We start from the raw sequence: 114520 nt of genomic DNA on the forward strand, positions 1-114520 counted from the left end.
ACGCTCAATCGCGTAATGGGTCTTGCCGGTGTTGGTGGGGCCGAGAACGGCCGTGACACCGCGGCCGCTCAGGATCATGGGGCGAAAATTCAACGTACTATCCGCGAATCGACTTCATCTGCTTGGCGTGCCACCCACATCAACGGTACGGGCCGCACGCACCACACATGGCAACGCCTGCCGACAAAGGCAATAGGCCTCACCCGCAAAGTGCTACAAGGCAACCAGTCGACGAAAATTTCCATTTCGATTCAGATAGTTGAACAAGAAAAAAGAATCCGGCGAAAATGAAATCGATTCGGCTGCGGAACAGTCTGCGAACGAATCGAATACGAATCGCTGACTCCTCGTGATTCAACTTTTGTTCTCCGCAATATCTGGTTGGCGAAGTCACGGCCTCTACCAGATTATGAATCCGGATAAGTCCTTGGCCGGATTCGGCATTACGGTAAAACCGCCGGTCGGAAAATCCGGGAATCGGCTGTCAAGCGCCAATCCCGGAAAAGCCGTTCCGAAGCCAGCACCACAAGCCGAGATCAGAGTGCCTCACCGGTGAGCAAGCGCGGCGCATGTGCATCCGTGGTACCGGCGGCCTGGCCAATGAAATAGGATTTGAGACCCGGCAAACGATCCACCACGCCGAGACCGAAATCGCGCATGATGCGAATGGGACCGACATCATTGGAGAACAGCCGGTTCAGCACATCCGTGGTCACCCCCATCCGCAAGGTGTCGAACCGGCGCCAGGACTGATACCGCTCCAGAACATTGAGGGAGCCGATGTCGAGGCCGAGACGGTCAGCTTCAACCACGGTTTCGGCCAGAGCCGCCACATCCTTGAAACCCAGATTGAGGCCTTGACCCGAGATCGGGTGAATACCGTGCGCCGCATCACCGGCGAGCGCGAAACGCGACGCGACGAAGGACCGTGCCAAAGTGAGACCCAGCGGAAAGGCGCGTCGGGGACCGACAGGGCGGATCGTGCCGAGCTTGTGGCCGAACCGGCGCTCAAGCTCCTCCTCGAACACCAGGTCGTCAGCGGCCACAAGCCTGTCGGCGTCGGCGGTGCGTTCGGTCCAGACAAGCGAAGACCGGTTTCCCTTCAACGGCAGAATGGCGAAGGGTCCGGATGGCAGGAAATGCTCCTCGGCGCAGCCTTCGTGCGGTCGCTCATGCTCAACGGTCGTCACGATGCCCGACTGATCGTAAGCCCAGTGCACCGTCTTGATGCCAGCCATATCCCGAAGAGCCGAGCGAACACCATCACAGGCAATCAGCAATCGCGCTTCGAGCGTCGATCCGTCGGAAAGGTGAATAGCCGTCGACTGCGGTCCTGCGGTAAAATCGGAAACACTGAGGCCGTGGCGGATTTCTATGCCCAGGCGTGCGCAAAGGCCCCGCAACGCGCCTACCAGAGCGACGTTTGGAACCATATGGGCAAAGGGCCGGCCCTCTTCCACAGCGCCGTCAAACGTCAGGAACACGGGACGTACCGGATCGGCGGTTTTCGAATCGGTAACGATCATCTTGTGGATCGGCTGGGCTTCCGGCTCGATCTCGTTCCAGATGCCGAAAACATCGAGCATGCGGGTAGCCGCTGCGATAATGGCGGACGCGCGAACATCCTTTGCCCAGACATCCTCAGGAGCGGCTTCAATTACCTGCACATTCAGATGCGGGGCCGCCTGCTTGATTGCCACAGCAACGGAAAGACCGACATATCCGCCGCCTGCCACCACAACGTCCAGCATCGCGCTTCTCCTCAAATCTTGTGCATGCATCATCGGCGCACTATAGACCATGTGACGTCTTCCTACAGCCGGAGCAGGCCGAAAAAATGTCGCATCCCTTGCAATCGTCAGACCCGATGGCAAATCTCATCGCCACGCTCGATCTTGAGAAGCTGGAAGAGAACCTTTACCGGGGCGAAAGCCCGCAGATCGGCTGGCAACGGGTTTTTGGTGGTCAGGTCATTGCACAGGCCCTGATCGCCGCGCAAAGAACCGTGGATGACGATCGCTTCGTGCATTCGTTGCACGCCTATTTCATGCGTCCCGGCGACCCGCTGGTGCCCATCGTCTACCAGGTCGAGCGTATTCGCGATGGCGCCAGTTTCTGCACCCGTCGCGTGGTCGCCATCCAGCACGGCAAAGCCATTTTTTCCATGTCGGCGTCGTTCCAGATATTCGAGGACGGTTTTACCCATCAGATCAGGATGCCTGATGTGACGCCGCCTGAAAAACTGATGAGCGAGGAACAGATGCAGGCGGCTTTCCTCGCAAAGGCGCCCGCTTCGATCCGCAACTACTGGAGCAACAAGCGGCCGATCGAGATCAGGCCGGTCTCGCTGACCCACTACATCTCAAAAGAAAAGCTGGAGCCGCAGCAGGATATCTGGGTCCGTGCCGTTGGAAGCGTACCTGACGATCCGCGCCTGCAATCCGCCATTCTCGCCTATCTCTCCGACATGACGCTGCTGGACACCTCGCTCTATGCCCATGGCACGACGATCTTCGATCCTTCGATCCAGGTGGCAAGCCTGGACCACGCCATGTGGTTTCATCGTCCCTGCCGGCTGGAAGATTGGCTGCTCTATACACAGGACAGCCCCAGCGCCTCGGGCGCGCGTGGTTTGACCCGTGGCAATATTTTCACCAGACAGGGTGATCTGGTCGCCTCCGTGGCGCAGGAAGGTTTGATCCGCAAAAGGGCAAATGATTAAATAAAGTGCGTTTTCTAAAAATCGCACATTTTATAGACGCAAAATTCGCCGACAAATGCCCCTTTTTCAGACGTCCGTCATATAAACATTACATTTCAATAAGTTAGTTACACACTCAAAACTGGCACGCCCTTTGAATGTATGTCCGCAGTCGCTGTTACTGATCTGCCAGCGGCAGGAGAGTCGGCTCCGTGCCGAGGACAAACAAAGGATGGGAAACCAGATGAAAATTGTGATGGCCATTATCAAGCCGTTCAAGCTGGATGAAGTGCGCGAAGCACTCACCGGCGTCGGCATCCAGGGCCTGACCGTGACCGAAGTAAAGGGTTACGGGCGCCAGAAGGGACATACCGAGATTTATCGCGGCACGGAATATGCGGTGAGCTTCCTTCCCAAGCTAAAGATCGAGATCGCTGTTCCATCCGACGTCGTGGACAAGGCCGTCGAAGCGATCGCATCTGCGGCAAAGACCGGGCAGATCGGCGACGGCAAAATCTTCGTTTACTCAATTGAACAGGCCGTGCGCATCCGTACCGGCGAAACCAACACAGAAGCGCTTTGAAGCACGGCTGACAGGGGAGTTTTCTAGCTATGCAACTCAACAAGTTTTTGACGCTCGGCAAGCTGGGCGCAACAGCGACGGCCCTGATGGCCCCGGCCATCGCCTTTGCCCAGGATGCAGCGCCGGCCGCAGCCGCAGCGCCTGTTCCGGAAAAGGCCGACACAGCCTTCATGTATGTCGCCACAATCCTCGTGCTCTTCATGATCCTTCCGGGTCTGGCGCTGTTTTACGGCGGTCTCGTCCGCACGAAGAACATGCTCTCCGTTCTCATGCAGTGCACGGTCATCACCGCTGTCATGATGCTCATCTGGGTCATCTACGGTTACTCTTTCGCCTTCGGCGGCGGCACCGGCCCTTACTTCGGTGGCTTCGGCAAGCTGTTCCTGTCGGGCGTTTCGCTTGACAGCACCTCGGCAACCTTCTCGCAAGGTGTCGTGATCTACGAATACACCTTCATCGCCTTCCAGATGACCTTTGCGGCCATCACCCCGGCGCTGATCATCGGTGCCTTCGCGGAACGCGTGAAGTTCTCCGCCGTCATCCTCTTCACCATCCTGTGGGCCACCTTCGTGTATTTCCCGATCGCCCATATGGTCTGGGACGCAAACGGCCTGATCTTCGGCATGGGCGCTCTCGACTTCGCCGGCGGCACGGTCGTCCACATCAATGCCGGTATCGCAGGCCTGATCGGCGCGATCATGGTCGGCAAGCGCACCGGCTTCGGCAAGGACATGATGGCTCCTCACTCCATGACACTGACACTCGTCGGTGCAGCCATGCTGTGGTTCGGCTGGTTCGGTTTCAACGCCGGCTCCAACCTCGAAGCATCGGGTGGTGCGGTTCTCGCAACCATGAACACCTTCCTCGCAACCGCAGCCGCCATTGTTTCCTGGTCGCTGGTTGAAAGCTTCACCCGTGGCAAGGCATCCATGCTGGGCGCCGCGTCGGGCATGATCGCCGGCCTCGTTGCCGTCACACCTGCTGCAGGCTCGGTTGGCCCGATGGGTGCCATCGTTCTCGGCCTCATCGTCTCGCCGATCTGCTACTTCTTCGTCTCCGTGGTGAAGAACAAGTTCGGTTACGACGATACCGCTGACGTCTTCGGCGTTCACGGCATCGGCGGCATCATCGGCGCACTCGGCACCGGCATCTTCACCTCGCCGCTACTCGGCGGCACCGGCAAGCCCGAATTCTCCATCGCCTCGCAGCTCTGGACGCAGTTCGTGGCCGTCGCCATCACCATCGTCTGGTGCGCCATCGTCTCGGCAATCCTTTACAAGATCGTCGATGTGATCGTCGGGCTCCGCGTCCCGGTCGAAGCCGAGCGCGAAGGTCTGGACCTCGCCACCCACGGCGAAGCCGCTTACCACTCCTGATTCCGGGAAAATGGGGTTCTCCATCCCCATCCCCGAAAGAAAGGCCCGTTTCGACGGGCCTTTTTCTTTGCCGCCAGCCCGCCGTAACGCAGCCGTCTCAAAGCACAAATCCGCTCGAACGCTCACCCGAAAATGCTCTGATCTCCTCAAAAAACCGCATGGTTAACACGACATTAACCAGCTGGCGGTTAGTTTTCCCTGTCAATCCGGGATCAGGCCGTGTGCCGGATCTCGCCGAAACCAAAAAATGACGGGTTCAGGGACATGGGCAGAATGCATTCTCCGACATTCGATGGTCGTCACACACGTTTTGTGCTGACGGCGTTTTTCGTGCGGCAGATTATGGCTCTGGCCGGTTTCGCTCTGCTTGCCACGATTGCACTCGGTATCGCCGCGCTCGCGACGTGGAATGTGGCAGATCCGAGCCTGTCCTATGCCACAGGAAACCAACCAACCAATCTCCTGGGCTACGGCGGCGCGATCTTCGCGGATATCGTTATGCAGTTCCTCGGGCTTTCGGCCATCATTTCCCTGCTGCCGGTCATTGCATGGGCGATCGCCCTGATCGCCGGCCGCAAGCTGCAGCGCATACCCGCCCGCCTCGTGGCCTGGATCGCAGGCGCGATCGTCTGCGCCGCGTCCCTCGGCTGCTTTCCGGCTCCCGTCACCTGGCCGCTGCCGAACGGTATCGGCGGCGTGATCGGCGACATGATCCTTCGTTTCCCCGCCCTATTCATCGGCGCTTATCCCACGGGCACCGTTGCGACGATACTTGGGGTAATATTCGCCGCGCCGGCTGCCTGGCTCATGCTGTTTGCCGCAGGCATTGTCGGCGGTCTGGACGATGAACTGGAGCGTGAGGAACCCGCACCGGTCGTCAGCAAGGCCCGCGCCGTCCGCGAGGCGGAAGAGGAAGACGAGGATGATGGCGAGGGTTTCTTCGCCAATATTCTCGCCTTCGGCGCACTGACGCACTACTGGTACATCACCCAGGCCCGTTTTCGTCGCCTGTTCGGCCTGAAGTCGAAATCGCTGCATGACGAATTCGAACATCCCTATGATTTCAACGAGTATGAATTCGGCACGCTAAACGAGCCGTCGCGCCTCAAGACTGCGATCAACCGTCTCGACCAGCGCGCGGAACCCTCTTTCGAAGAACGAACTGCATCGCGTCGCCAGATGTCTCCTCCCTCCATCGCGCCCGGTCATGAAGACGATGGGGACGGCGAGCCGTCCTTCGGTACTGACGAGGCCCGCCTGCCAAGTGGCATCCTTTCCGATGACGACGTCGACCAGAAATTCACTGCCCGACAGGCGCCGGGACGCGGACAGACGAAAATAACCGCTCCTTCGGCACGCCCGAAGCCCAGTGAGCGTGTGGCACGCGAAGCACAGGCCTCTTTCATCGCCGCAGACGGTTTCCAGCTTCCTACCGTTCATCTTCTGGCGGAGCCCAAGAACATTGTTCGCGACAATACGCTAAGCGAAGAGGTGCTCGAGCAGAACGCCCGTCTTCTCGAGGGGGTTCTTGAAGACTTCGGCGTCAAGGGTGAAATCATTCATGTCCGCCCCGGCCCGGTCGTCACCCTTTACGAACTGGAACCGGCACCCGGCATCAAATCGTCGCGTGTCATCGGCCTCGCGGATGATATCGCCCGCTCCATGAGCGCGATCGCTGCCCGCGTCGCCGTTGTTCCCGGCCGCAATGCCATCGGCATCGAACTGCCGAACCAGACCCGCGAAACCGTGTTCCTGCGCGAACTGATCGGCAGCCGCGATTTCGAAAACAGCAAAGCCAAGCTTGCCATGGCGCTCGGCAAGACCATCGGCGGCGAACCCGTCATCGCCGATCTCGCCAAGATGCCGCACCTGCTCGTTGCAGGCACCACCGGTTCGGGCAAGTCCGTTGCCATCAACACCATGATCCTGTCGCTGCTTTACCGCATGTCGCCGGAACAGTGCCGCCTGATCATGATCGACCCGAAAATGCTGGAACTGTCGATCTATGACGGCATTCCGCACCTGCTTTCTCCCGTCGTCACGGATCCGAAAAAGGCGGTCGTCGCGCTCAAATGGACGGTGCGCGAGATGGAGGAGCGCTACAAGAAGATGTCCAAGATCGGCGTGCGCAATATCGACGGCTTCAACAGCCGCGTGCAGCAGGCGCTCGACAAGGGCGAGATCCTCACCCGCACGGTGCAGACCGGTTTCGACCGCCAGACCGGCGAGGCAATCTACGAAACGGAAGAGTTCGATCTGAAGCCCCTGCCCTATATCGTCGTCATCATCGACGAGATGGCCGACCTGATGATGGTGGCCGGCAAGGATATCGAAGGCGCGGTGCAGCGTTTGGCGCAGATGGCGCGTGCTGCCGGCATCCATGTCATCATGGCCACCCAGCGCCCCTCCGTTGATGTCATCACCGGCACGATCAAGGCCAATTTCCCGACCCGCATCTCATTCCAGGTCACCTCGAAGATCGACAGCCGCACGATCCTTGGAGAGCAGGGCGCCGAGCAGCTGCTCGGCATGGGCGACATGCTCTATATGGCTGGCGGCGGACGCATCCAGCGTGTGCACGGGCCCTTCGTTTCCGACAATGAAGTGGAAGAGATCGTCGCCTATCTCAAGACGCAGGGCTCGCCGGAATATCTGGAAGCGATTACCGAGGAAGAAGACGAGGACGGCGCTGGCGCAAGCCCGGCCGGCGGCGGCAGCTTCTCGGATTCCGAGGACCCCTACGATCAGGCCGTGGCCGTCGTACTTCGCGATGGCAAAGCCTCCACCTCCTATGTGCAGCGTCGTCTCGGCATCGGTTACAACCGCGCGGCATCGCTGATCGAACGCATGGAGCAGGAAGGCATTATCGGCCCCGCCAACCACGCCGGAAAACGCGAAATCCTCGTTCCCACGGAAGCAGATATCATCGAGCGATAATCCGCAACCAAGCGGCGTCGAGAAGCGTTATTACACGCTTTCACGTCATGAAGCCGCCGCGTTTTTCGCGGACAATCGCTGCGATGAAGGAGAACAGAATGAACGACCTGACCACCGGCGAAACGGCCAATGCAAGCGCAGCGCAAAATGGCGTGACGCGGCGTGGGGTGCTGACGGCATTTTCCATGGCTGCCGTGATCGCTGGCATCTCGCCGCTCGACGCCTTTGCCCAGGCAGCCGGCAATACCGCAACGGCACAGAAGATCGCGAACCACTTTTCGTCGGTAAAAACCATGATGGGTGAATTCGTGCAGTTCGGCCCGCGCGGGGAACAGACCGGCGGCAAGTTCTACATCGAACGGCCAGGCAAGCTCCGCTTCAATTATGAAGACCCCTCGCCGATGCGCGTCATCTCCGACGGCAAGAATGTCGTCATCGGCAATATGAAGCTGAAGACATGGGATCTCTATCCACTGTCGAAGACTCCGCTCAGCCTGCTTCTCTCCGACAAGATCGATCTCAGCAACCAGAAGGTCCGGGATGTGAAGGAAGAATCTGACCTGACCACCATCGTCCTCGGTGACAAGAGCGTGTTCGGTGATTCCACCATCACGCTGATGTTCGACCCGAAGACGTTCGATCTGCGGCAATGGACCACGACGGACGCCCAGAACAAGGACACGACAGTCATGATCTTCAACGTTCAGACCGGCGTGAACCTCGATGAACGCGTCTTCAGCATCAATTATGAAGAAGTACGCAAGCGCGGCTGACGCTCCCTGTCGATGTATGCTCTGTGAAGGCGGCTCTCAGGCCGCCTTTTTGATTTTGCCGCTAAAATACATTCCCGTTTTCATCACGATGTTATAAGCCTGCGCCCCGGAAACAGCCTCGAGGCCATGCTTCGAGGCGATAAAAGCGGAGCTCATGTATGTCGTTTTCGATAACTACCTGGAACATCAACTCCGTCAGGCTCAGAATGCCGATCGTCGAGCAGTTTCTGGTGCGTTACAAACCCGACATTCTCTGCCTGCAGGAAACCAAGTGCCCGAATGGCGAGTTTCCGATGAAGCCGTTGAAGGCGCTGGGTTACGAGCACGTGATCATTCACGGCCAGAAGGGCTATCATGGTGTCGCCATCGCCTCGAAAATCCCGCTGACGGAAGATCATCGGCAGGATTACTGCGGAATTGGCGACGCGCGCCATATTTCCGCGACTGTCCAGGTGGGATCGCGCCGCATCCGGCTCCATAATTTTTATGTTCCGGCAGGCGGCGACGAACCTGATCGCTCAATCAATCCGAAATTCGGCCACAAGCTGGATTTCATTGAGGAAATGAAGACATTGCGTGCCGATGGCGTGCCGGGCACCTCTTCCATCCTCGTCGGCGACCTCAATATAGCGCCGCTCGAAAACGATGTCTGGTCGCACAAGCAGCTTCTCAAGATCGTCAGCCACACGCCGGTGGAAACCGAGGGTATGCTGGACATCATGAAGAAGGGCAACTGGCTTGATCTGATGCGGCTGAATGTGCCGGCGACGGAAAAAATCTATACGTGGTGGAGTTATCGCGCCAAGGACTGGGAAGCGGCTGATCGCGGCCGCCGCCTCGATCACATCTGGTCGTCTCAGGATCTCGGCCCGTCGCTTGACAGGATCGAGATATTGCGGGAAGCCCGCGGCTGGAACCGACCATCGGATCACGTTCCAGTCACCGCCCACTTCCGGTTTTGAACCAATGCCGGACGCGGTGATCTGGCGCGCGGTCACATGAAGCGGTTCTGCAAACGGGCCGCACCGGCGGCCAGAGACGCGATATTGTCGCGAATGCGCGCCGAAACGATGTCGGCGACCTCAGGAAACTCTTCCACCAGGCGGTGAAAGAGAATGCGCGTTATCCGGATGACTTCGGAATCCTCCGCAGCCACGGCAGTAAATTTTCTTTCGCAAAGGGTAAAAAGCGCAAGTTCCGAAAGCAGGGCGCCCTTTCCGGGCGTAGCCTGCAGCACGGGCTTGCCGTCCCGTCCGGCTGAAAAAAGCTCGAAATGACCCGACGTCACGGCAAAGGCGCATTCGGCAGGGGAGTGTTCGCGAAACAAGGTCTGTCCCGCCGCGACACGCCGGCGCTCTGCGCCGAAGGCGATGAGCCGCAGCTGATCATCACTGAAGCCCGCAAACAACGGCACTTGCCCCAGCAGCATGATATCGTCGGTCAAGGCCATGTCGATTGTTACTCCGGAAAACCGCCTGCGTTGCTATAGCGGTTTTCCAATATCGGCCTTCAAAACACAAGGTGCTAGAGCAATGCTCAACAACTCGGGGGGACCCCCGGGGGTCTATCAGGGGACGATCTTGTAGCCGCCGTTCTCGGTTACGAGAATCTCGGCATTGGAAGGATCCCGCTCGATCTTCTGACGCAGGCGATAAACGTGCGTTTCGAGCGTGTGGGTCGTGACCCCGGAATTGTAACCCCAGACCTCTTCCAGCAGGACGTCACGCGTCACGACCGTGCTGCCTGCCCGGTAGAGATAACGAATGATCGCGGCCTCTTTTTCCGTCAGCCGGATTTTCTTGCCGTCTTCGGTCGTCAGGAGCTTCTGGCTGGGCTTGAACTGATAAGGACCAACGGTGAAGACCGCATCCTCGCTCTGTTCATATTGACGCAACTGGGCCCGGATGCGGGCGAGAAGCACGGCGAAGCGGAAAGGCTTTGTCACGTAGTCATTGGCGCCAGCCTCAAGGCCGAGGATCGTGTCGGAATCCGTATCGTGACCCGTGAGCATGATGATGGGCGCCTTGAAGCCGCCCTTGCGCAAAAGCTTCACGGCTTCGCGGCCATCCATGTCGGGAAGGCCGACATCCATGATGAGTAGATCGACCTGCGAAGTTTTGGCGGTCTGCATCGCCTGTGCGGCGTTTGCGCCGCTCAACAGCGAGAATTCCTCATAGGGAGACAATTGCTCGGTCAGCGTCTCCCGAAGATCGTCGTCATCGTCCACGAGAAGGATAGTGCGAGCCGTCATTCGGATTCTCAGCCTTTCTTACTTTAATCGTCAGCCAATTCAGCGGTTTGCCGGTAAAAGGTCAACCCATTGCCATCACATGATGAAGTGCTATGACTTCACGTTAAATAACCTGCAAAGCAAAATCTCGTGAAAAACATGAGCAAACGTCCCGTAGAACAACGTAAACGCGCATCAACGCTCATGGTTCGGCCAGCTCCTTTGAAAATCAACCGGGCCATCGTTCAGCTCGGCCATCTCACATTTCCGGCTGCCATCGGGCGCAATGGCCGTACTGCACGAAAACGAGAAGGTGACGGAAAGTCGCCGATTTCCTTGACCCGCCTGCTGCATGGCTTTTATCGCGGCGACCGCATGTCCGCCATCACGACTGCCCTGCCGATGCAACGTACGCGGAAATCGATGCTGTGGTGTGATGAGCCCGGCAACCCCAATTACAATAGGCTGGTCAAAGCACCTTTCGCGCCGAGCCACGAGGACATGATGCGCACAGATGGCCTTTACGATGTCTGTCTCGTGCTGGACTGGAACGTCACCTCAAGAAGCCGCAACCGCGGCTCGGCAATCTTCATGCATATGATTAGGCCGGGATATGAACCAACAGCAGGTTGCGTAGCACTGCATCCCCGCGACATGCGGCGCGTCCTGCCGCATCTGCGCAAAGGCACGAAAATCCGCATCTTGTGAATTAAGCCGGCACTTGGACAACAAAAAACCCGCCATAAAGGCGGGTTTTTTAGAAGGAAGAAACCGGCGATTACGCGGCTTCGTCCTGAGAATCGTCTTCCTCGACAGCCTTGCCGCGCTTGGGGCCCTTGGCAAGGTTGACTTCCACCAGGCGAACAGCCTCGGTTTCGGACATCTTGTTGACAGCGGCGATTTCGCGCGCCATGCGGTCGAGAGCGGCTTCGTAAAGCTGGCGCTCGGAATAGGACTGCTCAGGCTGGTTTTCCGCGCGGTAAAGATCGCGAACGACTTCCGCGATCGCGATGAGATCGCCGGAGTTGATCTTCGCATCATATTCCTGCGCACGGCGCGACCACATGGTACGCTTCACACGTGCCTTGCCCTGCACCACTTTCAGCGCCCGCTCGACAAAATCGCCTTCGGAAAGCTTGCGCATGCCGATGCTGACGGCTTTGGCGACGGGAACTTTAAGACGCATCTTGTCTTTTTCGAAATCAATGACAAAAAGCTCAAGCTTCATGCCGGCGACTTCTTGTTCCTCGATGGCAGAAATGGTACCGACACCATGAGCGGGATACACAATCGCTTCACCGGTTTTAAAGCCGTGATGTGCTGGAGATTTCTTCTGCTGGGTCGTCATTCGTTCTAAAAACTCCCTGTTACATACCCGGGGATGCCGGGGTTGGGTCGGTCAGGCCCTGATGAGACGGGGGAACCGTCAGGTGATTCCGCACTGGTCCAGCCGTGCACGCAAAAATACACCTTCCCGCCTCGCGGGGTTCGATAACGTAAACGCTCGATATGTCACGGAAACCGCGTGCAAAAGAGGTGTTGCTTTCGTGGTGTTTTTGGGCACACAAATGCCGCGCTGTGGATCAGTGTTGTTGGTGTACCACAAAAATAGGCGCAAATCAATAATTTGCTTCAACCGTGGCCGCAACATCACATTGCGGCTCAAGAACCGCTTAAAAATTAGCCCAAAAATACTGTCGTATGCTTCTAAACTGAGCCTCGCGAGAAAAGAAGCAAAAAAATTTCACTTACCGCCTGAAGAAACACGATAGCCTCTTAAACTCTTCGTAATTCCACGCCAATATCCGATTCGACTGAAAAGGCAAAATCCGCAAATTGGCGATGCTTTTTTATATTAAAGTGTGATTTTTGGAGGAATCCACATCAAATGGGCTACAGAAACAATCCAAAACGCGAAAAACAGATCGAAAAAGCGCGCCAGCAGGCAATTGCCGAAAATGTCGAATTTCTTGATCCTGGTATTCTTTATGGAAGGGCAAGTGTCGACGATATAGAATATTATTCCGCCGAGATGCTGGCGGCGAGTGCCGCCCACAGTTTCCAGGCGCTTTCGCGGTGGACCGGGGACACCCCTCATATCAGCATTTCCCAAGTCGAGGGTGTTTCCCCGCGGGACGTGCCGGTAACGGTTCTGACCATTATCGGCCGCAACATGCCCTTCCTCTACGATTCTGTTATGGGCGAAGTCACCAGTAGTTATCGCGGTCTTTATCTTGCCGTGCACCCGATCCTCGTCCGAGACGATGATGCGAAGGGTGGTTACCGCCTTGCCGAGCCCGATGATGATCCGGCCGGCAATATAAGTCTTATCCAGCTGCACATCGCACCGCTTTCGCAGCAGGGAGCCTCGGCTCTGGAAGAGCGGCTTCGCTTCGTGCTGAAGCAGGTGGAATCGGCCTATCGCGACTGGCGGCCCATGCTGGCGAAGCTAGACGAGGCGTTGGATGAACTGTCGAAACGCGGCTCGTCGCGGCGCAAGGCCGAACGGACGGAGGCGGTCGAATTCCTCAACTGGCTTCGCAACGACAATTTCACCTTCCTGGGCATGCGTGACTACACCTATTCCGGCAAGGGGAAGAACGCGAAGATCGAGCGCGGTGACGGCGTCGGCCTCGGCAGCCTCAGCGACCCGGATGTCCGCGTGCTGCGACTCGGCAAGAATGCCGTGACGACGACACCGGAAATCCTTGCCTTCCTCGATGGCCCGGATTTCCTCATCGTTACCAAGGCTAATGTGAAGTCCATCGTGCATCGTCGCGCCTATATGGACTATATCGGCATCAAGCGCTTCGACGAGGACGGCAATGTCGTTGGTGAGCTGCGTATCGTCGGCCTTTTCACCGCAACTGCTTATACGCGTTCGGTCAAGCAAATTCCCTTGCTGCGCGCCAAGGTCGCGGAAGTCGAGCGGCATTTCGGCTTCGATCCAAACAGCCATTCGGGCCGCATCCTGCAGAACACGCTGGAAGCCTATCCGCGTGACGATCTTTTCCAGATCGAAACCGACCTTCTGATCCGCTTCATCGAGCAGATCATGGAGCTCAGCGACCGTCCGCGTGTGCGCGTGCTCGCACGTATAGACCGTTTCGACCGCTTCGTTTCGGCCATCATCTTCGTTCCGCGCGAGGAGTATAATTCCTATGTGCGCGAGAAGATCGGCGATTATCTGAGCAGGGTCTATGACGGGCATATATCGGCCTATTATCCCGCCTTTCCCGAAGGCGCCGTTGCCCGCGTCCATTTCATTGTCGGCCGCACGGAAGGCAAGACGCCCCGCATCGCCCAGGACAAGCTCGAAGATGCCGTCAGCGATATTGCGGCACGCTGGATAGATCACTTCGTCTCCCTGTCCGAACCGGGCGCACCGGTGCTGGAAGTGGATCAGGCCTATCAGGAAGCTTTCACGCCCGAAGAGGCGATCGGCGACATGCCTGATATTCTGGCCGCTGTGAAAGGCGACCCGGTCCGCATTGAATTCCATCAGCAGGAAGGCCAGCCGGCGGGAACGCTATCCCTGAAGATTTTCCACCGCGAAGGCCATCTTCCGCTTTCACGACGTGTTCCGCTGCTCGAAAATCTTGGTTTTAACGTCATCAGCGAGCGCACTTTCGATATCGGCGTCGTGGCGGATGGCGAAAAGCACGACATCGTGCTGCACGACATGGAACTGTCGGTCGCGGCCAGCACGACACTCGACCTGCCGCATTACGGACAGAAACTCGAAGAAGCTTTCCTTGCTGCTTTTTCAGGAAAGGTGGACAATGACAACTTCAACCGCCTGATCCTTGCCTGCGGTCTCACGGTGCGCGAAGTCTCGGTGCTGCGCGCCTACGCACGGTACCTGCGCCAGACCGGAATCGTCTATTCGCAGGAACATATCTCCGAAACGCTCTATAAATATCCTGACATCTCCAGGAATATTTTCGCGCTGTTCAAGGCCGGCTTCGATCCATCCATCGAAGAGAAGAAGCGGCTGAAGAAACTCGCGGAAATTCATAAGGCAATCGAAGCAGCCCTGAGCGGCGTTCCCAATCTCGATGAGGACCGCACCCTCCGGCGTTACGTCAACGCCATCGATGCAACCCTGCGCACCAATTACTTCCAGAAAAATGCCGACGGCACGCCGCGTGACATTCTGGCATTCAAATTCGATCCCAAACATCTGGACGGCCTGCCCGATCCGCGCCCCTTCCGCGAAATCTTCGTTTACGGAACCGAGGTCGAAGGCGTGCATCTGCGTTTCGGCAAGGTTGCACGCGGTGGTCTGCGCTGGTCGGATCGCGGCCAGGATTACCGCACGGAGGTGCTCGGTCTTGTCAAGGCGCAGCAGGTGAAGAACGCGGTCATCGTGCCCGTCGGCGCCAAGGGCGGTTTCTTCCCCAAGAACCTGCCCGCCGGCGGCTCCCGCGACGAGGTCTTCAATGCCGGCCTCGAGGCCTATAAGACCTATATCCGCACACTGCTGTCCATCACCGATAATATTGTCGACGACGCCATCGTGCCGCCGGCTGACACATTGCGGCTCGATGGTGACGACCCCTATTTCGTCGTCGCCGCCGACAAGGGAACGGCCACCTTCTCCGATACGGCAAACGGCCTTGCCCATGAAGCCGGCTTCTGGCTGGACGATGCTTTCGCATCGGGCGGTTCGGCCGGTTACGACCACAAGAAGATGGGCATCACCGCGCGTGGCGCATGGGAGACGGTGAAGCGCCATTTCCGGGAGATGAACACCGACATCCAGACCACACCCTTCACGGTGGCGGGTGTGGGCGATATGTCCGGCGACGTCTTCGGTAACGGCATGCTGCTGTCGGAGAAGATCAGGCTTATCGCCGCCTTCGACCACCGCGATATCTTCATTGATCCGGATCCCGATACCGACAAATCCTTCGCCGAGCGCAGGCGGCTGTTCGAATTGCCACGTTCCAGCTGGCAGGATTATGACCGTTCGGCTCTCTCTGCCGGCGCGATGATCATTTCGCGCTCAGAAAAATCGGTGACGCTGACTCCGGAAGCTGTGGCGGCCATCGGCATCGACAAATCAGTCGCCACACCGTTCGAAATCATGACCGCCATCCTGAAGGCCCCGGCCGATCTCCTCTGGTTCGGCGGCATCGGCACCTACATCAAGGCGGCGGTGGAAACCAATGCCGAGGTGGGCGACAGGGCAAACGACCCCATCCGCGTCAACGCCACGGAGGTGCGCGCCAAGGTCATCGGCGAAGGCGCCAATCTCGGTATCACCCAGAAGGGGCGCATCGCCTATGCGCTTTCGGGCGGGCGCTGCAATTCCGACGCCATCGACAACTCGGCAGGCGTGAACTCCTCCGACGTCGAGGTCAATATCAAGATCGCACTCGCCTCCGCCGTCAATAGCGGTCGCCTGACGATGCCGAAGCGTAACCAGCTTCTCGCCTCCATGACGCCTGAGGTGGCGCAGCTGGTATTGCGCAACAACTACCTGCAATCGCTTGCGATCTCGCTGACCGAGCGGCTGGGCCTTTCAAACCGGGAAGAACTCGGCCGCCTGATGAGCGCACTGGAGGCAACCGGGCAGTTGAACCGCAAGGTCGAAACCCTGCCCAACAATGCCGAGTTCAGCGAGAGATACGCCAACGGCAAACCGCTGACCCGGCCAGAGATCGGCGTGCTCCTGTCCTATGCCAAGCTCACTTTGTTTGATGCACTGGTGGCAAGCACGCTTCCCGACGAACCCTATCTCCAGCATCTGCTGGTCGATTATTTTCCGGCCAAGATGCAGAAGAACTATGCCGACGATATCAAATCGCATCGCCTGCATCGCGAAATCGTCGCGACCGCACTTGCCAATGCCGTGGTCAATCGCGGCGGCCCCGGCTTCGTGCAGAAACTTGCCGATGCAAGTGGTCTGCTTGCGGCCGATGTCGTCAAGGCAGCGGTAATCGTTGAAGATGGCTTCGGTCTCAAACGACTGTGGAGCGAGGTCGATGCGCTCGACGGCCAGATCGGGGGCGAAGTTCAGAATGGGCTTTATGCCACGATCACGCGTATCTTCACGGATGCGAGCAGGCTCTATCTGCAAACCGGGAGCGCGGGTACGACCCCGGGCGACATGGCGACGGAAATCGAGCGCCTGAAAACCGCGATCAAGACGCTGTCACCGGCAGCGGCGAAATATCGCCGCGAACTCGGCATCACGGAAATCGATGGGGTTCCGTCCGCTCTTCTGGAGGAACTCGATACGCTCTCGCTGCTCGTCTATGTGCCTGAAATCATGCGCATCGCCGAGAGTGCGGGCACAACGCTCGCGCGCGCCGCTGAAAGCTACGCCACCGTCTCCTCGACCTTCCGTGTCGCGCGCCTGCTGGATGCCAGCCAGCGCATCACACCGGCGGATCATTACGAGAGCCTGGCTCTCCTGCGCAGCCAGGACCAGATTTCCTCATCGAGACGCCGGATCGTTATCTCCGCCCTGACAGAATATGCCAGGGAGAAGGATCCGGTTCAGGCCTGGTATGCGGCGGATCGCGTGCGGGTCAATCGTATCGTCTCCGAACTCGGCGCGCTCAGCGAGAGCGGCGATACAAACCTCGCGCGGCTCACCGTGGCGGCGGGCCTGCTTGGCGATATCGTTCAGGCACGCTGATTGGCCGCCTTAAAAACGCCATCCGGGTCACCACCCGGATGGCGCCAGACAAGACGATGCACCGGCATCGCGCCGTATTTCGCAATTTCCGATAGGACGATGAATGACTAGCCCTGCCCCAAATGCGCAAGCAGTCGTTACCAAACGCGGCATCTGGGGCTGGGTGATGTTCGACTGGGCGGCGCAACCCTTCTTCACGGTTGTCACGACCTTCGTTTTCGGGCCCTATTTCGTCGCCCGCCTCACCGACGATCCCATTTCGGCCCAGGCGACGTGGAGCAATGTGGCGACGGTCTCGTCGATCATCATCGCCCTCTTCTCCCCTATCCTCGGCTCCATTGCCGACCAGTCCGGCGCACGCAAGCCGTGGATCGCCTTCTTTGCCGTCATCAAGATCGTCAGCCTGTGTCTCCTTTGGTACGCGGCACCGGGATCGCCGGTCATTCTGCCCGTTATCTGCATGATCCTCGCCTCCATCGCGGCGGAATTCTCGATCGTCTTCAACGATTCCATGATGCCGCGGCTCACCAATCCACAAAATGTCGGGCGCATTTCCAATCTCGCCTGGGGGCTCGGTTATCTCGGCGGCATGGTGGTGCTGATTGCAGTCGTCACCCTGCTGGCGGCAAACCCCAAGACCGGGCTGACGCTCGTGGGAATCACGCCTCTTTTCGGCCTCGACCCCGCCTCCGGGCAGGACGCGAGAATAACCGGACCAATTGCCGCGCTCTGGTACCTGATATTCATTCTGCCAATGTTCTTATTGACTCCGGACTCTAACAAGGGTCTGCCTTTCGGGGCCGCAATCCACTCCGGACTTCGGGAGTTAAAGACGACACTTCGCGAGCTTCGTCACCGCCCCATGCTGCTACGGTTTCTAATCGCGCGCATGCTTTATCAGGATGGCGTGAATGGCGTCGTAATCTTGGGAGGCGCATTCGCGGCGGGAATGTTCGGGTGGGAGACAATTGAAACTGGTCTCTTTGGCATCCTTCTGAATGTCGTCGCCATCGTCGGATGCTTTGCCGCAGGGCGTGTTGATCAAACCCTCGGGTCGCGCAACACCGTACTCATAAGTCTGGTGCTGCTTTTGCTTGCGACCATTGGCATCGTTTCCACAGAAAAAGGTTCAACCCTATTCGGATTGCTTCAACTTTCCACGGATGACAATGACAGTTTCTTCGCGACAGCAGCCGAAAAGGCTTACCTGCTTTATGGGGTGCTGATCGGGCTTGCTTTCGGCCCTGTTCAAGCCTCATCGCGTTCCTATCTTGCCCGCAACATCAGCGTAGCGGAAGCCGGCCGCTATTTCGGCATCTATGCGCTTTCCGGTCGCGCCACGAGCTTCATGGCGACACTGTCATTTTCCATAGCTACCACTCTCAGCGGCTCCGCCCACATCGGCATGGCAACGCTAATCGTCTTTCTCGGAGCCGGTTTCCTGATGCTGCTGCGCGTGCCCGAACGAACGGCAGGCTGAAGGCGCAAGTGAGGCCGACGCCTTGTTAAAGTCGAGCATCGGCCAGTTGGCGCTGGCTCAGAGCTGGTCGAGCTTTTGCTGCAATGCGCGCAACTGCGCTTTCAGCTCATCGATTTCGGACGGATTGGGCTTGCGGGTTTCCTTGGGCGCCTGTGGCATTGCAAAAGGCGTGAAACCCTGCATTGCCTGCCGGAACAGTTCCGTATTACGGCGGATCTGCTCTTCCATCATTTGCAATGGCGCCTGAAAATTGCGGGCGAGCGAGCCGTCACCGAAAGCCTTGGCCATATGCTCCTGCATCTGGCTCTGCTGGTCGGAAAAGGTCTTCATGGAATGTTCGAGAAATGTCGGCACGACCATCTGCATCTGGTCGCCATAATAGGAGATCAATTGACGCAGAAACGCCGTCGGCAACAGCGTATTGCCGGTTTTGGCCTCCTGTTCGACGATGATCTGCGTCAGCACGGCGTGCGTGATGTCTTCGGATGACTTCGCGTCCTGAACCTTGAAGTCTTCACCACGCTTGACCATCTGCGCCAGATCATCAAGCGTCACATAGGTGCTGGTGCCGGTATTGTAGAGCCGCCGATTGGCGTATTTTTTAATGATCGTTTCGCCGTCGTGTTTCGCCATGCCCGCCTCCTCGCGATGATGGTATTTTTTTGTTTTTTGGTGTTATTGCTCTTCCCGGCGCAAAGTGTATGCGCAAAATGCGCTGTCTGACAAATGTTTTGTGCATCGCAACAGTTTGTTTTTTGCGCAGCAATTTTTAGCAAGATTCCAACGTGATTTAGCAATATCTTTTAAAGGAACTTTCGTCATTTGACTTGGATTGAAAGCTTTGCCAGTCTCCGCCCGCAAGTGAGGAGAAAACAAATGACCCTGCCTTCAATCGTGATTGCCAGCGCTGCGCGCACCGCCGTCGGCTCTTTCAATGGCCACTTTGCCAATACGCCAGCCCACGAACTCGGCGCGACCGTTATCAGTGCCGTGCTTGAACGTGCCGGCGTTGCGGCGAACGAAATTGATGAAGTCATTCTCGGTCAGGTCCTCACCGCGGGCGAAGGGCAGAACCCGGCGCGGCAAGCGGCAATGAAGGCAGGCATTCCGCAGGAAGCGACCGCTTTCGGCCTCAACCAGCTCTGCGGCTCGGGCCTGCGCGCCGTGGCCCTCGGCATGCAGCAAATCTTGACGGGTGATGCGGACATCGTCATTGCCGGCGGTCAGGAATCCATGTCCATGGCGCCTCACTGCGCCCATTTGCGTGGCGGCGTGAAAATGGGCGACTTCAAGATGATCGACACCATGCTGAAGGACGGCCTGACCGACGCCTTTTACGGCTATCACATGGGCATCACCGCTGAAAACATAGCCCGCCAGTGGCAACTCTCCCGGGATGAGCAGGACCAGTTTGCGGTCTCATCCCAAAACAAGGCTGAAGCCGCACAGGCTGCCGGACGTTTCGTGGACGAAATCGTCGCTTTCACCGTGAAGGGTCGCAAGGCCGATATCGTCATCGACGCCGATGAACATATCCGCGCCGGCGCCTCGCTGGAAACAATGGCCAAGTTGCGCCCTGCCTTCGACAAGGACGGCACCGTGACGGCGGGGAACGCCTCAGGTCTGAACGACGGCGCAGCCGCCACGCTTTTGATGTCGGAACAGGAAGCAGAAAAGCGCGGCATCAAGCCACTGGCCCGCATTGCCTCCTGGGCGACGGCGGGCGTCGATCCGCAGATCATGGGCACCGGCCCCATTCCCGCCTCCCGCAAGGCCTTGGCCAAGGCCGGCTGGTCGATAGGCGATATCGGCCTCGTCGAAGCCAACGAAGCGTTTGCAGCCCAGTCCTGTGCCGTCGTGCGCGAGCTTGGCCTTGATCCTGATATCGTCAACGTCAACGGCGGAGCGATTGCCATCGGCCATCCGATCGGTGCTTCGGGCGCCCGCGTCCTGAACACCCTGATTTACGAGATGCGCCGCCGTAATGTGTCCAAGGGTTTTGCGACACTCTGCATCGGCGGCGGCATGGGTGTAGCCATGTGCATCGAGGCGCTCTGACGCGCGGGCCGCCCGCACTTGCCAAAAAGCAATTCCGGTTCAGCGGACAATAGGATAGAAGCGGCCTCCCATTGGCCGCATTTCTGTGGCGGTTGAGCACGACGAACAAGCACCTGCACAACTGCAGGCGCTTCAATGACAGGTCATGGAGGCCTAGATGAGCCGGGTTGCTTTGATTTCCGGCGGGACGAGCGGTATAGGTGCCGCCATCGCCCGCGCCCTGCAGGCAGCCGGCTATCGGGTGGCCGTCAACTATGCCTTCACGACGGACCGGGCCGAGACATTTCAGACGGAGACAGGCATTCCTGCGTTCCAGTGGGACGTGCGCGACTACGACGCGTGCGTCAACGGTATCGCTGAGGTGGAGGAAACCCTCGGGCCGGTCGAAATCCTCGTCAACAATGCCGGCATCACCCGTGACGCCATGTTTCACAAGATGACACCGCAGCAGTGGCGTGATGTCATCGACACGAACCTCACCGGCGTCTTCAACATGACCCACCCCGTCTGGCCGGGCATGCGGGAGCGCGGTTTCGGCCGCATCGTCAATATTTCCTCCATCAATGGACAGAAGGGTCAGGCGGGCCAGGTCAATTACTCCGCGTCGAAAGCCGGCGATATCGGCTTCACCAAGGCGCTCGCGCAGGAGGGCGCAAGCCGCAATATCACCGTCAACGCCATCTGCCCCGGCTATATCGGCACGGAAATGGTGAGAGCGATCCCGGAGAAGGTTCTGGCCGAGCGGATCGTACCACAAATCCCCATCGGACGGCTTGGGGAACCGGAGGAGATCGCGCGTTGCGTCCTGTTTCTCGTCTCGGACGAGGCTGGCTTTATCACCGGTTCCACAATGACGGCCAATGGCGGTCAGTATTTCGCCTGACATTTACACGTCCGCTGCTCCGGCCGGTTCAGATCAGTAAACTTCTCGTGATATCGTGACAGCACATTTTGGCGCGCACGAAAACTTGAGCAGGACAGGACGTAAAAAAGAGACAGCTAAACCAATGAAAATACGACATTTTTCGTATAGTTTAGAACGAGTCTAGAAATCGTTATGAATTTGAAAAGAGGTTTTTCTTGACATTCGCTGTCCTGTTTTGGTTTAAGAACGAAAACAACGTGTTGCGTCATACAGGCAGTCCATCATGCTGGTTTGCAGCTGCAATTACATCACCGATCATGAGATCAAGGACGTTATCAACGAGCTCCTCGATGAGGACTGTTGGCAGCTTATCGTTCCCGCAAAAGTGTATCATGCCATGGAAAAGCGCGGTCGCTGCTGTGGCTGCTTTCCGACCGTTGTCGACCTGATTATCAAAACCACGGAAGAATATCACGCCCGTCGGCACTCGACTGAGGCCGATGTTTTTGATTTTATGTCCCGCCTGAAGCGATTCCACGAAGAGAACAGGAGAGCGGACATTGAAAGGCGACAAAAGAGTCATCGAGCGGCTTAACGAAGCCCTTTTTCTCGAACTCGGTGCAGTAAACCAGTATTGGCTTCATTACCGGCTTCTGAATGACTGGGGTTACACCAAGCTTGCCAAAAAGGAGCGTGCGGAATCCATCGAAGAGATGCAGCACGCAGACAAGCTTATCGACCGGATCATCTTCCTGGAGGGCCATCCCAACCTCCAGACCGTTGCTCCCCTGCGTATCGGACAGAATGTCAAGGAAGTGCTCGAAGCCGACCTTGCTGGTGAATATGATGCAAGAGCGTCTTATAAGAAATCCCGCGATATCTGTCATGAGGCCGGTGACTACGTTTCGATGAAGCTGTTCGAAACGCTGCTGATCGACGAGGAGGGTCATATCGACTTCCTCGAGACCCAGCTCGAACTGCTCGGCAAGATCGGCGAAGAAAAATACGGCCAGCTCAATGCGGATTCCGCCAACGAAGCGGAAGACCACTAAAATACGGAAAAGGCGGCCGGCGGCCGCCTTTTTATTTATCGGAAAGGTGCCGGAATTCGGCAACCACTTTCTCGTAGACGCCGCGCTTGAACGGAACGATGAGTTCAGGCAGGCTCTCCATCGGCTTCCAGTCCCAGGCATCGAATTCGGCTGCGTGCCCCGTCGGTGGCGGATCGATCTGGATTTCGCTTTCGTCGCCTTCGAACCGGAATGCGAACCAGCGCTGTGCCTGGCCGCGATATTTACCCCTCAATCCGATGCCGATCAGTTCCGGCGGAAGATCGTAGTGGATCCAGTCGCTCGCTTCCGCCAGCAGCCGCACCGTTTTCATTCCCGTCTCTTCGTGAAGCTCGCGAATGGCCGCAGCCAGAGGCCGCTCGCCCTCATCAATCCCCCCCTGTGGCATCTGCCACAAATGCGGCGAGCCATCATATTCGGAATTGCCTTCCTTGATGCGCCGGCCGGCCCACACCAGGCCTTCGGCGTTCAGAACCATCATCCCCGCACAGGGACGATAGGGCAAATCTTCTGCTTTGATTGTCATGGGTTTCCCGCATTGTCTGAGCGCCACAAGGGCGCGGAAATGGCCGCAGGCAAGGTTTACTGCCCCGCCGGCTCCGAAACAAGGGCGGAAACGCCGACGATCTCGATACCGCGGCCCGCCGCTTCCCGGGACCACCGCGAGATCGCCGCAATGCTTTCATCAAAAGCAGAAGCCACCCCGATCGCCTGACCATTGCGGCGCGCGACCCGCTCCAATTCGTCCAACTTCCGCAAGATGGAAGCTTCGGTCACTTCGCCATCAAGCAGAATATCGGCAAAACCCTGGGGGGCAGAGATGGCCTTTGCAATCCCGCCACTCAGGGACTGCGCTGACGAACCATCGTCCAGAAATAGCAGACCACGTTTGCCGATATCACGCATCACCGGCTCCAGCGCCGCCTGCTCGGCGAGAAAGCGCCCGCCGAGATAATTCATGATGCCGGTATAATTGGTGATTTTGGCCATGGATCGATGCAGCCGGTCGAGGTTTACCTTGGCGGGATCGGCGGCAATCAATGTATCCGGGCCGGGATTGGTGCCGGGATAACCAAAGGGCTCCAGCGGTATCTGGAGAAGAATTTCGTGGCCCTCACGGCGTGCTTCCTGCATCCAGCGTTGAAGGCTGTTGCCGCTGGCGGCAAAGCCAAGCGTCACCTCCGGCGGCAGTTCCCGTATCGCCTTTTGCGAGCCTGTCTGGCTGAGGCCGAGACCACCGACCACGATCGCCACCCGCGTGCCCCGCGCTCCCGACCAGGGCCGCGCATATTGCTCCATCGGCCGCAATCCGTCGGCGCCCACCACTGGCAACCTGCCAAAGGCCGTATCCTGGAGCAATTCCTCGTTGGGCCGCGTGGCCATCCGCGGGTCCTGGCCATAGGTCTGGCCGCTCATCAACACAGGCCCGTCATTATCACGGGGCCGAGGAGAATAGACTGAGACAACATTACCATCGGGCATGGTCGCACGATTGATGTTCGCGCCAGATCGGCCACTTTCCGGTTGCAGACCAGCCGTTTCGGCCTCCCCGTCCGGTACGGATGGTTCAGCTTTGTTTTGCGCAGGCGTCAGTTCAAGGTCCGGCCCGGTCGCCGTCCTCTGCAGATTGCCGGGCGAGAGCGCCGTATAGACGGACAGTCCGCCGATGGAAAGAACTGCAAGCGCCGCCAGAACCATAATGACGGAAAAGCGCCGGTTGATACCGGCGCTTTTTTTCTGACGACCCAGAAGCGGTTTTCGCAGGTCCGAAGGCAATGAACGATCCGTCCAGAGGGTTTGTCAATCGAGATGGAGTGCCGGAAGCCGGCACAGCGCTCTTATTGCTTGTTGACCACAGCCTTTTCCGGGTTGGGCGGGAAAGACGGATCCGTCTTGACGCCACGCAACAGGTCAAGCGCATAGTTAAGCTGGATGTCGTCCTTGGCGTCCGGCGGAACATAGGCCGAAGAACCCGAACCTTCGTCCGTTTCGCTCTGACCCTTGATGTGCCCGGAGAGACTGGATTCGCCCTCTGCCGTGACGCGACCCTGCAATTCCGGCGGCAAAGGCTGCTCTACCTTGATATCGGGCTCGATACCTGTTCCCTGGATCGATTTGCCAGACGGCGTGTAATAGAGCGCGGTGGTCAGACGCAGCGCACCGGCCTCGCCGAGCGGAATGATCGTCTGAACCGAACCCTTGCCGAAGGAGCGCGTGCCGACAACGGTCGCGCGACGCAAATCCTGCAGAGCGCCGGCAACGATCTCAGACGCCGAAGCCGAACCGCCGTTGACGAGCACGATCACCGGCTTGCCGTCGGTCAGATCGCCGGCCGTTGCGTTGAAGCGGCGGGTCTCGTCGGGGTTACGGCCACGGGTCGAAACGACCTCACCACGCTCAAGGAAGGCGTCGGAGACATTGATCGCCTGATCGAGCAGACCGCCCGGGTTGAGGCGCAGGTCGAGCACGTAACCCTTCAGCTTGTCGGCAGGAACATCCGCCTTGATCTTCTTGATCGCCTTTTCGAGATCGTCGTAGGTCTTCTCGGTAAAGGAGATGACGCGCAGATAACCGACATTGTCGCCCTCGACACGCGACTTGACCGCGCGAACGGCAATCACGTCGCGCACAACGGTAATTTCAAGCGGCTTGTCGGCGCCCTGGCGGATGACGGTCAGCTTGATGGGCGTCTTGACTGCGCCGCGCATCTTTTCGACCGCCTGCTCCAACTTCAGTCCGCGAACCGGCGTACCATCGATTTCGGAGATGAAGTCGCCGGCAAGGATGCCCGCGCGGGATGCTGGCGTATCATCCATCGGAGAGATGACCTTGACCAGTTCGTTTTCCATCGTCACTTCAATGCCGAGGCCGCCGAACTCACCCTTGGTCTGGGTGCGCATGTCGTTGGCGTCCTTCGCATTCATGAAGCTTGAATGCGGGTCGAGCGAGCTGAGCATGCCATTAATGGCATTTTCCACCAGCTTCTCGTCATCCGGCGGCGTCACATATTGCGCACGCACGCGTTCGAACACGTCGCCAAAGATCGACAGCTCCTTATAGGTCGAAGGCCCGGCCGCCTGTGCCGGCATGCTCGCCGAATAAATCACGCTCATCGCCGTGGCGCCCATAAGCCCACCGATAAGGAGAAGCGAAACCTTACGAATCATTGTGCGCCCTTCCGGTATTTTTTGCGGTCCACCACGGTTGGGAATCAACCGGTACACCATCTTTCCTGAACTCAATGTAGAGCGTTGGCCTGTCGGTTTCCAGCGCCAATGCTGCTGCACTCGCTACTCTTTTCGCCCCCATGGAGGCGATCGGCTCTCCGGAGAACACGAACATGCCCTGCCGGGTTCTTACATTATCCATGCCCGTCATGACCACGTGATACCCATCGCCGGTATTGAGGATGATCATGCGACCGTAGCTGCGAAAATCGCCGGCAAACACCACGAAGCCGTCCGCAGGCGCCGTCACGATGGCCTCCGGGCCGCTCGCGACGACAACTCCCTTGGAAAAATGGCCCGTACCATCCGCATCGCCGAAGCGCCGCAGCACTTCGCCCGCCACCGGAAACTCCAGCTTTCCCTTCAAACTCGCGAAGGGATATGCGGGCGCAATACGGTTTTTATCGGGCATTCCAGCCTCGGCCGCGGCGCGCTGCTTTTCGCGTTCCGCCTCCGAAAGACGGGCCAGACGCTGCTCTTCCGCACGCGCCTTTTCCATCGCCTCCCGTACCGAGGTAATTTCGCCTTCAAGCGAACTGACCAGCCCTTCGAGGCTCGTCGCCTTGCTCGCAAGTTCTTCGGACCGCTTGCGCTCCGCCTCCAGCTCCGCCGCCGTCTGGGAATTCTTGCGGTCGTTTTCGGCAATCAGCAGGTCGAGGCGTTTTTCCTCTTCAAGACTTGCCGTCATCATACCCGTAAGATCGTCCTTTTCGCGAGCGATTGCCTGTCTGAGATCGGTCAATTCTTTGAGAGCGGCGACCAGCTTGTCCGTTTCACCGCGAATGCCGGGCACAACGGCGCCAAGAAGAATGGCGCTGCGAACGGAAGCAAGTGCATCCTCCGGCGAAACGAGCAGGGCGGGCGGCGGATTTCTGCCCATGCGCTGCAACGCGGCCAGAACCTCAGCCAGTACACCGCGCCTCTCCCGTAGAGACGCCTTGACGCCGTCCTCGCGCACCGAAAGCTTGGCCAGGCGATCCTCACCATCGCTGATCTTGGTTTCCAGCGCCTTGCGTCTCGCAGCCGACGCAATCAACTCTTCGCGGATACGGGCGCTATCCTGATTGAGGGATGCAATGCTCTCCTCGAGCTTCCTTGTTTTGTCCTCGGAAAGTCCGATACTGTCGACCAGCTCCTCCAGATCCTGACGGTTCTGGTCACGACGCTTCTCCAGCGACTGCAACTCATCTGGAGATAAATCGCCATTCTCGGTGGGAACGGCGCCTGCATCATCGCGCGAATAGGTCGGACCGATCCCCACAACGAAAGCAGCGAGAACCGCGCCCGCAAGGGCCGCGTGCCGTTTTCCTGGAGACTTCTTGTCCATCTGAACTTTCTTTGATGCCGAAGCAGGGAGCGCCGATATTAGGGATTTTACCGCGATCTTCCAAGAGGCCTGTAAGGGGCGGCCGACGACCATGCCCATGTCAGCCGTGTCGCCGAGCTTCATGTTGAAATTGCGACGGCACCCGCATCCGTCCACGCGTCATACCCGGTGATAGGGGTGACCGGATAGAATGGTAACGGCGCGGTAAAGCTGCTCGGCAATCAGAATGCGGACAATCTGGTGCGGCCATGTCAGTTTGCCGAGATTGAGAACGGCTGTCGCCCTGTCATAAAGGCCGGGATCGAGACCATCGGCCCCGCCGATGGCGATAACAAGTTCGCGCTTGCCGCTGTCGCGCAGATCACCGAAAAAGGACGCAAAGGCCGGGCTGTCGAGCGCCTTGCCACGCTCATCGAGTAAGATAAGCACTGCGCCATCGGAAAGATGCTTTTCCAGCATCGCCGCCTCTTCGCGCTTGCGGGTTTCTGCGTTTGATGCACGACTTTCCGCGACTTCGATAACCCGCGAAAATTCGAGCCCGACCGCCGGGCCAGTCTTGGCGAGGCGCTCGATATAACGGGTCGCAAGATCCTTTTCGGGGCCGGATTTCAGCCGTCCCACCGCAAAAATTGAAATCCGCATCGCAAACCTGCACGTGTCGTAACCCAATGGGCCACGCTCTTAACAGCATAGCGCGCGGATTCCTATGCGGCCGACCTGATTTCCGGCCAGAAGCATCGCTCCGAAGTCACAGGCGATCTTCGGCAAAAACGATGCCTTCGCTCAAAGGCTCACCGCATCAATGCAGCGTCTCTTCCGGCATGTCCGGCGTCGCCCACATTTTTTCGATGTTGTAGAAAGCGCGGATTTCCGGTCGGAACACATGAACGATGATATCGCCGGTATCGATGAGCACCCAGTCGCCGGTCTCAAGACCTTCGACGCGGGCGTTTCCGAACCCTTCATCCTTCATGTCTTTCAGAAGATGCTCGCAAATCGCCGAGACATGCCTGTTCGACCGCCCGGAAACCACAACCATGTAGTCCGCAAGCGCCGATTTTCCGGCAATGTTGAGAGAGACGATATCTTCAGCCTTGGAGTCCTCGAGGCTCGCGAGGACGGTGTCGAGGGCATGGCCGGCGGCATCGGCGCCACTGTCCTGGCCCTTCGGGATAGCAACGAATGCTCTTCCCTTGGCGTGTACTGTTGTCAGAGGTTTTCCTTTCCAAGAATGACAAAACAGGCACTGCGCGACGCGATTCTCTGCGTCACACAATGAAGGTGGCATCAAAGCATTAACTTTTCAAGATATGGAGCCTTAGACGGCGGCCACATACATCATTTGTGATCGGCCGTGTCATTTGCGGCCGTTACGTAGCGCGGTGGAGCTGAGCGTGGAACGCGGTCCATGAATGAAAACCCAGGCGGGCGCTGGTTTTTTCCATAAAACACCGGCATCGTCCTCATCGATCCGCGCCTGGCTGAAGGCCTGGGCCATGGTGGAGGAGAGGTAGGAAAGCGTCGAACCCGGCCTGTCGATCACCGCAATCGGGAAAGTCTCAGCAATCGTGCGCCATTTCTGCCAGTGATGGAAACTCTTGAGATTATCGGCACCCATGACCCAGATGAAGCGCACGTGCGGATTTTTCGCCTTCACCTTGGCGAGCGTATTAGCGGTATAGCTTATGCCTAGCGATTTTTCGAAAGCCGTGACCTTGATGCGAGGATCGTGAACGAGCTTTTCGCAGGCAGCGATGCGATCTTCGAGAGAGGCCAGCTCTGAGCGGCTTTTCAACGGATTGCCTGGCGTCACCATCCACCACAGCTGATCGAGACCGAGCCTGCGCAGCGCAATCTCTGCAACAAGCGCGTGACCGGCATGCGGCGGATTAAAAGAACCGCCGAACAGCCCGACAACCATGCCGCGCTCCACATGCGGCATGGTGAGATAACGTCTGTCGAGGCGCTTATCGGCCGGCAAATATCAGGTCCGTGTCTGGCCGGTGCCATGCACACGGTATTTGAACGAGGTAAGCTGCTCGACGCCGACGGGGCCTCGCGCATGCATCTTGCCGGTGGCGATGCCGATTTCAGCGCCCATGCCGAATTCACCGCCATCGGCAAATTGGGTCGAGGCATTGTGCAGCAGAATGGCCGAATCAAGTTCGTTGAAGAATCGCGCCACCACCTCGGCATCCTCGGCGATAACGGCCTCGGTATGGTTGGAAGAGTAGGTGCCGATATGTTCGATCGCACCGGAGATGCCATCCACCACGGCGACCGAAATGATTGCATCGAGATATTCGGTGCGCCAGTCCTCTTCCGTTGCCGGCGCGAGACCCGCCATCACTTCGCGTACGGCCTGCGAACCGCGCACTTCGCAACCAACCTCCATCAGAGCCTTGACGAGCGGCTCCAAATGCGTGGAAACGGCAGCAGCATCCACCAGCAGCGTTTCGGCCGCCCCGCAAATGCCGGTACGGCGCATTTTGGCGTTGACAACGATGCGTTTCGCCATGTCGAGATCAGCGGATTTATCGACGTAGATGTGGCAAATCCCCTCAAGATGCGCGAAAACCGGCACGCGGGCCTCCGACTGTACCCGGGCCACGAGGCTCTTGCCGCCGCGCGGCACGATAACGTCAACCGTGCCATTCAGGCCGCTGAGAAGCGCGCCGACGGCGGCGCGGTCGGTCACCGGTACCAGTTGAATGGCATGCTCGGGAAGACCCGCGATCTTCAGACCTTCCACGAGGCAGGCATGGATAGCACGCGATGAATGTTGCGAATCCGAGCCGCCGCGCAGGATCACGGCATTACCCGCCTTGAGACATAGCGCGCCGGCATCCGCCGTCACGTTCGGGCGGCTTTCGTAAATCACACCGATAACGCCAAGCGGCGTGCGCACGCGCTCCATCTTCAGGCCATTGGGCCTGTCCCATGCGGCGATGACTTCACCGACCGGATCGGGCAGCGCCGCGACGGAACGAATGCCTTCAGCGATACCGGCAATGCGGTCATCATTGAGCGTCAGCCTGTCAATGAAGGAGGGCGCAAGACCAGCCTGATCCGCCGCGGCTAGATCTTTGCGGTTAGCAGCAAGGATCGCCTCTTTCGAGGCTTCAATGGCGGAGGCCATAGCAAGCAGCGCACGGTTCTTCTGGTCCGCGCCAGCGATGGACAACGGTCGTGAAGCAGCTTTCGCCTGAGCGCCGATGGTCATCATCAGCGCGTCAATATCATGGCTCTGCTTCACGGCCTGTTCAGGCATGGACCTCATCCTTCTCTGCACTCTTAACTTTCACGGCGGCCCCGGTCATGACGAGGTCGTCGCGATGGATCATCGCCGCCCGTCCGACATAACCGAGGATCGCTTCAATCTCATTGGACTTGTGGCCGACGATGAGACGTGCCTCTTCCGCATCATAACCCGCGAGACCGCGCGCGACCTCACGGCCTTGCGCGCCGATGATGGCAACGGCATCGCCGCGCCCGAAATTGCCCTTGACCAGCCGCACGCCAGCGGGAAGCAGGCTTTTACCGGCATAAAGGGCCTTTTCCGCGCCGGCATCCACATGGATTTCGCCAGCGGGCTGCAATTGCCCGGCAATCCAGGTCTTGCGTGCCGTCACCGGGGTTCCGGATGGCGCGAACCATGAGGAGCGCGCACCGTTTTCGATGGCCTTCAGCGGATTGAGCGTCTTGCCTGACGCGATGATCATGCCACAGCCGGCAGCGGTGGCAATCTTGCCCGCATCGATCTTGGTGCGCATGCCGCCGCGCGAAAGCTCGGAAGCTGCACCGCCCGCCATGGCTTCGATTTCGGGGGTGATGTCCGCAATCGTGTCAAGGAATTTGGCGTCCGGATCGAGATGCGGCGGAGCTGTGTACAAGCCGTCAATATCCGACAGCAGAACCAGCAAATCGGCGCCCGTCATGGTCGCCACGCGCGCCGCCAGACGATCATTATCGCCATAACGAATTTCGGTAGTCGCAACCGTGTCGTTTTCATTGATGATCGGAATAGCGCCGATCTTCAGAAGCTGGTTGATGGTGGCGCGCGCATTGAGATAACGGCGACGCTCTTCGGTGTCGGAGAGCGTCAGCAAAATCTGGCCGGCAACAATGTCATGCCGCGACAGGCTTTCCGACCATGCCCGCGCCAGCGCAATCTGGCCGACAGCCGCCGCCGCCTGGCTTTCTTCCAGCTTCAACGCGCCCGAAGGCAGGCCGAGCACGGTGCGGCCAAGAGCGATAGCGCCCGAAGACACCACCTGAACATCCGCACCGTTTTTCTTCAGCGCCGCGATGTCTTCGCAGATGGCATCCAACCAGTCTTTCTTCAGGCCGCTTTTGCGGTCCACCAGAAGCGCCGATCCGATCTTGATGACGATCCGGTGGTGGCTGCCCAGCGGCTTGCGCGTCAGGCTCATAGGCGGTCGTCCTCTTCCTCGACCTCGCTCTCATGCGGCATGGACCGATCGGGAAGGGCGGTTTCGCCGCCATTGCTTGCCGACACGATGATGTCGCGAAGGGCGCGAAGGGCTTCCGTCATGCCGATATGCGCGGCAGCGGACAGAAGAAGCGGCGGACGGCCGCAGGCCTTTTCCAGTTCCTTGGCCTTCTTTTTCAGTTCCTTTTCATCCAGCACGTCGATCTGCGACAGCGCGACGATTTCCGGCTTGTCTGTCAGTCCGCCACCATAGGCATCGAGTTCAGCTTTGACGGTCTTGTAGGCCTTGCCGACCTTCTCTTCCTGCGCGGAAACGAGATGCAGAAGCACGCGGGTGCGCTCGACATGGCCGAGGAAACGGTCACCGATGCCGACCCCCTCATGCGCGCCTTCAATCAACCCGGGAATATCCGCCAGCACGAATTCACGGCCATCGATGGTCGCGACACCAAGGTTCGGATGCAGCGTCGTGAACGGATAGTTGGCAATCTTTGGCCGCGCGCGCGTCACGGTTGCAAGGAATGTAGACTTGCCCGCATTAGGCAGGCCAACGAGACCAGCGTCGGCGATCAGCTTCAAACGAAGCCAGACCGTCTTTTCTTCGCCCGGAAGACCCGGATTGGCATGAGTGGGCGCCTGATTGGTGGATGACTTAAAATAGGCATTGCCGAAACCGCCATTGCCGCCCGCGGCCAGGCGAAAGCGCTGGCCCTCCTTGGTGAGGTCGATAATCAGCGTCTCGTTGTCTTCTTCAAAAATCTGCGTGCCAACAGGCACCCGCAGCACCACGTCGGAACCCTTGGCGCCGGTGCGGGTCTTGCCCATGCCGTGCTGGCCGATCGAGGCCTTGAAATGCTGCTGGAAACGGAAGTCGATCAGCGTGTTGAGACCGTTGACCACCTCAACCCAGACGTCGCCGCCGCGTCCGCCATCGCCACCATCAGGGCCGCCGAATTCGATGAATTTTTCACGCCGGAACGACACGGCACCCGCGCCGCCATCACCGGACTTGATATAGACTTTTGCTTCATCGAGAAATTTCATCGGACTGCCGTTCTGTCGGTTTGCGGGCACCGCAACCAATCGTGCTGCGCCAAACAAAAATATCGTCGTTTCGAATACAAGCGCTTCTTCACAAGGTCAAAGACTATCGTGCGGGAAGCTCATGCGCGAGACAAGGCCGGTCTGGATCAAACCGGCCTTGTAATGTTCCTCAAATGCGATGCGGCTTAATGAAATCTTCAGCCGTGACCATCGTGTCGATATGCGCCACCATGGCGGCACGCGCCGTGGCGTAGATCTGGTGACAACCGGTCACCCGGAAGCCGAGCTTCTCCTGCACACGCAGCGAGGCGGGGTTATCCGCAAACACGCCGGAGTGAAGGGTCACTCCCGGCATGCGGCGAAAGAACCGCTCAACGACGGCGGCCACCGCCTCGGTCATGTAACCCTTGCCCCAGTAGAAGCGGTTGAGCCAATAGCCGAGATGCCACTCGCCATGCCGCAATTCCACCGAGACGACGCCGATCAGCGTATCGTCGCCGCTGGTAATGGCGAAATCCCAGTCAGGCAGGGTGCCGGAGGTGCGCAACACCAGCCACTCCAGCGCATCCTGCTTGTGGTAAGGCGCGGGAACGCGGGCCAGCATTTTCGTTACCGCAAAATCGCCAAGCGATTCCGCAATGCTGCCGGCATCGGAAAGGCGCTGTGGGCGCAGCACCAGACGCGATGTCTCGATGACGGGGCAGGGGCCTGGTGGCGCTATCGCAGGGGCCGCCCGGCGGCGGCTCAGTTCGAGCGTGCTCATCCCATGTCCCCCCAGCTCTTCAGCGAAACCCAGGTCTTGCGGTCCAGCCTATACCATTCGACCGGCACCATGCCACCGAGCGCCAGCGAACCGACCATGCCGGAGCCCTGGAACTGGAAACCGCACTTCTGGATGACACGGCGCGACGGGATGTTGGTGACCCGGCAACGGGCATCGATCTGGTCGATTTCACGCGTGCGAAAGGCCATGTCGATTAGCGCATGCGCCGCTTCGGTCATGTATCCCCGGTTCCAGTAGGGTTCCCCCAGCCAGTAACCGATCTCCAGCGTCTTTTCGTCTTCCTGGGGTTCGAGCGCGCAGCAGCCCAGAAACTCGCCATTGTCCATGCGGGTAATCGCATAGACGCACTTGCCAATCTCGCCAGCTTTGGAGCGTCGCACAAAATCCGCGGCGTCTTTGGCCGTGTAGGGGTGCGGCATACGCGACACCATGGTCGCGATATTGGCATTGTTGGCAAGATGGGCAAGGGCGTCGATGTCTTCTTCGTGAGGCTTGCGCAAAACCAGCCTCTGCGACAGTAAAACGGGGCAATCGCTCCTCGACCGATCGGGCCTCGGCCGTTCCTCGGGTGACCGTGATTGGTCAACCCTCAACAATTCAGCTTGCATGGTTCAGTCCCTCCTTGGGGTTAAAGAAAAAGGGGAGTTGGGTGGTGCCCCATCTCCCCTGTTTTCTTGACTGAACCTGATACGCCTCAGCCGGGTCGATGGGACACCGGCTGCATATGACGCTTACCGGCTTATTCTGCGGCTTCCGCTTTCGGTGCCACAGATACGAATACGCGGCCATTGGCCTTCGTACGGAAGTTCACGTTACCTGCGGTCAGTGCGAAAATCGTGTGGTCCTTGCCCATGCCAACATTGGCGCCGGGATGCCACTGCGTGCCGCGCTGACGCAGAATAATGTTGCCTGGAATGACAGCTTCGCCGCCGAACTTCTTTACGCCAAGGCGCTTGGATTCGGAATCGCGACCGTTACGCGAGGAACCGCCAGCTTTTTTGTGTGCCATTGGAGTTCTCCTTTAAACCTTGTTTCCCGTGTCGCGCCGATCAGGCAGCAACGATGTCCGTGATGCGGACGACAGTGTGATGCTGACGATGGCCGCGCGAACGCTTGGAGTTCTGACGACGACGCTTCTTGAAGGCGATGACCTTCTTGCCGCGGTTGTGCTCGACAACTTCCGCCTTGACGATGGCGCCCTTGACGAAGGGAGCACCGAACTTGGCGTCGGCACCTTCGCCAACAACGAGAACTTCGGTGAATTCTACAGTTGCGCCTGCCTCTGCTTCCAGCTTTTCGATGGTCAGCACGGCGTCGGCCGCTACGCGGTACTGCTTACCGCCGGTCTTGATGACTGCGAACATTTTTTATCCTTTCATGTTCGTTCCGGCTCTGCCCGCCTAAGCAAGCTGGCCGTCTTTTTATCAGTCGGAATTTGGTAGAAACCCGTCGGGACAGGATGTCCCTTTGAATGTCTGCCGGTGAAGCCGCCTTTTTGAAGGCGGTATTTAAAAGAAGGCGCACTACGCCATCAATTTGGGTGCCGATTACGCGAGACGCCGGTTTATGTCAAGATGAAGACGGCTTGAAAGTAACTGTAACGCCAAGAATTTCATGCTTTTTCGGCAGGCGCGGCAGTCAGGTCTCGAAATTTGCCCAGCAAGTGTTTATATGGGCCTTCCAACAAGGAGCAGAAATGGCCCGCATAGACCAGACCGACGATTGGCGGGACCGCCATGCGCCGACACTTTCCGCCTTCGAATCGCTTGCGATCGAGGCCTATGGCCACCTGCCGGAAGAATTTCGCGCACTGACGAAAGATCTCATCATCGAGATCGCCGATTTCCCGACCGACGATGTCTTCGAAGACATGGCACTCGAAACCCCTTTCGATCTCCTGGGGCTTTTCGAGGGCCGGGGCATCTCCGAACGTTTCACCATGGAAACGGGCGAGATGGTAAACCGTATCACGCTTTATCGACGTCCCATTCTAGACTACTGGGCCGAGAACGAGGAAACACTGGGTGATATCATCACTCATGTCCTCATCCACGAGATTGGCCATCATTTCGGCCTGTCTGATGACGACATGGAGCGGATTGAAGAAAGCGCCGACGAGGCCGCCGCCGATCGCTGATCGGGGCGGCCATGACTGCTTACTGCTCGCCGAGCTTCATGTCGGGATGGTATTCCTTGCCCTCGACCACCTTGGTCACGGCCTGGCCGCAATGCATGACGCCACTTGCCGCATTAAAGGCATAGCTTGGCGAACCCGCGAGTTCCCAGCCTTTGTTCAGCGCCTCGGTAACCCGGTGACAGAATTTCGCGTCGTCCGGTCCGGTGATGAAACGATAGACCTTCACGTCGTTTTTACCTTTCTTTGTGCGATGATATCGGCCATGGCGACCAGCCTTTCGGCCTGGTTTACATGCAGCCGTTCTATCATCCGACCATTCATGTTGATGACATTCAATTTCGCATATTCCGGTTTTGCGAAAGCCGCAATGATCTCACGCGCTTCCGCGACCGCAGTCTCGTCCGGGGCGAAACGCCGGTTAGCCGGCTCGATCTGAGCAGGATGGATCAACATCTTGCCATCGAACCCCATGGCGCGCCCCTGTTCGCATTCACCTTCGAAGGCCTCGATGTTACGAAAGTCGTTTGAAACGCTGTCGATGACTTCCAGACGGTACGCACGGGCGGCGAGCACAACCTGCATCATCCAGGGTACGAGATACATGCGGTCTGTCAGCGCTGGAACGCGCGTTTCCTTGCGGAGGTCGTTCAGCCCGATGACAAAAGCCGCCAGCCGTGCATCCGGCGTGTGGGCCGCGTCTGCAATCGAGGCGGCGTTCAGGACACCGAGCGGCGTCTCGATCATCGCCCAGATTTTCAGGGCTTCGGGCGCATCTGCTTCGGCCAGAAGATCAGCCACGTCATTGATATCCGCCGGCTGTTCCACCTTCGGCAGCAAGACTGCGTTCGGCCGACAGGAAAGAACAAGCTGCAGATCCGCCCTCCCCTCAGACGTGGAGAGGGGATTGATGCGAATAATGGTCTCGCCGCCGAAAAAAGGGGCTTCCGAAAACAAGGTTTTCAGATTCTCCCGCGCCTTGCCCTTCATGTCGGGCGCTACCGAATCTTCCAGATCGAGGATCACCCCGTCACAATCGAGATCGCGAATTTTCTCCAGTGCCCGGACGTTGATCGCGGGGACGGACAGCAGCGAACGGCGCGGTCGGACAGGAATATTTTCGGAAAAACTGACCATGCCGCACTTGTGTCAAGCTTTTGTGACATCTGCAAGCCGACAATCCACTGAATCCTCTTGCAAGCCGGAAGAAGAAGGCCCACATTCGTCTGGAAAGAAAGGTTTGGATCATGCAAGGCATACGTTCGTTTTTCATCGCCGCATCCGGCATTGCAATTCTGGCCATGGCCGCTCTTTTCACGGCGTCGCTTACGGTCGCTTTCATTGGCGTGCTCGCGGTTCTTAGCGCAGCCCGCCTCCTGTCCGCGCGTCTGAAGCCGGCTCCGATCCCTGTGAAGCCCCGCAGCCAGCGCGACATGCGCGTCTGGAACGACGGCAAGGGTACGATTATCGATCTCTGAGGTCGATGAATTCGGAAAAAGCACCGGCGGTGCGCGCAAGGCGTACCGATGAATGCGGGTTTGCGCTTCTAAAGCGACCCGTTTTGCAGTATTTCCCCAGTTAACTCCGGCCGGCTTTAGCCAGCGCCAGATTTTGTTCAGGGAAACACGGGAAGCGACAGATGGAAAAATTCACCAAGCTGACAGGCGTTGCCGCGCCCATGCCGGTCGTCAATATCGACACCGATATGATCATTCCGAAAGATTATCTGAAGACCATCAAGCGCACCGGTCTTGGCAAGGGCCTTTTTGCTGAATCCCGGTATCTCGAAGACGGTTCGCCCAATCCCGATTTCGTGCTGAACAAGCCCGCCTACCAGAACGCCCAGATCCTCGTCGCCGGCGATAATTTCGGCTGCGGCTCATCGCGCGAACACGCACCTTGGGCGCTGCTCGATTTTGGCATCCGCTGCGTGATCTCCACCAGCTTTGCGGATATTTTTTACAATAACTGTTTCAAGAACGGCATTCTTCCGGTTGTCGTCAGCCCGGAGAACCTGGAAAAGCTGCTGGACGACGCATCGCGCGGATCAAACGCCGTTCTTTCCATCGATCTTGAACGTCAGGAGATCAGCGGTCCCGACGGCGGTACGATCAGTTTTGAAATTGATGAGTTCAAGCGTCACTGCATGCTGAATGGCCTCGACGATATTGGCCTGACGCTGGAACATCGCGGCGCAATCGATACCTTCGAAAAGACCAACGCCTCCGCGCGGCCCTGGGCCTGATCCCACCTTCTACGTCGGGCATTCGCACAAGCGGGCCCGTCAGGAAAATGCGTCAAGGTAAAAGACTAAAAAGCCGATCCCGTACAAAACCGTACCGGATCGGCTTTTGCTTTGCTTGAAAAGCCCCTGAGGCAGAGATAAGAAGCCCCCGATCCCGTCTGGCTGCAATAAGACCTTGCAGATGCAGGACGGAACGAGTTTGACGCCGTGCTCGCCGCCATCGAAAACCCTTCTGGATGTTTTCCGGCGCGCCGCCCAAGGAGGGTTCCTATGACAGTTCGTTCGCTTTTCCTTCTGCCCGGTGATGGTATCGGCCCTGAGGCCATGGCCGAAGTCCGCAAGCTGATCGACTATATGAACAGCGCTGAAGGTGCCGGTTTCACAGTCTCCGAAGGCTTGGTTGGGGGTTCCGCCTATGACGCCCACGGTGTTGCGATTTCCGATGCGGACATGGAAAAGGCGCTCGCCGCCGATGCTATCCTGTTCGGCGCCGTCGGCGGCCCGAAATGGGATGGCGTTCCCTATGAGCATCGCCCGGAAGCCGGCCTTCTTCGCCTGCGCAAGGATCTTGAACTTTTCGCCAATCTGCGCCCCGCCATCTGCTACCCGGCACTCGCCGCCGCTTCCTCCCTGAAGCCGGAACTTGTCGAAGGTCTCGATATCCTCATCGTTCGCGAGCTGACGGGCGGCGTTTATTTCGGTGAACCAAAGCAGATCATCGACCTCGGCAACGGCCAGAAGCGCGGTATCGACACCCAGATCTATGACACCTTCGAGATCGAGCGTATCGCCAGTGTCGCTTTCGAGCTGGCCCGCACCCGCGACAACCGCGTCTGCTCGATGGAAAAGCGCAACGTGATGAAATCGGGCGTGCTGTGGAACCAGGTGGTTACCGAAACCCATGCTGCAAAGTACAGGGATGTTCAGCTGGAGCATATGCTGGCGGATGCCGGCGGCATGCAGCTGGTGCGCAAACCCAAGCAGTTCGACGTTATCGTCACCGACAATCTCTTCGGCGACATGCTTTCCGACGTCGCCGCCATGCTCACCGGCTCGCTTGGCATGCTGCCTTCCGCCTCGCTTGGCGCACCGGACGCCAAGACCGGCAAACGCAAGGCGATGTACGAGCCGGTCCACGGCTCGGCGCCTGACATTGCCGGCAAGGGCATCGCCAACCCCATCGCCATGATCGCGTCCTTCGCCATGTGCCTTCGCTACTCGTTCAACATGGTGGATGAGGCAACGAAACTCGAGACAGCGATTGCAAACGTGCTCGACAAGGGCATCCGCACCGCCGACATCATGGCAGAAGGCAGCCGCCAAGTCGGCACGTCCGAAATGGGTGATGCGGTTCTTGCCGAATTCAAGGCGCTTTCGGCGTAAGGCTTGATACAGGCTGGGCAGGCGACATAGCCGTCTGCCCGTTTTCCTTCGTAAGAAGATGCTCGTAGCGCCTGTCGGTCAGTGTCTTCAGAAAGGCGACAATGGCGTCGACCCGCTTGTCGTCCAGCGCCGGCGCTGATGTCAGTTCCGCCATGGCGATATTCTCAGGCACCTCAGGCGCGTCCCAGGCTCTGCCGGTTTCAGGATTGATCTGACGGCTCGGCTTCTTGCTCTTATATTTCACGTAAAACAGCACGACCGTGCGCAGATCCTTGAACACGCCATTGTGCATGTAAGGGCCGGTCACGGCGACGTTGCGCAGCGTCGGCACCTTGAATTTGCCGCGCTCAGCCGGATCACCGGCGACGATCGGATTCTGCGCAAGACCGAGATCGACTGCGCCCGGCTTCGAGCCATTTACGGCCCGGACAGGTGTATTGGCGGGCACACCGATGTTGAAATATTTGTGGTTGGTGAAGAGGCCGTCTTCCAGACCCTTGGCGCCCCGGATTTCGTGGCAGGTATTGCAATTGGTGAATTGCGTCGAGGAGATAAGAACCCGCCCCAGCTCTTCCTGATCAGTCAGCTTTTCCTCGCCACGCAGGAAGCGGTCATATCTGGAATCGAAGGTCGAGAACTCGTCCGATCGCTCAAAGCTCGCCAGCGCCTTCGTCATTGCGGCATAGGCGGTGTCGTCGTTCTCAAAAACATCCTTGCCAAACTGCGTGCCGAACGCCGCGACATAATCCGGATTCTCCTTGAGTCGCTTCACGACCGAGGGCTTGTCCGGCATACCCATTTCGACGGGGTTGAGCGGCGGTCCACCTGCCTGATCCTCCAGCAGCGAGGCGCGGCCGTCCCAGAACTGGCCACCCACATACTCTCCCGCCGCATTCCTGCCGAAAGGCGGTGAGAACCGGGCGTAGGCCGCGGTCGGCGCGTTGCGGTCGCCCAGTGAGAAACCGTCATCGCCGAGCGAAACATCGCGCCCAACCTTGTCGTTTTCCCGTCCATCGGAAAAACCGGCCGCCTGCATATGGCAGGTGGAACAGGCCATCGTTCGGTTCATGGAAAGATTGGGATCGTCAAAGAGCGCCGCGCCGAGCTTTTCCAACGTCGCATAATCTTCGCCGCCATGAGCAGCCACACCATCGAACCCGACACCGAAAGGAGCGAGCAGAACGGATGCAGCCAGAGCGGCGGAGAGAAAAAATCCGGGTTTCATCATCGGTAGGCACGCTCGAGATAAATGCGCGATAGCAGATCCGGGCCGCGGCAGACAGAACGGCTTCCGGCCCGGACTTCACGGAACATGGAGCGCCGGAAGTATTTCCGTCTTTCCATGCCCTCTGAGAGGACCCTATAACACTTTCTAACGGTCGGAGCCTACAAACTTTCACAGCTTGCTCCACTTTGCCGCACCGGGATCAAACGCCCCGGGCAATGGCGTGGAAAAACGTGCCCGAAACGAGGCCTCGCCTGCCGCCCGATGGCCCGAGCGGGCGACCCTGCCCGTCGGCTATCTCAGCAAAAGGCGCGTCTTGGCCGGGGTCGATGACCCGCGCATAATGGAATTCATGGCCGCGCAGAACTTCCCCTGCCGATCCGAGCGGACCATTCACCGCAATTGTTGCCTGCCGGTAGCCGAGATTCATCTTGCGCATGGCAAAGCTGGTGGCATGCGACAACAGACCTGTCATGGCATGGGTCACCCCATCGGCATCCTCCAGCGCCGCCCCCATCACCATGTAACCACCGCACTCGCCATGCACGGGCTTTGTCGCGGCAAAGCGGGTAATGCCGGCCTTGAAAACAGCGGCATTCGCGAGTTTTCCGGCAAAAAGCTCGGGATACCCGCCGGGCAGCCAGCAGATATCACAGCTCCCATCCGGAGCCTCATCGGCGAGCGGAGAAAAAGGCACGATTTCGGCGCCGGATGCATGCCAGTGCTTCTTGAGATGCGGGTAAAGGAAGGTGAAAGCTGCATCTTCCGCCAGCGCAATGCGCTGGCCGGGCGGCGCGATGGCTGCTGCTTTCGAACCCGGAGGCAGCTCGACCGGTGCAGCAAGAGACAACACGGCATCGAGATCGATGGATTTTTCCATTGCGTCCGCGAGCCTTTCGATATGTGCATCGATTTCCGGATGTTCGCTCGCCTGCACGAGACCCAGGTGACGTTCCGGCAGGATGAGGGAGGGATCGCGCAGCACGCATCCGGCAACCGGCAATCCGATTTTTTCGATGGCTTCCGTACACAGGAGCCTGTGCCTTTCGCTGCCGGCCCGGTTCAGCACCACCGCCGCCATGGTTACGGCGGGATCGTAATGGGCAAAACCGTGAGCAACGGCGGCGGCGGTCTGCGACTGACCGGACACATCGAGGACCAGCAGCACGGGAATGCCGAATAGCCGTGCCAGATCCGCAGCCGAACCGGTACGGTTTTCCGCCACCAGAATGCCGTCGAACAGGCCCATCGCGCTCTCGATCAGAATGAGATCGGCGTCCTGCGTGTGCTGTGAAAACAGGTGCCGCAGCAGCTCTGGCCTCATTGCCCAGCTATCCAGATTAAGACCTGACGAGCCGGTGGCGAAGGCATGGAAACCCGGGTCTATGTAATCGGGTCCCGTCTTGATGCCGCGTACCTTGATGCCGCGTCGGGCAAAAGCCCGCAGCAGGCCGATGGTCACGCTGGTCTTGCCGGATCCCGAGCGCGGCGCGCCGATGATGATCGCCCGCGCCGTCATGCCTGCGAAACTCCCAGCCGCTCGCGCATCGACACAATCTCTCCGATGACGATCAAGGCCGGCGCTTCGAAATTTTCCCGCATTGCATCGCCAGCTATACTTTCCAGCTTGCTAATAAAGATGCGCTCTTGTTCAGTTGTCGCCGACATGATGACAGCGACCGGCGTCGTCGCCGAACGTCCGCCCTGCATCAGAAGCTTTGCAATTGCGCCGATATTCTTCAGACCCATATAAACGACGATAGGCTCCTGTGTTTTTGCCAGCGCCAGCCAGTCCAGGTCCTCCTCCGTGCCAGCCGCATGACCGGTGGCGAGCGTCACGGCGCGACTGATCCCACGCATCGTGGCTGGAATACGCGCAGAAGCCAGCGCCGCCAGCGAAGATGTCATGCCCGGCAATATGCGAAACGGAACGCCGGCACGGACCAGCGCCTCCGCTTCTTCGCCGCCACGGCCAAAAATAAAGGGATCGCCGCCCTTCAGCCGCAGCACCTTTTTTCCCTGCCGGGCGAAATTGATCAGCGAGGCGGTAATATCGTCCTGCGTCGCAGAGGGCTTGCCACCGCGCTTGCCGGCAAAGACGATCTCCGCCTGGGGACCGAGCGCCACGACATCGTCACTCACCAGCGCATCACGCACGATGATCTCGGCCTGGGAGAGTGCCAGCGCCACTTCGAGCGTCAGATAACGCACATCTCCAGGCCCTGCGCCCGCGAGCCAGACGTGCCCCGCTTCGAAGGCCGGACCTTTTGCGGCAATACTGTTCAAAATCTGCGGTATCGACATTCTTCTCGGCTGCTTTTTAACGATGACGGAAAAAGCCGTCCCGGCTATAGGAATTCATATGGAAACGGATGGAAAGACCCTTCGCCGCGGCTGGACCACGGGCACCTGCGCGGCAGCCGCCACGAAGGCGGCCTGCGCCGCCCTTCTGACCGGCGAGTTTCCTTACCCTGTCGAGGTCGAACTTCCAAGCGGCGCGAGGCCCGCATTTTCCCTCGCGACCGAGGAAAAGGGTGAAAACTTCGCCCGCGCAGGTGTCATCAAGGATGCGGGCGATGACCCTGATGTTACCCACGGCGCGCTGATCGAAAGCACGGTGCGGCGCGGTCAGCCGGGAAGCGGTATCATCTTCAAGGCCGGCACGGGCGTCGGCACCGTCACGCGGCCCGGACTGCCCCTGCCGCCAGGAGAACCCGCCATCAATCCCGTGCCACGCAAGATGATCGAAACCGCCATTCACGAGGTGGCTGGTGCGGAGGCTGATTTCGAAGTCGAAATTTCCGTTCGAGACGGCGAGAAACTTGCGGAAAAAACCCTCAACGGCAGACTCGGCATTCTCGGGGGTATCTCCATTCTCGGCACCACGGGCGTCGTTATCCCTTTTTCCTGCTCGGCCTGGATCCACTCCATCTGGCGAGGCATTGACGTGGCGCGTGCGACCGGCTGCACTCACGTGCTCGGCGCTACCGGGAACACCTCTGAAAAAGCGGGACAGGCGCTGTATGAACTGCCCGAGGCCGCGTTGATCGACATGGGGGATTTCATCGGCGGCATGTTGAAATATCTGCGCAGCCACCCGGTCGAGCGGGTAACGATTGCTGGTGGCGTCGCCAAGATGACGAAGCTCGCCCAGGGGATGCTCGACGTGCACTCCAAAAAAGGTCTTGCCGATCTCGATGCGCTGGCGGCGCTGGCAGGGGAGGCAGGTGGCGATGGGGAACTCGCTGACGCCATTCGCAGCGCCAACACCGTCGCCCATGCCTTCCAGCTGGCCGATCGCAACGCTATCGATCTTGGCGCGATCGTTGCTGAAAAAGCCTGGGTGACCGCCGCGGCGGCGCTGAGGACGCCGACCATAGCACTGGATATCCTGGTTTTCGATCGTCAGGGCGCGTTGAAGGGACGCACCGCCTCCACCCCGTCGCATCAGCCCGCCACATCCTCCTTTGGAGACCGGAAGCGGCGTACATAGTCTGCACTGTAGAGTGCGCTTTCACGAAAATCCGTCGAGGCCAAACCACGGCCGACAAAGATCAGCGCCGTGCGCTCGACAGGCTCGGCCGCAAGCTTGCCTTCGATATCGAACAGGCTACCGCGAATGACCCGCTCATCCGGCCAGGACGCCCGCACGACAATGGCGACGGGGCAATCGGAACCATAAAGCGGCGTCAATTCTTCCACGACCCTGCCGATGGCATGAATGGCAAGATGGATGGCAAGCGTCGCGCCCGTCGCACCGAAAGCCTGCAGCGTCTCGCCATCAGGCATCTTCGATGCACGCCCGGAAATCCGCGTCAGCACAAGGCTCTGCGCCACTTCCGGCACCGTCAGTTCGCGTTGCAGGGCTGCCGCGGCGGCGGCGAAGGAAGGAACCCCGGGCGTCACGCTGTAATCGAGCCCCAGCTGCTCCAGCCGGCGGATCTGTTCGCCCATTGCGCTCCAGACGGAAAGGTCGCCGGAGTGCAATCGTGCAACGTCCTTGCCTTCCCTTGCTGCCGCGATGAATTCCGCCTCGATCTCATCCAGCGAAAGTGCGGCCGTATCGACAATACGCGCGCCCGGCGGGCAATAGTCGATCAGCGCCTTCGGAACCAGCGAGCCGGCATAAAGGCAGACCGGGCACGCCGCGATAAGATCGCGCCCGCGCACCGTAATGAGATCGGCGGCGCCCGGACCGGCACCGATGAAATGAACCGTCATTCGTGTTCTCCATGTTCGATCGCGCAGCCGCCATCCTCTGGGGCGGCACCGTCAGCGGTTGCGATGGCCACCGTCACATCGCCGTGTACGAGCCGCGGCGCGACCAGCCTTGCATTCTCTCCCGCTGCCGCAAGCGCCGCGGTTTCGCTCACGCTCGGCAAACCGGACCGCTCGAAACTTGCGCGTGAAAACGTCAGCGTTTTCGAGATAACGGCGTCAAGCCGATGCTGCGCGACGATTTCGAGCGACAGGGAAAGAGTTTTCGCCGCTTCCGCAAGGCCGGCTTCCCGCGATTTAAGTGGCGCAGTTGCCAGGCGGTCGGCCTTGACGCCAAAATCCTGCTCGGCAGCGCGCAAGGCAGCGATGATCATCCCAGCCGTCGCTCCCTTGCGGCAGCCTATGCCGGCCACGATCACCATGGCTTCACCCAGCTCCACTGGGTCACCGGCATAGCCGGACGCCACCCCGACATTGAACCGACAGCAGCCGCCCGCGACACATCCAGTCTTACGATCGAACCGCCGAGCCTCGCATGCGCGGCCAGCAGAACTGCCTCCATTTCCAACGTCACGGCATTGGCGACCAGACGTCCCCCGGATTTCAATGCCTCCACGGCCCCATCGAATACACCCGCTTCACTGCCGCCGCCGCCAATGAAGATTGCGTCCGGACGGGGTAACCCTTCAAAAGCGTCGGGAGCGGAACCGATCATGACCTCAAGCCCGGGAACACCGCAGACGTCGGCATTAAACGTTATGCGTTCCGCCCTTGCCGGGTGCTGCTCTATGGCAATGGCGCGGAGCGAAGGGTGCGACAGCATCCATTCAATACCGATCGAGCCGGAACCCGCACCGATATCCCAAAGCAGTTCGCCGCGGCGTGGCGCCAGCGAGGACAGGGTCACAGCCCGGATTTCGCGTTTGGTGATCTGCCCGTCATGTTCGAACAGGCCATCGTCAAGTCCGTGCGCAAAGGGCAGGACACGTGCGCCTTGATCCGCAACAACGTCAATTGCCACGACATTCAGCGCATTGACGTCTTCAACGACGAAATCGCTCGCCGGCACGCGGCGCGATCTTTCCCGTTCTCCTCCCAAAGCCTCGAGCAGAGTGAATTCCGACCGGCCGAAACCGGAGGCAGACAGCAATTTTGCGATCAAAACCGGGTCGCGCTCGTCCGACGTCAGCGCTATGATGCGGGTGCCGGGATGGAGATGCGGCCGCAAAAGGTCGATGGGTCGGCCGTGCAGCGAAACGCACTCGACCGACTGCAGCGGCCAGCCGAGCCGAGAAGCCGCGAGAGAAAAGGCCGAAGGCGAAGGATACGAGACAGCCTCCTGGACAGGGACGCTTCTCAGAAGCGTGACGCCCACACCGTAGAAGAACGGATCACCGGATGCCAGCACGCAAACCCTCCTGCCGCGCAGCGCCAGAACGTCCCTCATCTCCACGTCGAATGGCACGGGCCAGGCCCGTGCCTCGCCCTGAATCGCCGCAGCTGCCAGGTCCAGATGACGTTTGCCGCCAAAGACAATTTCGGCGACCTCGATTGCCCGCAGCGCATTTTTACCGAGCCCGTCAAGCCCGTCCTCGCCGATGCCGACGATGGAAAGCCAGCGCGTTGCTTCCTTTTCGGTGGAAGCCTTGCCCGTTCCGGAATATTCAGAGGTCATGACACGCTCCATACTCATTCTTGGCGGCACGACCGATGCCCGCCTCCTGGCCGGCCGGCTGGGCGAAGATTCCAGCTATCGTATCCTGCTCTCCATGGCGGGCCGCACGATCTCCCCGGTGGAACAGCCCGTACCCATGCGCAGTGGCGGCTTCGGCGGTGCGGCGGGGCTGGCGGATTTCATCCGCGCCGGGAATTTCGATATTCTGGTGGATGCGACCCATCCCTATGCCGCCAGAATTTCCGCCAATGCCGTGGAGGCGTCGAAGCGAGCAGGCGTTCCGCTCATCAGGCTTTCGCGTCCTGCCTGGCAGCGTCAGCCGGGCGATAACTGGCAAAGTGTCGAGAGCATCGATCAGGCGGTCGTCGCGCTTGGCGGCCAAGGCAAATGCGTGTTTCTGGCGCTCGGCCGACAGGAGCTTCTTCCTTTTGAGGCCGCGCCCCAGCACAACTATCTCATCCGCAGCGTCGATCCCGTGGAACCGCCGCTGAAGTTGCCGGATGCGCGTTACATCACTGCACGCGGTCCTTTCGCAACGGAGGACGAAATCCGTATGCTGGAAGAAAACCGCATCGAGGTCGTGATATCGAAAAACTCGGGTGGCGCAGCAAGTTACGGCAAGATCGAAGCGGCCAGACAACTCCATCTGCCGGTTATCATGATCGAGCGGCCGAGGCAGTCGTACGACACGGCCGCCACAAGCGTGACGGTGCCGGATATAGCGACTGCGCTCACCGCCATCCAGCATCAGTTTTCTCTTTTCGAAAAACGAGGCGAATAAACGATCGGTTCTTTTCCGGGACGTTCGATCAAACGCGTTTCTTCCGAACCGACAATGACACAGGTCGCCATGTCTGCCATGTCGCTCGACGCCTCCGATAGCGGCACGACCCGTATGCGCTCATCCAGGCGGCCTGCCGCCCTGCCGAAGATCACCGGCACCGATCCGGGCAGATGCACCCGCAACAGGTCAAAAGCCGTGCCGAGCTGATGCGGCCGCGCCTTGCTGACAGGATTATAGAAGGCCATCACGAAACCCGCCTGCGCCGCTGCGATCAGTCGTTTCTCGATGATTCCCCATGGTTTGAGATTGTCCGACAGTGAAATGGCGCAAAAATCATGCCCAAGCGGCGCACCAGCTCTTGCCGCCACCGCCAGCATCGCCGTCACGCCCGGCACGACGGAAACATCGATGTCGCGCCACTCGGATGGACCATTTTCGATTGCCTCGCAGATGGCCGCCGCCATGGCGAAAACACCGGGATCACCACCGGAAACCACGCAGACCCTGCCGCCTTCGGCCGCAAGCCGAAGAGCCTGTTCAGCGCGGGAGATCTCCTCGCGATTGTCGGAGGCATGGCGGCGCTGGTGGGGACCAAGCGAGAGCCGGTCGAGATAAGGAATATAGCCGAAAAAATCGTCGGATGCAGCGACAGCGGCAAGCGCCTCCGGCGTCATCTGTGCAGCATTACCGGGTCCCAGTCCGACGACGACGAGCTTGCCGGTCATGGTGCTTCACCCGGGCCGGGCCTCGTTTTCCAGCCAGGTACAAGAACCAGCGAAAAGTAGGGTGCAGGCGAAGCATCCCGCTCGATGAGCCGCACTGCATGGCTGTTGGCCATGGTGCCGCGCTCGACATAAAGCGCCTGCTCGAGCTTGCCGGCCTTTTCCAGTGCACGGCGGATTTTGGGCAGGTTGCGCCCGACTTTCATGATGACCGCCCCGTCCGTGCCGGAAAGACGGTCAGAAAGAACATCTTCTGCAAGCGTTCCAGGAAGCACGCTCAGAATATCGTCTCCCTGCACCAGCGGCAGCCCAGCCATGGACCAACAGCCGGACATGGCGGTGATGCCGGCTACGACTTCCGCCTGATAGGACGGCGCAAGCCGCAGATGCAGATGCATATAGGAGCCATAGAACAGCGGATCGCCTTCCGAGAGCACGGCAACATTCCTGCCGGCTTCGAGATGTGCTGCAATGTCCTTCGCCGACTGATCGAAAAATCGGGCGATCGCATCGCGATAATCCTCACCGTTCTTGTCGCTTTCAACCGTGACGGGGTAAACCAACGGCATTTCAAGCGTGCCCGGACGGATAAAGGCCTCGACGATACCACGGCCGTTGCCGCTACTGCCCTTTTTGCAGAAGAAAGCCAGAACGTCGGCTGCCTCGATGGCACGCACCGCTTTCAGCGTCAGCAGTTCAGGATCGCCGGGACCGGTGCCGACGCCGACGAGTTTCCCCTTACGATGTTCAAAAAGAGCCGCGCTCACAGGCCCGCCCTCGCAACCGCGTTGACGGCGGCAGCCGTCATGGCCGAGCCGCCCATGCGTCCCTTGACGATGGCGTAGGGAATGCCGAGCGTACTGACTTCCAACGCATCCTTCGATTCCGCTGCGCCGACGAAACCGACCGGCATGCCGATGATGGCGGCGGGGCGAGGCGCGCCCTTTTCGAGCATCTCCAGAAGATAGAACAGGGCTGTTGGCGCGTTGCCGATCGCCACCAGAGCACCGTTCATGTGCTCCGCCCAGAGATCAAGCGCGGCGGCCGAACGTGTATTGCCGATGGACCTCGCAATGTCGGGCGTGCGCGGATCACGAAGTGTGCAGATGACCGCATTGGCGGCTGGCAGGCGCGCGCGCGTCACACCATGGGCGACCATTTCCGCATCGCAAAGGATGGGCTTGCCCGCAAGGAGTGCGCCACGCGCGGCAGAGACAAAATCCGGGGAGAAACGGAAATGGGCGGCGGCCTCAACCAGCCCGCAGGCATGAATCATGCGAATGGCGATGTCCGCCTGATCTTCGGCAAAAGCGGACAAATCCGCTTCCTCGCGTATTATGGCGAAGGAGCGCTCATAGATCGCATTGCCATCGCGAATATAGTCATAGTCGGTCATCGGTCATCCTGTCGAAGCGCCGCGACAATTGCCTGCCTGCCCAGACGGGCAAACAGGCCAGCGGCGTTTTCCCCGGGCTTATGTTCTTTTTCATAAAGACGGGCAAGCCGCGAAAGCGCCGCTCTTTGTTGTGCAAAGGGTAAAATGCCGTCCGGAAAATCGCCGGCGCGGCCAAAAATCGAAAAAGCCATGCCATTATCGGAACCTGAAAAGGTCAGAAGCGACGGCGCGGGATGGGCGCAGCCTTTGCCACATCCGGAAATATGCAGGGTCACGGAACCGTCGAGCAGCGGGGCGCAAGCGCCTGCCGCAAAGGAAGCCAGTTCGTGAGTAGGATAAAAGGCCGACGCGCAACCGGGAGCGCCGGGACAGACTGCTATGGAAGATCGCCCGTCGCCGGCAGCCGTGACGAAACCCGATGTTCCGGCACTCGCAAGCAGTGCGCCGCACGCGCGCTGGGAACCGAAAAACAGCAGGCTATGATTTATCGCTGGCCGAAGAGACTGAATACCGAGCACGGCGGCCGCTTCGCAGAGACGCGCTATATCAGCGGCTTTGATCTGACTGAAGGCAGGCGCGACGCCTGCAGCAAAACCGGCCCCGCCTGCGGCCATCAAACCCAAAGGCACGAGGGACCGGGATGCCTCGCTTCCGGCCAGATCCACCAGATGATCACCACAGATCGCTTCAATCATCTTCCGATCCAGATCGCGACCGCGGGCGAGCGGACCTTTTTTTGCCAGAAGCGCGAGCAATTCAAGGACGACACCAGCTGCGGCGCCGGCGCCAACCAGCCCCGCATCCACCGAGCTGCTTTCCGGACCGCCCACAAACAGGCGCCAGAAGACCTGCCCTTCCAGACGCTGTGCTTTCACGCGGATGTCAGCGAGCAAATCTCCCATGGAAACATATCCGCCACCGTCGATCACCACAGACATTTTGGCGGCGAGTTTTTCAGCAAGCCCCAGCGCTTTTGCCTCCCGGCGAATCTCGTCTGCAAGAGAACGGCCATCGGCAATTTCCGTCTCGTCGCGACCGGATAAGGGCGAAACCTCAACCGCCAGCCCATCGCGAAGCGGTAGACCAAGCGCCAGAACCTCTTTTTCCAGAAAGCGCGCGCTCTCGGGCGACAGACCGCGAAATTGCAGGCTGCCCCGGGCGGTAATGTCCATCAAGCCATTGCCATGGAAATCCGAAAGATCGCAAAGCCTCTTCATCTCAAGGGGCGTGATATCCGCTTCGAATGCGATCCGTGACAGGAGACCATCGCCGGTGGGCATGGGTGCAGAGAGAGCCGGGCATGCGCCGCGGCGGCTGACTGGCTGAACGGGATTGAATAAGGCCGTCATCACGCGCCGACCCTTTCCGGATGGGGCAAAAGCAGCATTTCAAGCTCCGCATCCACCGCGTTTCGGCGACTGTGCCACAGGCCGCGGCGGCGGGCGGACAAGAAACGTTCCGCCATCACCCGCGCTGCCTTCGGGTTTTCGCGCAGGATGAAATCGCGCACCGCTTCATTGCCGAAATAGGCATCGTAAAGGGCTTCGATCAACGATGACGACACCGCATTGGTGGTTTCGGCAAAGCCGACCAGCCGGTCCACCGCCTCGGCAAACTCCGCCGCACCGCGTGGACCATGTCGCATCTGGCCTTCGATGAAGCGCGGATTGACGGCCCGGGCCCGCACCACCCGCGTCAGGGCCTGTGTCATCGATCTTGCCCGTGGGCGCGCCGGATCGGTCGTATCCAGCGCCACGATATCGGCAACGCCTCCAAGTGCAGCCTTGGCAGCGGAAAAGCCGCCAATGAAAGCGACATCGGAAGAACCGTCCAGAAGATCGCGGCCGGGATCATCGCCGGTGTGAACCAGAAGATCAGCCCGGCGCACCGCCTGCGCAAATCCGGCATCCTCGAAAATCTCCAGCCCGTCCGCACCCCCGAATGCGTGACTTGCCGCATCTAAGTAGGCTTTACCCAGCTCCTCGCGTTCGTCCCATTTGCCGCTGGCGAGCTTCTCCTCAATACCGGCACCATAGGTGCCGGGCGCAGAGCCGAAAATCCGCGGTGGTATATGACCGAGCAGAGCCGCCTCTTCCGCAAGCGGATTGTCGCCCGGCGCTTCTTCACGCCGCGCCACGGCCTTGGCGGCAGCATCGAGAAGCGCGATCAGCGCAGGAAACATATCCCGGAACAGACCGGAAATGCGGAACGTGACATCAACGCGTGGACGGCCGAGGCTGGCCGGCGGCAGCACCTCGATGCCGGTCACGCGGCCGGTGCCGGCGTCGTAAATCGGCCGCGCTCCCATCAGGTGCAGCGCCTGCGCCACATCCTCGCCGCCGTTGCGAAGACTGGCACTTCCCCAGAGATCGAACACCAGATGTTTCGGCCAATCCCCGTGGCTCTGCAGATGATGACGGAGCACCTCTTCGCCGGCCATGCGCCCTAGTTCAAAAGCGGTGGGCGTCGGCATCGTGCGCGGATCCGCTGCATAAAGATTGCGGCCCGTGGGAAGTACATCGACCCGGCCCCGTGCCGGTGCGCCGGAAGGACCGGGAGGAACGTGCCGGCCATCGAGTGCGGCAAGCAAGGCCGCCTTCTCGGCCCGGGCGCTTTGAAGTCTCAGAGGATCAGCCTCACCTTCGGCGCAGCGGCCGAAAATGTGTTGGCCGTCCTTGATCGCAAAATCCTTGAGATCACAGAGAAAGGCGTCGATGCGTGAGAGGGCGGCGTCGGCATCGTCTTTCGTATTCACGCCGGCCTCGGTTGCAAGCCCGGTTTCCTGCGCTTTTTCAATGATCAGCTTCGCCAGCCGGTCGCGCCGGCGCCGATCGAGCCCATCGGCCTGCGCATATTCGTCGACCAGCTGTTCAAGCGCCAGTTGTTCCGGCGAAAGCCCGGCATTAACCAGCACCGGCGGAATATGGCCGATGGTGACGGCTGCAATACGCCGTTTCGCCACCGCCGCCTCACCGGGATTGGAAACGATAAACGGATAAATCACCGGCAGCGGACCAGTGACAATTTCCGGAAAGCACTTGCGGGAAAGCGCCACTGTCTTGCCGGGCAGCCATTCCAGCGTACCGTGCGCGCCCACATGCACGATGGCATGGGCGGATGCCACGCGCTGCATCCATGCGCCGAAGGCAACAAGCGCGTGGCGCGGTGGCAGGGCGGGATCGTGATAGTCAACCCGGCGGTCCTCATTGCGCCCCCTGTCCGGCGCAAGCGCCACGAAGACCTGGCCGAAACGCGCGACGCGAAAACGAAACCCGCCATCGGCGAAAGCTTCATCACTTTCCGCAGCTCCCCATGTCGCACTCAAGGAGGCCGCGGCATCGTCAGGCAAACCCGAAAGAAAACCTCGATAATCGGCAAGATCGATCGTCGCTTCCTGCTGCTCAAGGCGACCGAGCAGCGCCCTTGCCGTTTCGGGAATATCTTCGACGCAATAGCCGGCATCTGCAAGATCTCGCAGCATTTCGAGCACGCTTTGCGGCACATCCAGACCAACGGCGTAACCGGTTCGCCCCGGGGCTGCACCCGGATAATCCGGCATCAGAACGACAATGCGCCGCTCCTCCGGCGAGGTATTTTTCAGACGCAGGAAGGCCGCGATGCGGCTTGCCACCTGTTCGACACGATCCGCCTCCGGCATGTTTACGAGACTGATACCGCCATCGGTCCAAGGCTGTTTGAATGAAATCACGCCTGCGAAAATCCGGCCATCCAGTTCAGGCAGCACAATATGCATGGCTAGATCGGACGGGTTTAGTCCACGCGCATTCGCCGCCCAGCCGTCGCGGCGGGTCGTCGCCATGGCGACCTGGAAAACGGGAACGCCAAGCCGATCGAACAGCGTATGGCCATCGGCATCGCTCTGACTGGCAAAGGCCGTCGCAGCAAGGATGGCAGCGGGCTGAATATCTCTCAGCGCCTTTTCGAGAAAGCGAAGGGCATCGCCATCCTTCAGGCCGCTGACAAAAATCGGCACCGGGGAGAAACCGCGCTCGCAAAGCGCGTGAAAGAGCGCATCCACCGGCGCTGCATCCGCAGCCAGCAACATGGAGCGATAAAAGACAATAGGCAGAACGGGCGCGGCAGCCGGGAAGCCAGAGCAGGCCTCCATTTTCCCTAACACCCCCACCCCCGGCCGATAAAAGCCGGCTTTCGGCAATGGTTCAGCTTCTATCATCGGCCATGCGTCATCTCTTGCCAGAGCGGCGAGGCCACCGGCAAGACGACCCATATTATCTCTTCCGCCTTCGCGGAAAAAGGAAAGGACGGATGCCAGGATGTGTGTGTCCACGGTCGACGCCGCTTCGAGCTTTTCGTCCCTTTCACTGCATTCGCCGGGCAGAAGCAGAAGCTTTATCCCACGTCGGCGCGCCATGCTGGAAAGCTGATCGACTCCATAACGCCAGCGTTCCGCTCCACCGAGGATTCGGACAAGGATGACCGTGGCATGCTCCGCCGTCTTTTCGATCCACAGGTCAACCGACATGGGATGGCGAAGCTCGGCGAGGTTTGCGGCGGACAGGCTGGGGAGCACACTGTCCGCCTGTCGCCACGCCTGCTCAAGCCCGGCAAGATCGCTTGTCGAAAACGACAGCATCACCACATCCGATCGAGGCTGGTTGAGGTCAACCGGCTCGATCAGATCGTCGAGAGACGAGGATGTGGTGGCAAGAATATGCATCGTCAGGCGGCCAGCATCTGTTCGATCTTTTCGCGATTGATGCCCTTTTCGCCGATAATGACCAGTCGGCTGCGGCGCTGCTCGCCCGCTGCCCAGGGGCGGTCGTAATAATGATTGACCCGGCTTCCGACCGCCTGCACCTGCAGACGCATGGGCTTGGCGGAAACTTCGACAAAGCCCTTGATGCGCAGGACGTTTTCAGCCGCAGCCGTTTCGGCAATGCGCGCCGCCAGTGCTTCCGGATCGGCCACAGCCGGCAGGTCGATGACGAAGCTGTCGAAATCGTCGTGTTCATGGTCGAGTTCACCGTCATGGTGGGTGCGGCGGTTTTCGATATCCTCTTCAACGGCAAGACCAAGACCGATCAGCACGGCGGGGTCGATGGCGCCATTGGAGGCCACAACGATCTTCGCGGCCTTCGGCAGATGTTCGAGCACATGCGCCCTCGCCTTGTCGAGGCCGGCTTCATCAAGGAGATCGGCCTTCGTGAGAACGATGAGATCGGCGCAGGCGACCTGGTCCTCGAAAACTTCCTCAACCGGATCATCGTGATCAAGCGCCTCGTCATTGGCCCTCTGAGCAGCGAGCGCCTCCATGTCGTGCGCGACCTTTCCTTCAGCAAGGGCGGCGCCATCCACCACGGCCACGACGGCGTCCACGGTCACGCGGCTCTTGATGGCCGGCCATTGGAAAGCCTGGACCAGCGGCTTAGGCAGGGCAAGACCAGAGGTCTCGATCAGGATATGCTCCACCTTCGTCTGGCGGCTGAGAATTTGTTCGATCGCGGGCTGGAAATCGTCAGCCACCGTGCAGCAGATACAGCCGTTGGCCAGTTCGACGATGTTTTCTTCGGGGCAGCTTTCAATGCCGCAGCCTTTCAGGATTTCGCCGTCGATACCGATATCGCCGAATTCATTGACGATGATTGCGAGCCGCTTGCCGTCCAGCTTTTCCAGAAGACCCCGCAACAGCGTCGTTTTTCCCGCCCCTAGAAAACCGGTGACGATGGTGCAGGGAACGCGGTCCAGATGGTTGCTCATGATCTCTCCTCGGTAAAATCGAATGGGGGAATGCGCGCCACCATGCCGCGCTTTAATGGTTCGGGGCGGCCGCGCCAGGGCATCAGGCCATCTGAAGACGCAGAAAGAAGCCGCGCGCCGGTCAGCAGGTCCCCTGCATCGTCGGGTGTCAGCCCACCAAACACATAGGACCAGCCATTGGCGCTGCGCAGCACGGCACTGAGGCCACGTTTGCAGTTGGCGAGACAATTGACGGAACGGACCGCGATGCCGGACGCTTCCGCCTCTGCGGTGACGGCCTCGGCAAGACGTGAACCGGCACGTGGCTCGGCGCTGGGATCAGCTTCGTCGCGACAGCTTCGGCAAACGAAAACGACCACACCGGACGCCGTTTCATCCTGCGCGTTTCCACCAGCAAATGAAGATGTCGCTGAAATATCCAAACCGTATCGTTCCCGCGCCAAGTCAAATTCTTCGGGGTGCGGATATCGAAAACGGTATGCGCACAGGCACAGACCGGCTGTTCGACGTTATCGACTGACCGGAGCACCCCGCCCGGTAGACGTTTTTCCTGAAGCGGCAGGTCTCCTGGCTTGCGGCTCGATGAGCGCCCGGACACCGCCTTCCCGAACCGTCTCTCTGGTCCAGTGGCTTTACGGTGCGGGCTTGCCGCTTACAGTTGCGGGGGCAGCCACGGAATGACCCGTTTCAGGGTGGAACCGTGTTCCCTCTTAGCTTTTCCCGTTGCCGGGGAAAGACCGTCAGTTCCTTACCCTTAGGCCGAACGGGCTTTGGGGTCAATGCCGCCCCCCTGTGGCTCGCGCATTGCCGGGTGCGGCAAATTGGGTATAGTCGCCGCTCCGAAGGGCAGGGATAAGTTCCCGGCTGCTGGAGTGAAGAAGGAATATGCGATGACACGCGACATCAGCGACAACGAAGCCGAGCGCCATCGGCAGAAAATGGTCAACCGCAAGACGGTGCAGGATGCCGAAGTCGCGGCAAAGACCATCGAAAAAGGTCTGCTGATGATCAATACCGGCCCCGGCAAGGGCAAGTCCACGGCCGCCTTCGGCCTTGCGTTGCGTATGCTCGGCATCGGGCGCAGGGTCGGCGTCGTGCAATTCATCAAGGGTGCATGGTCGACCGGCGAACAGCAGGCGCTGGCTCTGTTCGGTGACAAGGTGGTGTGGCGTACCATGGGTGAAGGCTTCACCTGGGATACGCAGGATCTGAAGCGCGATGTTGCCGCTGCCGCGAAGGCGTGGGAAGAAGCCGTGACACTGATGGCTGACCAGACGATCGGCCTGCTGATACTCGACGAACTGAATATCGCATTGCGTTATGATTACCTGCCGCTTGACGAGGTCGTGACGACGCTGGCCAGCCGTCGGCCCGATCTGCACATCATCGTCACCGGCCGCAATGCCAAGCAACCGCTGATCGACGCCGCCGACATGGTGACGGAGATGACGCTGGTAAAACATCATTTCAAGGCGGGCGTGAAAGCACAGCCAGGGATAGAATTCTGACATGGCCGCACGGGTTCTGATGTTTCAGGGAACCGGCTCGGATGTCGGCAAATCGCTGATGGTGGCCGGTCTAGCCCGCGCCTTCGTCAGGCGCGGCCTGTCCGTCATGCCGTTCAAACCACAGAACATGTCGAATAATGCGGCCGTTACCGCCGACGGCGGCGAGATCGGCCGAGCACAGGCGCTGCAGGCGCGGGCCGCTGGCGTACCCCTCTCTGTCCACATGAATCCGGTTCTTCTGAAACCGCAGAGCGAGACCGGGGCACAGGTGGTGGTTCAGGGCAAAATCGCCGGCAATGCCAGGGCAGCCGATTACCAGCACCTGAAAGCCGGGTTGATGCCGCGCGTGCTGGATAGCTTCAACCGCCTGAAACAACAGGCCGATCTGGTGCTGGTGGAGGGGGCGGGCAGCGCATCCGAAATCAATCTGCGTGCCAATGATATCGCCAATATGGGGTTTGCGAGAGCGGCTGACGCGCCTGTGATCCTCATCGGCGATATTGACCGCGGCGGCGTCATCGCCAGCCTTGTCGGTACCAAAGTCGTACTCGAACCTGACGATGCGGCGATGATCGAAGGTTTCATCGTCAACCGCTTTCGCGGTGATCCCGCGTTGTTTTCGGACGGCATGCGGATAATTCAGAAAAGGACAGGCTGGGCCTCGATAGGCCTTCTGCCGCATTTCTCCGATGCCACGAAACTGCCGGCTGAGGACGCGCTCGGTCTTTCCGGCCCGGCTGAGCGAAAACCCGGCGCAAAGATCCGCATCGCCGTGCCGATCCTGCCGCACATTTCCAATTTCGATGATCTCGACCCTCTGGACATGGAGCCGGACGTGGAACTGATCCGCGTGCGGCCGGGCGAGACCATTCCCGCCGATTGCCGGCTGGTTTTGCTGTGCGGTTCAAAATCCACCATTGCCGATCTCGCCGTGCTGAAAGATGCGGGTCTGGACATCGACATAAAGGCGCATGTGCGCCGCGGCGGCTACGTTCTCGGCCTTTGCGGTGGCTACCAGATGCTCGGAAAAACCGTTGCGGATCCTGACGGTATCGAGGGATCACCTGCGACTGTGGACGGGCTCGGCCTGCTTGATGTCGACACGGTTTTGACGGGTGACAAGCGACTCGTTTCCGTTCAAGGCGTGAGCTTTGATGGTGTTGGTTTATCCGGCTACGAAATGCATGTGGGGAAAACCACGGGAGCAGCAGGCAATCTGGTGTTTTCGACGATCGACGGGCATTACGATGGAAGCATCTCACCCGACGGCCGTGTCTTCGGCACCTATATTCACGGCCTTTTTGCTCATGATAGCCAGCGCGGCGCATGGTTGGAGCGTCTCGGCGGGTGCGGCACCGACCTGAACTATGATGCGCAGGTGGATGCGGTTCTCGACCGTCTGGCTGCGCATATGGAACAGCACCTCGATCTCGACGGGCTGCTGGCTATAGCGCGATAAGGATCGCCAGAAGCCCGAATAGGCCGATCAGCAACAGGTCCGCAATCCGTGCCAGCCGCAACGCCGTGCGAATATCGCCGGCGACCAGCGCAGACCTTCCGCCGTCCCCCATGAAACGCGCTTCGATCATCTGTCCGCCGTAAGAACGCGGTCCGGCAAGCGCAAAACCCAGCGCGCCGGCCAGCGCCGCTTCCGGCCAGCCCGCATTGGGAGAGCGGTGGTGGCGCGCATCGCGACGGATCGCGGCAATGGCCGCTTTTGGCGACGCGCCCTCGACAAAAAATGCGGCGACCACAAACAGGCTGCCGCTCAATCTCGAAGCGGGCAGATTGATGAGATCGTCAAGCCGGGCCGAAGCCCAGCCGAACGCTTCATGGCGAGGCGAACGATGACCGATCATGCTGTCGGCCGTATTGACCGCCTTATAAGCCGCGCCACCTGGCAGGCCCAGAAGCCCCATCCAGACGGCAGGGGCGACGATGCCATCGGAAAAGTTCTCGGCGAGACTTTCGATCGCCGCCCGGCAGATCGCCGCCTCATCCAGCTTTTGCGGGTCGCGGCCGACGATCATCGAGACAGCCTTGCGGCCACCCTCAACTCCTTCACGCTCCAGCGCAGTCGCAACCGCCTCCACATGCTGTTCCAGACTTTTCTGTGCCGGAAGCGAAGCACCGAGGATGGCGACCGCCAGAAGTCCGAAGGGCAGGAAAAGCAGAACAGATTGCGCAAACCATGCAAGGATCACCGTCAGCCCGACAAAAACAACCAGCGCCACAACACCGGCGGCCTTGCGCCGTGAAAATGACGCGCTGTCCCGGTTCCATTTTTGGTCCAGCAGCGCGATAAGCGAACCGACCCAGGTGACAGGATGGCCGATATGTTTGAACAGCCAGTCCGGATAACCGGTCAGGCGTTCGATCACGAGCGACAGGAAAGCGAGAGCGAGGAACATGGGCGAGACAATATCAGAAATGGCACAGGCTGCGATCCGCCACGGCGGCAATCTCGGCAGAGCGCGCCTGATGTTTCCAGACGCGTCTGAACCGTGGATCGACCTTTCGACCGGAATCAACCCGCATCCCTATCCGTATTCTGCCGTTCCCGCCAGCGCATTCGCTCGCCTGCCGGAGCCCGAGACGGCCGACTATCTGAAACGGCTGGCCGCACTCCATTTCGGCGCACCCTCCGCCCGACATGTCACGCTATCGCCCGGCACCCAGATGCTCATGCCGCTGCTGGCTCAAACCGCACTTGCCCGGAGCGCCAAGAGCGGCGCGGTGCTGTCACCTGCCTACGCGGAACATGCCCGCACCGCACGCATGGCCGGGCTGACCATGAGGGAAGTGGAGCATGTCAGCGACCTGATCGCTCACGACTACGTGGTGGTGGTCAATCCCAACAATCCCGACGGACGGATCATCGATCGCGAAACTCTTTTGCGGCTCGCCGATTCAATGCATCGAAACGGCGGCCTGCTGGTGGTGGATGAAGCCTTCATCGAAACCGGAGGCGCCGAGAGCCTTGCGGATAGTGTTGATCGGCATGCTCTGGTCGTCCTTCGTTCCTTCGGCAAATTTTATGGCCTGGCGGGAATCCGGCTTGGTTTTGCAATTGCGCACCCTGATATCGCTGCGGGGTTGGAGGCGAGGCTCGGGCCATGGGCGGTTTCCGGCCCGGCGCTGCACATTGCAACGGAAGCCTTGGCGGATGGAACGTGGCAATCTGCGATGCGGCTGCGTCTCGCGGATGAAGCACGACGCATGAATTGCCTTTTGGAAAAAGCGGGTCTGAACGGGGTTGGCGGCACGCCTCTGTTCACACTGGTGCGGGACGAGCGTGCCAAGGCCCTGTTCGATCATCTCGGCCGTCTCGGAATACTCGTGCGCATTTTCGATGAAAGGCCGCACGACATCCGTTTCGGCCTTCCGGGTAGCGACGCTGAGTGGCAGCGCCTTCAAGCGGCGCTGCTCTCTTTCGATCATCCCTCGAAAGTGTAGGTTTCAATCGACTCCGGCTTCATTTCGATGGAGAAACCCGGCAGTTTCGGCGGCATATAAGCGGCGTTTCTGATATCGCAGGGCTCGATGAAATGCTCGTGTAGGTGATCCACATATTCGATGACGCGACCTTCCTTGGTGCCTGAAACCACCAGATAGTCGATCATCGACAGGTGCTGCACATATTCGCAAAGCCCGACGCCGCCAGCATGCGGCCAGACCGGCAGATTATATTTGGCGGCAATCAGCAGCACCGCCAGCACTTCGTTGAGGCCACCCATACGGCAGCTGTCGATCTGCACCACATCGATCGCGCCTTCAGCGATGAACTGCTTGAACATGATGCGGTTCTGGCACATTTCGCCCGTCGCCACCTTCACGGAACCAATGGCTGCGCGAATCTTGCGATGGCCGGCGACATCATCCGGGCTGGTCGGTTCTTCGATGAAGAAGGGCTTGGAAAAGGCGAGCTTATTCACCCACTCGATTGCCTGGTCCACTTCCCACACCTGATTGGCATCGATCATCAGATAACGATCGGGGCCGATCACCTCGCGGGCAATGGTGAGACGGCGAATGTCATCCTCCAGATCACGTCCAACCTTCATCTTCACATGGTTGAAGCCGGCATCGATGGCTTCCTGGCAAAGACGGCGCAGCTTGGCGTCGTCATAACCGAGCCAGCCTGCGGAAGTCGTATAGCAGGCGTAACCTTCGCTCTTCAGCGTCTCGATGCGTTCCCTTTTGCCGCTTTCGGCTTTCTTGAGAATTGCGAGCGCCTCGTCCCGGGTCAGCACGTCAGTGAGATAACGGTAATCAACGATATCGGCGATTTCCTCAGCGCTCATATCAGCCACCAGTTGCCACACAGGCTTGCCGGCTTTCTTGGCCAGCAAATCCCACACCGCGTTGACAACGGCGCCGGTGGCGAGATGCATCGCACCCTTGTCGGGGCCGATCCAGCGCAGCTGGCTGTCGCTGGTCAGATGCCGCCAATATTTGCCGGGGTTCTCAGTCACCGTGGCAAGATCGGTGCCGACGACGAGGTGACGCATCGCTTCGATGGCCATGCAGCAAATATCGTTACCCCGGCCGATGGTGAAGGTCAGCCCGTGGCCTTTAAGACCCGGCTCATCCGTGTCGAGAATCACATAAGCCGCCGAATAATCCGGGTCGGGGTTCATCGCATCGGAGCCGTCCAGGCTCTGGGATGTGGGGAAACGCAGGTCGAAAACACGAAGATCAGTAATTTTTGTCATGGCCGTTTACTCGCGGTCAGTGCCTATGGAAATCGTTCAGTCGTGGTGGAAGGTTTCTTCCATCATAGCCCACCACTCGCCGTCCCTGCGGGTTTCGAGCGGTTTCTGGCAGGGAATCGTAAAAGACCACCATTCCTGGTTCTTGGGGCTGGCCGCCATCTTCGCCATATCGGCGCTGAAATCGGTGCCATGATATTCCCAATAGCCAAACAGCAGGTTTTCCGGCTCCCGCAGGAAAATCGTGTAGTTACGGATATTGCAATCGCTGATCAGCGCCAGAACTTCCGGCCAGACGGCGGCATGCAGCCTTTTATACTCCGCGATCATCTCCGGCTTGACGCCTATGACCATTCCCATACGCTGCATGAAAAACTCCGTTACTTTCTGATGGTGGCAAGCGCCGCGCGCAGCTTTGATTGCGGCAGGCTCAATCCCAGCCGGTCCGCTGCGGCAATGACCGGAGCAAAGCGTCGGCGCTTCTTCTCATCGTGATTACCGGCGATATCGGCCAGCCGATGGGCAAGGAAGGGATTGCGCAAACGCTCCCGCAGCACGCCGATATAGGCCTGCGCATCATTTCCCATGCCTTCAGCAATAAAGAGCGGCAGAACCTCGTCGCGCCATAACGTTTCCAGATCCGCGACGAGTGCACTGTCGTCCATTGCCTGGCGCACCGTCTCGTCCTTCGCCCGCGCATCCTGCAGCCAGCGTTCCGCCAGATAGGAATGGCCGAGATTGAGCAGGAAAAGCTTCAGCTTTTCATAGTGATCGAGATCGTCCGTCAGCACCACGGCAGGGTGAGTGCAGGGCAGGACAAGCCCTTCCTGCTTTTCGATCGCCCAGAGCGCGTAAGGCTCCGCCACTGCACCTACCGGATCGATAGGCTCGGAAACGATGCGATCGACCAGGCTATTAGCGAAACGGCACTTTTCGTTCAGGTAAAAGGCAAAACCCGCCGGCAATTGCCATTCATCGGCAAGCCGGCGAATGACCTCTTTCAGCTTTTCGCCATTACGCGGCACAAGTTCACAAGGAAAGATGGACACGGGCGCTTCCGGATTGCGCTGAAAACGTTCGAGCAGCAAAATGCAGAGTTTCGCCGGAAAGCTCCTCGGGACGGCCGTAAAATCCGCCGCGAGATCTGCGCCATCCGCAGAATCAAGCTCATAACCGCGGTCTCCGGTATTGGACAAGATGACAGCAGCTTCGCAGGCGAGGCGGCGTACTTCGGCCCATTCAGTTGCCGAGGTCAGGGCCCGCGCGACAGCCTTGCCCTCAATTTCCTCATCCACGTTCCGGCCGTCACGGATGCCGCGAATGCGCACGGGGTAGGGCGCGCCACTATTCAGCGCCGCGACACGCTTCAGGCTTTCCGCATTGCCGGTTGTCTGGACAATCGCGATGCGACCGATAGCCTCGTCCTTTTCCAGCGCTTGCGAGACAAAGAGGTCCGCATGCGCCAGAAGAAAGCGGCTGGTACCGAATTGCAGGATGGGCGTCTCGGGCGTCATGCGACCTCCACCATGCCTTTGATGACTCCGGCTTTCGGATCGGTCAGCCCTGCGAACTGCGATGGCACGTCGGCAAGCGTCATACGGTGCGTAATCAGCGCCTCAGGTACTTTCCCTTCCCGCAATGCCTGCAACACGCGTTCGAAATCCTCCGGCGTCGCATTTCGGCTGCCGAGCAGCGTCGTTTCACGTTTGTGGAACTCCGGATCGTTGAAGCTGATATCGCTCGCGACGATGGAAACAAGCACATACGAACCGCCATGGCCGACGAAGGAAAAGCCGCGCTCCATGGCTTTAGGATTACCGGTCGCATCGAAGACCGCATCGAAGAAATCACCGTTGGTAATCTCGGAAAGACGATCTTTGTCGCCGTCCCCAAGCGACACTGTATGGGCGACGCCGAGATGCTCCTTGCAGAATTCCAGCCGGTCGGTGCGGCCATCGATCATCGTGACTTCGCCGCCATCGAGAACCGCGAAAACCGCTACCGCCATGCCGATCGGTCCGGCGCCGACGATCAGAACCTTCTGTCCTTTCTCGACATTGCCACGGCGCACCGCATGCGCGCCGATAGCCAGAAATTCGGTCATCGCCGCCTGGTCGAGGCTCAGCCCTTCAGCCTTCAACACGAATTGCTGCGGCACGTTCAGATACTCCACCATGCCGCCATCACGATGAACGCCGAGCACGCCGATATTGCGGCAGCAATTGCTCTTGCCCTTCAGGCAGGCGCTGCATTTCCCGCAAGAAATATACGGAATGATGGTAACAACGTCGCCGGCCGACAGATGGCTGCCTTGCGGCGCCTCTTCAACCGTACCGGAAAGTTCATGGCCCATGATCCGCGGATAAGAGAGGTAGGGCTGATTGCCGGTGAAGATGTGGAGATCCGTACCGCAAACCCCGATGCGACGGACGCGCACCAGCACCTCACCTTCGCCACGCACAGGTTTAGGCAGATCCTTGGCGCTGAGTTGACCGGGAGTGTCGCAGAAAATCGCCAGCATGGATCACCTGTGGGAAAGGGAGTAAAAACGAATGGCGTTACCGCCGAAGACTGCCGCATGGTCCGCTGCCGGCACGATATCGCGACAGAAGCCCAGCCATTCCTGATAATCGCCCGCCAGTCGCAAAACCGGCCAGTCGCTGCCGAAAATCACCCGGTCTGCGCCGAACAGCTCCAGAATGGTTTCGGCATAGGGCCGCACTGCTTCCGGTCGCTGATCGCCGCGCTCGGTCAGGAGGCCGGAGAGCTTGCAATGGACATTGGGAAGAGCCGCCAAAGCGCCCATATCCTTGCGCCAGGCGCTGTAGCGGCCGGTCGCAATCAGCGGCTTGGCACCATGGTCGATGACAACAGGCAATTGTGGATGACGCCGGGCAAAGGCGAGGAGATGCGGCAGATTGGGCGGCAGGACCAGCGCATCGAACGCCAGGCCGTGGTTCACCAACGCCGCCACGGAGGGATCGAGCAGCGGATCATCGATCCATGCCACGTCTTCCATGCCCTGCAGCATCGGGCGCACGGCTTTGAACGCCCGATGTTTTGCCCGGCGGGCGATTTCAGTTGCAGCATCTGGAGACTTCATGTCCACCCAGCCGACCACACCTTTGATGAAATCTGTCTCTTCCGCCAGCGCCAGCATGAAATCCGTATCGGCAGCCGTCTCCATCGTCTGAACCAGCACGGTGCCGGAAATTCCGGCCGCGGCCAGCAATGGCGACAGATCCGCTGGAAGAAAATCCCGGTAGATGGCGGCGAGCGACGGCGGCGGCCACTGGCCGGCACGGTCCTTCATTAACCAGAAATGCTGGTGGGCGTCGATAAGCATTGCCTCAGGCCTTTCCGCCCGGCACCGGCGCACCTTCGGCGATCAGACCGCGTCTGTGCAGTTCCGCCCAGAACTCATCCGGAATAGATTGTTCGAACCATTCGATATTGGAAGCGAGCTGCTGCGCATTCCGCGCGCCCGAGACGACGGTGACCGAAGCCGGATGGGCCAGCGGAAATTGCAATGCAGCCGCCTGCAGCGACACACCGACTTCTTCGCAGACACCCTGCAGCGCATCAACCCGCGTAAGGATATCGGCAGGCGCATCGGCATAATTGAATTTGCGGTTGCCCGCGAGAATGCCGGAATTGAAAGCACCGGCGACAACGATGCCGACACCGCTTTCGGCGCAGAGGTTCATGAAAGCAAGGCTCTGCTGCTCCAGCAGCGTATAGCGGCCGGCAAGCATGGCGACGTCGATGTCAAAGACATCCATGGCGTCGTTGACAATTTCCCACTCGTTGACGCCAAGGCCGATAGCGCCAGTTGAACCTTCCTCACGCAGCTTGCCAAGCGCCCGGAAGCCGCCGCCAGCGGTCAGCTGCTCCCAGTAATGCTGGTGCTTTTCGCCATGGGTGTAGGAGCCGATATCGTGCACATAAAGAATATCCGGCTTCAGAACGCCGAGCCTCTGCTGGCTGGCCTCGAAAGAGCGTAGAATGCCATCATAGGAATAATCATAGAACGGGCGGAAGGGTAGCGGCGCAATATAGGCATCCTCTTCGGGGCCAACGGTCTCATCGGGAACCATAACGCGACCGACCTTGGTGCTCAGCGAATATTCGCTCCGGTCATGCTCCGTCACCATGGTCCCCAGGCGACGCTCCGACCGCGTATATCCATAAAACGGCGCGGTATCGAAATAACGCATGCCGCTTTCCCATGCCTTGTCAAACGCACCCTTGGACTCTTCATAGGGCGTAACGCGGTAGAGATTGCCCATCTGGGCGCAACCGAGACCCATGACGGTAACGTCGACGGCGCGGCGCGGCAATTTACGTGTATCGGAGACTTTCATTGCGGAGACTTTCCAGCTTGCCTTTGGAAAGACGCGCCGCCGGTGAAGCGGCGCGTCATCGCTTGATCAGTAAAGAACGTTCTTTGCTTCCGGCTTTTCGATATTGTCCTTGGTGACAACAACGACGCCGGTGTCGACGAACTTCTCGACCTTTTCCTTGTTGATGAGCTTGGTGACGGTTTCGACGCCCTTTTCACCCATCTGATAGGAGCCCTGAACCACGATTCCGGCGAGCGTGCCGTCCTTCACGAAGTTCTGCAGATCCTGGTTGCCGTCGAAGCCGATGGCGACGACCTTGCCGGCCTTGCCGGACTGGGCGAGCGCACGGCCAACGCCGATGGCCGTCGGCTCATTGGCGCCGAAAATGCCCTTCAGGTCCGAATTGGCGGCCAGAACGTCGGTCGTCTGGTTCAGCGCGGTCGCCATCTGCGACTGCGAGTAGAACGGGCCGACGATCTTCAGGTTTGAGTTCATCTGGATGTAATCGGTGAAACCGCCGACGCGGCCGATTTCAGAACCAGCCCCGGCGACATAGGACATGACGGCGATCTTGCCTTCCTTGCCCACCTTGTCGATCAGCGCCTGCGCTGCCAGTTCGCCGGCTTTCTTGTTATCGGTCGCGAGGAACGACTGGTAATATTGCTCAGAGCCCTTGGCGAGCTGCGAGTCGATGAGAACGACGGGGATACGGGCTTCCCAGGCCTTCTTGACAGCAGGCACCAGCGCGTCCGGATCGGAAGGTGCAAGCACGATGCCGGCGACCTTACGGTTGATGGCGTTCTCAACCATGTTAACCTGGTCGGCAATGGCCGATTCCGCAGCCGGACCCTGGAAGGTCATGGTGTTGCCTGAAGAATTCTTCATGGCCGCATCGGCGCCCTTCTGGACGTTCTGCCAGAAGGTCGAATTGACGGTCTTGACGATGACGGCGATTTCACCGGCCTGCACGGTGGAAACGCTCCACAGCGCGATTGCGGATGTCAGAAGGGCAGTCGCAATTTTCTTCATTTCTTCCTCCGTGATGTCGGCATACCGGGCCTCCCCTGCCGATCTTTTTTGCGGAAAGGGTCCGCAGCCCTTTGATCAGCGGCGGTTGCGCAACTGGTCGATCCAGACGGTGACCAGAATGACGAGGCCGATGATGATCTGTTGCGTGAAGGCAGAGACGCCATTCATATTAAGACCGTTGCGCAGGATACCGATGACGAAGGCGCCGATGGCCGTGCCTGAAATCGTGCCCACGCCGCCGATCAGCGATGTGCCGCCGATAACCGCGCTGGCAATGGCATCCAGCTCATACATCACACCTTCGTTAGGCTGGGCGGTAACGAGGCGCGACATCAAAACGCACCCCGTCAACCCAGCAAGCGTACCGGAGAGGATGTATGTGAAGTTAGTGACGCGGGCGACGTTGACGCCGGAAAGACGTGCGGCGTCTGCATTGGAGCCCACGGCGTATATGTGGCGGCCGAGGATCGAGCGGTTGAGCATGAAGGACACCGCAAGCGCAATCACCACCATCAGGATGACAGGGTAGGGGATGCCTGGAAATACGACATTCGGAAAGCCGTCATCACCGATATTGACGATGCGGAAAAGGGCGCCGTTGCCAAGTTCGCCGAAGGATTCGCCGAGGCCGGACACGGCGCGCGCACCGGTGATCTGCAATGCCACACCGCGGGCAATCAGCATCATGCCGAGCGTGGCGATGAAGGGCGGCAGCTTGAAGCGCGTGACCAGCAGCCCGTTGATCAGCCCGCAGAGCGCACCCGTCAGAATGCCGAGCAACATGCCGACCGGCACCGGCATGCCGAGTTCCTTCACCGCAAGAGCGGCAACAACCCCTGCAAGAGCCAGCACCGAACCGACGGAAAGGTCGATGCCGCCGGTGATGATGACACAGGTGGCGCCAATGCCGAGCAGAGCGATGGACGTGACCTGCAACGCGATCGTCATGCCGTTATTGACGGTAAAAAAGGCGCTGCTGGTGGCGGAGAACACCGCGACAAGGGCGAACAGGCTGCCGAGCGCGGCAAATTTCTGGATGATGTCCTTCTGGCGATCGCTGACAGCGAAGCCCTTTTTGGGTTCTGCAATATTGGCCATGTCGTTCCTCACTGCGCGGCCCGGCCGTAACCGGACGCATACCGCATGATTTCTTCCTGATTGGTCTTGACGGTTTCGAGCACGCCCGTAATCCGGCCCTGGTGGAAAACCGCGATGCGGTCCGTCAGCCCCAGAATTTCCGGCAGCTCCGAACTGATGAGAATGACGCCGATGCCCTGAGCGGCCAGCTCATCCATGATCTTGTAGATCGCGAATTTCGCACCGACATCGATGCCACGTGTAGGCTCATCGAAGAACAGGATACGGGATTGGCGGAACAACCACTTGCCGATGATGATCTTTTGCTGATTCCCCCCCGATAGCAGGCGCACGGTCTGCTCGATGGAAGGCGTGCGGATATTCAAGAGGTCGACGTATCGCTTGGTGACCTCGTCGTGTTTCCTGAAGTCGATCAGCCCAAAACGGTTGGAAAGTTCGCCGAGATTGGCGAGCGTCGTATTGGCCGCCACCGACATCTTGATGGCGAGGCCGTCGCTTTTCCGGTCTTCCGAGAGATAGGCGATGCCTTCTTCAATCGCATCCTGCGGTGAGCTGATCGAAAGCTCGCGCCCATTGAAGGTGATCTTGCCGGCATCGAGCGGGTCCGCCCCAAAAATCGCCCGCGCGACTTCCGTTCGACCTGCGCCCATAAGGCCGGCAAAACCCAGGATTTCGCCACGCCGAAGCGAAAAACTGACATCGCTGAACACGCCGTTGCGGGTCAGCCCATCGACGGAGAAGATGATATCCTCCGTCGGGCGCGACGTGCGCTCGGGGAATTTATCCTCCAGCGAACGCCCGACCATACGCGTGACGATGTCATCAACGGTGATGGAGGCGAAGTCGTCGGTCGAAATATAACGTCCGTCGCGCAAGACCGTCACACGATCGACGATCTCGGCCATTTCGTCGAGACGGTGAGAAATATAGACGATACCGACGCCGGAAGCCTTGAGGTCTCTGATGACCTTGAAGAGAAGGCGGGTTTCCTGCTCCGTCAGAGAAGAAGTCGGCTCATCCATGATGAGCACTTCAGCATCAAGAGAGAGCGCCTTGGCGATTTCCACCATCTGGCATTGGGCGACGGAGAGGCCGCGGACGATCTGATCCGGATCGATATCGACACCCAGCCGGTCGAGACAGCGCATGGCATCGAGGCGCAGCTTCTTGCGGTCAACCAGGAAACCGCGACGCGGTTCGCGCGCAAGATAGATGTTTTCGGCCACAGAAAGATGCGGAACGAGATTGAGTTCCTGGTGGATGATGGCGATGCCGGCAGCTTCGGACTCGAGCGGGGAGGCGTATTGCACCTTCACGCCCTTGTGCAGGATGGTGCCATCACTTGGCTGGTACACACCGCTGATGATTTTCATCAGCGTCGATTTTCCCGCCCCGTTCTCACCACAGACAGCATGCACCTCGCCGCTGCGCAGATCGAAATGCACATTCGACAAGGCTTTGACGCCCGGGAATTCCTTGCTGATATTTTCGAGACGCAGAAGGGCCGAACGCTCCGCGCGCGCCATCTCCTCAGGCGAGTACTCGCCCTGAATTGTCGATGCGCCCTGCGACATCTGGAACCTCCCACCCGTTCCCCGCTCCACCGGGGTCATGAACAGGTCAAATGGTTAGGCCGGTTTTGTTAAATGGTCAAGCCAATTAGCTCAAAATTTGCGAATCCGGAGCAGAGCGAAAATTTCATATCTAAATTTCGTCGATAAAAAAATTGTAATTTCAAATATTTAAGTAATTTCTTGCGTATTGATACGCTTGGCGCTACGGTAAGGCCAAATATGAACTTCAGACAGGACTTGTCGTAAAACTCATGAGTGGTCAGGCCAAAATAGTGGAGCCGCGCAGGCTTTATCAGCAGATTGCGGACCAGATACGCGAACTCATCGATCTGGGTGAATTCCTGCCCGGTACGCGGCTTCCCGCTGAGCGGGAACTGGCTCAGAAGCTCGGTGTATCAAGGCCTTCGTTGCGCGAGGCCCTGATTGCGCTTGAGATCGACAACACAGTGGAAATTCGTATGGGTTCCGGCGTCTATGTTTCGGCGGAAGCGCTGCAGACGACCCACCATACCAAATCGCTTGGCGACAGCCCCTCCGAACTGATGCAGGCGCGCGCCGCATTGGAGGGTGCCACCATCGTGCTGGCGGCAAGCCGGATGACCGATGAAGCGATCGCGACCCTGCGCCAGATACTCAATACCATGCAGAGGGAAATAGAGGCCGGTCGCAAGCCGCTGGATCAGGACCGGCTGTTTCACGTCACAATAGCGGAGCAATCCGGTAACAGCGTTTTAGCCCGAATGGTGGCCAACCTTTTCGATGAGCGCCATAGCCCCATTTCGGCCCAGCTCCGCGTGAAGTTTGAAGACCGCGATACCTGGACCCATGCTCTTCAGGAACATGAGGCCATTCTCGCCGCGCTTGAACTGAAAGACCCGCTGTTGGCGCAGGCCGCCATGCATACCCATCTGGAAGGTTCTAAGAGACGCTGGGTCGAAAACTGATTCAGGAACATAGCAGACAATATACCGGGAGGAGGAACATCCGTGAGTGAGAATTCCGAGGCAACCATTTTGCTGAACGCCAACGACAACGTCGCGGTGGCGCGTCGGTCCATCCCGGCGGGCGGCGCGACGGGCAGGGGCGATCTGGCGGCGCTCGAATTGATTGGGCGCGGGCACAAAGTGGCCCTTAAATTCATCAGATCCGGAGATGAGGTGCTGAAATACGGACAGGTGATTGGCATCGCCACCCAGGACATCGAACCTGGCCGGCACGTGCACCTGCACAATCTTGCCATGGTGCCTTCCGAACACGCGCATCAGTTCAGCGTCGACATTGAGGAGAAGGGCATGGTGCCGGAAGCCGAGCGCCGTACCTTCATGGGATATGACCGTGGCCTCGGCGGTGTCGGAACGAGAAACTATATTGGCGTCATCGCTTCTGTGAACTGTTCCGCCACGGTGTCACGCTATATCGCCGATTATTTCAACAAGCAGGGCGGCCTTGATGGTTTCGACAACGTCGATGGCGTCGTTGCGCTGACCCACGGTGGGGGCTGCGCGCTGAATACAAAATCGGAAGGCTACCGTCTGCTGATCCGCACCATCCAAGGCTATGCCCGCCATCCTAATTTTGGTGGCATCCTGTTGATCGGCTTGGGCTGTGAGACCAACCAGATCGCGCCTATCCTCGAACATTACAAGATGGAGGAGGGCGACCGGCTGCGCACCATGACAATCCAGCAGCATGGCGGCACCCGCAAAACGATCGACGCGGCAATTGCCGAGATTAAGGCCATGCTGCCGATGGTCAATGCCGCACGCCGTACGGAACAGCCTCTTTCAAAGCTGAAAGTGGCGCTGGAATGCGGCGGTTCCGACGGATACTCCGGCATTTCCGCCAACCCGGCCCTCGGATATGCCTCCGACCTCATCGTCCGCAATGGCGGCACCACAGTTCTCTCCGAAACGCCGGAGATTTACGGCGCCGAACATCTTTTGACCAAGCGCGCCATCACCCCTGCCGTCGCCGAAAAGCTTTTGCAGCGTATCGATTGGTGGCGGGATTACACGGCTCGTAACGGCGATGAACTCAACAACAACCCCTCTCACGGCAACAAGCTTGGCGGCCTGACAACCATTCTGGAAAAATCGCTGGGCGCGGTCGCCAAGGGCGGATCCATGCCGTTGAAGGCGGTGTACGAATTTGCGGAGACAGTAACGGAGCAGGGTTTCGTCTTCATGGACACACCCGGTTACGACCCTGTCGCCGTGACAGGGCAGGTTGCCGGCGGCTGTAACGTCATCTGTTTCACCACCGGCCGCGGCTCGGTTTCCGGCTTCAAGCCTGCGCCATGCATCAAGATCGCCACAAATTCCGAAATGTATGAACACATGAAGGAAGATATGGATTTGAACTGCGGCGAGATCGTTACCGGGAACGAAACAATCGAAGAATCCGGCGAAAGAATTTTCGAACACATCATAGCGGTGGCCTCCGGCAACAAGACTGTCAGCGAGATCTACGACTATGGCGATAATGAATTCGTGCCCTGGCAGGTCGGCGCAGTGACCTGAGCCCCTCACGCCACTGTCCCACGTGAAACAAAAAGGCCCGAAGATCGCTCTTCGGGCCTTGTTCATTTCTGATCATATCGCGCTTAATGGCGGAAGTGACGCATGCCAGTAAAGACCATCGCAACATCGTGCTCATTGGCAGCGTCGATCACTTCCTGATCGCGCATGGAACCGCCGGGCTGAATAACGGCAGTCGCGCCAGCGGCAATCGCCGCAAGCAGGCCATCGGCAAAGGGATAAAAGGCTTCCGAAGCGACGGCAGAGCCACGGGTCAGCGGTTCAGCCAGACCGAGAGCCCTGGCGGCATCTTCGGCCTTCTGAGCCGCGATACGGGCTGAGTCGACACGGCTCATCTGGCCGGCGCCGATACCCGCTGTCTGGCCGTCCTTGGCGTAGATGACGGCGTTGGATTTCACGTGCTTGGCGATCTTGAAGGCAAACTTCATGTCTTCAAGTTCCTGCGCCGTCGGCGCGCGCTTGGTGACGACCTTGAGATCCAGATCTTCGACCATGCCATTATCGCGACTTTGGACCAGAAGGCCGCCCGAAACCGTCTTTGCGGTAATGCCGGCCGCGCGCGGGTCAGGCAGGCCGCCGGCCGCCAGAAGTCGCAGGTTAGGTTTGCGGGCAATGATCGATTTTGCTTCTTCTGTAACATCAGGTGCGATGATGACTTCAGTGAAAAGCTTGACGATCTCCTCCGCCGTTTCCGCATCAAGCGTGCGGTTGAGAGCGATGACGCCACCGAAGGCCGAGACGGAATCGCATGCCAGCGCTCGCCGGTAGGCTTCTGCAAGCGTCGGACCGGTCGCGACGCCACAGGGATTGGCGTGCTTGATGATTGCAACGGCCGGCGCATTTTCCGGCAGGAACTCCGCAACCAGTTCGTAGGCGGCGTCGGTGTCGTTGATATTATTGTAGGACAGTTGCTTGCCCTGAAGAAGCGTCGCTGTTGCCACGCCAGGCCGCTTTTCTCCGGTCAGATAAAAACCGGCGCTCTGGTGCGGGTTTTCGCCATAACGCATCTTTTCCTTCAGCACGCCGCCAATGGCGCGGTAGTCAGGGGTTTCGATAGCGAGCGCCTCGGCAAACCAGTTGGAAATCATTGCGTCATAAGCAGCCGTGCGGGCATAAGCCTTGGCGGCGAAGCGCTGGCGCAGCGCATAGTTTGTCTGTCCGTCATCGGCCTGCAGGGCTTCAACCAGATCAGGATAATCGGACGGATCGGTCACCACGGTCACATAGGCATGATTCTTCGCCGATGCCCGGATCATGGCCGGACCACCAATATCAATGTTTTCCACCGTGGTCGGATAATCGCCGCCCTTGGCGCGAACGTCCTCGAACGGATAAAGATTGATGACAGAAAGATCGATGGCCTCAATACCGTGAGCCTTCATCGCATCCACATGTTCGGCATCATCCCGGATTGCCAGAAGCCCACCATGCACGTTGGGATGCAGAGTCTTGACGCGGCCATCCATGATCTCGGGAAAATTGGTGACCTCGGAGACATCCGTCACCGGCAGACCCGCATCGGCAATAGCCTTTGCCGTTCCGCCCGTCGAGAGCAGCTTGACGCCGAGTTTGGACAGAACTGTCGCCAGCTCGATAATGTCGGTCTTGTCGGACACGGAGAGAAGCGCCGTGCGAATTTTGACCTTGTCGGGAGCGGGAATTTTTTTGGATACGACGGCCATCGAATATACTCCGTTAAACGGGGAGGACAGGCTGGAACGGGTTTTCCAGCAATTGCCGCCGCGTTAACACAGCTTACCGCAAGAATAAACAGCGGGGACGTCGAAGGATAAAAACTAGGGTATTTTTGCCAAATTCCAGGGGGAAAGGCTCAGGCCTGACGCTCAATAAGCCAACGAATCTCCCGCGTATTGGCGAGATTGAACGGTAGCTCGATCTGCTGCGATGGCCGCATGCCGGACGCATCGGCCATGAACACGTCCTCGGTCATGAAAAGCTCCAACCCCGGTGCCGTCAGCAACCAAGTGGTTCCGTCCGCGGCCTCAAGATAAATTGACTCATCATCCCGCTGGTGCAGCTGGATATGGGGGTGGATGTGGAAACGCGAAACCGCCGAGACCGACTGGGTCTGCGCGTTTGCGGCATTGTGATCGGCCCTTAGCAGGTCACGACCCTTTATCTTGGTGCCAGCGGCATTCAGCTCTATCTCCCGTTCGTGATAACAGCCGAAGTTGTGAAGATATCCGTCATGCGCCGCCCACAGGACATCATTGCCGTTTACACCCGTTTCGCGCCGGCTATCGACCTGGCTGACACCGGAAACCATGATCGGTCCGAGCAATCTGGACCGCGACAGTCTGCATGAAGACGTGTCGGCAAGCGTGACGGTGGAATGAGCAGCGGTCGACCGGCTAGCCCGTTGATATTCAGGCGCCGCATTTCGCGGAAACCCGGAATTGACGATGAAGCGGTTTTTTCCGCATGACATCTCGAAAGAGAGGCAGCCCGAATGCGCGTTACGTGAAAGCTCGGCCGAGCCAGGATAGCCCGTATCCACGATAACCACCGTTTCGCCCGCGGCAAGGCGGTGATAATTCACATCCGGCAACACCTTTGAAGGCCGGCCCGCTGTCTCATCATAACGGAGCACCGAAACAAGCTCATTGGCGAGCGTGGCTGTTGCGCCGTTGAACAAGGCGAGATCGCCGCCCTGGTGCCGAAAAAACCGTATCGCCGGAAACATGCGGTCTATCGCAGGAACCAGCCCGGACGGCAGGTCATGGCCGAGATTGATATAGCTTTGTCGGAGGGGCAGAAGGTCGAGCAGCAGATCCAGCATCACGCGCGGATTGCGGGAGACATGCCCGCCATCAGGCAGGATCTGCCGCTCCATTTCCTGAGCCAGCTTCATTCCGTGCCGCGCGATCCGCGACATCCGGGTGGGCATGGCGATAGAAGCCATGGCAAGCGCGATCCTGATCCGCAGTCTCACCTCCCCATCCGGCGCGTGCCTGACGATTTTCTCGAGGTAACGCACGTGAAAGACCAGGCTTTTCAGAAACCGGCGATAAAAACCCGCATCTGCTTCGTATAGGACCACGGGCGAGTGAGAAAGCCAGGCGATCAATCTCTGCGCCGCGATTTCCGGAGCCCACGCAACCCCCGCAAGCTTTTTGCCATGGATGGCCATCCATTCGGCGACGATACGGCGGGCCTTCCTGCATGCCTCGCTCGATCTGTCGGAACGGATGTGGCGCAGCCAGCTAAACGCGTGCAGCCGCTCTTCAAAAACAAGCGAAGGATATTCCACCTGAAAAGGCGAGTGGCCACCGGTTTCCATGACACGGCCGGCAAGCGCGATACGGCCGCGCAGCAACTCCTCGGCAAAATAGGGATCGATTGCCCGAAGATCCGTCGGTGCCGCAACCAGCCCCTCCGGCGCACGATTGGCAAAACGTGAAACATGCAGACGTAACGGCGTGAGGCCGACACACAGATGGCGATACGCCATCCGCGAAAGAAGACCGGCGGCATTCATGCTGCCTGCAAAGGACCCTAACAAGCTGTGTTTCCCGTTTCACATGTTTTGTTTTTATCAGTGAACCGTGATGACCGGAACGTTATCGACAATTATCCAATGATTCGCGAAAGCTTGGCTTTTTTCTACTTCTTACGCAAGACACTGCTAAAAAACCCATCGACCCCCCCGAACATGTCGGGCGTGGTGCGAAGGTCACCCTCGGCGTTGATCGCCGCTTCCATTCCCGGCCAATCCTCACTGTGGACGGCGACACGTTCTACATCGGGATTTTCCGCCAGGACTTCGGCAATCATCGCCTCACCTTCGGAAGGATCGAGCGAGCAATTGGAAAACACCACAATACCGCCTGGTGCAACCAGCGTCAGCGCGTGCCGCAACATCTGGCCCTGCAGAGCAGCCAGCTTGGCAATATCGGCCTCGTCCTTCGTCCAGCAAACATCGGGATGTTTGCGCAATGTCCCGGTTGAAGAGCAGGGTGCGTCGAGAAGAACAGCGTCAAAAAGCTGCTCCGGCTGATACTTCAACATATTGACCTCAACCGTTTCAGCCTGAAGGCCAAGCCGGTCGAGATTTTCCCTCAGGCGACGAAGACGATTGCCAGACTGATCCAGCGCCGTCACTTTCGCACCCGCAAGTGCAAGCTGGGCCGTCTTGCCGCCCGGAGCGGCGCAGAGATCGGCGACACACTTGCCTGAGATATCCCCCATTAATCGCACGGGCATGCTGGCTGCAAGATCCTGCACCCACCAGGCACCTTCCGCAAAACCTTCAAGAGAAGGTATCTGGCCTTCAAATTCACCCAGGCGCACGCTGCCATTCGGCATGACGGTTCCGCCCAGCTTCTCAGCCCAGAGGGCAGGATCGGCCTTGACGGTGAGGTCGATGGAAGAAGGTGTGAGCTGCGCGTCAGAGATGCGTTGCGCCACCTCATGCCCATAGGCCGAAACCAGCCTTGCGTAGAACCAGTCCGGCAGGACCGACACACCGGCGACGGCCTTTTCGATTTCGGCCTTCTCACGACCCAGCCGTCGCAGAACCGCGTTGACCAGCTTTACGAAGCGCCTGTTGCGTGGATCACGATGCGCCTGCTCGACAGCGAGATCGACGGCCGAGTGATCAGGGACATCAAGGTAGAGCATCTGCGCCGCGCCAACGACGAGAATGTGGTGCAATGACCGCGCACCCTGCGGCAACGGGCCATCCAGCAGCATTGACAGCGCCGTTTCGATGCGAGGGAGGTGACGAAGCGCGCTATTGACGATGGCTCTCACCAGCGCTCTGTCCGCGGGCGACAGCGCGCGATAAACAGGATTGCCATTTTCGCTGTCCAGCATACCGTCCAGCGAGGTTTTCTTTTCCAGAACGGCGGCCAATATGCGGGCGGCAGCTATGCGCGCAGGAAGTCCGGGTTTGTCCTGAAAAGACGAAGGGCCGTCTTCACGGCCCCTGCCTTGCGCCAACCTCGGTTTTTTGGACCGCGACGGCTTATTGTGAATATCTGATGTCAAGACCAAGGTCCCTTGCGCTCATTTTCATTGTCCCGTCCCCAGCCTGTCTTGGGAACCGAACCCGATTTGCGCTGAGGTCTATCACCCGATGGCGGCGGCGTCGATCCTCGCGGGGAAAACTCCTGTGCCATCGCATGCAATGCCGCCACCCGGTTTTCCGTACTCGGGTGCGTGGAGAAGAGATTGTCCATACGTTCACCCGAGAGCGGGTTGATGATGAACATATGCGCTGTTGCGGGATTGCGCTCCGCGTCGTCATTGTGGATACGCTGCGCCATGCCGGAAATCTTTTGCAACGCCGATGCAAGCCAGAGAGGATTGCCACAGATTTCAGCGCCACGCCGGTCGGCGGAATATTCGCGAGTTCGGCTGATCGCCATCTGGACCAGCATTGCGGCAAGCGGTGCGACGATCATCGCAACCAGGACGCCGATGAATCCGAGAGGGTTATTATTGTTTTCCCGATTGCCGCCAAAGAAGAACGCGAAGTTGCCGAGCATGGAAATCGCACCCGCCAGCGTAGCGGTAATTGTCATTGTCAGCGTATCCCGGTTTTGCACATGCGCCAGTTCATGCGCCATCACACCGGCCACTTCCTCGGGCGTCAAACGCTCCAGCAGACCCGTTGAAGCAGCAACAGCGGCGTTTTGCGGGTTCCTTCCCGTCGCAAAGGCGTTTGGCTGCGGGCTGTCATAAATATAGACTTTCGGCATCGGCAGGCCGGCATTGTGTGAGAGATCGCGGATCATGTGGAAGAACTCAGGCGCATTCGCCTCATCGATTTCCCGGGCATGATAGGCCGAGAGAACCATCTTATCTGAATTCCAGTAGGAAAAAAGATTCATGCCGGCAGCCATGACGAGAGCAATCATCATGCCGCCCTTGCCCCCGATCAGAAAACCGACGCCCATGAACAATGCCGTCATGAAGGCCAGAAGCATTGCCGTGCGCATCATGTTCATCCGCTGAAATCTCCCTGTCATGGCCGGAATTCTCATCGCCGGATTATTCCGGGGTTTAAAAAATCCCTATGGGTATATAATCTGGGAAACGGCAAACATATTTCAATATCCCGTTACAGGGAGGGTTTCTCATGCAGGATGCGGATAACGACAACGGCGCGGAGCAGCGGAGGCGGCTATCGCCCGCGGCTGAGCGGGCCTTGAAAGAAGCAGAAGAACGGCGCAAACAACAGTCAGATCTACAGTTACCACCGGAAACCGGTGGCCGCGGCGGCGCCGAACCGGTTCGTTTCGGCGACTACGAAATAAAGGGCCGCGCAATAGATTTTTAGGCGGTCGCCATAACGATAATACCCGCCAAAGGCGGGTATTTTTCAATTAAAACAAGTACTTATTGTTTATTTTCCAACAAGCGACACACTGCCTCAAGTTGCTCGAGCGTGCGGTAAGCGATACGGATTTGCCCGTATCCCCCCTTGTGGTTAATCTTTACGTCGAGACCGAGGGCATCAGAAAGACTGCGCTCCAGTGCGACCGTATCTGAATCTTTTTCCGCGGCAGGGCGCTTTTCCGTAGCTTCGCCCTGCGATTTGATGTCGTTCTGAGCCAATCTCTCGGCATCACGGACCGACAAGCCCTTGGAAACGATCATGCGTGCGAGATTCGCCGGATCGGAAGTGGAAACGAGCGCACGCGCGTGACCTGCGGAAAGCGAACCATCCGCGAGCATGTCGCGTACCGGGTCCGGAAGTTTCAATAGCCGAAGGCTGTTGGCGACGTGGCTTCGGCTCTTGCCGATAATCTCACCGAGATCGTTCTGAGTGTAACCGTGTTCCGCGATCAGCTGCTCATAACCCATCGCCTCTTCCAGCGGATTGAGGTCTGAGCGCTGGACGTTCTCGACGATGGCCAACTCGAGCGCCGTCCGGTCATCCACATCACGAACGATAACAGGCACGTCGGTGAAGCCGGCCAGCTGCGCAGCGCGCCAGCGCCTTTCACCGGCAATAATCTCGTATCGATTGACCCCGACTGTCCGCACCACCACCGGCTGAACAATGCCATGCTGCCGGATGGACGCGGCCAAATCCTGCAGCTCATTTTCATCGAAATGACGACGTGGGTTCCGTTGGCTACGAGCAATGAACTCTATCGGAATGGTGCGATCAGCGCTGACAGTACGCTGGGGTTCACCCACGGGCACAGGCTGATCCATTTCACCGATCAAGGCCGCGAGACCACGTCCCAGCCGGCGCTTGGAAAGATCATCACTCATAAGATATCACTCCGTAGATTGCGGCAGACGTCAGGCGGCTTTACGCAAACGTTCTCTCTGGATCACTTCCGATGCGAGCTGCAGATAGGCCTGACTACCAGCACATTTCAAATCATAAAGAATTGCCGGCTTACCATAAGATGGGGCCTCGGAAACGCGAACATTGCGCGGAATGAGCGTATGGTAAACCTTTTCTCCGAGATGCGTCCTGACATCCGAGACAACCTGTTGCGCCAGATTATTGCGCGCATCGAACATCGTCAGAACAATCCCTTGGATATCGAGCTGCGGATTGACCGACCCTCTTATCTGGCTGACCGTATCGAGCAACTGGCTAAGGCCTTCCAGCGCAAAAAACTCGCATTGCAATGGCACCAGCACGGAATGCGCGGCAGTCATTGCGTTCATCGTCAGGAGGTTGAAGGACGGGGGGCAGTCGACAAGGATATAGGAGTAGCCTCTGGCCTCTGTCGTCTCCATCGCTTCACGCAGAAGAAAGACTCGATTGGCAACGGTAGCGACCTGCATCTCGAAACCAAGCAGATCCATCGTCGATGGCACGATATCGAGATTTGGAACGGCCGTCGGGACAGCGACTTCCGCAATATTGTGATCACCGACCAGGAGATCATAAGAGGAGAGCTTCCGCTCTCGCCGGTCGATCCCCAGCCCGGTACTGGCGTTACCCTGCGGGTCCAGATCAACTATCAATACCCGCTCACCGATGGCTGCCAGCGCTGTGGCCAGATTGATAGCAGTCGTTGTTTTACCGACCCCACCCTTCTGGTTTGCTACTGCGATAATCCGGTTTTTTTCCAAAGTCATGCCGCACCTGGCCAGCTTGTCAGCGCCTCAGAGCGAGGTTGCTGATTTCAAGAACAACAGAATCTGCCTCAATGGCACTCCGATGTTTTACCAGATCAAATTGCCAGCGACCATGTGCTTTCTGCACTTCGGATTCATAATCCCGGCCTTTATTGAAATATGCCTTGAGATCGGGATTTTTTGTGGCCCAGGGATGGATATAGTCGAAAAGCAAATCCAGCTCCGCCAGTGCGCGGGCCGACACAGAATCGCACGTCTCGAGAATGGCAGGTGCTTTCTCAATTCGCACGGGATGAACCGCTCCACGCGCGCCGGTTTCCTTTAGCGCTATCCGGAGAAATGCGGCCTTCTTATTGTTACTTTCCACCAGATCGACCCAGCCGCCGCCAATTTCAGAGAGGAATATGGCAGTGACGACACCGGGAAAGCCCCCACCGCTGCCCAGATCAACCCATCTTTGCGGATGAGGAGAGAGATGAAATATCTGGGCGCTGTCGGCAATGTGGCGGCTCCAGAGTTCTGTAAGAGTGGAAGGGGCCACCAGATTGATGGTCTTATTCCACTTCTTGAAGAGCTCGACAAAATGCTCGAGCTTTTCCTGTGTTTCACGTGAAACACTCTGGCCGTTTATCTTCATAATCCGACTCGCTATTGGTGCAGACGCAATTTTTCATTCTGCGTAGAAGAGTTTTTCCGCAGAAGGGCGAGAACCAGCGATATCGCAGCCGGCGTCATACCGTCAACACGTGCGGCCTGGGCGATGTTTTCTGGACGGGCCTTTTCCAACTTTTGTTTCAATTCATTGGAAAGGCCGGACAGGCTTTGAAAATCGAAATCGTCAGGAATCTTTCGCTCTTCGTCGCGTTTGATGTCCACGATGTCGGCGCTCTGGCGCTGCATATACACAGCGTAACCAGCCTCGATTTGCAGCACATCCGCAATTTTCTCGGGAAGCCCACCCAACTCGGGCCAGTGCTGTTTGAGGACATCAAGCGACATATCAGGATAGGCAAGCAATTCATAAACGGAGCGGCGTTGTCCGTCCTGATTGAGCTTTAATCCCTGTTTTGCTGCCTGCGAAGGGCTGATCGTGAGGGTCTTCAGCAAGTCACGACCCCGACCAAGTTCTTCTATAAAATTATCGAATCGCTTTTGACGGTGATAACCGATGATTCCCGCCCGCTGACCGACTGGCGTTAGCCGCAGATCGGCATTATCGACTCGTAACGACAGCCTATATTCCGCTCTTGACGTAAACATTCGGTAGGGTTCGCTGACACCCTTGGATGTCAGATCATCGATCATGACGCCGATGTAGGATTCCGTCCGGCTGAAATAATGCGGATCGCTGTTGCTTGCATAAAGAGAGGCATTGAGGCCGGCGACGAGCCCCTGAGCAGCTGCTTCTTCATAACCGGTTGTGCCGTTGATCTGCCCCGCGAGGAATAGACCAGCAATCTTGCGACACTCGAGTGAGGGCTTGAGTTCTCGCGGGTCGACATAGTCATATTCGATCGCATAACCCGGCTGCAAGATCTCAACCCGCTCGAGACCGGGTATGGTGTGGATGAACTGTTCCTGAACAGACGCCGGAAGTGACGTGGAAATTCCGTTAGGGTAGATCGTATGATCATCCAGTCCCTCGGGCTCCAGAAATATCTGATGACCATCACGCTCGCCAAACCGAGTGATCTTGTCTTCAATCGACGGACAATAACGTGGACCGACGCCTTCGATCTGACCCGAATACATTGCTGAAAGATGGATATTCTCTTGAATGACCCTGTGTCCGGCTGATGTGGTTCTGGTAACTCCACATTCGATTTGCGGATTCACGATATTGTCGGTCATGAAGGAGAAGGGCACAGGATCTTCGTCTGCGCCTTGTCGATCAACACCGCTCCAGTCGATTGTTCGCCCGTCCAGACGGGCAGGCGTGCCGGTCTTAAGTCTGCCCATGCGAAGACCAAGCCGCGATAGAGTGTTGGAAAGGCCGATTGACGGTTCTTCACCCACACGGCCGGCCGGTACCTTTTCGGAGCCGATATGAATAAGGCCACGCAAGAAAGTACCACTTGTCAGTACCACGGCACCGCAGGGAATCCGGCTACCATTCGCCATGACGACAGCAGCCACTCGCTCATTCGTCATCTCAATATCAAAAGCGTCGCCCTCAATAATGGTAAGATTCTCGATATTTGCAATTTCACCCTGCATCGCTTCACGGTAAAGACGGCGATCCGCCTGGGTGCGGGGACCGCGCACTGCCGGACCCTTTTTGCGATTGAGCATGCGAAACTGAATACCGGCAGCGTCAGCTACCCTACCCATCAAACCATCCAGGGCGTCGATCTCGCGAACGAGATGACCCTTTCCAAGCCCGCCAATTGCTGGATTGCAGGACATGACACCGATGGTGTCTCGTTTATGGGTCACGAGCGCGGTTTTTGCACCATGGCGAGCCGCAGCCGCGGCCGCTTCACTGCCGGCATGTCCACCACCTATAATAACGACATCAAATGACTGGTGCATCTATCTGCGCCCTGTTCTGATCTAGCCGCGCGTCCGCGGCCCATGTTTCACGTGAATCATTTTCCTATGCAGAATTCTGAAAAGATGACGCCCAGCAAATCTTCAACATCGACGCGTCCTGTAATACGACCAAGCGATGTCGCTGCGAGCCGCAAATATTCCGACCTTATAGCAAGGTCCATGGCTTCAGAATCGAGCGCATCACTAACATAGTTAAGCGTCTCTTCAAGTCGTTTTTTATGGCGAGCCCGGGCGGGCATCAAAGTCTGGACCCCTTGCAATCGCGATTCAATTTCCCGCTTTATCAAGAACCGCAATTCATCGAGACCAATCCCTTCTTTCGCCGAGATCGCCAGATCGAACTCAGCTCTAGGCGTCGAAGACGACAACGCCGCCTTGGTCCTGACGCGCAGATGCGGCTTGGCAGACAGTGATGCGATGGTTTGTTTCGGAAACGAATCGTTATCCTGCAGCACCAGAATGAGATCCGCAGTCTCCGCTGTCAAAACAGCGCGCCGCACACCCTCCTGTTCCACCACATCATACGTTTCCCTCAGGCCTGCCGTGTCGAATATTCGTACCAGATAGCCCTCAAGGTTAATGTCCACGCTCAATACGTCCCTGGTCGTACCGGCAATGTCGGTGACGATGGCGATATCCCGGCCAGCTAACGAATTCAGCAGGGTGGATTTCCCGGCATTGGGTTCTCCGATGAGCGCCACCTTGAAACCATCCCGAATAATCTCGCCGTTTCCGCCGGCCTCCAGATGGGAGGCAATTTCCGCTCTCAGCTGTCTCATCGCCTCCCATACCTGTCCAGATATGGAATCCGGGACATCCTCCTCGTCGGCGAAGTCGAGCTCCGCCTCGATCAGCGCACGCGCACGCGTCAGGCGCTGAGCCCATCCGTCATAAAGAGCCGAAAGATTGCCTGTACTCTGTTCAACCGCCAGACGACGCTGCATCTCCGTTTCAGCCTGAAGCAGGTCGGCCAAACCTTCGACTTCAAGCAGGTCCATCTTGCCATTCTCGAAGGCTCTGCGCGAAAACTCCCCGGCCTCCGCAGGACGTACATCCGGGAACCGCTCGAACTCAGCAAAAATCGAGGCAATGACTGCGCGGCTTCCATGGCATTGGATTTCAACGCAGTCCTCACCTGTGAAGGAATGCGGTGCCGGGAACGACATAACGAGCGCCTGGTCGATGGCCTCGTTGTTTCGATTCCGAATCAAACTCAGCCTGGCTTTTCGCGATGCTGGAAGCTCTCGTCCGGTCAATTCTGTCAGCATGGCGAAAGACATGGGTCCGCTGATCCTCACGACGGCCACCCCCGCCGGGAGGGCGCCGCTCGAAAGTGCATATATCGTATCAGGGGAAGGCATGGCGCACCTCGATCAAAACAGTCAAGCCGCATTCGAATAAACGAATGCGGCTTTAACGACCTCAGATGAATCCGGCTAATTTCCGGTTCAGGTGTTCATCGATTCGAAGAAATCCGAATTGTTTTTAGTCTGCTTCAGCTTATCGATGAGGAACTCGATGGCGTCCATCGTTCCCATCGGCGCGAGAATACGGCGAAGGACAAAAATCTTCTGCAAATCCTGGCGCGGCACCAGAAGGTCTTCCTTACGGGTACCAGATTTCAGAATATCCAGCGCCGGGAAGATACGCTTGTCTGCTACCTTCCGGTCAAGCACGATTTCCGAGTTACCCGTACCCTTGAACTCTTCGAAGATGACTTCATCCATACGGCTGCCAGTGTCGATCAGCGCGGTCGCAATGATCGTCAGCGAGCCGCCTTCTTCGATATTGCGGGCGGCGCCAAAGAAGCGCTTCGGCCGCTGCAGGGCGTTGGCGTCCACACCACCGGTCAGAACCTTGCCGGAAGAGGGAACGACGGTGTTATAGGCGCGACCAAGACGGGTTATGGAATCGAGCAGAATGACGACGTCGCGGCCATGTTCAACGAGGCGCTTCGCCTTTTCGATGACCATTTCAGCGACCTGTACGTGGCGTACCGCTGGTTCATCGAAGGTGGAGGATACAACCTCTCCCTTGACCGAACGCTGCATGTCGGTGACTTCTTCCGGACGCTCGTCGATCAAAAGAACGATAAGGTAACATTCCGGGTGATTTGCCGTGATCGAATGGGCAATGTTCTGCAGCAGAACCGTTTTACCGGTACGTGGCGGTGCAACGATCAAGCCACGCTGGCCCTTGCCGAGCGGTGCGACGAGATCGATAACCCGCGACGACAGATCCTTGGATGTCGGGACATCAAGCTCCATCTTGAACCGCTCGTTCGGATAGAGCGGCGTCAGATTATCGAAATGGACCTTGTGGCGGATCTTTTCGGGATCGTCGAAATTGATCGTGTTGACCTTCAGAAGGGCGAAGTAGCGCTCACCTTCCTTGGGACCGCGGATCGGTCCTTCAACCGTATCGCCGGTCTTCAGCGAAAACCGACGGATCTGCGAGGGAGAGATGTAAATATCGTCCGGACCCGGCAGATAGTTTGCGTTTGCGGATCGCAGGAACCCGAAACCGTCCTGCAGGACTTCAACGACGCCTTCGCCGATGATTTCGATGTCCTGGCTCGCGAGAACCTTGAGGATTGCGAACATGAGCTCCTGCTTGCGCATGGTGCTCGCATTTTCAACTTCCAGGGATTCGGCAAAAGTCAGCAAGTCGGTAGGCGATTTGCTCTTAAGTTCCTGAAGCTTCATTTCAGCCATGAAGAGAAGACCGTTTAATAATGTAATGTCGGGGGAGGGCGTGTTCGCGAATCAGATGCTGTGGGAAGACCGCAGATGACTGAATAATTCACATGCCACGAAGATGAGTGGCCCGAAAATAGCGATTGAACATCGCTGCTGCAAGAGGAAAGCACGAATTCCGCGAAATTTATCGTTACACCGCTCTAACCGAAGGGTTTCACAACCACAAGTATGACGATGAAGATCATCAGCAACGTTGGAACCTCATTCATCAACCGCCAGTGACGGGCAGGCCTGGTATTTTCATCTCGGGCGAACCGTTTCGCACTACGCGTGAAATAAACATGGGTCGCAGTCAGAAGCACGACCATAGCGATTTTTGCGTGCAGCCAGCCACCAGAAAAACCGTAGGCCGACCAGGCGAGATAAAGTCCGAGCACCCAGCTTATCATCATCGCCGGGTTCATGATGACCTTGATCAGCCGCTGCTCCATTACCTTGAAAGTTTCGGATTGCTGCGAACCTGCCGGCGCATCGGTATGATAGATGAAGAGCCTTGGCAGATAAAAGATCGCCGCCATCCATGAGATCACAGCAATAATGTGAAACGCCTTGATCCAGAGATAGAGATCGGCAGGATCCACGTAAAAGAACAGGGCGACGACTGCGAGGAAAACGCCCAGCCCCACGCCAGCCCGCAGAGCGGCCCTGTTTCCTGATCGCGCAGAGGTCTGTTTTTCGTCATTCATGGCACGGTCCCACCCGTACGCACCCGCTCGACCAGCCGGGTCACATTGTCCGGATCAGCCTGCGGCGTGATGCCGTGACCGAGATTGAAGATCAACGGACCCTGCCCAAGGGCCTGCAGCACGGCGTCGATACCATCCTGCAGAGCCCTCCCGCCCGCCACCATCAGCATTGGGTCGAGATTGCCCTGCACGGGCCCTTCCTTCTGCAAATCCGTGGCGAAGCCGAGCGGCACGGACCAATCCAGCCCGATCGCGTCGGCACCGGTCTTACGACGATAGTCCTTGAGAAGATAACCCGCCCCCTTCGCGAAAGCGATTATTTTCGCGGAGGGACGCCGCGCGCGCACCGAAGCAATAATACGGGCAACCGGTTTTACTGCGTAATTCTCGAACTCCTTTTCGCCGAGCACGCCCGCCCAGGAATCGAAGATCTGCACGGCATCGGCCCCTGCATCGATCTGCGCCACGAGATAATCCGCGGAAACCTCAGCGAGAAAAGCCAAAAGCTTTTCCATCGCGGCTGGCTCCTGATAACCGAATAGCCGCGCCGGCGCCTGGTCGGGCGTTCCGTGACCGGCAATCATATAGGTCGCGACCGTCCACGGTGCGCCACAAAAGCCAAGAAGCGTCGTTTCATCCGGCAATGAACTGCGAAGGCGCGACACCGTTTCGAAGACAGGCGAAAGATGCGCCATGACATCAGACGCATCGAGTTCTTCAATACCGCTGACATCGATCGGGTCCATGGCGGGGCCCCTGCCTTCGGTGAAGGACACATTGCGGTGAAGCGCGTCGGGTATCACCAGAATGTCGGAAAAAAGAATCGCTGCATCCAGCCCGAACCTGCGAATGGGCTGAAGCGTCACCTCGGTTGCCAACTCGGGATTATAACAGAGATCCAGGAAACTTCCGGCGCTCTTCCGCGTTTCCCGGTACTCCGGAAGATAGCGTCCAGCCTGACGCATCAGCCATATGGGCGGCGGCGTGACCGTCTTCCCGTTCAAAACAGTCATAACCTTGCGTTCGCTCATCACACCCAACTTCTAAAAAAATAAAATCAAAGAGATTTAAAAGATTTTCTATTTCTTAGAGTCTGTGGGTAGCAAGGATTAAAATCATTCCAGTCGAAATGCCGCAGCCGCATCTTTTCAGCACGGTGGTAGGACAAATTTCGGCAGCGATCTTGAAAAACCTGGAAAAATCGTAATTTATCTCGAATTTTCAATGGATTATGTTCTTATCGGAAAGTTCTCGACCTGTGGACAGGCTGTGAATCGGGTTGGACAAGTGTCAACTCTTCCAGCAATTCACAGGCTGCCCGGAGCATGTTGAAAGCCACTTGCGGATTGTGGAAAAACACCACTTTATTCACGGCGCGGTTCGACCCGCAGGCTCGTTCGGACATTTGTCCCGGGTTATCAACAGCGGGAGAAAAACAGCGTGGAGAACAAAAAAAGCTTCTTCCATCTGCACCTGATCTCGGACTCAACAGGCGAGACTCTCATGTCGGCCGGCCGCGCGGTCTCGGCACAGTTTCACGCATCCATGCCGGTGGAACACGTCTATCCGATGATCCGCAACCAGAAGCAGCTTGCGCAGGTCATTGACCTCATCGACAAGGAACCGGGCATTGTCCTCTACACCATCGTCGATCAGCAACTGGCAGAATTCCTGGATTTGCGCTGTCACGCGATCGGCGTGCCCTGTGTCAATGTGCTTGAACCCATTATCGGCATCTTTCAGACTTATCTAGGCGCGCCATCAAGACGGCGGGTCGGTGCGCAACACGCCCTCAATGCGGATTATTTCGCGCGGATCGAAGCGCTCAATTTTGCAATGGATCACGATGACGGACAAATGCCGGAGACCTATGACGAGGCGGATGTCGTTATCATTGGCATCAGCCGCACGTCGAAAACTCCGACCAGCATCTATCTCGCCAACAGGGGTATAAAGACCGCAAACATTCCGGTTGTACCCAGCGTGCCTTTGCCCGAAAGCCTCTATGCCGCCACCCGGCCTCTGATCGTCGGTCTCGTGGCGACGTCGGATCGCATATCGCAGGTTCGCGAGAACCGCGAACTGGGCGCAACCGGCGGATTTGACAGCCGCCGTTACACGGATCGCGCCACGATCATGGAAGAGCTGAAATATGCGCGTGCGCTCTGCGCCCGCAACAATTGGCCTCTGATTGACGTCACACGCCGTTCCATCGAGGAAACGGCTGCTGCCATCCTTGCCCTTCGCCCGAGGACGCGATAATCCGGATCGCACCATCAGGAGCAGACAGTCGATGAAACAAGAGTTGATCCTCGCCTCGTCCAGCGCATCCCGCCAGATGCTGATGCGCAATGCGGGGCTGACATTTTCGGCGATACCAGCGGATATTGATGAGCGTGCGCTCGATGAGCGGCTGGAACGTACGGGCGCCAGCCCGGAGGAAGTTGCACAAGAACTCGCGACTGCCAAGGCTCTTGCCGTCGGTTCGCTTCATCCGGACGCACTGGTTCTGGGCTGCGATCAGACCATGGCACTCGGTGCGCGGGTCTATCACAAGCCGAAGACCATGTCCGAGGCCGAAGCACATCTGCTGTCATTGTCCGGTAAGGTTCACCGCTTGAACAGCGCGGCTGTCCTCGTTCGCGGCGGGGAGGTGATATGGAAGGTGGTTTCCAGTGCTGAACTTGCCGTGCGAACATTGAGCCCCGAATTTGTCTCCCGTCACCTGCAGAGGGTGGGTGAAAAAGCTCTAAGCAGCGTGGGCGCCTATCAACTCGAGGGAGAGGGAATCCAGCTATTCACTTCGATTGAAGGCGATTATTTCACGATCCTCGGCCTGCCGCTTCTGCCGCTTTTATCGAAACTGCGCGACCTGGGTGTCACCGATGGCTGATTCACGTGAAACATTAACCATAAACGCTTTCGTTGTTGGTTACCCGATCAAGCATTCCCGGTCGCCGATCATTCATTCTTACTGGCTCAAGAAATTCGGTATTACCGGTAACTATGAGGCAGTCGAGGTCGTATCGGACAATTTTGCGAATTTCATTGCAACCGTGAAGGAAGGTAAGCCCGGTACGGCCGTGGGCGGCAACGTCACCATCCCGCACAAGGAGGCCGCTTACCGGTTGGCGGATCGTCCTGATGCTCTGGCGGAAGAACTGGGTGCCGCCAACACCATCTGGATGGAGGAGGGTAAACTCCATGCCACCAATACCGATGGTTACGGGTTCGTGTCTAACCTGGATGAGCGGCATCCCGGCTGGGACAAAACGGACCGGGCGGTGGTTTTTGGTGCCGGCGGCGCAAGCCGTGCCGTCATTCAGTCGCTGCGCGACCGGGGCATCGCGGAAATTCACGTCCTGAACAGGACGCTCGAACGTGCTCGCGAACTGGCTGATCGTTTTGGCCCACGCGTCTTTTCCCATCCCCAGGCAGCGCTGCAGGAGGTCATGCAGGGCGCCGGGCTGTTCGTGAATACGACATCGCTCGGTATGGATGGCGCTGAGGCGCCGCATCTCGATTTTTCGCAACTCGCTGCCAGGGCGGTGGTGACCGATATCGTCTACGTGCCATTGCGAACACCGATCCTTCAGATGGCGGAAGAGCAGGGTATCACGACCGTCGATGGTCTCGGCATGTTGCTTCATCAGGCAAAGCCGGGCTTCATGCGATGGTTCGGCAAGATGCCGGAGGTGGATGAGACCCTGCGTGCTCTGATCATCGGGGACATGGAGAAACATTGATGATTGTCATCGGTCTCACCGGCTCGATTGGAATGGGAAAAACGACAACCGCGAAATTGTTTGCCGAAGAAGGTGTTCCGGTTCTGGACTCGGATGAGGTCGTTCATGGTCTTTATCGGGCGGAGGCCGTAGCTCAGATCGAGGCAGCTTTTCCGGGCACTACGGTTTCCGGTGTCGTGGACCGGGAAAAACTCGGTGGCATCTTGAGAAAGAATCCGGCTAATTTCAGAAGGCTTGAAGAAATCGTCCATCCACTGGTTCGGAAAAAACAGGAAACCTTTCTGTCCGAAGCAAGGAAAAACAGCCGGAAATTTGCGCTTCTGGATATTCCGCTGCTGTTCGAAACGGGTGCGGAAAGCCGTGTCGATAAAGTCGTGGTGGTGAGTTGTGCACCAGAGATCCAGCGCGAAAGAGTCCTGTCACGACCAGGAATGACCGAAGAAAAATTCGAAATGATCCTTGCCCGGCAGATGCCCGATGCGGAGAAGCGTAGACGTGCCGATTTTATCATCGATTCCGGAAATGGTGTCGAAGCGGCCCGGGATCAGGTAAGAGACATTTTGCAGAAGCTGACCGCTGAGTCGCGCCGTGGAGAGATGCATGCGTGAGATCATTTTCGATACGGAAACCACAGGTCTGGAGTCGAAGCTGGACCGGATCATCGAAATCGGCGGCGTGGAACTGATCAACCACTTCCCGACTGGCCGCACCCTGCATCTTTATATCAATCCTGAAGATCGCAAGGTTCATCCCGATGCGCTTGCCGTTCACGGGATTACCGACGAGTTCCTGCAGGATAAGCCCAAATTCGCTGAAGTTGTCGACCAGATTCGGGATTTCTTCGAAGGTGCGCGCTGGGTGGCGCACAATGCAACATTCGATATGGGGTTCATCAACGCGGAATTCGCCCGTCTCGGGATCGAACCGGTCGCCGCTGATCTGGTGACGGATACGCTGTCGCTTGCCCGCCGCAAGCACCCGATGGGACCGAATTCGCTGGACGCGCTTTGCCGCCGTTATGGAATAGACAATTCCCATCGCACCAAGCATGGCGCGCTTCTTGACTCCGAGCTTCTGGCCGAAGTCTATATCGAAATGATCGGCGGCCGCCAGACTGCGCTCGGCTTCGGCTCTGCCGCCAGGCAGGAAACCATTGTCATTGAGGAAGACATTCCGCTGGAGCCCCTGCGACGGCCCCGCCCCCTGCCGTCGCGGCTGGATGCGGAGACGGTTGCCGCCCACGGCAAACTCGTTCTCGGCATGGGGGACAAGGCGATCTGGAACCGGTACCAGAACTGAAGACTGCTCAGATACTTAAATCGCAAATCTGCGTAAAGAAAAACCCGGGCCAAGAACCCGGGTTTTGTTTGTCTGTAACGGAAGATGGCCGCTGCTTAGTTCGGGACAGCCTGAACCTGAGCCTTTGCCTGTTCCTCGGCAACGCGCTGCGCAAACATCTGCGCAAAATCGATCGGATCGATCATGAGCGGCGGGAAACCGCCGTTGCGGGTAACGTCGGCAATGATCTGGCGGGCGAAGGGGAAGAGCAGGCGCGGGCACTCGATGAACAGCACCGGCAGCATGTGTTCCTGCGGGAAGCCAGCGATGCGGAAGACACCGCCATAGACCAGCTCGGCCGCAAACAGAACCTTATCGCCATCCTTGGCTTCGGCATTCAGTGTCAGCACGACATCAAAATCCGAACCGGAAATCGGATTTGCATTGACGTTGACATTGATGTTGATCGACGGCGCATTCTCACGGGCCTGCAGCGAACGAGGAGCACCCGGATTTTCAAAGGAAAGGTCCTTGATGTACTGGGCAAGAATGTTGAGAGAAGGGCTAGCTGCGCCCTGTGCGCCATTTTCAGCGGTCATTACGGTTCCTCGCGGCGTGAATTCGTGGAAGGCGGTCTATCATTTCGACTCCGGGCTTACAACCCTTCGTGATCGGGTCGTCGCCATGCCTCGACGCGGCGTCAGGGCTTGGGCAGGTCGCGATCATCGGGCCTGTTCGACCAGGGAGAGTCTTTCGGCCCGGCGCGGTGAAACTCCTCTTCGTCCAGATCCACCACCTTCGAATTGCCATGAGATCCCGGGCCATTGCTGAAACCGGAATAATCGCCCGGCCGGGCGCCGGGCTGTCTGAATGAACCAGCCACGACGACGCGCGGTCCGAAGGCTTTCCAGAAAAACCGGCGAATGGCCGGCGACAGAAGCAGGAGGCCGAGAATGTCGGTGATGAAACCCGGAATGAACAACAGGATGCCCGCCACGACGCGCATCGCGCCATTGACGAGTTCGTCCGCAGGCTGTGCGCCCGTGCGGCCCGCATCCTGAAGATTTCTCACCATCCCGAGGCCGCCCAGGCGCAATATGAGCAATCCCAGGAAAGACGTGAACAGGACGAGAGCCAGTGTCAGCCACAGGCCTATTGCCTTGCCGACAATAATGAAACCGGCAATTTCAAGGATGGGCATCATCAGGACGATGATTGGGAGAAAGGAAAAACGCATCTTCTAGCCTTGCGTGTGCATCTCTGGCAGATTGCCGGTTCGCGGGACACCGATGATTGAATCTGCATATTTGAATGATGGTAAGATGCAGACTATATGATGGTGTGGTTTTCGAATTTAAATGGCGGTTTTGGTAAAAGATGGGCTTCAGCGACTTTATCACATTGTTTTTTCTCGTTGCAGCGGTGCTGATCTTCTTTCAGCTGCGCAGCGTCCTTGGTCGTCGCACAGGCAATGAAAAGCCGCCTTTTGATCCTTATAGCCCGCGCGATGTCGCGAAGGGTCCCGTCACGGACGATAACAAGGTCGTGACACTGCCGAAGCGGGCTGAGGCGGAAGATGAAAACCGCTTCGCCGAGGTGGATGCACTGGCGCCTGCAGACAGCGCACTCAATGCCTCCCTGCGTGAGGTGATTACGAAGGATCCGTCCTTCCGCCCGAAGGAATTCCTGAACGGCGCCCGCATGGCCTATGAGATGATTGTGATGGGTTTTGCCGATGGCGACCGCAAGACGCTCAAGAACCTGCTGTCCAAAGAGGTGTTTGAAGGTTTTGACGCAGCGATTTCCGAAAGGGAAGGCCGCGGCGAGGTCGTGAAATCGACTTTTGTTGGCATTGAGAAAGCCGATATCACCCAGGCGGGTATTCGCGATTCCGAAGTGCAGATAACGCTCCGGATCGTCAGCCAGCTCATCTCGGCGACCTATGACAAGGATGGCAAGCTGGTCGATGGTGATCCGGATGCGGTTGCGGAGGTGGATGACATCTGGACCTTCTCGCGCGATATCCGCTCACGCGATCCGAACTGGAAGCTGATCGCCACCGAATCCGAGCAATGACCGCGCCCTTTTCGATCGAAGAAGTTTCTTTCAGCGACCTGCCCGGGTGGCGGCAAGACGATCCCGCTAGCCTTTTTCCGGCGATGACCGCAATTCTGTCGCATCTTCGGAGCGCAAAACCCTATCGCACTGGCGCACTCGGTGTGACGGCGGCGGAACTGGTGTCGCTGCTGGAGGTCGCTGAGAAATGCGAGGCAGACAGTCCCGAACAGGCGCGCCGGTTCTTTGAAACCAACTGTGTTCCTTTCAGGATTTTTCCGTCGCAGGGAAAAAGCGGTTTTGTGACCGCCTTCTACGAGCCTGAACTGGAAGTCTCGTCTGAACCTGACGACATCTGGCGTTATCCCATTTACCGCCGACCACCCGAATTAGTGGATATCGACGATACCAATCGGCCCGTCGGCTTCGATACATCCTATGCTTTCGGCAGGCAGGATGAAGACGGGATTTCCTGTTTCCCCGATCGCCGCGCGATCGATGAAGGCTATCTGGAGGGCAGGGGGCTTGAGATCGCCTGGGCGAAATCGAAGGTCGATCTGTTTTTTGTCCATGTGCAGGGCGCGGCACGTCTGGTTTTTCCCGATGGTGCGATAAAGCGCATTACCTATGCGGCCAAGGCAGGCCATGCTTTTTCACCGATCGGACGTCTGCTTCTCGATCGCGGAGAACTCGATCCGAAAACCGTGTCGATGCAGACGATCCGCAAGTGGCTCGCTGACCATCCCGATCAGGTGGATGGAGTACTATGGCATAACCGCTCCTACATTTTTTTCCGGGAGGCGGATGTTGCCGACGAGGATATGGGACCGGTCGCCGCCGCAAAAGTACCGCTCGTCGCTGGGCGCTCGCTTGCTGTGGACAGGCTCATCCACACGTTCGGGCTTCCCTTCTTCATCCATTCGCCGTCGCTTACCCATCTCGATGATGGAAAGCCTTTTGCGCGACTGATGCTGGCGCTCGATACCGGGTCGGCCATCATTGGCCCCGCCCGCGGCGATATCTTTACCGGTTCGGGTTTCGAAGCCGGAGAACTTGCCGGCACGGTGCGCAATGAGGCAGATTTTTATATACTGATACCGCGGGTTGCTGCGCAGAGGTATCGGCGATGAAGAACAGTCGCAAGCTCGGCAAGGAAGAACGCGTTCTGTGGGGAAAGGTCGCAAAAACCACGCGGCCGATCTCCGGCAGGCTCGAAGACTTGCTGGCTTTCGATGACGTGGAGGACCCTGCGGGGGAACCAGATGTTTCTCTGACCGGTAAAAGCACCTTTCCGCGCATCCTTGCGGAGCCGGCTGAGCCGCCACCTCCAGCTCCGGATAAAAAGCCGAAAATCCACCAGCCGATGGAAAAACCGGTCAAGCGTAAGCTGACCCGCGGCCGCCTGCCATTGGAAGGACGGATCGATCTGCATGGCATGTTCCAGAGCGAGGCCCACGCCGTACTGCTCGATTTTCTGTTGCGCGCACATGAGCGGGGTCTAAGACATGTGCTGGTCATTACCGGCAAGGGTCGATCGATTGGCAGTGACGGGGCTTTGAAAAGGGCGGTGCCCATGTGGTTTTCCAAACCCGAATATCGCCACCTGATTTCCTCCTATGAGGATGCGTCGGCCAATCACGGCGGCGATGGCGCGCTTTATGTGCGGCTTTCGCGCCGGCGAGGTGAAAAGTCATGACGCCCTTTGCGCTGGCCGTGCGGCAGCTTCGTGAGCGCAAGGGTGTGACGCAGAAGCAAATGGCCGCCGCCATTGGCGTCTCTCCGGCCTACCTTTCAGCGCTTGAGCATGGCAAGCGCGGCAAGCCGAGCTTCGATCTCCTCCAGCGCATTGCCGGATATTTCAACATCATCTGGGACGAGGCCGAGGAACTGTTCTTCCTTGCCGGCTCATCCGACCCGAAGGTGGTGATCGACACAGTCGGCCTGCCGCCGCAATATACGGCTTTCGCCAACCGGTTGGCACGGGATATTCGCAAGCTGCCGCCGAGTGTGGTAGAGGAACTGTCAGCCGTGCTGCAAAAAAGCCGTTCTTGCGATTGAAACCCCTCTATCCCCTGCTTTATGCAGCATCCTGAAGCATGCGGCCTTTGGGATTGGGTATAGAATTTCTATAGTCGCATGTCGGATTTGAGTGATTCGCTGGCTTCAGGCCCTCTCACTGGAAACCTGGCCAGGAAAACTTTGGAAAGAGTACTTATGACCGAAACATCGTCAAGCGAAGTCGGCGCGAACGCGGAATATGGAGCCGATTCGATCAAGGTCCTCAAGGGCCTTGATGCCGTGCGCAAACGGCCCGGCATGTATATCGGCGATACCGATGACGGTTCCGGCCTACATCACATGGTCTACGAAGTCGTCGACAACGCCATCGATGAGGCGCTTGCGGGCCACGCCGACCTGGTGACGGTGACCCTGAATGCCGACGGCTCCGTGACGGTGACCGATAACGGACGCGGCATTCCGACTGACATCCATTCCTCCGAGGGCGTTTCTGCCGCCGAGGTCATCATGACCCAGCTGCATGCGGGCGGGAAGTTCGACCAGAATTCTTACAAGGTGTCGGGCGGTCTGCACGGTGTCGGCGTTTCGGTGGTCAACGCGCTCTCCGTCTGGCTGAAGCTCCGCATCCGCCGCAATGGCAAGGTGCACGAGATTGGCTTTACCCATGGTGTCGCCGACGCGCCGCTTTCCGTTATCGGCGAATATGAAGGCCGTTCGGGCACGGAAGTCACCTTCCTGGCAAGCCCTGAAACCTTCACCATGACCGACTATGATTATGGAACGCTGGAGCATCGCCTGCGCGAACTCGCATTCCTGAACTCCGGCGTGCGCATCCTGCTCACCGACAAGCGCCATTCCGACGTCAAGCAGGAAGAACTGCTGTATGATGGCGGCCTCGAGGCCTTCGTCCGTTATCTCGACCGCGCCAAGAAGCCGCTGGTTGATAAGCCGGTCGCCATCAAGGGTGAAAAGGATGGCATTACGGTTGAGGTCGCACTCTGGTGGAACGACAGCTACCACGAGAACGTGCTTTGCTTCACCAACAACATTCCGCAGCGCGATGGTGGCACCCATATGGCAGGTTTCCGCGCCGCGCTGACCCGCCAGGTCACCTCCTACGCCGAAACCTCCGGCATCCTGAAAAAGGAAAAGGTAAGCCTTCAGGGTGAGGACTGCCGTGAAGGTCTGACGGCCATCCTTTCCGTCAAGGTGCCAGACCCCAAGTTTTCGTCGCAGACGAAAGACAAGCTTGTGTCGTCTGAAGTGCGTCCGGTTGTCGAAAGCCTCGTCAACGAAGCACTCTCCACCTGGCTCGAAGAACATCCATCCGACGCGAGAATCCTTGTCGGCAAGGTGGTTGAAGCCGCTGTCGCCCGAGAAGCCGCCCGCAAGGCGCGCGAATTGACACGCCGCAAAGGAGCGCTTGATATTGCCTCTCTGCCCGGCAAGCTCGCCGACTGCTCCGAGCGCGATCCGGCAAAATCAGAACTGTTCCTCGTCGAGGGTGACTCCGCCGGCGGTTCGGCCAAGCAGGGCCGCTCGCGCGAAACCCAGGCGATCCTGCCGCTACGCGGCAAGATCCTCAATGTCGAACGCGCCCGTTTCGACAAGATGTTGTCCAGCCAGGAAATCGGCACGCTGATTACGGCGCTCGGCACCTCCATCGGCAAGGACGAGTTCAACGCCGATAAGCTGCGTTACCACAAGATCATCATCATGACGGATGCTGACGTCGATGGCGCCCACATCCGTACACTGCTGTTGACCTTCTTCTTCCGCCAGATGCCGGAACTGATCGAACGCGGCCATCTCTATATCGCCCAGCCGCCGCTTTATAAGGTGACGCGCGGTAAATCCGTTCAGTACCTGAAGGACGAAAAAGCGCTGGAAGAGTATCTGATTTCCATGGGTATCGAGGAAGCATCTTTGACGCTCGGCTCTGGCGAAGTGCGTGTTGGCGCCGATCTTCGCGAAGTCATTCTGGATGCGCTGCGCATGCGCTCGCTGATCGACGGGCTGCATTCCCGTTACAGCCGCTCCATCGTGGAGCAGGCGGCCATTGCCGGCGCACTCAACCCCGAGCTTTCCGCCGACGCAGCGCGTGCGGAGGAAACCGTTGCCGAAGTGGCCCGGCGTCTCGACATGATTGCTGAAGAGACCGAACGCGGCTGGTCCGGCACTGTGCTGCAAGACGGCGGCTTGCGCTTCGAACGCATGGTGCGCGGCGTCAAGGAAGTCTCGACGCTGGATATGGGCCTGCTTGGTTCGGCCGATGCCCGGCACATCGACCAGCTTGCAGCCCGCACGCGTGATATCTACGCCACGCCGCCGGTTCTGCAACGCAAGGATGGCACGATGGAGCTGGCCGGCCCGCGCGCGCTTCTGGATGCGATTTTCGCTGCCGGACGCAAGGGTCTCTCCATGCAGCGCTACAAGGGTCTTGGCGAAATGAATGCCGAGCAGCTTTGGGAAACCACACTCGATGCCAACGTTCGCTCGCTGCTGCAGGTAAGAGTAAGTGACGCGACTGATGCTGACGGCCTGTTTGCCCGCCTCATGGGTGACGAAGTCGAACCACGCCGCGACTTCATCCAGGAAAATGCACTCAGCGTCGCTAACCTGGATATTTAAATTTGGGGAATGTTTCGCGTAACGATTCACGTGAAACGAAACTTTAACAAAAGGCCCGGCGGTAATCTCCGCCGGGCCTTTTGATTTCATGCGGATAATGGTGATCAGTCAACCTTGCCGGTGAAGCGACCTTCAAAGGCAACATCGGAAAGGGGCAGGCGTTTGCTTGGCACCTCCCGTTCCGCCAGATCATCAGGAAGAACGGACTTGTCGGTGAGCGTGCCGATGGCGACCCCTGCCTCCACCTTGTAGCCTTCCGGTACATTCAGTTTTTCGACGATCTTGTCCTTGAATATGCCGGCCATGCCGTGCGCATGGTAACCGAGCAGGTGCGCCTGCATGGCAAGTGAAAACCAGGCGGCGCCGGCATCGAAGGAATGGGTTGCTGACGGTTTCTTCTCGCCGTCGTGCGAGATATTGTGGTCTCGGGAAATGACGAAAAGCAGCACGGAGGCGTTTTTTGCCCAGCGCTGGTTTCCCTCCATCAGCAGTTCCACGAAGAGCGGCCAGTCTTTACTATCCTTGTGTGCATAGACAAACCGCCACGGCTGATGATTGGAGGCGGAGGGCGCCCAGTGCGCCGCATCGAGAATGGTCATCAGATGCTGCGCCGGCATGGCGTGACCATCGAAGGCGCGCGGAGACCAGCGATCGAGGAAGAGGGGATCAACGGGGTATTCTGATTGCCGGTTATTGCTGTTCGTCACGGGCCATGTCCTTTTGATTGACGGGAAGGAAAAGGTATTTTTCGAAACTTGGCACAGTCAAGGGGTGACAAGTATGAATGCATCGTTCATATATGCATCACCTTGTCTGACAACCGGGAGAGAGTTCCATGAAATTGATGCGTGTCGGCCAGCCCGGCCAGGAAAAACCTGCAATCCTCGACGCGGAAGGAAAAGTCCGCGATCTGTCCGCCCATGTCAAAGATATCGGCGGCGAAGCCATTTCTCCCGAGGGCCTCAAGAAGATCGCCGCGATCGATGTCGGCACACTTCCGGTGCTGAACGAAGAGCGCATCGGCGCCTGCGTTGCGGGAACGGGCAAATTCATCTGCATCGGCCTTAACTTCTCCGACCATGCCGCTGAAACGGGTGCCACCGTACCGCCGGAACCGGTCATTTTCATGAAGGCCACCTCGGCCATCGTTGGTCCGAATGACAATGTCGTCATCCCGCGCGGTTCGGAAAAGACCGACTGGGAAGTCGAGCTTGGCGTCGTCATCGGCAAGACCGCCAAATATGTCTCCGAAGCGGATGCTCTCGATTATGTCGCCGGTTATTGCGTTTCGCACGATGTTTCCGAGCGCGCCTTCCAGACGGAGCGCGCCGGTCAGTGGACCAAGGGCAAGTCCTGCGACACTTTCGGCCCCATCGGCCCGTGGCTGGTGACGAAGGACGAAATCACCGATCCGCAGAACCTCGGCATGTGGCTGAAGGTCAACGGCCAGACCATGCAGGACGGTTCCAGCAAGACCATGGTTTACGGCGTGGCCCACGTTGTCTCCTATCTCAGCCAGTTCATGTCGCTGCACCCCGGCGATGTCATTTCCACCGGCACGCCTCCCGGCGTCGGCATGGGCCTGAAGCCGCCGCGTTACCTGAAGGCTGGCGATGTCGTGGAACTCGGTATCGAGGGTCTCGGTTCCCAGCAGCAGACCTTCGTCGCCGACATCTGATTAAACGGCGTTCAACGGAAAGTGAGGCGCTGGCGGGAAACCGCCGGCGCCTTCGATTTTGTGCACCTGCGAAAAGCTGCTATGGTTGAAAAAAAGAGCGTGATCGCGAGGGAGGCGTCATCAGTGTTCTACCACCTCTATGAAATGAACCATGCGGCCATGGCGCCGCTGCGTGCCGGTGCCGATATGATGCGCCAGGCCTGCAACAATCCTTTAAACCCGCTTTCCAGCACCGCTTTGGGAAGGAGCCTGGATGCCGGCTTTGAGGTCTTCGAACGGCTGACGCGCCGTTATGCGAAGCCGGAATTCGGTCTCGGCAACACGATTGTCGATGGCCAGAGCATAAATGTTGCTCAAGAGGTCGTCTGGTCTCGTCCGTTTTGCAATCTTCTTCATTTCGAAAGAGAGTTCGATACGCCCCGTCAGTCCGATCCGAAGATACTGCTGGTGGCTCCGATGTCCGGTCACTACGCCACCCTGTTGCGGGGGACAGTGGAGGCCCTGCTGCCATCTGCGGATATCTATATCACCGATTGGGCCGATGCCCGTACGGTGCCGGTGAGCGAAGGAACTTTCGATCTCGACGATTATATCAGCTATATCATCGAGATGCTGCACGAGATCGGGCCGGGCGCACATGTGGTTGCTGTCTGTCAGCCATCCGTGCCGGTTTTGGCCGCCGTTTCGCTAATGGAGGCGGATGGTGATGCGTTTGCACCCGCTTCCATGACGCTGATGGGCGGACCGATCGATACGCGCATCAACCCCACCGCCGTCAACGGTCTCGCCAAGGCCAAGCCGATCGAATGGTTCCGCGACAATGTGGTCATGCAAGTGCCGTGGCCGCAGCCGGCCTTTGGGCGCAACGTCTATCCGGGCTTCCTGCAGCTGTCGGGCTTCATGTCCATGAACCTCGACAGGCACATGACGGCGCACAAGGATTTTTACCTGAACCTGGTCAAGAATGACGGCGATTCCGCCGAAAAACACCGCGAATTTTACGATGAATATCTGGCCGTCATGGACCTGACGGCGGAATTTTATCTGCAGACGGTGGAAACCGTCTTCATCGACCATGCGCTTCCGAAGGGAAACATGCTGCATCGGGGCAGGGCGGTCGATCCCGCTGCCATCCGCAAGGTCGCATTATTCACTGTCGAAGGGGAGAATGACGATATTTCCGGCGTCGGCCAGACAAAGGCAGCGCACGATCTCTGCCGTAACATCCCTGAAGATAAACGCGCGCACTACATGCAGCCGGATGTAGGGCATTACGGTGTCTTCAACGGTTCGCGCTTCCGCAAGGAAATCGTGCCGCGTATGCTGGATTTCATTGCCAAACACAAGACGACCTAACCGCAGAACGGTAGGTGACGCCGCGCATTTGCGTGGCCAAGGGATGGACGAATCGGTTATGAAGGCTTCATGTTTTCGCTCCTCAGAAAATCCCTGAAGTCCCCGGCGCCAAAGAAGGTCGTGCCGAGCCAGCGCACCGTCTCGGTGGCAGGCCGGCAGGTGCCGATCACCGTCAGGGAGAACCCGCGGGCGACGCGCATTACCTTGCGCATCGAGCCGGGCGGCCGGGCGCTGAAGCTGACGATCCCAATGGGTCTGCATCATCGCCAGGTGGATGATTTTCTCGAGAGACATCAGGGCTGGCTAGAAGGCAAACTTCCGAAGTTCAGTCCTGATGACGGTCTGCGTTCCGGCACGACCATCGATATCAGGGGTATAGCCCACCGTATTGACCATACGGGCAGCCTGCGCGGCCTGACGCACGTCGTGAAAGACGCCGATGGCGCGCCCGTTCTGAAAGTCAGCGGCGCGCCCGAGCATCTGAGACGGCGGATAGCGGCCTTCCTGAAAAAGGAGGCGAAGGCCGACCTCGAGCGGCTTGTGGCCGTTCATGCCAGAGCGGCCGGCCGGCCGGTGCGATCGATCAGCATGAAGGATACACGCAGCCGTTGGGGTTCCTGTTCCCATGATGGAAACCTGAGCTTTTCCTGGCGCATAGTCATGGCTCCGGAAAAGGTCATCGATTATCTCGCCGCCCACGAGGTCGCGCATTTAAGGGAAATGAACCACGGACCGAAATTCTGGGCTTTGTGCGAAAAACTCTGCCCGCACACCGATGAAGCCAAGGACTGGCTGAAACATAATGGCTCCAAACTCCACGCCATCGATTTCGATTGAAACTTAGGGCGTCAATCGCCATCTGGATTCACGTGAAACATTCCATCAATCACGGATGCGATTTGGCTCGACTCTCGTCGCATTTCGTGTCAGGTCGCGGATATGAAACCGGATATCAAGATTTGCGGATTGAAGACACCGGAAGCGCTAGAGCGCGCCATCAGGCGCGGCGCGTCGCATGTCGGTTTTATTTTCTTTGAAAAAAGTCCACGCAACATCGAGCCCGATTTAGCGGGTAAGCTGGCCGAAGCCGCCCGTGGCGCAGCCAAGGTGGTCGCCGTCACCGTCAATGCCGATAATGATTATCTCGATGAAATCGTCGATCTTGTAAAACCTGACATTCTGCAGCTGCACGGCAGTGAAAGCCCGGAGCGGCTGTTGACCATCAAGGCGCTTTACGGCTTGCCGGTCATGAAGGCGATTTCCATTCGCGATGCCGCTGATCTTGCCAAAATTGGCCCTTATAACGGGATAGCCGATCGTTTTCTGCTGGATGCCAAGGCGCCCGCTGGTTCTGAGCTTCCGGGCGGCAACGGTGTTTCCTTCGACTGGACCATCCTGCGCTCCCTTGACGGAAGCATCGATTACATGCTTTCCGGGGGACTGAACAAGGACAATGTCGCCGAGGCTCTGGCAGAAACCCGGGCGAGCGGACTAGATTTGTCATCTGGCGTCGAAAGCGCGCCGGGCGTCAAGGATCTGTCCATGATCGACGCTTTTTTCGATGTGGTGAATGATTGGTCGAAAGGCCCAAAGGGAGCTTGAAGTGAACGACGCGCCAACACCCAATTCTTTTCGCGCTGGTCCTGATGAGGACGGACGTTTCGGCATTTACGGAGGTCGCTTCGTTGCTGAAACGCTGATGCCACTCATTCTGGATTTGCAGGCGGAATGGGACAAGGCCAAAACCGATCCCGCGTTCCAGGCGGAACTCAAGCATCTCGGCGCGCACTATACCGGTCGTCCGAGCCCGCTTTATTTTGCGGAGCGGCTGACGGCGGAACTTGGCGGCGCGAAGATTTACTTCAAGCGCGAAGAACTGAACCACACGGGTTCACACAAGATCAACAATTGCCTCGGCCAGATCCTGCTTGCCAAGCGCATGGGCAAGACCCGCATCATCGCGGAGACCGGTGCCGGCCAGCACGGCGTTGCTTCGGCCACGGTGGCGGCACGTTTCGGTCTGCCCTGCGTCGTTTACATGGGCGCGACGGACGTCGCGCGTCAGGCCCCGAACGTGTTCCGTATGAAGCTTCTCGGCGCAGAGGTAAAGCCGGTCACGGCCGGCCACGGCACGCTGAAGGATGCCATGAACGAGGCACTGCGTGACTGGGTCACCAATGTCGACGACACTTATTACCTGATCGGTACTGCCGCTGGCCCACACCCCTATCCGGAAATGGTCCGCGATTTCCAGGCCGTTATCGGCGAGGAAGCCAAGGCGCAGATGCTGGAAGCGGAAGGCCGTCTGCCGGATATGGTCATTGCGGCAGTTGGCGGCGGCTCGAACGCCATCGGCATCTTCCATCCTTTCCTTGATGACAAGAGCGTCCGCATCGTCGGCGTCGAGGCGGGTGGAAAGGGCCTTTCGGGCGAAGAGCATTGCGCTTCAATCACTGCCGGGTCGCCGGGCGTGCTGCATGGCAACCGCACCTATCTGCTGCAGGATGCAGATGGTCAGATCAAGGAAGGCCATTCGATCTCCGCAGGCCTCGATTATCCCGGTATCGGCCCTGAACATTCCTGGCTGAACGACATCGGCCGCGTCGAATATGTGCCGATCATGGACCATGAGGCGCTGGATGCCTTCCAGATGCTAACCCGCCTTGAAGGCATCATTCCGGCTCTGGAGCCGAGCCATGCATTGGCCGAGGTCATCAAGCGTGCGCCGAAAATGGGCAAGGACGAGATCATCCTGATGAATCTCTCCGGCCGCGGCGACAAGGATGTCCACACCGTCAGCAAGTTCCTTGGAATGGATGTATAAGATCATGACTGCACGTATGGACAAGCGCTTCGCCGATCTGCGCGCGGAAAATCGCCCGGCCCTGATTACCTATTTCATGGGCGGCGACCCGGATTTCCAGACCTCGCTTGGCATCATGAAGGCGCTGCCGGAAGCCGGTGCCGACGTTATCGAACTCGGTATGCCATTTTCCGACCCGATGGCGGATGGCCCGGCCATTCAGCTCGCTGGCCAGCGCGCGCTCAAAGGCGGACAGACGCTGAAAACCACGCTCGATCTTGCTCGGGAGTTCCGAAAGGAAGACGATGCAACGCCGATCGTGATGATGGGCTATTACAACCCGATCTATATCTATGGCGTCGAAAAATTTCTCGACGACGCACTGGCGGCAGGCATCGATGGCCTGATTGTGGTCGATCTGCCGCCGGAAATGGACGATGAGCTCTGCATTCCGGCGCTTGCGCGCGGCATCAACTTCATCCGTCTTGCAACGCCGACCACCGATGGCAAACGCCTGCCGACCGTCCTTAAAAATACCTCAGGTTTCGTGTATTACGTCTCGATGAACGGTATCACCGGTTCAGCGCTTCCCGATCCGTCGTTGATCTCGGGCGCTGTCGGTCGTATCAAGGCGCATACGGAACTGCCGGTCTGTGTCGGTTTCGGTGTCAAGACGGCTGATCATGCGAAGGCAATCGGTGCCGTGGCGGACGGTGTGGTGGTGGGTTCCGCCATCGTCAACCAGATTGCCGGCAGCCTGACAAAGGATGGACAGGCGACCGCAGACACCGTGCCGGCCGTTACGACGCTGGTAAAAGGACTTTCAACGGGCGTGCGTGCATCACGCCTCGCCGCTGCAGAATAAGCGCGCGGCCCAGTCAGGAGTAGACAGTTGAACTGGATCACCAATTACGTTCGGCCGCGGATTAATTCCATGCTCGGCCGCCGCCCGGAGGTTCCGGAAAATCTTTGGATCAAGTGCCCGGAAACGGGCGAAATGGTCTTCCACAAGGATCTGGAAGACAACAAGTGGGTCATTCCGGCGTCCGGCTATCATATGAAGATGCCGGCCAAGGCGCGTCTTGCGGATCTTTTCGATGGCGGCGTTTATGAGGCTCTGCCGCAGCCGAAGGTGGCGCAGGACCCATTGAAGTTCCGCGATTCCAAGAAATACACCGATCGCCTGCGTGATAGCCGCGCGAAGACCGAGCAGGAGGATACTATCCTTGCCGGCGTTGGCTTGCTGAAGGGCCTGAAGATCGTCGCCGTCGTGCATGAATTCCAGTTCATGGGCGGCTCGCTCGGCATCGCCGCCGGCGAAGCGATCGTCAAGGCCTTTGAGCGTGCCATCTCCGAGCGCTGCCCGCTTGTCATGTTCCCGGCCTCCGGTGGCGCCCGCATGCAGGAAGGCATTCTTTCGCTGATGCAGTTGCCGCGCACCACGGTTGCGGTAAACATGCTGAAGGAAGCTGGCATGCCTTACATCGTGGTTCTGACGAACCCGACCACAGGCGGTGTCACGGCCTCCTACGCCATGCTCGGCGACGTGCATATTGCCGAACCGGGCGCTGAAATCTGCTTCGCCGGCAAGCGCGTTATCGAGCAGACCATTCGCGAAAAGCTGCCGGAAGGCTTCCAGACCTCGGAATACCTGCTGGAGCACGGCATGGTGGATATGGTCATTGATCGTCGCGAAATCCCGGACACGCTGGCTAATCTGCTCAAAATCATGACCAAGGCGCCCGCTGACAACGCAAACGCCGTCGTCCCCCTGGCCGTTTCGGCCTGAGAAAAAAAATATGTCGCCCGGAGGCATAAATTGCCTCCGGGATGATGTTATACGTTGCCTGATTTCATTTTTGGGGCGGCGGACAAATGACAAGCAAAACGCCTGAAAGGCGAACGGAAGACATGACGAAGCCCGCGATCGGTGAGGCAGAAAAGATCATTGAAGAGCTGATGCAGCTCCACCCCAAGGGCTTTGATCTTTCACTCGACAGAATTTCCCGTCTTCTCGAAAAACTCGGCAATCCACAAAACAGAATGCCGCCGGTGATCCATGTAGCCGGCACCAATGGCAAGGGTTCGGTTACTGCCTTTTGCCGTGCCCTCCTCGAGGCTGCAGGGCTCTCCGTCCACGTTCATACCTCACCGCATCTGGTAAATTGGCACGAACGATACCGTATCGGCGTGGCGGGCGATAAAGGCCGTTACGTCAAAGACGAGATATTTGCGGACGCGCTGCGCCGCATTGAAACTGCCAATGCAGGTCAGACAATCACGGTTTTCGAAATCCTGACTGCGGCTATGTTCGTGCTTTTTGCGGAACAGCCCGCCGATGCCGCGATCGTTGAGGTTGGCTTGGGCGGCCGTTTCGATGCGACCAATGTCATCAATAACCCGGCGGTTTCCATCATCATGCCGATTTCGCTTGATCACCAGGCTTATCTCGGTGACCGCGTCGAGTTGATCGCCGCCGAAAAGGCGGGAATCATGAAAAAGGGCTCACCCGTCGTCATTGGCCATCAGGAATATGATGCGGCGCTCGACACACTTGTCGCCACGGCGGAGCGTCTCGGTTGCCCGGCGTCCGTCTATGGCCAGGATTTTTCCGCCCATGAAGAATTCGGCCGCATGGTCTATCAGGACGAGTTCGGACTGACGGATGCGCCGCTGCCACGGCTCCCGGGCCGTCACCAGCTTGCCAATGCCGCCGCCGCGATCCGCGCCGTCAAGGCTGCCGGTTTTGAGGTGACGGAGCGGATGATCGAAAAGGCCATGACCACGGTGGAATGGCCCGGTCGTCTTCAGCGCATCCTGACTGGAAAAATCGCTGAAATGGCGCCGAAAGATGCGGAAATCTGGATCGACGGTGGCCATAACCCCGGTGCGGGTGAAGTGATTGCAGAGGCAATGGCGGGTTTTGAGGAAAAGACGCCGCGGCCGCTCTTCATCATCGCTGGCCTCATCAACACCAAGGATCCGGTGGGCTATTTCAAGGCCTTCGCCGATATCGCCGAATATGTCTTTACCGTGCCGATCGGCGGCACGGATGCAGCGATCGACCCTGTAGTACTCGCCCATGCCGCCTTCGATGCTGGCCTCGTTGCAGCGCCAACATCGTCTCTGACACATGCTCTGGAAGAGTTGTCGCGCCGCTTCGACCCTGAAGGACCGGCACCGCGCATCCTGATCGGCGGTTCGCTTTACCTTGCTGGCAATGCACTTGCCCTGAACGGCACAGTGCCGCAATAAAAAAGCCCGGCATCGCTGCCGGGCTTCTTTCATTCCATTGATAATGCTTATGCGGCGCCGGAAATCCAGGCCGAAAGCGCTGTCTTGGGAGCAGCGCCAACCTTGATGTCAGCCACTTCACCGCTTTTGAAAATGGCGAGCGTCGGGATGGAGCGAACGCCGAACTGAGCGGCCAGTTCCGGGTTTTCGTCGATATTCAGCTTTGCGACCTTGACCTTGCCGGCCAGCTCGGAGGAAATTTCCTCAAGGCTCGGCGCGATCATCTTGCACGGGCCGCACCATTCGGCCCAGAAATCCACCACGACGGGTTCGGAGGAATCAAGGACTTCGGACTGGAAGTTGGCGGCATCGACTTTTACGGTAGCCATATCTGGCTCTCCTTTCAGTAAATCTTTTCCACTATCGATGTGATGCGGGCGCGTCGAAATTTCAATGCCCCGGTATCTCACTTTGTCTTTATTGCGGCAAGGGCCTCTCTCATCGCATCGTCGCCAACCGTTATAAAGGCAGCATTTTCCGTATAAATCAGCACACAGACAAATTCCTTGCCGGGATAAAGCGGTGCCAGAATTTCCCGATAAATGGCGAGCTGCGCCGTATGGGAGAAGGGTATTTCACGCGCTTCGCGGGGCGGCACTCGGTTGGTCTTGTAATCGATCAGGATGACGCGATCTCCCTCGACCGCCAGCCGGTCGATGCGGCCGGAGACTGCATATTGCTGCCGGCCGAGGGCCATCGTGCCCATGATCGACACTTCCGCGCGACTGTTGGCAGAGAAGGCCGGCTGAACCGCGGGTTCGGACATGACACGCAAAACGGCCCGTACCAATTGCTCGCGCTCGGTAACAGGCCAGAACCGCGCCGCGCGGTCAGCATAACGGCGCGCCGCCTCTTCCCGTTCGACCTCCGGAAAATCGGGCAGCGCCTGAAGCATGCGATGCACCAACCGTCCGCGCTGCAGTGCCAATGAAGAAACCTCGGCTTTCTCCCCGAACAGCGGTGAGCGCACGGCGAGATCATCCGCACCGTCATCGATGATGGTGCCCGCGCCGGAAGGGCTGAGTGGTCTCGGTAGAGAGGGCAGGGCCGGCAAAGGGGTAAGAAGTCCCGCTGGAAGGGCATAGTCTTCCTGCTGCGGCGTTTCCGGTGGCCTTTGTGGAGCAGGTGTCGAGTGCGGTTCGGATTTGCGCCAGACAAGCCCCTGCCATTCCTCACCATCCGCCGTGAAAAGCTGGGGCTTGCAATGGTCTTCGTTGTTGGCAAGCGCCTTTTTGACGATGGCATGCCAGCATTCGGGATTTTCCTTCTGGCCGCGATAACCGCAGACGACGAGGTGATCGGCGGCGCGCGTCATGGCCACATAAAGCAGCCGCCGATATTCATCTTCTGCGGCGGTCTTCAGCCGCTCTTCATCCGATCGGATAAGGTGGTTTGAAAATCCGCTGCCGGGCAACCAGACCGGGAAGGCGTCTTCACCTGCTTCGACAAAACGCAGTTTAGGCACATGGCTGTGATTGAAGGCCTTCGAACCGCCATCGACGACAAAAACGACGGGTGCTTCCAACCCCTTGGAGGCGTGCACGGTCATGATGCGAACTTCGCCGCGATCCTTGTCCTGCTCCCGCTTCACCTCCGGTGAGTCAGTTTCCAGGACGGAGAGAAAGGCCTGCAGGCCGGGCAGGCCGGTCCTTTCGTGATCCAGCGCGAAGGACAGGAATTCATCCAGAACGTCGCTTGCCTCGTTGCCAAGCCTGCCGAGAAATTTCTTGCGTCCGTCATGCAGTGTAAGCACCGCTGCGAAGAAATCATGCACGGTGGCCGTTTTAGAAAGCGCGATAAAACCTTCCAGCTTGGCGGTAACGCTGGAAAGATGGCTATTATCTTCCTGCGCAAGGATTTGCAGCCGTTTCCAGACGCTCTCCGTTTCCGATCGCATGGCGGCAATGTCGAAAACGTCGTCTTCCGTCAGGTTGAAGAGTGGACTTTTCAAAAGTGCGGCAAGGGAAAGGTCGTCTTCGGGCAGGACAACGAAATGACCGAGCGCCAGAAGGTCCTGCACGGCAATGTGGTCGGTCAAACGAAGGCGGTCAGCGCCGGCAACGGGTATGTTCTTGCGCCGTTTCAGCTCCCGGGTCAGTGCATTGACGAAGGCATGACGTTTTCTGACGAGCACCAGAATGTCGCCCGGTTCGATGGCGCGCTCCACGCCTTTTTCGATGATGGTCTCGCATCCGATCATAGCGGCGATGCGCGCGGCGATCCGGCGGGCAATTATGGTGGCCGGCGCGCTTTCCCGCAGCGCATCGAAGGGGGCTGTCCAATCCTCTTCGTCCTCGGTGGTTTCCGGTGCCACCATATCCCACACTTCCACGGTGCCGGGATGGCCAGCGCGATTGGACCGGTGCTCCACCGGCTCGTTATCGGCACTGAGGCCGCTTGCGTTATTCGGGTCCGAAAACACCTGGTCGACAGCCGCCAGCACATCCTCCGTGGATCGGAAGGATAGCGGCAGGCGGATGCGGTGAAAGGCCTGTTCGACCGAATCGACCCGTCTCTTGGTCTCTTCGCGCTCCTGCGAAAACCGTTCCGGCCGCGCGCCCTGGAATGAATAGATCGACTGTTTTTCATCGCCCACGGCAAACAGCGTACGCCGCCCCATGCGGGCGCTCTCGCCAGTGAAGAAATCCGCCGCAAGCGACTGGATGATCGACCATTGCACGGGGCTCGTATCCTGCGCTTCGTCCACCAGAATATGGTCGATGCCCTGATCCAGCTTGTAATGCACCCACGCACCCGCAGTATCGCGGTTGAGGAGGTTGGCCGCGCGCTCGATCAGGTCTTCGAAATCGAGCTGGCTTCGCTGTTTCTTCAGGTCTTCGAAATCACCGATCAGCCTTTCCGCCAGAACAAGGGCGCATTTGGTCGCCGCCAGCATCCGCACCAGACGATAACGGTTGCGGCAGGCAACGACATGGTCCCGCGCCAGCGTCAGCGCGTCGAGAAGTTCGGGGGCGGATTTCTGCATGCCCTTGTTGATGACATAGGCATCCGATTTCTTTTCGCCCTTGGCCGTCAGCAGGGCGGCTTCGATGAATTCCATCCGCCGCACGGCGTCTGGTTGTCGTTTTGCTTCCCTGAGTGCATAGGCGACATCGATGACGCGTGATCCACCCACCTCGTCGGCAAGGGTGAGGTACGTATCGAGCGCGAGGCCGGAGAGGGCGGGCAGGGGCCAGAAGGCGGCTGCGGCAGTTTCTTCGGTCTCTCCATCTGCAATCTGCATCGCCTGCCGCAACCGGGCATCGATGCCGCCTGACTGTTTGGCGTCCAGAAGGAAGGCCCGCAGGGCACTGCGATTGGCGATGATGGCGGAAAGCAGCGCTTCCAACCCGCTTTCATCGGCGAGATCGAGAACATAGGCCAGCGCCTGCGCCAGGTCCGCATCGCTTTCCGTCGAAACCGCGGTCAGGAGCGAACGGCGCGCCTCAGCCAGCAGCGTGGTTGCGGCGCGGTCGTCGAGAACGGAGAAATGGCCGGCGACATTGGCTTCCAGCGGAAACTGGTGCAGCAACGCCTCGCAGAAGGCGTGGATTGTCTGGATCTTCAAACCGCCCGGTGTTTCCAGCGCCTTGGCGAAGAGCCTGCGCGCCTCGGCAAGCTTGATGCGATCCGGCGCCTTGCCTTCGATGGCGGCGATGCGGTCCTTGAGATCGGAATCCGGCAAAGTAGCCCATTCCGCCAGACGGTCGAAGACGCGGCTCGACATTTCCGATGCTGCAGCCTTGGTATAGGTGAGGCAGAGGATCGCCGAAGGCCGGCAGCCAGCCAGAAGCAGGCGGATGACGCGCTGGGTCAGTACGTGGGTCTTGCCGGAACCGGCATTGGCCGACACCCAGGCTGAACTGGCGGGATCGGAAGCAAGCCGCTGCCGGGCGCTGGTCCAGTCGATCCAGCTTTCAGGTGTGTCGGCAGCAGGACCGGCATCGAAGGGATCAATCGTCATCGCCGTCTCCCGGTTCTGCCGTCGACCATTCCGAAACGCGGGCGAGGTGATCATATTCCCCGCCGTAGGATTGCTGTTCTTCCGGCACCAGGCGCGAGGCGAAGCCGTTTTCCCCGTTGCGCAGCGAATGAACGAATTTGGTGAGCTGTTCTATCGATTCCGTCGCGAGCTCAATTGCCGATTTTGGCGGTCTTTTCCCGCTTCGGCTGGAATGTTCGTTATTGACCTGATCGGCGAAAAAACGCTCGCCCGGCCGCAGGCGAACATAGATGAGGTTTTCAGGCGTGGGTGAACCGGCTTCGCGGAAGGCGCCGCGCATCAATGCTGCCGCCTCCAGCGCAAGCTGCGGATCGAGCAGAGCGCGCGCCTGATTGACGGAAGGCGCGAGCCCCGTCTTGTAGTCGATAATATCCGCCTGACCGTTTGTCTTGATGTCGATGCGGTCGGCGACGCCGGTGAGCCTTATGCCTGCTTCGACGATTTCCTGGCCCGCGCGCGCCTCGAAAAAGCTGTGACGAATGGATGGATGACGTTCTTTTTCCCAGTCGATGAAGGCGCGCGCCACCGCTGCAAAACGTGGCCGCCAGATCACATCCACATGGGGAGGCAGGTTTTCAGCATCGAAACATTCGTCGAGAATGCGCTGCATGGCCGAAAGCGAGGCCGACGTACCGGGAATGTGCCCCTCACGGGAATAGCGCTCGATGATCGTGTGGTAGAGCGTGCCACGATCGGCTGCGTTCGGGTCGCGGTTGAACGGGTCAAGCGCGTCGAGCTTCAGAATGCGCCGCGCATAGATCGAATAGGGGTCGCGGCGCAGGCGGCCCACTTCGCTGAAGGAGTAACGCGTCGGCTGCAATTCAGCCGGCGGTTTCGGGGAAGGGCGCTTTGCCGCCTCCTGCTCGATGCTCTCATCCATCAGACCCGCCCAATGGCGATATGTCTCGCCACGTTTTTTAAGGACCTTGGCAAAATCCTCGCCGCCCAAGGCCAGCAGCCTTTGTAGCCAGCGTGAGGCGACGGCAGGCGTGGAGCCCTGCCTGAGCGCCCGGGTGTAGAAAATGTGTCGCGTGCCGTTGGCCATCTCAAAGTCATGCGCGAGCTGGCCGATACGCCGTTCCGGCGGCTCCAGCCCGATCGCAGTCTTCATGGTGCGGGAAAGAAACGGATTATTCGCCGTTTGGCCCGGCCAGAGGCCTTCATTGAGACCGCCGATGATGACCGTATCGACACTTTGCAGCCGCGCTTCCAGCGCGCCGAAAATGAAGATGCGCGGATGGCGCATCGATCTTGGCTTGATTGATTCCCCTGCCACAAGCGCCGCGAATATATCGATCCATTGCGGACCGTCCGCGTCGAGAATATCTCCGCTTTCCATCAATTCGGCAAAGAGGCTGGAAAGCTTGTCTCCGGCCTCGCCAGACCAGAGAGCGGCAAGATCTGTATTTTCATCCCCACAGATGGCTTCCATCACGCGGCCGGTCCGTTCCGCCCAGTCGGAAAGAGGCAACCTGTCGGTAAAGGCCCGGCCAGATCGGTCGCGGCGGACGAAGGCGGAGCGCAGCGGCTCTGTGGCCATTGCAATTCGTCGCGCCAGATCGCGCGCGGCGTCAACGCTTCCGTCAGGCAGGGCCAGCCGCCAGGCGGGCGGATGTCTGTCCTCGCGTTGCGCAAGGAGTTGGGTGTCAAGAACCGTTTCCAGATTGCCCACTTCAGTTTCGACGCGGCCGCCTCGCAGCGCAATCAGCTCAAGCGCCTTCGAAGCTCTGGTGAAAGCTTCGCTCGAGAGCCCGAAGCGGGCGAGCGGGTGTTTCAGAAGGGAAATGATCGGCACCGGGTCTCCGTGTCTCAGGATCGCCTCCAGCGCGAGTTGCGTGAGGCCGGCCTGGGCCGTTGCCGAAAGCGGCGTGCCGGCGGAATCGTCGGCTTCGATGCCGAAGCGTTGCAACTCCGTTGCCACGCGCCGCGCCAGCCCGCGGTCGGGTGTTATCAGGGCCGCCTGCGAAGGCCGTCCCGAGGCTGGTGCTTCGAGCGCAAGCCTGAGCGCCACTGCGATGGCGGTGGCCTCTTCGCGCTCGTTGGCAGCTTCAATCAGCGTGGCCGCTGCAAAGGCATCGTCAAAAATTGCGGAATCCCGGTCTTCACGCCATCGGTTCCAGTCACTGGTGGATTTGGCCGGCGCAAGCGCTGCCGAAAACACCGCGGCGCGCTTTTCCAGATCGTTGTCGAGAGCACCGATCGGAACCACATCGTCACGCAGGATGCCCAGTTTCTGTAGCAGGACATAAAGCCCGTATTGCGAGTGAGTGCGGCTCGAAGGATCGGTGGGGTCCTCGGCGATCGCCTGCCATTGCTCTTCCGGCATGGCAAGATCAAGCCCCGGAAGCACCACCACGCCTTGCGGTAAAGCTGCAACGGCGGCGATGAGATCGGCCGCGGCCGGAATGGAGCCTGTCGAGCCAGCGACGATGATCGGACCGGTGTCCCGCAATGTGGCAATTCGGTTCGCTTCTGCCCGGAGGATGGCGTTGCGGTGCCGTCCGGCCGAAGATCTGTTGAGTTCGGCGAGCCGGGCGGGCCAGAAGATGCTGGCGATCTTTAGAAAATCGGCCGTGAGCTGCCACCATTGAGCGTGATCACCGGTATCGAGATGCTGAAGTGCTTCCCAATCTTTTTCTTCCGTATCCATCGCGTCGATCACCTCTGCCAGCGCACGCGCGAGCCATATCGCGTCGGCCGGGCTGGCGGGGGCGACCAGCGGCGAATCGGAATGGATCGCCCGAATGGCGTCCGGCAGGCTGTTGCGCCATGCAAGGATGAGACGCGCGAGTTCGATCAGTCGGCCGGTGCCGGAAATCGGCGGCGCGAGATCCATGATCTCAGGGTTTTCGACATCGAAGAAACCGCTGTCGTCATCCGTTTCGCCAAGGGGCCGGATGAGCGGCAGAATGGCGGAACGGCCGCCAAGAAGATCGACGAATTCCGAGCGCAGCACGCGGGCCGAACGTCGCGTCGGCACATATATCGTCACCTTGGCAAGCGACAGGGGATCGGCCGGGTCATATCGATAGCCTGCCGCCAGTCTTCCGTCGCACAGCGTTTCCGCAAGCGTTTTGAGGAACGGTGTTCCCGCGGCGATCGTCAGAACGCGCTTTGCGTGGTGGGAGCCCGTCATGCAGAGCGTTTTTCCCTGAATTGCCGGATGATGTTCTCAGCATCGTCTATGGCGTCCGGCGTGCCGACGGTAATCCAGTGACCATCCAGCGGCAGCCCGTAAAGCCGGGCCTTTTCAATCGCGCGATCGAAGTAAATATTCAGGTTGAAAGCGTCCGCGGGTGCGTCGTCAAGCAGCCGCGAGTCCATGGCGATGGCGCCGGCATAGACGACGGGGTTCGTGTCGCCCTCGTGATGGCGGGTCAGTCTTCCGTCCGCGGCGAGGTTGAAATCCCTCTTGCCATTGTGGCCGGTGGTCCGATGCATGTCGACGCAGAGCAGTGCCATATCCATCCGACCGGGATCGAAGAATTGTGCGAGCTTGCGCAGATTGCTGGCCACGTGCAGCTGCTCACCGATCCAGAAGAGATCGGCATTCATGACGAAGACCGGGCCGGGTTCCAGAAGCTTCAGACCCTTGGCGAGACCGCCGCCGGAATTCATCAGCTGGGAGCGTTCGTCGGAAATCAGGATTTCGGCATCGGCGCGGCGCTGAAGATGGGCGACCATCTGCTCGGCGTGGTGGTGCACAT

At 58.6% G+C, this 114520-nt stretch carries 107 protein-coding genes and 1 riboswitch (2 of these 108 cut by a window edge); of the genes, 43 read left to right on the forward strand and 64 right to left on the reverse strand.

Annotated elements, in window-relative coordinates:
- Positions 1-78, reverse strand: the beginning of a protein-coding gene (locus tag ACZ47E_RS11815; RefSeq protein WP_278067481.1) for a helicase-related protein. Its footprint begins 3006 nt before the window's first position; 78 of the gene's 3084 nt are visible here — the first part of the coding sequence; it begins with the start codon at positions 76-78; its stop codon lies off the left edge, out of view.
- A gap of 458 nt (positions 79-536) precedes the next feature.
- Positions 537-1751: a ubiquinone biosynthesis hydroxylase gene (locus ACZ47E_RS11820; protein WP_464016854.1), complete on the reverse strand. Its 1215-nt coding sequence runs from the start codon at positions 1749-1751 to the stop codon at positions 537-539.
- Positions 1752-1837: 86 nt separating this feature from the next.
- Between ACZ47E_RS11820 and tesB the strand changes: the two genes are divergently transcribed.
- From tesB to ACZ47E_RS11850, 6 genes are all read left to right on the forward strand, one after another.
- A complete protein-coding gene (gene tesB, locus ACZ47E_RS11825) occupies positions 1838-2722 on the forward strand; it encodes an acyl-CoA thioesterase II (protein ID WP_278067074.1) in 885 nt (294 codons plus the stop codon).
- A 211-nt stretch (positions 2723-2933) separates the two neighbouring features.
- Positions 2934-3284, forward strand: a complete 351-nt coding sequence (locus ACZ47E_RS11830; RefSeq protein WP_004444057.1) for a P-II family nitrogen regulator — start codon at positions 2934-2936, stop codon at positions 3282-3284.
- Between the two features lie 29 nt (positions 3285-3313).
- A complete protein-coding gene (locus ACZ47E_RS11835) occupies positions 3314-4660 on the forward strand; it encodes an ammonium transporter (RefSeq protein WP_278067075.1) in 1347 nt (448 codons plus the stop codon).
- A 273-nt stretch (positions 4661-4933) separates the two neighbouring features.
- On the forward strand, positions 4934-7597 hold the full coding sequence (locus tag ACZ47E_RS11840) for a DNA translocase FtsK (RefSeq protein ID WP_278067076.1): 2664 nt from the start codon (positions 4934-4936) through the stop codon (positions 7595-7597).
- Between the two features lie 47 nt (positions 7598-7644).
- The gene (locus tag ACZ47E_RS11845; protein ID WP_051634373.1) at positions 7645-8370 is read left to right on the forward strand and encodes a LolA family protein; all 726 of its coding nucleotides are present in this window, start codon (positions 7645-7647) and stop codon (positions 8368-8370) included.
- 158 nt (positions 8371-8528) lie between these two features.
- Positions 8529-9332 (forward strand): exodeoxyribonuclease III, encoded by an 804-nt coding sequence (locus ACZ47E_RS11850; protein ID WP_278067077.1) that lies wholly within the window; start codon positions 8529-8531, stop codon positions 9330-9332.
- A 32-nt stretch (positions 9333-9364) separates the two neighbouring features.
- Here the strand turns inward: ACZ47E_RS11850 and ACZ47E_RS11855 are convergent, their stop codons facing one another.
- On the reverse strand, positions 9365-9820 hold the full coding sequence (locus tag ACZ47E_RS11855; protein WP_004444071.1) for a cyclic nucleotide-binding domain-containing protein: 456 nt from the start codon (positions 9818-9820) through the stop codon (positions 9365-9367).
- A 117-nt stretch (positions 9821-9937) separates the two neighbouring features.
- Positions 9938-10621, reverse strand: coding sequence for a response regulator transcription factor (locus ACZ47E_RS11860; RefSeq protein WP_004444073.1), 684 nt, complete (start codon positions 10619-10621; stop codon positions 9938-9940).
- Positions 10622-10804: 183 nt separating this feature from the next.
- Here ACZ47E_RS11860 and ACZ47E_RS11865 point away from each other — a divergent pair, with 183 nt between their 5' ends.
- Positions 10805-11308 (forward strand): L,D-transpeptidase family protein, encoded by a 504-nt coding sequence (locus tag ACZ47E_RS11865; protein WP_035208077.1) that lies wholly within the window; start codon positions 10805-10807, stop codon positions 11306-11308.
- 70 nt (positions 11309-11378) lie between these two features.
- On the opposite strand, the gene ACZ47E_RS11870 is transcribed toward ACZ47E_RS11865, so the two are convergent.
- The gene (locus ACZ47E_RS11870; protein ID WP_004444078.1) at positions 11379-11948 is read right to left on the reverse strand and encodes a CarD family transcriptional regulator; all 570 of its coding nucleotides are present in this window, start codon (positions 11946-11948) and stop codon (positions 11379-11381) included.
- A 540-nt stretch (positions 11949-12488) separates the two neighbouring features.
- Between ACZ47E_RS11870 and ACZ47E_RS11875 the strand changes: the two genes are divergently transcribed.
- Positions 12489-17249, forward strand: coding sequence for an NAD-glutamate dehydrogenase (locus ACZ47E_RS11875; RefSeq protein WP_464016855.1), 4761 nt, complete (start codon positions 12489-12491; stop codon positions 17247-17249).
- Positions 17250-17352: 103 nt separating this feature from the next.
- On the forward strand, positions 17353-18729 hold the full coding sequence (locus tag ACZ47E_RS11880) for an MFS transporter (RefSeq protein ID WP_278067079.1): 1377 nt from the start codon (positions 17353-17355) through the stop codon (positions 18727-18729).
- 57 nt (positions 18730-18786) lie between these two features.
- On the opposite strand, the gene phaR is transcribed toward ACZ47E_RS11880, so the two are convergent.
- Positions 18787-19362 (reverse strand): polyhydroxyalkanoate synthesis repressor PhaR, encoded by a 576-nt coding sequence (gene phaR / locus ACZ47E_RS11885; RefSeq protein ID WP_072495187.1) that lies wholly within the window; start codon positions 19360-19362, stop codon positions 18787-18789.
- Between the two features lie 243 nt (positions 19363-19605).
- Between phaR and ACZ47E_RS11890 the strand changes: the two genes are divergently transcribed.
- The 4 genes from ACZ47E_RS11890 to bfr all read left to right on the forward strand — a co-directional run bounded on the left by ACZ47E_RS11890 (position 19606) and on the right by bfr (position 22704).
- Positions 19606-20787: an acetyl-CoA C-acetyltransferase gene (locus tag ACZ47E_RS11890; protein WP_107340698.1), complete on the forward strand. Its 1182-nt coding sequence runs from the start codon at positions 19606-19608 to the stop codon at positions 20785-20787.
- Between the two features lie 157 nt (positions 20788-20944).
- Positions 20945-21670 carry an acetoacetyl-CoA reductase gene (gene phbB, locus ACZ47E_RS11895; protein ID WP_278067080.1) on the forward strand — a complete coding sequence of 242 codons (726 nt, stop codon included), beginning with the start codon at positions 20945-20947 and terminating at the stop codon, positions 21668-21670.
- Between the two features lie 265 nt (positions 21671-21935).
- The gene (locus ACZ47E_RS11900) at positions 21936-22247 is read left to right on the forward strand and encodes a (2Fe-2S)-binding protein (protein ID WP_004444092.1); all 312 of its coding nucleotides are present in this window, start codon (positions 21936-21938) and stop codon (positions 22245-22247) included.
- Positions 22213-22704, forward strand: coding sequence for a bacterioferritin (gene bfr, locus ACZ47E_RS11905; RefSeq protein WP_004444094.1), 492 nt, complete (start codon positions 22213-22215; stop codon positions 22702-22704). The genes ACZ47E_RS11900 and bfr overlap by 35 nt, the downstream gene beginning before the upstream one ends.
- Positions 22705-22735: 31 nt before the next feature.
- Here the strand turns inward: bfr and ACZ47E_RS11910 are convergent, their stop codons facing one another.
- The 14 genes from ACZ47E_RS11910 to rplU all read right to left on the reverse strand — a co-directional run bounded on the left by ACZ47E_RS11910 (position 22736) and on the right by rplU (position 34921).
- Positions 22736-23248 (reverse strand): RNA pyrophosphohydrolase, encoded by a 513-nt coding sequence (locus tag ACZ47E_RS11910; RefSeq protein ID WP_022557006.1) that lies wholly within the window; start codon positions 23246-23248, stop codon positions 22736-22738.
- A gap of 56 nt (positions 23249-23304) precedes the next feature.
- Complete coding sequence (locus ACZ47E_RS11915) at positions 23305-24498, reverse strand: divergent polysaccharide deacetylase family protein (RefSeq protein WP_107340699.1); 1194 nt, start codon at positions 24496-24498, stop codon at positions 23305-23307.
- Between the two features lie 62 nt (positions 24499-24560).
- The gene (locus tag ACZ47E_RS11920) at positions 24561-25889 is read right to left on the reverse strand and encodes a S41 family peptidase (protein WP_278067081.1); all 1329 of its coding nucleotides are present in this window, start codon (positions 25887-25889) and stop codon (positions 24561-24563) included.
- On the reverse strand, positions 25879-27276 hold the full coding sequence (locus ACZ47E_RS11925; protein WP_035208080.1) for a murein hydrolase activator EnvC family protein: 1398 nt from the start codon (positions 27274-27276) through the stop codon (positions 25879-25881). The genes ACZ47E_RS11920 and ACZ47E_RS11925 overlap by 11 nt, the downstream gene beginning before the upstream one ends.
- A gap of 159 nt (positions 27277-27435) precedes the next feature.
- Entirely contained in the window at positions 27436-27918 is a 483-nt protein-coding gene (rlmH, locus tag ACZ47E_RS11930; RefSeq protein WP_004444109.1) for a 23S rRNA (pseudouridine(1915)-N(3))-methyltransferase RlmH, read from the reverse strand.
- A 157-nt stretch (positions 27919-28075) separates the two neighbouring features.
- On the reverse strand, positions 28076-28564 hold the full coding sequence (gene rsfS / locus ACZ47E_RS11935) for a ribosome silencing factor (RefSeq protein ID WP_006698315.1): 489 nt from the start codon (positions 28562-28564) through the stop codon (positions 28076-28078).
- 69 nt (positions 28565-28633) lie between these two features.
- Positions 28634-29218 (reverse strand): nicotinate-nucleotide adenylyltransferase, encoded by a 585-nt coding sequence (locus ACZ47E_RS11940; protein ID WP_044459702.1) that lies wholly within the window; start codon positions 29216-29218, stop codon positions 28634-28636.
- Between the two features lie 42 nt (positions 29219-29260).
- Positions 29261-30547 (reverse strand): glutamate-5-semialdehyde dehydrogenase, encoded by a 1287-nt coding sequence (locus tag ACZ47E_RS11945; protein WP_048902761.1) that lies wholly within the window; start codon positions 30545-30547, stop codon positions 29261-29263.
- Entirely contained in the window at positions 30540-31709 is a 1170-nt protein-coding gene (gene proB, locus ACZ47E_RS11950) for a glutamate 5-kinase (RefSeq protein ID WP_278067082.1), read from the reverse strand. The genes ACZ47E_RS11945 and proB overlap by 8 nt, the downstream gene beginning before the upstream one ends.
- A complete protein-coding gene (obgE, locus tag ACZ47E_RS11955) occupies positions 31706-32773 on the reverse strand; it encodes a GTPase ObgE (protein WP_035208006.1) in 1068 nt (355 codons plus the stop codon). Before obgE ends, proB begins: the two co-directional genes overlap by 4 nt.
- Before the next feature lie 169 nt (positions 32774-32942).
- The gene (locus ACZ47E_RS11960) at positions 32943-33536 is read right to left on the reverse strand and encodes a GNAT family N-acetyltransferase (RefSeq protein ID WP_004444123.1); all 594 of its coding nucleotides are present in this window, start codon (positions 33534-33536) and stop codon (positions 32943-32945) included.
- On the reverse strand, positions 33533-34165 hold the full coding sequence (locus ACZ47E_RS11965; protein ID WP_004444125.1) for a GNAT family N-acetyltransferase: 633 nt from the start codon (positions 34163-34165) through the stop codon (positions 33533-33535). Before ACZ47E_RS11965 ends, ACZ47E_RS11960 begins: the two co-directional genes overlap by 4 nt.
- A 131-nt stretch (positions 34166-34296) precedes the next feature.
- Positions 34297-34566 (reverse strand): 50S ribosomal protein L27, encoded by a 270-nt coding sequence (gene rpmA / locus ACZ47E_RS11970; RefSeq protein WP_004444127.1) that lies wholly within the window; start codon positions 34564-34566, stop codon positions 34297-34299.
- Between the two features lie 40 nt (positions 34567-34606).
- Positions 34607-34921, reverse strand: coding sequence for a 50S ribosomal protein L21 (rplU, locus tag ACZ47E_RS11975; protein ID WP_003492690.1), 315 nt, complete (start codon positions 34919-34921; stop codon positions 34607-34609).
- Between the two features lie 332 nt (positions 34922-35253).
- On the opposite strand from rplU, the gene ACZ47E_RS11980 reads away from it, so the two are divergent.
- A complete protein-coding gene (locus ACZ47E_RS11980; RefSeq protein ID WP_003520258.1) occupies positions 35254-35694 on the forward strand; it encodes a metallopeptidase family protein in 441 nt (146 codons plus the stop codon).
- 19 nt (positions 35695-35713) lie between these two features.
- Here the strand turns inward: ACZ47E_RS11980 and ACZ47E_RS11985 are convergent, their stop codons facing one another.
- Complete coding sequence (locus tag ACZ47E_RS11985; protein WP_003505258.1) at positions 35714-35920, reverse strand: DUF1737 domain-containing protein; 207 nt, start codon at positions 35918-35920, stop codon at positions 35714-35716.
- Positions 35917-36828 carry an HpcH/HpaI aldolase/citrate lyase family protein gene (locus tag ACZ47E_RS11990; protein WP_278067083.1) on the reverse strand — a complete coding sequence of 304 codons (912 nt, stop codon included), beginning with the start codon at positions 36826-36828 and terminating at the stop codon, positions 35917-35919. The genes ACZ47E_RS11985 and ACZ47E_RS11990 overlap by 4 nt, the downstream gene beginning before the upstream one ends.
- A gap of 110 nt (positions 36829-36938) precedes the next feature.
- Between ACZ47E_RS11990 and ACZ47E_RS11995 the strand changes: the two genes are divergently transcribed.
- From ACZ47E_RS11995 to leuB, 3 genes are all read left to right on the forward strand, one after another.
- Positions 36939-37169 carry a hypothetical protein gene (locus tag ACZ47E_RS11995; protein ID WP_006698322.1) on the forward strand — a complete coding sequence of 77 codons (231 nt, stop codon included), beginning with the start codon at positions 36939-36941 and terminating at the stop codon, positions 37167-37169.
- Between the two features lie 161 nt (positions 37170-37330).
- A complete protein-coding gene (gene leuD, locus ACZ47E_RS12000; RefSeq protein ID WP_006698323.1) occupies positions 37331-37936 on the forward strand; it encodes a 3-isopropylmalate dehydratase small subunit in 606 nt (201 codons plus the stop codon).
- Positions 37937-38206: 270 nt separating this feature from the next.
- Entirely contained in the window at positions 38207-39319 is a 1113-nt protein-coding gene (gene leuB, locus ACZ47E_RS12005; protein ID WP_045533463.1) for a 3-isopropylmalate dehydrogenase, read from the forward strand.
- Here leuB and ACZ47E_RS12010 read toward each other — a convergent pair.
- The 3 genes from ACZ47E_RS12010 to cobA all read right to left on the reverse strand — a co-directional run bounded on the left by ACZ47E_RS12010 (position 39300) and on the right by cobA (position 42848).
- Positions 39300-40547, reverse strand: coding sequence for a cytochrome-c peroxidase (locus ACZ47E_RS12010; protein ID WP_278067084.1), 1248 nt, complete (start codon positions 40545-40547; stop codon positions 39300-39302). The genes leuB and ACZ47E_RS12010 overlap by 20 nt on opposite strands.
- Positions 40548-40746: 199 nt before the next feature.
- Positions 40747-42063 (reverse strand): cobyrinate a,c-diamide synthase, encoded by a 1317-nt coding sequence (locus tag ACZ47E_RS12015; protein ID WP_278067085.1) that lies wholly within the window; start codon positions 42061-42063, stop codon positions 40747-40749.
- Positions 42060-42848: a uroporphyrinogen-III C-methyltransferase gene (cobA, locus tag ACZ47E_RS12020; RefSeq protein ID WP_207588173.1), complete on the reverse strand. Its 789-nt coding sequence runs from the start codon at positions 42846-42848 to the stop codon at positions 42060-42062. Before cobA ends, ACZ47E_RS12015 begins: the two co-directional genes overlap by 4 nt.
- 58 nt (positions 42849-42906) lie before the next feature.
- Here cobA and ACZ47E_RS12025 point away from each other — a divergent pair, with 58 nt between their 5' ends.
- Positions 42907-44037 (forward strand): cobalt-precorrin-5B (C(1))-methyltransferase, encoded by a 1131-nt coding sequence (locus tag ACZ47E_RS12025; RefSeq protein ID WP_278067086.1) that lies wholly within the window; start codon positions 42907-42909, stop codon positions 44035-44037.
- Here ACZ47E_RS12025 and cobM read toward each other — a convergent pair.
- Genes cobM through cbiE form a run of 3 tightly spaced genes read right to left on the reverse strand, consistent with a single transcriptional unit; the run spans position 43992 to position 46437 of the window.
- Positions 43992-44765, reverse strand: coding sequence for a precorrin-4 C(11)-methyltransferase (gene cobM / locus ACZ47E_RS12030; RefSeq protein WP_278067087.1), 774 nt, complete (start codon positions 44763-44765; stop codon positions 43992-43994). The two genes, ACZ47E_RS12025 and cobM, sit on opposite strands and share 46 nt — an antisense overlap.
- Positions 44762-45184, reverse strand: coding sequence for a cobalamin biosynthesis protein (locus tag ACZ47E_RS12035; protein WP_004444156.1), 423 nt, complete (start codon positions 45182-45184; stop codon positions 44762-44764). The genes cobM and ACZ47E_RS12035 overlap by 4 nt, the downstream gene beginning before the upstream one ends.
- The gene (gene cbiE, locus ACZ47E_RS12040) at positions 45178-46437 is read right to left on the reverse strand and encodes a precorrin-6y C5,15-methyltransferase (decarboxylating) subunit CbiE (RefSeq protein ID WP_137069057.1); all 1260 of its coding nucleotides are present in this window, start codon (positions 46435-46437) and stop codon (positions 45178-45180) included. Before cbiE ends, ACZ47E_RS12035 begins: the two co-directional genes overlap by 7 nt.
- On the opposite strand from cbiE, the gene ACZ47E_RS12045 reads away from it, so the two are divergent.
- Positions 46436-47218: a cobalt-precorrin-6A reductase gene (locus ACZ47E_RS12045; RefSeq protein ID WP_048902762.1), complete on the forward strand. Its 783-nt coding sequence runs from the start codon at positions 46436-46438 to the stop codon at positions 47216-47218. The genes cbiE and ACZ47E_RS12045 overlap by 2 nt on opposite strands.
- Here the strand turns inward: ACZ47E_RS12045 and ACZ47E_RS12050 are convergent.
- Genes ACZ47E_RS12050 through ACZ47E_RS12080 form a run of 7 tightly spaced genes read right to left on the reverse strand, consistent with a single transcriptional unit; the run spans position 47185 to position 55500 of the window.
- Entirely contained in the window at positions 47185-47946 is a 762-nt protein-coding gene (locus tag ACZ47E_RS12050; RefSeq protein WP_045533471.1) for a precorrin-3B C(17)-methyltransferase, read from the reverse strand. The genes ACZ47E_RS12045 and ACZ47E_RS12050 overlap by 34 nt on opposite strands.
- Positions 47943-48710, reverse strand: a complete 768-nt coding sequence (locus tag ACZ47E_RS12055; RefSeq protein ID WP_072495198.1) for a precorrin-2 C(20)-methyltransferase — start codon at positions 48708-48710, stop codon at positions 47943-47945. The genes ACZ47E_RS12050 and ACZ47E_RS12055 overlap by 4 nt, the downstream gene beginning before the upstream one ends.
- Complete coding sequence (locus tag ACZ47E_RS12060) at positions 48707-49339, reverse strand: precorrin-8X methylmutase (protein ID WP_006700275.1); 633 nt, start codon at positions 49337-49339, stop codon at positions 48707-48709. Before ACZ47E_RS12060 ends, ACZ47E_RS12055 begins: the two co-directional genes overlap by 4 nt.
- On the reverse strand, positions 49336-50688 hold the full coding sequence (gene cobG / locus ACZ47E_RS12065; protein ID WP_278067088.1) for a precorrin-3B synthase: 1353 nt from the start codon (positions 50686-50688) through the stop codon (positions 49336-49338). The genes ACZ47E_RS12060 and cobG overlap by 4 nt, the downstream gene beginning before the upstream one ends.
- On the reverse strand, positions 50688-54038 hold the full coding sequence (gene cobN, locus ACZ47E_RS12070) for a cobaltochelatase subunit CobN (protein ID WP_278067089.1): 3351 nt from the start codon (positions 54036-54038) through the stop codon (positions 50688-50690). The genes cobG and cobN overlap by 1 nt, the downstream gene beginning before the upstream one ends.
- A 2-nt stretch (positions 54039-54040) precedes the next feature.
- Positions 54041-55078 (reverse strand): cobalamin biosynthesis protein CobW, encoded by a 1038-nt coding sequence (cobW, locus tag ACZ47E_RS12075; RefSeq protein WP_112553072.1) that lies wholly within the window; start codon positions 55076-55078, stop codon positions 54041-54043.
- The gene (locus ACZ47E_RS12080) at positions 55075-55500 is read right to left on the reverse strand and encodes a DUF1636 family protein (RefSeq protein ID WP_004444176.1); all 426 of its coding nucleotides are present in this window, start codon (positions 55498-55500) and stop codon (positions 55075-55077) included. Before ACZ47E_RS12080 ends, cobW begins: the two co-directional genes overlap by 4 nt.
- A gap of 118 nt (positions 55501-55618) precedes the next feature.
- Positions 55619-55835: riboswitch (cobalamin riboswitch) on the reverse strand.
- 133 nt (positions 55836-55968) lie between these two features.
- Between ACZ47E_RS12080 and cobO the strand changes: the two genes are divergently transcribed.
- Entirely contained in the window at positions 55969-56586 is a 618-nt protein-coding gene (gene cobO / locus ACZ47E_RS12085; protein ID WP_004444179.1) for a cob(I)yrinic acid a,c-diamide adenosyltransferase, read from the forward strand.
- 1 nt (position 56587) lies between these two features.
- Positions 56588-58045 carry a cobyric acid synthase gene (locus ACZ47E_RS12090; RefSeq protein WP_464016856.1) on the forward strand — a complete coding sequence of 486 codons (1458 nt, stop codon included), beginning with the start codon at positions 56588-56590 and terminating at the stop codon, positions 58043-58045.
- Here ACZ47E_RS12090 and cbiB read toward each other — a convergent pair.
- Positions 58032-58997 (reverse strand): adenosylcobinamide-phosphate synthase CbiB, encoded by a 966-nt coding sequence (cbiB, locus tag ACZ47E_RS12095; RefSeq protein WP_022557027.1) that lies wholly within the window; start codon positions 58995-58997, stop codon positions 58032-58034. The genes ACZ47E_RS12090 and cbiB overlap by 14 nt on opposite strands.
- On the opposite strand from cbiB, the gene cobD reads away from it, so the two are divergent.
- On the forward strand, positions 58996-60042 hold the full coding sequence (gene cobD / locus ACZ47E_RS12100) for a threonine-phosphate decarboxylase CobD (protein WP_278067092.1): 1047 nt from the start codon (positions 58996-58998) through the stop codon (positions 60040-60042). The two genes, cbiB and cobD, sit on opposite strands and share 2 nt — an antisense overlap.
- On the opposite strand, the gene ACZ47E_RS12105 is transcribed toward cobD, so the two are convergent.
- From ACZ47E_RS12105 to ACZ47E_RS12145, 9 genes are all read right to left on the reverse strand, one after another.
- Positions 60024-61301: an L-fuconate dehydratase gene (locus tag ACZ47E_RS12105; RefSeq protein ID WP_278067093.1), complete on the reverse strand. Its 1278-nt coding sequence runs from the start codon at positions 61299-61301 to the stop codon at positions 60024-60026. The genes cobD and ACZ47E_RS12105 overlap by 19 nt on opposite strands.
- 36 nt (positions 61302-61337) lie before the next feature.
- Complete coding sequence (locus ACZ47E_RS12110) at positions 61338-61667, reverse strand: L-rhamnose mutarotase (protein ID WP_006700267.1); 330 nt, start codon at positions 61665-61667, stop codon at positions 61338-61340.
- An 11-nt stretch (positions 61668-61678) separates the two neighbouring features.
- Positions 61679-62812 carry a mannitol dehydrogenase family protein gene (locus ACZ47E_RS12115; RefSeq protein ID WP_184288709.1) on the reverse strand — a complete coding sequence of 378 codons (1134 nt, stop codon included), beginning with the start codon at positions 62810-62812 and terminating at the stop codon, positions 61679-61681.
- Positions 62809-63819, reverse strand: coding sequence for a zinc-binding alcohol dehydrogenase family protein (locus tag ACZ47E_RS12120; protein WP_278067094.1), 1011 nt, complete (start codon positions 63817-63819; stop codon positions 62809-62811). The genes ACZ47E_RS12115 and ACZ47E_RS12120 overlap by 4 nt, the downstream gene beginning before the upstream one ends.
- Before the next feature lie 3 nt (positions 63820-63822).
- The gene (locus ACZ47E_RS12125; RefSeq protein ID WP_464016857.1) at positions 63823-64644 is read right to left on the reverse strand and encodes an amidohydrolase family protein; all 822 of its coding nucleotides are present in this window, start codon (positions 64642-64644) and stop codon (positions 63823-63825) included.
- A gap of 4 nt (positions 64645-64648) precedes the next feature.
- The gene (locus tag ACZ47E_RS12130; RefSeq protein WP_173614913.1) at positions 64649-65662 is read right to left on the reverse strand and encodes an aldo/keto reductase; all 1014 of its coding nucleotides are present in this window, start codon (positions 65660-65662) and stop codon (positions 64649-64651) included.
- A 66-nt stretch (positions 65663-65728) separates the two neighbouring features.
- The gene (locus tag ACZ47E_RS12135) at positions 65729-66670 is read right to left on the reverse strand and encodes an ABC transporter substrate-binding protein (RefSeq protein ID WP_004444202.1); all 942 of its coding nucleotides are present in this window, start codon (positions 66668-66670) and stop codon (positions 65729-65731) included.
- Between the two features lie 75 nt (positions 66671-66745).
- A complete protein-coding gene (locus ACZ47E_RS12140) occupies positions 66746-67768 on the reverse strand; it encodes an ABC transporter permease (RefSeq protein WP_278067096.1) in 1023 nt (340 codons plus the stop codon).
- A gap of 8 nt (positions 67769-67776) precedes the next feature.
- The gene (locus ACZ47E_RS12145) at positions 67777-69342 is read right to left on the reverse strand and encodes a sugar ABC transporter ATP-binding protein (RefSeq protein ID WP_278067097.1); all 1566 of its coding nucleotides are present in this window, start codon (positions 69340-69342) and stop codon (positions 67777-67779) included.
- Positions 69343-69593: 251 nt separating this feature from the next.
- Here ACZ47E_RS12145 and ACZ47E_RS12150 point away from each other — a divergent pair, with 251 nt between their 5' ends.
- Positions 69594-70286, forward strand: coding sequence for a FadR/GntR family transcriptional regulator (locus tag ACZ47E_RS12150; RefSeq protein ID WP_278067098.1), 693 nt, complete (start codon positions 69594-69596; stop codon positions 70284-70286).
- Positions 70287-70328: 42 nt separating this feature from the next.
- Entirely contained in the window at positions 70329-71861 is a 1533-nt protein-coding gene (locus ACZ47E_RS12155) for a UxaA family hydrolase (RefSeq protein WP_022557036.1), read from the forward strand.
- A gap of 83 nt (positions 71862-71944) precedes the next feature.
- On the opposite strand, the gene purH is transcribed toward ACZ47E_RS12155, so the two are convergent.
- The 4 genes from purH to htpX form a co-directional block, all read right to left on the reverse strand.
- A complete protein-coding gene (gene purH, locus ACZ47E_RS12160; RefSeq protein WP_037090062.1) occupies positions 71945-73561 on the reverse strand; it encodes a bifunctional phosphoribosylaminoimidazolecarboxamide formyltransferase/IMP cyclohydrolase in 1617 nt (538 codons plus the stop codon).
- 149 nt (positions 73562-73710) lie between these two features.
- Entirely contained in the window at positions 73711-75378 is a 1668-nt protein-coding gene (locus ACZ47E_RS12165) for a heparinase II/III family protein (RefSeq protein WP_037090061.1), read from the reverse strand.
- Positions 75379-75503: 125 nt separating this feature from the next.
- On the reverse strand, positions 75504-76889 hold the full coding sequence (locus ACZ47E_RS12170; protein ID WP_464016858.1) for an RsmB/NOP family class I SAM-dependent RNA methyltransferase: 1386 nt from the start codon (positions 76887-76889) through the stop codon (positions 75504-75506).
- Positions 76886-77851 (reverse strand): zinc metalloprotease HtpX, encoded by a 966-nt coding sequence (gene htpX / locus ACZ47E_RS12175; RefSeq protein WP_278067100.1) that lies wholly within the window; start codon positions 77849-77851, stop codon positions 76886-76888. The genes ACZ47E_RS12170 and htpX overlap by 4 nt, the downstream gene beginning before the upstream one ends.
- A gap of 131 nt (positions 77852-77982) precedes the next feature.
- On the opposite strand from htpX, the gene ACZ47E_RS12180 reads away from it, so the two are divergent.
- Positions 77983-78183 (forward strand): DUF1674 domain-containing protein, encoded by a 201-nt coding sequence (locus tag ACZ47E_RS12180; protein WP_022557040.1) that lies wholly within the window; start codon positions 77983-77985, stop codon positions 78181-78183.
- Positions 78184-78242: 59 nt separating this feature from the next.
- On the opposite strand, the gene ACZ47E_RS12185 is transcribed toward ACZ47E_RS12180, so the two are convergent.
- From ACZ47E_RS12185 to hemE, 8 genes are all read right to left on the reverse strand, one after another.
- A complete protein-coding gene (locus ACZ47E_RS12185; protein WP_174151106.1) occupies positions 78243-79127 on the reverse strand; it encodes a ParB/RepB/Spo0J family partition protein in 885 nt (294 codons plus the stop codon).
- A gap of 30 nt (positions 79128-79157) precedes the next feature.
- Complete coding sequence (locus tag ACZ47E_RS12190) at positions 79158-79952, reverse strand: ParA family protein (RefSeq protein ID WP_006700257.1); 795 nt, start codon at positions 79950-79952, stop codon at positions 79158-79160.
- Between the two features lie 19 nt (positions 79953-79971).
- Entirely contained in the window at positions 79972-80589 is a 618-nt protein-coding gene (gene rsmG, locus ACZ47E_RS12195) for a 16S rRNA (guanine(527)-N(7))-methyltransferase RsmG (protein WP_278067101.1), read from the reverse strand.
- 11 nt (positions 80590-80600) lie between these two features.
- Positions 80601-82484, reverse strand: coding sequence for a tRNA uridine-5-carboxymethylaminomethyl(34) synthesis enzyme MnmG (mnmG, locus tag ACZ47E_RS12200; protein ID WP_278067102.1), 1884 nt, complete (start codon positions 82482-82484; stop codon positions 80601-80603).
- Between the two features lie 56 nt (positions 82485-82540).
- Entirely contained in the window at positions 82541-83866 is a 1326-nt protein-coding gene (gene mnmE, locus ACZ47E_RS12205; RefSeq protein ID WP_278067103.1) for a tRNA uridine-5-carboxymethylaminomethyl(34) synthesis GTPase MnmE, read from the reverse strand.
- 87 nt (positions 83867-83953) lie between these two features.
- Positions 83954-85219, reverse strand: coding sequence for a transcription termination factor Rho (rho, locus tag ACZ47E_RS12210; RefSeq protein ID WP_004444236.1), 1266 nt, complete (start codon positions 85217-85219; stop codon positions 83954-83956).
- 185 nt (positions 85220-85404) lie between these two features.
- A complete protein-coding gene (gene hemJ, locus ACZ47E_RS12215) occupies positions 85405-85950 on the reverse strand; it encodes a protoporphyrinogen oxidase HemJ (RefSeq protein WP_194842393.1) in 546 nt (181 codons plus the stop codon).
- On the reverse strand, positions 85947-86981 hold the full coding sequence (gene hemE, locus ACZ47E_RS12220) for a uroporphyrinogen decarboxylase (RefSeq protein WP_278067104.1): 1035 nt from the start codon (positions 86979-86981) through the stop codon (positions 85947-85949). Before hemE ends, hemJ begins: the two co-directional genes overlap by 4 nt.
- Positions 86982-87390: 409 nt before the next feature.
- On the opposite strand from hemE, the gene ACZ47E_RS12225 reads away from it, so the two are divergent.
- The 5 genes from ACZ47E_RS12225 to dnaQ are packed head-to-tail and all read left to right on the forward strand — an operon-like array spanning position 87391 to position 90995.
- Positions 87391-88212, forward strand: a complete 822-nt coding sequence (locus ACZ47E_RS12225; protein ID WP_278067105.1) for a pyruvate, water dikinase regulatory protein — start codon at positions 87391-87393, stop codon at positions 88210-88212.
- 31 nt (positions 88213-88243) lie between these two features.
- Complete coding sequence (locus ACZ47E_RS12230; protein WP_107340725.1) at positions 88244-88843, forward strand: Maf-like protein; 600 nt, start codon at positions 88244-88246, stop codon at positions 88841-88843.
- Positions 88836-89696 (forward strand): shikimate dehydrogenase, encoded by an 861-nt coding sequence (locus ACZ47E_RS12235; protein ID WP_107340726.1) that lies wholly within the window; start codon positions 88836-88838, stop codon positions 89694-89696. The genes ACZ47E_RS12230 and ACZ47E_RS12235 overlap by 8 nt, the downstream gene beginning before the upstream one ends.
- Positions 89696-90304: a dephospho-CoA kinase gene (gene coaE / locus ACZ47E_RS12240; RefSeq protein WP_107340727.1), complete on the forward strand. Its 609-nt coding sequence runs from the start codon at positions 89696-89698 to the stop codon at positions 90302-90304. The genes ACZ47E_RS12235 and coaE overlap by 1 nt, the downstream gene beginning before the upstream one ends.
- Positions 90297-90995: a DNA polymerase III subunit epsilon gene (dnaQ, locus tag ACZ47E_RS12245; RefSeq protein WP_004444252.1), complete on the forward strand. Its 699-nt coding sequence runs from the start codon at positions 90297-90299 to the stop codon at positions 90993-90995. The genes coaE and dnaQ overlap by 8 nt, the downstream gene beginning before the upstream one ends.
- A 95-nt stretch (positions 90996-91090) precedes the next feature.
- Here the strand turns inward: dnaQ and secB are convergent, their stop codons facing one another.
- Both secB and ACZ47E_RS12255 read right to left on the reverse strand, forming a co-directional pair.
- A complete protein-coding gene (gene secB, locus ACZ47E_RS12250; protein WP_022555303.1) occupies positions 91091-91573 on the reverse strand; it encodes a protein-export chaperone SecB in 483 nt (160 codons plus the stop codon).
- A gap of 101 nt (positions 91574-91674) precedes the next feature.
- On the reverse strand, positions 91675-92211 hold the full coding sequence (locus ACZ47E_RS12255; RefSeq protein WP_037090044.1) for an FxsA family protein: 537 nt from the start codon (positions 92209-92211) through the stop codon (positions 91675-91677).
- A gap of 140 nt (positions 92212-92351) precedes the next feature.
- On the opposite strand from ACZ47E_RS12255, the gene ACZ47E_RS12260 reads away from it, so the two are divergent.
- From ACZ47E_RS12260 to gyrB, 5 genes are all read left to right on the forward strand, one after another.
- A complete protein-coding gene (locus tag ACZ47E_RS12260; RefSeq protein ID WP_278067106.1) occupies positions 92352-93050 on the forward strand; it encodes a Tim44/TimA family putative adaptor protein in 699 nt (232 codons plus the stop codon).
- Positions 93047-94159: a murein transglycosylase A gene (gene mltA, locus ACZ47E_RS12265; RefSeq protein WP_112765691.1), complete on the forward strand. Its 1113-nt coding sequence runs from the start codon at positions 93047-93049 to the stop codon at positions 94157-94159. Before ACZ47E_RS12260 ends, mltA begins: the two co-directional genes overlap by 4 nt.
- Positions 94156-94725 carry a Smr/MutS family protein gene (locus ACZ47E_RS12270; protein ID WP_153776873.1) on the forward strand — a complete coding sequence of 190 codons (570 nt, stop codon included), beginning with the start codon at positions 94156-94158 and terminating at the stop codon, positions 94723-94725. The genes mltA and ACZ47E_RS12270 overlap by 4 nt, the downstream gene beginning before the upstream one ends.
- Positions 94722-95087, forward strand: coding sequence for a helix-turn-helix domain-containing protein (locus ACZ47E_RS12275; protein WP_004444265.1), 366 nt, complete (start codon positions 94722-94724; stop codon positions 95085-95087). Before ACZ47E_RS12270 ends, ACZ47E_RS12275 begins: the two co-directional genes overlap by 4 nt.
- 156 nt (positions 95088-95243) lie before the next feature.
- A complete protein-coding gene (gene gyrB, locus ACZ47E_RS12280) occupies positions 95244-97679 on the forward strand; it encodes a DNA topoisomerase (ATP-hydrolyzing) subunit B (protein ID WP_004444267.1) in 2436 nt (811 codons plus the stop codon).
- A gap of 104 nt (positions 97680-97783) precedes the next feature.
- Here gyrB and ACZ47E_RS12285 read toward each other — a convergent pair whose 3' ends face one another.
- A complete protein-coding gene (locus ACZ47E_RS12285) occupies positions 97784-98386 on the reverse strand; it encodes a nitroreductase family protein (protein WP_278067108.1) in 603 nt (200 codons plus the stop codon).
- Positions 98387-98514: 128 nt separating this feature from the next.
- On the opposite strand from ACZ47E_RS12285, the gene ACZ47E_RS12290 reads away from it, so the two are divergent.
- The 8 genes from ACZ47E_RS12290 to ACZ47E_RS12325 all read left to right on the forward strand — a co-directional run bounded on the left by ACZ47E_RS12290 (position 98515) and on the right by ACZ47E_RS12325 (position 106771).
- On the forward strand, positions 98515-99357 hold the full coding sequence (locus ACZ47E_RS12290; RefSeq protein ID WP_278067109.1) for a fumarylacetoacetate hydrolase family protein: 843 nt from the start codon (positions 98515-98517) through the stop codon (positions 99355-99357).
- Between the two features lie 123 nt (positions 99358-99480).
- Positions 99481-100713, forward strand: coding sequence for a polyhydroxyalkanoate depolymerase (locus tag ACZ47E_RS12295; RefSeq protein WP_278067110.1), 1233 nt, complete (start codon positions 99481-99483; stop codon positions 100711-100713).
- 69 nt (positions 100714-100782) lie between these two features.
- Positions 100783-101550 (forward strand): M48 family metallopeptidase, encoded by a 768-nt coding sequence (locus ACZ47E_RS12300; RefSeq protein WP_278067111.1) that lies wholly within the window; start codon positions 100783-100785, stop codon positions 101548-101550.
- A 102-nt stretch (positions 101551-101652) separates the two neighbouring features.
- Positions 101653-102315, forward strand: coding sequence for a phosphoribosylanthranilate isomerase (locus ACZ47E_RS12305; protein ID WP_004444276.1), 663 nt, complete (start codon positions 101653-101655; stop codon positions 102313-102315).
- A gap of 1 nt (position 102316) precedes the next feature.
- Positions 102317-103537, forward strand: a complete 1221-nt coding sequence (trpB, locus tag ACZ47E_RS12310; protein WP_035208049.1) for a tryptophan synthase subunit beta — start codon at positions 102317-102319, stop codon at positions 103535-103537.
- 4 nt (positions 103538-103541) lie between these two features.
- A complete protein-coding gene (gene trpA, locus ACZ47E_RS12315; protein ID WP_004444282.1) occupies positions 103542-104381 on the forward strand; it encodes a tryptophan synthase subunit alpha in 840 nt (279 codons plus the stop codon).
- Between the two features lie 27 nt (positions 104382-104408).
- Entirely contained in the window at positions 104409-105305 is an 897-nt protein-coding gene (accD, locus tag ACZ47E_RS12320; RefSeq protein ID WP_006700113.1) for an acetyl-CoA carboxylase, carboxyltransferase subunit beta, read from the forward strand.
- 86 nt (positions 105306-105391) lie between these two features.
- Positions 105392-106771 (forward strand): bifunctional folylpolyglutamate synthase/dihydrofolate synthase, encoded by a 1380-nt coding sequence (locus ACZ47E_RS12325; RefSeq protein ID WP_464016859.1) that lies wholly within the window; start codon positions 105392-105394, stop codon positions 106769-106771.
- A gap of 47 nt (positions 106772-106818) precedes the next feature.
- Here ACZ47E_RS12325 and trxA read toward each other — a convergent pair whose 3' ends face one another.
- The 4 genes from trxA to ACZ47E_RS12345 form a co-directional block, all read right to left on the reverse strand.
- Positions 106819-107139, reverse strand: coding sequence for a thioredoxin (gene trxA, locus ACZ47E_RS12330; RefSeq protein ID WP_278067113.1), 321 nt, complete (start codon positions 107137-107139; stop codon positions 106819-106821).
- 77 nt (positions 107140-107216) lie between these two features.
- On the reverse strand, positions 107217-110774 hold the full coding sequence (gene addA, locus ACZ47E_RS12335) for a double-strand break repair helicase AddA (RefSeq protein ID WP_278067114.1): 3558 nt from the start codon (positions 110772-110774) through the stop codon (positions 107217-107219).
- On the reverse strand, positions 110764-113949 hold the full coding sequence (addB, locus tag ACZ47E_RS12340; RefSeq protein WP_278067115.1) for a double-strand break repair protein AddB: 3186 nt from the start codon (positions 113947-113949) through the stop codon (positions 110764-110766). The genes addA and addB overlap by 11 nt, the downstream gene beginning before the upstream one ends.
- A protein-coding gene (locus tag ACZ47E_RS12345) for a nucleotidyltransferase family protein (protein ID WP_278067116.1) crosses the window boundary here: on the reverse strand, positions 113946-114520 show its 3' portion. 163 nt of this gene lie beyond the right edge of the window; the window shows 575 of its 738 coding nt (coding positions 164-738); its start codon lies beyond the right edge, outside the window — the gene reads right to left on this strand; its stop codon occupies positions 113946-113948. Before ACZ47E_RS12345 ends, addB begins: the two co-directional genes overlap by 4 nt.

Source organism: Agrobacterium sp. 5Ca39, from assembly GCF_055382365.1.

Excerpts from the sequence above, each read along its gene's own strand:
- ACZ47E_RS11820 (WP_464016854.1), bottom strand. The coding sequence starts at position 1,751 with ATGCTGGACGTTGTGGTGGCAGGCGGCGGATATGTCGGTCTTTCCGTT.
- tesB (WP_278067074.1), top strand. The coding sequence starts at position 1,838 with ATGTCGCATCCCTTGCAATCGTCAGACCCGATGGCAAATCTCATCGCC.
- ACZ47E_RS11830 (WP_004444057.1), top strand. The coding sequence starts at position 2,934 with ATGGGAAACCAGATGAAAATTGTGATGGCCATTATCAAGCCGTTCAAG.
- ACZ47E_RS11835 (WP_278067075.1), top strand. The coding sequence starts at position 3,314 with ATGCAACTCAACAAGTTTTTGACGCTCGGCAAGCTGGGCGCAACAGCG.
- ACZ47E_RS11840 (WP_278067076.1), top strand. The coding sequence starts at position 4,934 with ATGCATTCTCCGACATTCGATGGTCGTCACACACGTTTTGTGCTGACG.
- ACZ47E_RS11845 (WP_051634373.1), top strand. The coding sequence starts at position 7,645 with ATGAAGCCGCCGCGTTTTTCGCGGACAATCGCTGCGATGAAGGAGAAC.
- ACZ47E_RS11850 (WP_278067077.1), top strand. The coding sequence starts at position 8,529 with ATGTCGTTTTCGATAACTACCTGGAACATCAACTCCGTCAGGCTCAGA.
- ACZ47E_RS11855 (WP_004444071.1), bottom strand. The coding sequence starts at position 9,820 with ATGGCCTTGACCGACGATATCATGCTGCTGGGGCAAGTGCCGTTGTTT.
- ACZ47E_RS11860 (WP_004444073.1), bottom strand. The coding sequence starts at position 10,621 with ATGACGGCTCGCACTATCCTTCTCGTGGACGATGACGACGATCTTCGG.
- ACZ47E_RS11865 (WP_035208077.1), top strand. The coding sequence starts at position 10,805 with ATGGTTCGGCCAGCTCCTTTGAAAATCAACCGGGCCATCGTTCAGCTC.
- ACZ47E_RS11870 (WP_004444078.1), bottom strand. The coding sequence starts at position 11,948 with ATGACGACCCAGCAGAAGAAATCTCCAGCACATCACGGCTTTAAAACC.
- ACZ47E_RS11875 (WP_464016855.1), top strand. The coding sequence starts at position 12,489 with ATGGGCTACAGAAACAATCCAAAACGCGAAAAACAGATCGAAAAAGCG.
- ACZ47E_RS11880 (WP_278067079.1), top strand. The coding sequence starts at position 17,353 with ATGACTAGCCCTGCCCCAAATGCGCAAGCAGTCGTTACCAAACGCGGC.
- phaR (WP_072495187.1), bottom strand. The coding sequence starts at position 19,362 with ATGGCGAAACACGACGGCGAAACGATCATTAAAAAATACGCCAATCGG.
- ACZ47E_RS11890 (WP_107340698.1), top strand. The coding sequence starts at position 19,606 with ATGACCCTGCCTTCAATCGTGATTGCCAGCGCTGCGCGCACCGCCGTC.
- phbB (WP_278067080.1), top strand. The coding sequence starts at position 20,945 with ATGAGCCGGGTTGCTTTGATTTCCGGCGGGACGAGCGGTATAGGTGCC.
- ACZ47E_RS11900 (WP_004444092.1), top strand. The coding sequence starts at position 21,936 with ATGCTGGTTTGCAGCTGCAATTACATCACCGATCATGAGATCAAGGAC.
- ACZ47E_RS11910 (WP_022557006.1), bottom strand. The coding sequence starts at position 23,248 with ATGACAATCAAAGCAGAAGATTTGCCCTATCGTCCCTGTGCGGGGATG.
- ACZ47E_RS11920 (WP_278067081.1), bottom strand. The coding sequence starts at position 25,889 with ATGATTCGTAAGGTTTCGCTTCTCCTTATCGGTGGGCTTATGGGCGCC.
- ACZ47E_RS11925 (WP_035208080.1), bottom strand. The coding sequence starts at position 27,276 with ATGGACAAGAAGTCTCCAGGAAAACGGCACGCGGCCCTTGCGGGCGCG.
- rlmH (WP_004444109.1), bottom strand. The coding sequence starts at position 27,918 with ATGCGGATTTCAATTTTTGCGGTGGGACGGCTGAAATCCGGCCCCGAA.
- rsfS (WP_006698315.1), bottom strand. The coding sequence starts at position 28,564 with ATGCCACCTTCATTGTGTGACGCAGAGAATCGCGTCGCGCAGTGCCTG.
- ACZ47E_RS11940 (WP_044459702.1), bottom strand. The coding sequence starts at position 29,218 with ATGCCGCATGTGGAGCGCGGCATGGTTGTCGGGCTGTTCGGCGGTTCT.
- ACZ47E_RS11945 (WP_048902761.1), bottom strand. The coding sequence starts at position 30,547 with ATGCCTGAACAGGCCGTGAAGCAGAGCCATGATATTGACGCGCTGATG.
- proB (WP_278067082.1), bottom strand. The coding sequence starts at position 31,709 with ATGAGCCTGACGCGCAAGCCGCTGGGCAGCCACCACCGGATCGTCATC.
- obgE (WP_035208006.1), bottom strand. The coding sequence starts at position 32,773 with ATGAAATTTCTCGATGAAGCAAAAGTCTATATCAAGTCCGGTGATGGC.
- ACZ47E_RS11960 (WP_004444123.1), bottom strand. The coding sequence starts at position 33,536 with ATGAGCACGCTCGAACTGAGCCGCCGCCGGGCGGCCCCTGCGATAGCG.
- ACZ47E_RS11965 (WP_004444125.1), bottom strand. The coding sequence starts at position 34,165 with ATGCAAGCTGAATTGTTGAGGGTTGACCAATCACGGTCACCCGAGGAA.
- rpmA (WP_004444127.1), bottom strand. The coding sequence starts at position 34,566 with ATGGCACACAAAAAAGCTGGCGGTTCCTCGCGTAACGGTCGCGATTCC.
- rplU (WP_003492690.1), bottom strand. The coding sequence starts at position 34,921 with ATGTTCGCAGTCATCAAGACCGGCGGTAAGCAGTACCGCGTAGCGGCC.
- ACZ47E_RS11980 (WP_003520258.1), top strand. The coding sequence starts at position 35,254 with ATGGCCCGCATAGACCAGACCGACGATTGGCGGGACCGCCATGCGCCG.
- ACZ47E_RS11990 (WP_278067083.1), bottom strand. The coding sequence starts at position 36,828 with ATGGTCAGTTTTTCCGAAAATATTCCTGTCCGACCGCGCCGTTCGCTG.
- ACZ47E_RS11995 (WP_006698322.1), top strand. The coding sequence starts at position 36,939 with ATGCAAGGCATACGTTCGTTTTTCATCGCCGCATCCGGCATTGCAATT.
- leuD (WP_006698323.1), top strand. The coding sequence starts at position 37,331 with ATGGAAAAATTCACCAAGCTGACAGGCGTTGCCGCGCCCATGCCGGTC.
- leuB (WP_045533463.1), top strand. The coding sequence starts at position 38,207 with ATGACAGTTCGTTCGCTTTTCCTTCTGCCCGGTGATGGTATCGGCCCT.
- ACZ47E_RS12010 (WP_278067084.1), bottom strand. The coding sequence starts at position 40,547 with ATGATGAAACCCGGATTTTTTCTCTCCGCCGCTCTGGCTGCATCCGTT.
- ACZ47E_RS12015 (WP_278067085.1), bottom strand. The coding sequence starts at position 42,063 with ATGACGGCGCGGGCGATCATCATCGGCGCGCCGCGCTCGGGATCCGGC.
- cobA (WP_207588173.1), bottom strand. The coding sequence starts at position 42,848 with ATGTCGATACCGCAGATTTTGAACAGTATTGCCGCAAAAGGTCCGGCC.
- ACZ47E_RS12025 (WP_278067086.1), top strand. The coding sequence starts at position 42,907 with ATGGAAACGGATGGAAAGACCCTTCGCCGCGGCTGGACCACGGGCACC.
- cobM (WP_278067087.1), bottom strand. The coding sequence starts at position 44,765 with ATGACGGTTCATTTCATCGGTGCCGGTCCGGGCGCCGCCGATCTCATT.
- ACZ47E_RS12035 (WP_004444156.1), bottom strand. The coding sequence starts at position 45,184 with ATGGTGATCGTGGCCGGCATAGGCTGCCGCAAGGGAGCGACGGCTGGG.
- ACZ47E_RS12045 (WP_048902762.1), top strand. The coding sequence starts at position 46,436 with ATGACACGCTCCATACTCATTCTTGGCGGCACGACCGATGCCCGCCTC.
- cbiE (WP_137069057.1), bottom strand. The coding sequence starts at position 46,437 with ATGACCTCTGAATATTCCGGAACGGGCAAGGCTTCCACCGAAAAGGAA.
- ACZ47E_RS12050 (WP_045533471.1), bottom strand. The coding sequence starts at position 47,946 with ATGACCGGCAAGCTCGTCGTCGTCGGACTGGGACCCGGTAATGCTGCA.
- ACZ47E_RS12060 (WP_006700275.1), bottom strand. The coding sequence starts at position 49,339 with ATGACCGACTATGACTATATTCGCGATGGCAATGCGATCTATGAGCGC.
- cobG (WP_278067088.1), bottom strand. The coding sequence starts at position 50,688 with ATGACGGCCTTATTCAATCCCGTTCAGCCAGTCAGCCGCCGCGGCGCA.
- cobN (WP_278067089.1), bottom strand. The coding sequence starts at position 54,038 with ATGCATATTCTTGCCACCACATCCTCGTCTCTCGACGATCTGATCGAG.
- cobW (WP_112553072.1), bottom strand. The coding sequence starts at position 55,078 with ATGAGCAACCATCTGGACCGCGTTCCCTGCACCATCGTCACCGGTTTT.
- cobO (WP_004444179.1), top strand. The coding sequence starts at position 55,969 with ATGACACGCGACATCAGCGACAACGAAGCCGAGCGCCATCGGCAGAAA.
- ACZ47E_RS12090 (WP_464016856.1), top strand. The coding sequence starts at position 56,588 with ATGGCCGCACGGGTTCTGATGTTTCAGGGAACCGGCTCGGATGTCGGC.
- cobD (WP_278067092.1), top strand. The coding sequence starts at position 58,996 with ATGGGCGAGACAATATCAGAAATGGCACAGGCTGCGATCCGCCACGGC.
- cbiB (WP_022557027.1), bottom strand. The coding sequence starts at position 58,997 with ATGTTCCTCGCTCTCGCTTTCCTGTCGCTCGTGATCGAACGCCTGACC.
- ACZ47E_RS12105 (WP_278067093.1), bottom strand. The coding sequence starts at position 61,301 with ATGACAAAAATTACTGATCTTCGTGTTTTCGACCTGCGTTTCCCCACA.
- ACZ47E_RS12110 (WP_006700267.1), bottom strand. The coding sequence starts at position 61,667 with ATGCAGCGTATGGGAATGGTCATAGGCGTCAAGCCGGAGATGATCGCG.
- ACZ47E_RS12115 (WP_184288709.1), bottom strand. The coding sequence starts at position 62,812 with ATGACGCCCGAGACGCCCATCCTGCAATTCGGTACCAGCCGCTTTCTT.
- ACZ47E_RS12120 (WP_278067094.1), bottom strand. The coding sequence starts at position 63,819 with ATGCTGGCGATTTTCTGCGACACTCCCGGTCAACTCAGCGCCAAGGAT.
- ACZ47E_RS12125 (WP_464016857.1), bottom strand. The coding sequence starts at position 64,644 with ATGCTTATCGACGCCCACCAGCATTTCTGGTTAATGAAGGACCGTGCC.
- ACZ47E_RS12130 (WP_173614913.1), bottom strand. The coding sequence starts at position 65,662 with ATGAAAGTCTCCGATACACGTAAATTGCCGCGCCGCGCCGTCGACGTT.
- ACZ47E_RS12135 (WP_004444202.1), bottom strand. The coding sequence starts at position 66,670 with ATGAAGAAAATTGCGACTGCCCTTCTGACATCCGCAATCGCGCTGTGG.
- ACZ47E_RS12140 (WP_278067096.1), bottom strand. The coding sequence starts at position 67,768 with ATGGCCAATATTGCAGAACCCAAAAAGGGCTTCGCTGTCAGCGATCGC.
- ACZ47E_RS12145 (WP_278067097.1), bottom strand. The coding sequence starts at position 69,342 with ATGTCGCAGGGCGCATCGACAATTCAGGGCGAGTACTCGCCTGAGGAG.
- ACZ47E_RS12150 (WP_278067098.1), top strand. The coding sequence starts at position 69,594 with ATGAGTGGTCAGGCCAAAATAGTGGAGCCGCGCAGGCTTTATCAGCAG.
- purH (WP_037090062.1), bottom strand. The coding sequence starts at position 73,561 with ATGGCCGTCGTATCCAAAAAAATTCCCGCTCCCGACAAGGTCAAAATT.
- ACZ47E_RS12165 (WP_037090061.1), bottom strand. The coding sequence starts at position 75,378 with ATGAATGCCGCCGGTCTTCTTTCGCGGATGGCGTATCGCCATCTGTGT.
- htpX (WP_278067100.1), bottom strand. The coding sequence starts at position 77,851 with ATGAACATGATGCGCACGGCAATGCTTCTGGCCTTCATGACGGCATTG.
- ACZ47E_RS12180 (WP_022557040.1), top strand. The coding sequence starts at position 77,983 with ATGCAGGATGCGGATAACGACAACGGCGCGGAGCAGCGGAGGCGGCTA.
- ACZ47E_RS12185 (WP_174151106.1), bottom strand. The coding sequence starts at position 79,127 with ATGAGTGATGATCTTTCCAAGCGCCGGCTGGGACGTGGTCTCGCGGCC.
- ACZ47E_RS12190 (WP_006700257.1), bottom strand. The coding sequence starts at position 79,952 with ATGACTTTGGAAAAAAACCGGATTATCGCAGTAGCAAACCAGAAGGGT.
- rsmG (WP_278067101.1), bottom strand. The coding sequence starts at position 80,589 with ATGAAGATAAACGGCCAGAGTGTTTCACGTGAAACACAGGAAAAGCTC.
- mnmG (WP_278067102.1), bottom strand. The coding sequence starts at position 82,484 with ATGCACCAGTCATTTGATGTCGTTATTATAGGTGGTGGACATGCCGGC.
- mnmE (WP_278067103.1), bottom strand. The coding sequence starts at position 83,866 with ATGCCTTCCCCTGATACGATATATGCACTTTCGAGCGGCGCCCTCCCG.
- rho (WP_004444236.1), bottom strand. The coding sequence starts at position 85,219 with ATGGCTGAAATGAAGCTTCAGGAACTTAAGAGCAAATCGCCTACCGAC.
- hemJ (WP_194842393.1), bottom strand. The coding sequence starts at position 85,950 with ATGAATGACGAAAAACAGACCTCTGCGCGATCAGGAAACAGGGCCGCT.
- hemE (WP_278067104.1), bottom strand. The coding sequence starts at position 86,981 with ATGAGCGAACGCAAGGTTATGACTGTTTTGAACGGGAAGACGGTCACG.
- ACZ47E_RS12230 (WP_107340725.1), top strand. The coding sequence starts at position 88,244 with ATGAAACAAGAGTTGATCCTCGCCTCGTCCAGCGCATCCCGCCAGATG.
- ACZ47E_RS12235 (WP_107340726.1), top strand. The coding sequence starts at position 88,836 with ATGGCTGATTCACGTGAAACATTAACCATAAACGCTTTCGTTGTTGGT.
- coaE (WP_107340727.1), top strand. The coding sequence starts at position 89,696 with ATGATTGTCATCGGTCTCACCGGCTCGATTGGAATGGGAAAAACGACA.
- dnaQ (WP_004444252.1), top strand. The coding sequence starts at position 90,297 with ATGCGTGAGATCATTTTCGATACGGAAACCACAGGTCTGGAGTCGAAG.
- secB (WP_022555303.1), bottom strand. The coding sequence starts at position 91,573 with ATGACCGCTGAAAATGGCGCACAGGGCGCAGCTAGCCCTTCTCTCAAC.
- ACZ47E_RS12255 (WP_037090044.1), bottom strand. The coding sequence starts at position 92,211 with ATGCGTTTTTCCTTTCTCCCAATCATCGTCCTGATGATGCCCATCCTT.
- ACZ47E_RS12260 (WP_278067106.1), top strand. The coding sequence starts at position 92,352 with ATGGGCTTCAGCGACTTTATCACATTGTTTTTTCTCGTTGCAGCGGTG.
- mltA (WP_112765691.1), top strand. The coding sequence starts at position 93,047 with ATGACCGCGCCCTTTTCGATCGAAGAAGTTTCTTTCAGCGACCTGCCC.
- ACZ47E_RS12270 (WP_153776873.1), top strand. The coding sequence starts at position 94,156 with ATGAAGAACAGTCGCAAGCTCGGCAAGGAAGAACGCGTTCTGTGGGGA.
- ACZ47E_RS12275 (WP_004444265.1), top strand. The coding sequence starts at position 94,722 with ATGACGCCCTTTGCGCTGGCCGTGCGGCAGCTTCGTGAGCGCAAGGGT.
- gyrB (WP_004444267.1), top strand. The coding sequence starts at position 95,244 with ATGACCGAAACATCGTCAAGCGAAGTCGGCGCGAACGCGGAATATGGA.
- ACZ47E_RS12290 (WP_278067109.1), top strand. The coding sequence starts at position 98,515 with ATGAAATTGATGCGTGTCGGCCAGCCCGGCCAGGAAAAACCTGCAATC.
- ACZ47E_RS12300 (WP_278067111.1), top strand. The coding sequence starts at position 100,783 with ATGTTTTCGCTCCTCAGAAAATCCCTGAAGTCCCCGGCGCCAAAGAAG.
- ACZ47E_RS12305 (WP_004444276.1), top strand. The coding sequence starts at position 101,653 with ATGAAACCGGATATCAAGATTTGCGGATTGAAGACACCGGAAGCGCTA.
- trpA (WP_004444282.1), top strand. The coding sequence starts at position 103,542 with ATGACTGCACGTATGGACAAGCGCTTCGCCGATCTGCGCGCGGAAAAT.
- ACZ47E_RS12325 (WP_464016859.1), top strand. The coding sequence starts at position 105,392 with ATGACAAGCAAAACGCCTGAAAGGCGAACGGAAGACATGACGAAGCCC.
- trxA (WP_278067113.1), bottom strand. The coding sequence starts at position 107,139 with ATGGCTACCGTAAAAGTCGATGCCGCCAACTTCCAGTCCGAAGTCCTT.
- addA (WP_278067114.1), bottom strand. The coding sequence starts at position 110,774 with ATGACGATTGATCCCTTCGATGCCGGTCCTGCTGCCGACACACCTGAA.
- addB (WP_278067115.1), bottom strand. The coding sequence starts at position 113,949 with ATGACGGGCTCCCACCACGCAAAGCGCGTTCTGACGATCGCCGCGGGA.